General features: G+C 63.2%; 90 protein-coding genes, 2 tRNA genes and 1 pseudogene. 34 read left to right on the plus strand and 59 right to left on the minus strand.

The features are described 5' to 3' along the window. Window positions 1–18 precede the first annotated feature (18 nt). The 5 genes from ATO9_RS19445 to ATO9_RS19465 all read right to left on the minus strand — a co-directional run bounded on the left by ATO9_RS19445 (window position 19) and on the right by ATO9_RS19465 (window position 5,433). Entirely contained in the window at window positions 19–723 is a 705-nt protein-coding gene (locus ATO9_RS19445; protein WP_043753353.1) for a sulfotransferase-like domain-containing protein, read from the minus strand. Beyond that, complete coding sequence (locus ATO9_RS19450; protein WP_043753354.1) at window positions 720–1,616, minus strand: aminotransferase class IV; 897 nt, start codon at window positions 1,614–1,616, stop codon at window positions 720–722. Before ATO9_RS19450 ends, ATO9_RS19445 begins: the two co-directional genes overlap by 4 nt. A 185-nt stretch (window positions 1,617–1,801) precedes the next feature. Then, window positions 1,802–2,215 (minus strand): DUF7282 domain-containing protein, encoded by a 414-nt coding sequence (locus ATO9_RS19455; protein ID WP_043753357.1) that lies wholly within the window; start codon window positions 2,213–2,215, stop codon window positions 1,802–1,804. A gap of 52 nt (window positions 2,216–2,267) precedes the next feature. Further along, window positions 2,268–3,170, minus strand: a complete 903-nt coding sequence (locus ATO9_RS19460) for a ribokinase (protein WP_043753359.1) — start codon at window positions 3,168–3,170, stop codon at window positions 2,268–2,270. A gap of 1 nt (window position 3,171) precedes the next feature. Continuing rightward, window positions 3,172–5,433 (minus strand): NADP-dependent malic enzyme, encoded by a 2,262-nt coding sequence (locus tag ATO9_RS19465; protein ID WP_043753361.1) that lies wholly within the window; start codon window positions 5,431–5,433, stop codon window positions 3,172–3,174. A 144-nt stretch (window positions 5,434–5,577) separates the two neighbouring features. Here ATO9_RS19465 and mutS point away from each other — a divergent pair, with 144 nt between their 5' ends. Continuing rightward, window positions 5,578–8,208 (plus strand): DNA mismatch repair protein MutS, encoded by a 2,631-nt coding sequence (gene mutS, locus ATO9_RS19470; RefSeq protein WP_043753533.1) that lies wholly within the window; start codon window positions 5,578–5,580, stop codon window positions 8,206–8,208. A gap of 64 nt (window positions 8,209–8,272) precedes the next feature. Here the strand turns inward: mutS and ATO9_RS19475 are convergent, their stop codons facing one another. Both ATO9_RS19475 and hrcA read right to left on the minus strand, forming a co-directional pair. Next, window positions 8,273–8,830: a nucleotide exchange factor GrpE gene (locus ATO9_RS19475; RefSeq protein ID WP_043753363.1), complete on the minus strand. Its 558-nt coding sequence runs from the start codon at window positions 8,828–8,830 to the stop codon at window positions 8,273–8,275. A 9-nt stretch (window positions 8,831–8,839) separates the two neighbouring features. Further along, a complete protein-coding gene (hrcA, locus tag ATO9_RS19480; RefSeq protein ID WP_043753537.1) occupies window positions 8,840–9,904 on the minus strand; it encodes a heat-inducible transcriptional repressor HrcA in 1,065 nt (354 codons plus the stop codon). 93 nt (window positions 9,905–9,997) lie between these two features. On the opposite strand from hrcA, the gene rph reads away from it, so the two are divergent. The 4 genes from rph to ATO9_RS19500 are packed head-to-tail and all read left to right on the plus strand — an operon-like array spanning window position 9,998 to window position 12,825. Continuing rightward, window positions 9,998–10,711 carry a ribonuclease PH gene (gene rph, locus ATO9_RS19485; protein WP_043753365.1) on the plus strand — a complete coding sequence of 238 codons (714 nt, stop codon included), beginning with the start codon at window positions 9,998–10,000 and terminating at the stop codon, window positions 10,709–10,711. Then, window positions 10,704–11,312, plus strand: coding sequence for an RdgB/HAM1 family non-canonical purine NTP pyrophosphatase (rdgB, locus tag ATO9_RS19490; RefSeq protein ID WP_043753367.1), 609 nt, complete (start codon window positions 10,704–10,706; stop codon window positions 11,310–11,312). Before rph ends, rdgB begins: the two co-directional genes overlap by 8 nt. Continuing rightward, entirely contained in the window at window positions 11,305–12,462 is a 1,158-nt protein-coding gene (hemW, locus tag ATO9_RS19495; RefSeq protein ID WP_043753369.1) for a radical SAM family heme chaperone HemW, read from the plus strand. The genes rdgB and hemW overlap by 8 nt, the downstream gene beginning before the upstream one ends. Before the next feature lie 3 nt (window positions 12,463–12,465). Beyond that, entirely contained in the window at window positions 12,466–12,825 is a 360-nt protein-coding gene (locus tag ATO9_RS19500) for a YbaN family protein (RefSeq protein WP_043753371.1), read from the plus strand. Here the strand turns inward: ATO9_RS19500 and ATO9_RS19505 are convergent. The 7 genes from ATO9_RS19505 to hemJ form a co-directional block, all read right to left on the minus strand. Further along, a complete protein-coding gene (locus ATO9_RS19505; RefSeq protein WP_043753372.1) occupies window positions 12,809–13,702 on the minus strand; it encodes a ParB/RepB/Spo0J family partition protein in 894 nt (297 codons plus the stop codon). The genes ATO9_RS19500 and ATO9_RS19505 overlap by 17 nt on opposite strands. 11 nt (window positions 13,703–13,713) lie before the next feature. Next, entirely contained in the window at window positions 13,714–14,523 is an 810-nt protein-coding gene (locus ATO9_RS19510; RefSeq protein WP_043753374.1) for a ParA family protein, read from the minus strand. After that, on the minus strand, window positions 14,516–15,088 hold the full coding sequence (gene rsmG / locus ATO9_RS19515) for a 16S rRNA (guanine(527)-N(7))-methyltransferase RsmG (protein WP_156127928.1): 573 nt from the start codon (window positions 15,086–15,088) through the stop codon (window positions 14,516–14,518). Before rsmG ends, ATO9_RS19510 begins: the two co-directional genes overlap by 8 nt. Window positions 15,089–15,129: 41 nt before the next feature. Next, window positions 15,130–17,007: a tRNA uridine-5-carboxymethylaminomethyl(34) synthesis enzyme MnmG gene (mnmG, locus tag ATO9_RS19520; protein WP_202902165.1), complete on the minus strand. Its 1,878-nt coding sequence runs from the start codon at window positions 17,005–17,007 to the stop codon at window positions 15,130–15,132. A 5-nt stretch (window positions 17,008–17,012) separates the two neighbouring features. Continuing rightward, window positions 17,013–18,296 carry a tRNA uridine-5-carboxymethylaminomethyl(34) synthesis GTPase MnmE gene (gene mnmE / locus ATO9_RS19525; protein ID WP_043753378.1) on the minus strand — a complete coding sequence of 428 codons (1,284 nt, stop codon included), beginning with the start codon at window positions 18,294–18,296 and terminating at the stop codon, window positions 17,013–17,015. A 27-nt stretch (window positions 18,297–18,323) separates the two neighbouring features. Then, window positions 18,324–19,595 (minus strand): transcription termination factor Rho, encoded by a 1,272-nt coding sequence (gene rho, locus ATO9_RS19530; protein ID WP_043753380.1) that lies wholly within the window; start codon window positions 19,593–19,595, stop codon window positions 18,324–18,326. Window positions 19,596–19,713: 118 nt separating this feature from the next. Next, window positions 19,714–20,160, minus strand: coding sequence for a protoporphyrinogen oxidase HemJ (gene hemJ, locus ATO9_RS19535; protein ID WP_043753382.1), 447 nt, complete (start codon window positions 20,158–20,160; stop codon window positions 19,714–19,716). A gap of 421 nt (window positions 20,161–20,581) precedes the next feature. Here hemJ and ATO9_RS19540 point away from each other — a divergent pair, with 421 nt between their 5' ends. The 4 genes from ATO9_RS19540 to dnaQ are packed head-to-tail and all read left to right on the plus strand — an operon-like array spanning window position 20,582 to window position 23,289. Continuing rightward, window positions 20,582–21,178, plus strand: a complete 597-nt coding sequence (locus tag ATO9_RS19540) for a Maf family protein (RefSeq protein ID WP_043753384.1) — start codon at window positions 20,582–20,584, stop codon at window positions 21,176–21,178. After that, window positions 21,175–22,014 (plus strand): shikimate dehydrogenase, encoded by an 840-nt coding sequence (locus tag ATO9_RS19545; protein ID WP_043753386.1) that lies wholly within the window; start codon window positions 21,175–21,177, stop codon window positions 22,012–22,014. The genes ATO9_RS19540 and ATO9_RS19545 overlap by 4 nt, the downstream gene beginning before the upstream one ends. Continuing rightward, on the plus strand, window positions 22,011–22,604 hold the full coding sequence (coaE, locus tag ATO9_RS19550; protein ID WP_043753388.1) for a dephospho-CoA kinase: 594 nt from the start codon (window positions 22,011–22,013) through the stop codon (window positions 22,602–22,604). The genes ATO9_RS19545 and coaE overlap by 4 nt, the downstream gene beginning before the upstream one ends. Beyond that, window positions 22,597–23,289 (plus strand): DNA polymerase III subunit epsilon, encoded by a 693-nt coding sequence (gene dnaQ / locus ATO9_RS19555; protein WP_043753389.1) that lies wholly within the window; start codon window positions 22,597–22,599, stop codon window positions 23,287–23,289. The genes coaE and dnaQ overlap by 8 nt, the downstream gene beginning before the upstream one ends. Here dnaQ and secB read toward each other — a convergent pair. Beyond that, on the minus strand, window positions 23,280–23,771 hold the full coding sequence (gene secB / locus ATO9_RS19560) for a protein-export chaperone SecB (RefSeq protein ID WP_043753391.1): 492 nt from the start codon (window positions 23,769–23,771) through the stop codon (window positions 23,280–23,282). The genes dnaQ and secB overlap by 10 nt on opposite strands. Before the next feature lie 58 nt (window positions 23,772–23,829). Next, a complete protein-coding gene (locus tag ATO9_RS19565; RefSeq protein ID WP_043753393.1) occupies window positions 23,830–24,330 on the minus strand; it encodes an FxsA family protein in 501 nt (166 codons plus the stop codon). A 102-nt stretch (window positions 24,331–24,432) separates the two neighbouring features. On the opposite strand from ATO9_RS19565, the gene ATO9_RS19570 reads away from it, so the two are divergent. The 3 genes from ATO9_RS19570 to ATO9_RS19580 are packed head-to-tail and all read left to right on the plus strand — an operon-like array spanning window position 24,433 to window position 26,704. After that, window positions 24,433–25,095, plus strand: coding sequence for a Tim44/TimA family putative adaptor protein (locus ATO9_RS19570; RefSeq protein WP_043753395.1), 663 nt, complete (start codon window positions 24,433–24,435; stop codon window positions 25,093–25,095). Further along, window positions 25,092–26,126: a murein transglycosylase A gene (gene mltA / locus ATO9_RS19575; RefSeq protein WP_043753397.1), complete on the plus strand. Its 1,035-nt coding sequence runs from the start codon at window positions 25,092–25,094 to the stop codon at window positions 26,124–26,126. The genes ATO9_RS19570 and mltA overlap by 4 nt, the downstream gene beginning before the upstream one ends. Further along, on the plus strand, window positions 26,123–26,704 hold the full coding sequence (locus ATO9_RS19580; RefSeq protein WP_043753399.1) for a Smr/MutS family protein: 582 nt from the start codon (window positions 26,123–26,125) through the stop codon (window positions 26,702–26,704). Before mltA ends, ATO9_RS19580 begins: the two co-directional genes overlap by 4 nt. A 6-nt stretch (window positions 26,705–26,710) precedes the next feature. On the opposite strand, the gene hslU is transcribed toward ATO9_RS19580, so the two are convergent. Genes hslU through hslV form a run of 3 tightly spaced genes read right to left on the minus strand, consistent with a single transcriptional unit; the run spans window position 26,711 to window position 29,641 of the window. Then, complete coding sequence (hslU, locus tag ATO9_RS19585) at window positions 26,711–28,018, minus strand: ATP-dependent protease ATPase subunit HslU (RefSeq protein ID WP_043753401.1); 1,308 nt, start codon at window positions 28,016–28,018, stop codon at window positions 26,711–26,713. Continuing rightward, window positions 28,015–29,091: a hypothetical protein gene (locus ATO9_RS19590; protein ID WP_043753403.1), complete on the minus strand. Its 1,077-nt coding sequence runs from the start codon at window positions 29,089–29,091 to the stop codon at window positions 28,015–28,017. The genes hslU and ATO9_RS19590 overlap by 4 nt, the downstream gene beginning before the upstream one ends. Then, a complete protein-coding gene (hslV, locus tag ATO9_RS19595; RefSeq protein ID WP_043753405.1) occupies window positions 29,084–29,641 on the minus strand; it encodes an ATP-dependent protease subunit HslV in 558 nt (185 codons plus the stop codon). Before hslV ends, ATO9_RS19590 begins: the two co-directional genes overlap by 8 nt. Window positions 29,642–29,739: 98 nt before the next feature. Here hslV and ATO9_RS19600 point away from each other — a divergent pair, with 98 nt between their 5' ends. Further along, window positions 29,740–30,639, plus strand: a complete 900-nt coding sequence (locus ATO9_RS19600) for a hypothetical protein (RefSeq protein WP_043753407.1) — start codon at window positions 29,740–29,742, stop codon at window positions 30,637–30,639. A gap of 50 nt (window positions 30,640–30,689) precedes the next feature. On the opposite strand, the gene trxA is transcribed toward ATO9_RS19600, so the two are convergent. From trxA to regB, 8 genes are all read right to left on the minus strand, one after another. Beyond that, on the minus strand, window positions 30,690–31,010 hold the full coding sequence (gene trxA, locus ATO9_RS19605) for a thioredoxin (protein ID WP_043753409.1): 321 nt from the start codon (window positions 31,008–31,010) through the stop codon (window positions 30,690–30,692). Between the two features lie 60 nt (window positions 31,011–31,070). Continuing rightward, window positions 31,071–34,433, minus strand: a complete 3,363-nt coding sequence (addA, locus tag ATO9_RS19610; RefSeq protein WP_043753411.1) for a double-strand break repair helicase AddA — start codon at window positions 34,431–34,433, stop codon at window positions 31,071–31,073. Beyond that, on the minus strand, window positions 34,430–37,360 hold the full coding sequence (addB, locus tag ATO9_RS19615) for a double-strand break repair protein AddB (protein ID WP_043753413.1): 2,931 nt from the start codon (window positions 37,358–37,360) through the stop codon (window positions 34,430–34,432). Before addB ends, addA begins: the two co-directional genes overlap by 4 nt. Continuing rightward, window positions 37,353–38,030, minus strand: a complete 678-nt coding sequence (locus ATO9_RS19620) for a nucleotidyltransferase family protein (protein WP_043753415.1) — start codon at window positions 38,028–38,030, stop codon at window positions 37,353–37,355. The genes addB and ATO9_RS19620 overlap by 8 nt, the downstream gene beginning before the upstream one ends. Beyond that, window positions 38,027–39,022: an aminoglycoside phosphotransferase family protein gene (locus ATO9_RS19625; protein ID WP_043753417.1), complete on the minus strand. Its 996-nt coding sequence runs from the start codon at window positions 39,020–39,022 to the stop codon at window positions 38,027–38,029. Before ATO9_RS19625 ends, ATO9_RS19620 begins: the two co-directional genes overlap by 4 nt. After that, window positions 39,015–39,488: a tRNA (adenosine(37)-N6)-threonylcarbamoyltransferase complex ATPase subunit type 1 TsaE gene (gene tsaE / locus ATO9_RS19630; RefSeq protein ID WP_043753419.1), complete on the minus strand. Its 474-nt coding sequence runs from the start codon at window positions 39,486–39,488 to the stop codon at window positions 39,015–39,017. The genes ATO9_RS19625 and tsaE overlap by 8 nt, the downstream gene beginning before the upstream one ends. A gap of 44 nt (window positions 39,489–39,532) precedes the next feature. Further along, window positions 39,533–40,738 (minus strand): PAS-domain containing protein, encoded by a 1,206-nt coding sequence (locus tag ATO9_RS19635; RefSeq protein WP_052418481.1) that lies wholly within the window; start codon window positions 40,736–40,738, stop codon window positions 39,533–39,535. Window positions 40,739–41,159: 421 nt separating this feature from the next. Next, a complete protein-coding gene (gene regB / locus ATO9_RS19640) occupies window positions 41,160–42,554 on the minus strand; it encodes a sensor histidine kinase RegB (protein WP_043753421.1) in 1,395 nt (464 codons plus the stop codon). Between the two features lie 90 nt (window positions 42,555–42,644). On the opposite strand from regB, the gene ATO9_RS19645 reads away from it, so the two are divergent. Both ATO9_RS19645 and ATO9_RS19650 read left to right on the plus strand, forming a co-directional pair. Next, window positions 42,645–43,274: an SCO family protein gene (locus tag ATO9_RS19645; RefSeq protein ID WP_043753424.1), complete on the plus strand. Its 630-nt coding sequence runs from the start codon at window positions 42,645–42,647 to the stop codon at window positions 43,272–43,274. 80 nt (window positions 43,275–43,354) lie between these two features. Beyond that, a complete protein-coding gene (locus ATO9_RS19650) occupies window positions 43,355–43,903 on the plus strand; it encodes an ActR/PrrA/RegA family redox response regulator transcription factor (protein WP_043753427.1) in 549 nt (182 codons plus the stop codon). Window positions 43,904–43,984: 81 nt separating this feature from the next. Here ATO9_RS19650 and ATO9_RS19655 read toward each other — a convergent pair whose 3' ends face one another. Both ATO9_RS19655 and ATO9_RS19660 read right to left on the minus strand, forming a co-directional pair. Further along, complete coding sequence (locus ATO9_RS19655; RefSeq protein WP_043753429.1) at window positions 43,985–44,467, minus strand: GNAT family N-acetyltransferase; 483 nt, start codon at window positions 44,465–44,467, stop codon at window positions 43,985–43,987. Then, the gene (locus tag ATO9_RS19660) at window positions 44,464–45,060 is read right to left on the minus strand and encodes an HD domain-containing protein (RefSeq protein WP_043753431.1); all 597 of its coding nucleotides are present in this window, start codon (window positions 45,058–45,060) and stop codon (window positions 44,464–44,466) included. Before ATO9_RS19660 ends, ATO9_RS19655 begins: the two co-directional genes overlap by 4 nt. Window positions 45,061–45,400: 340 nt before the next feature. Here ATO9_RS19660 and ahcY point away from each other — a divergent pair, with 340 nt between their 5' ends. The 3 genes from ahcY to ATO9_RS19675 all read left to right on the plus strand — a co-directional run bounded on the left by ahcY (window position 45,401) and on the right by ATO9_RS19675 (window position 48,063). Beyond that, window positions 45,401–46,789, plus strand: a complete 1,389-nt coding sequence (gene ahcY / locus ATO9_RS19665; protein ID WP_043753434.1) for an adenosylhomocysteinase — start codon at window positions 45,401–45,403, stop codon at window positions 46,787–46,789. Window positions 46,790–46,913: 124 nt separating this feature from the next. Next, window positions 46,914–47,537 carry a trimeric intracellular cation channel family protein gene (locus tag ATO9_RS19670; RefSeq protein WP_043753436.1) on the plus strand — a complete coding sequence of 208 codons (624 nt, stop codon included), beginning with the start codon at window positions 46,914–46,916 and terminating at the stop codon, window positions 47,535–47,537. Between the two features lie 172 nt (window positions 47,538–47,709). Beyond that, complete coding sequence (locus ATO9_RS19675) at window positions 47,710–48,063, plus strand: hypothetical protein (protein WP_043753438.1); 354 nt, start codon at window positions 47,710–47,712, stop codon at window positions 48,061–48,063. A gap of 59 nt (window positions 48,064–48,122) precedes the next feature. Here the strand turns inward: ATO9_RS19675 and ATO9_RS19680 are convergent, their stop codons facing one another. Then, the gene (locus tag ATO9_RS19680; RefSeq protein WP_043753440.1) at window positions 48,123–49,661 is read right to left on the minus strand and encodes an alanine/glycine:cation symporter family protein; all 1,539 of its coding nucleotides are present in this window, start codon (window positions 49,659–49,661) and stop codon (window positions 48,123–48,125) included. A gap of 19 nt (window positions 49,662–49,680) precedes the next feature. Further along, the gene (locus ATO9_RS19685) at window positions 49,681–50,118 is read right to left on the minus strand and encodes a universal stress protein (protein ID WP_043753441.1); all 438 of its coding nucleotides are present in this window, start codon (window positions 50,116–50,118) and stop codon (window positions 49,681–49,683) included. Window positions 50,119–50,373: 255 nt separating this feature from the next. On the opposite strand from ATO9_RS19685, the gene ATO9_RS19690 reads away from it, so the two are divergent. Then, window positions 50,374–50,715, plus strand: a complete 342-nt coding sequence (locus ATO9_RS19690) for a DUF2853 family protein (RefSeq protein WP_043753443.1) — start codon at window positions 50,374–50,376, stop codon at window positions 50,713–50,715. A gap of 162 nt (window positions 50,716–50,877) precedes the next feature. Here the strand turns inward: ATO9_RS19690 and ATO9_RS19695 are convergent, their stop codons facing one another. The 5 genes from ATO9_RS19695 to tsaD all read right to left on the minus strand — a co-directional run bounded on the left by ATO9_RS19695 (window position 50,878) and on the right by tsaD (window position 54,081). After that, window positions 50,878–51,270, minus strand: coding sequence for a DUF1761 domain-containing protein (locus ATO9_RS19695; RefSeq protein WP_043753446.1), 393 nt, complete (start codon window positions 51,268–51,270; stop codon window positions 50,878–50,880). Between the two features lie 69 nt (window positions 51,271–51,339). Continuing rightward, window positions 51,340–51,762 carry an EVE domain-containing protein gene (locus tag ATO9_RS19700; RefSeq protein ID WP_043753448.1) on the minus strand — a complete coding sequence of 141 codons (423 nt, stop codon included), beginning with the start codon at window positions 51,760–51,762 and terminating at the stop codon, window positions 51,340–51,342. Beyond that, window positions 51,762–52,034: a YciI family protein gene (locus tag ATO9_RS19705; protein ID WP_043753545.1), complete on the minus strand. Its 273-nt coding sequence runs from the start codon at window positions 52,032–52,034 to the stop codon at window positions 51,762–51,764. Before ATO9_RS19705 ends, ATO9_RS19700 begins: the two co-directional genes overlap by 1 nt. Before the next feature lie 2 nt (window positions 52,035–52,036). Next, the gene (locus tag ATO9_RS19710) at window positions 52,037–52,993 is read right to left on the minus strand and encodes an NAD(P)H-dependent glycerol-3-phosphate dehydrogenase (protein WP_043753450.1); all 957 of its coding nucleotides are present in this window, start codon (window positions 52,991–52,993) and stop codon (window positions 52,037–52,039) included. After that, window positions 52,990–54,081 (minus strand): tRNA (adenosine(37)-N6)-threonylcarbamoyltransferase complex transferase subunit TsaD, encoded by a 1,092-nt coding sequence (gene tsaD / locus ATO9_RS19715; RefSeq protein ID WP_043753452.1) that lies wholly within the window; start codon window positions 54,079–54,081, stop codon window positions 52,990–52,992. Before tsaD ends, ATO9_RS19710 begins: the two co-directional genes overlap by 4 nt. Before the next feature lie 91 nt (window positions 54,082–54,172). Between tsaD and ATO9_RS19720 the strand changes: the two genes are divergently transcribed. The 4 genes from ATO9_RS19720 to ATO9_RS19735 all read left to right on the plus strand — a co-directional run bounded on the left by ATO9_RS19720 (window position 54,173) and on the right by ATO9_RS19735 (window position 58,014). Further along, window positions 54,173–54,868, plus strand: a complete 696-nt coding sequence (locus ATO9_RS19720; protein WP_162183086.1) for a uroporphyrinogen-III synthase — start codon at window positions 54,173–54,175, stop codon at window positions 54,866–54,868. Between the two features lie 48 nt (window positions 54,869–54,916). After that, window positions 54,917–56,269 carry a COG4223 family protein gene (locus tag ATO9_RS19725; RefSeq protein WP_052418483.1) on the plus strand — a complete coding sequence of 451 codons (1,353 nt, stop codon included), beginning with the start codon at window positions 54,917–54,919 and terminating at the stop codon, window positions 56,267–56,269. Window positions 56,270–56,278: 9 nt separating this feature from the next. Beyond that, the gene (locus ATO9_RS19730) at window positions 56,279–57,811 is read left to right on the plus strand and encodes a heme biosynthesis protein HemY (protein ID WP_043753457.1); all 1,533 of its coding nucleotides are present in this window, start codon (window positions 56,279–56,281) and stop codon (window positions 57,809–57,811) included. Window positions 57,812–57,938: 127 nt separating this feature from the next. Further along, window positions 57,939–58,014: transfer RNA gene (locus tag ATO9_RS19735), tRNA-Thr, on the plus strand. Between the two features lie 239 nt (window positions 58,015–58,253). On the opposite strand, the gene ATO9_RS19740 is transcribed toward ATO9_RS19735, so the two are convergent. Continuing rightward, window positions 58,254–58,329: transfer RNA gene (locus ATO9_RS19740), tRNA-Ala, on the minus strand. A gap of 96 nt (window positions 58,330–58,425) precedes the next feature. Beyond that, window positions 58,426–58,749: a TIGR02300 family protein gene (locus ATO9_RS19745; protein WP_043753459.1), complete on the minus strand. Its 324-nt coding sequence runs from the start codon at window positions 58,747–58,749 to the stop codon at window positions 58,426–58,428. Between the two features lie 113 nt (window positions 58,750–58,862). Between ATO9_RS19745 and ATO9_RS19750 the strand changes: the two genes are divergently transcribed. The 3 genes from ATO9_RS19750 to ATO9_RS19760 are packed head-to-tail and all read left to right on the plus strand — an operon-like array spanning window position 58,863 to window position 60,874. Beyond that, on the plus strand, window positions 58,863–59,555 hold the full coding sequence (locus tag ATO9_RS19750) for a M48 family metallopeptidase (protein ID WP_043753550.1): 693 nt from the start codon (window positions 58,863–58,865) through the stop codon (window positions 59,553–59,555). 51 nt (window positions 59,556–59,606) lie between these two features. Continuing rightward, window positions 59,607–60,254 (plus strand): GntR family transcriptional regulator, encoded by a 648-nt coding sequence (locus ATO9_RS19755; RefSeq protein ID WP_043753462.1) that lies wholly within the window; start codon window positions 59,607–59,609, stop codon window positions 60,252–60,254. Beyond that, on the plus strand, window positions 60,251–60,874 hold the full coding sequence (locus tag ATO9_RS19760) for a glutathione S-transferase family protein (protein WP_043753464.1): 624 nt from the start codon (window positions 60,251–60,253) through the stop codon (window positions 60,872–60,874). The genes ATO9_RS19755 and ATO9_RS19760 overlap by 4 nt, the downstream gene beginning before the upstream one ends. Here the strand turns inward: ATO9_RS19760 and ATO9_RS19765 are convergent. Beyond that, window positions 60,871–61,872 (minus strand): acetyl-CoA carboxylase carboxyltransferase subunit alpha, encoded by a 1,002-nt coding sequence (locus ATO9_RS19765; protein ID WP_052418484.1) that lies wholly within the window; start codon window positions 61,870–61,872, stop codon window positions 60,871–60,873. The genes ATO9_RS19760 and ATO9_RS19765 overlap by 4 nt on opposite strands. Window positions 61,873–61,983: 111 nt before the next feature. Between ATO9_RS19765 and ATO9_RS19770 the strand changes: the two genes are divergently transcribed. Continuing rightward, window positions 61,984–62,820 carry an AraC family transcriptional regulator gene (locus tag ATO9_RS19770; RefSeq protein ID WP_043753466.1) on the plus strand — a complete coding sequence of 279 codons (837 nt, stop codon included), beginning with the start codon at window positions 61,984–61,986 and terminating at the stop codon, window positions 62,818–62,820. Window position 62,821: 1 nt separating this feature from the next. Further along, window positions 62,822–63,436 (plus strand): GyrI-like domain-containing protein, encoded by a 615-nt coding sequence (locus ATO9_RS19775; protein ID WP_043753469.1) that lies wholly within the window; start codon window positions 62,822–62,824, stop codon window positions 63,434–63,436. Here the strand turns inward: ATO9_RS19775 and ATO9_RS19780 are convergent. Together ATO9_RS19780 and ATO9_RS19785 are read right to left on the minus strand one after the other, a co-directional pair. After that, window positions 63,406–64,020: a hypothetical protein gene (locus tag ATO9_RS19780; protein ID WP_043753471.1), complete on the minus strand. Its 615-nt coding sequence runs from the start codon at window positions 64,018–64,020 to the stop codon at window positions 63,406–63,408. The genes ATO9_RS19775 and ATO9_RS19780 overlap by 31 nt on opposite strands. A 3-nt stretch (window positions 64,021–64,023) precedes the next feature. Then, window positions 64,024–64,620: a LysE family translocator gene (locus tag ATO9_RS19785; RefSeq protein WP_043753473.1), complete on the minus strand. Its 597-nt coding sequence runs from the start codon at window positions 64,618–64,620 to the stop codon at window positions 64,024–64,026. 107 nt (window positions 64,621–64,727) lie between these two features. Between ATO9_RS19785 and ATO9_RS19790 the strand changes: the two genes are divergently transcribed. Further along, the gene (locus ATO9_RS19790; RefSeq protein ID WP_043753475.1) at window positions 64,728–65,171 is read left to right on the plus strand and encodes an Lrp/AsnC family transcriptional regulator; all 444 of its coding nucleotides are present in this window, start codon (window positions 64,728–64,730) and stop codon (window positions 65,169–65,171) included. Here ATO9_RS19790 and ATO9_RS19795 read toward each other — a convergent pair whose 3' ends face one another. Together ATO9_RS19795 and ATO9_RS19800 are read right to left on the minus strand one after the other, a co-directional pair. After that, a complete protein-coding gene (locus ATO9_RS19795; RefSeq protein WP_043753478.1) occupies window positions 65,172–65,669 on the minus strand; it encodes a hypothetical protein in 498 nt (165 codons plus the stop codon). It lies immediately after the preceding gene. Window positions 65,670–65,849: 180 nt separating this feature from the next. Further along, a complete protein-coding gene (locus tag ATO9_RS19800) occupies window positions 65,850–66,812 on the minus strand; it encodes an L-malyl-CoA/beta-methylmalyl-CoA lyase (protein WP_043753481.1) in 963 nt (320 codons plus the stop codon). Between the two features lie 285 nt (window positions 66,813–67,097). Here ATO9_RS19800 and dgcN point away from each other — a divergent pair, with 285 nt between their 5' ends. From dgcN to ATO9_RS19825, 5 genes are all read left to right on the plus strand, one after another. Next, a complete protein-coding gene (dgcN, locus tag ATO9_RS19805) occupies window positions 67,098–68,102 on the plus strand; it encodes an N-acetyltransferase DgcN (protein WP_043753484.1) in 1,005 nt (334 codons plus the stop codon). An 81-nt stretch (window positions 68,103–68,183) separates the two neighbouring features. Beyond that, the gene (gene dgcA / locus ATO9_RS19810) at window positions 68,184–69,149 is read left to right on the plus strand and encodes an N-acetyl-D-Glu racemase DgcA (RefSeq protein ID WP_043753554.1); all 966 of its coding nucleotides are present in this window, start codon (window positions 68,184–68,186) and stop codon (window positions 69,147–69,149) included. A 90-nt stretch (window positions 69,150–69,239) separates the two neighbouring features. After that, the gene (locus tag ATO9_RS19815) at window positions 69,240–70,097 is read left to right on the plus strand and encodes a D-amino-acid transaminase (protein WP_043753486.1); all 858 of its coding nucleotides are present in this window, start codon (window positions 69,240–69,242) and stop codon (window positions 70,095–70,097) included. A gap of 78 nt (window positions 70,098–70,175) precedes the next feature. Next, entirely contained in the window at window positions 70,176–70,619 is a 444-nt protein-coding gene (locus ATO9_RS19820; RefSeq protein ID WP_043753489.1) for a DUF2306 domain-containing protein, read from the plus strand. Between the two features lie 135 nt (window positions 70,620–70,754). Further along, the gene (locus ATO9_RS19825) at window positions 70,755–71,981 is read left to right on the plus strand and encodes a urate hydroxylase PuuD (RefSeq protein ID WP_043753490.1); all 1,227 of its coding nucleotides are present in this window, start codon (window positions 70,755–70,757) and stop codon (window positions 71,979–71,981) included. Between the two features lie 96 nt (window positions 71,982–72,077). Here the strand turns inward: ATO9_RS19825 and rpmE are convergent, their stop codons facing one another. From rpmE to ATO9_RS19900, 16 genes and pseudogenes are all read right to left on the minus strand, one after another. Beyond that, a complete protein-coding gene (rpmE, locus tag ATO9_RS19830; protein WP_043753494.1) occupies window positions 72,078–72,299 on the minus strand; it encodes a 50S ribosomal protein L31 in 222 nt (73 codons plus the stop codon). An 11-nt stretch (window positions 72,300–72,310) separates the two neighbouring features. Then, the gene (gene rplS, locus ATO9_RS19835) at window positions 72,311–72,697 is read right to left on the minus strand and encodes a 50S ribosomal protein L19 (RefSeq protein WP_043753496.1); all 387 of its coding nucleotides are present in this window, start codon (window positions 72,695–72,697) and stop codon (window positions 72,311–72,313) included. Between the two features lie 442 nt (window positions 72,698–73,139). Further along, window positions 73,140–73,913 (minus strand): annotated as a pseudogene (gene trmD / locus ATO9_RS19840) (tRNA (guanosine(37)-N1)-methyltransferase TrmD); the annotation flags it as partial. Continuing rightward, window positions 73,910–74,713, minus strand: a complete 804-nt coding sequence (locus tag ATO9_RS19845) for a hypothetical protein (RefSeq protein ID WP_043753502.1) — start codon at window positions 74,711–74,713, stop codon at window positions 73,910–73,912. The gene ATO9_RS19845 and the pseudogene trmD, both read right to left, overlap by 4 nt. A 1-nt stretch (window position 74,714) precedes the next feature. After that, window positions 74,715–75,218: a ribosome maturation factor RimM gene (gene rimM, locus ATO9_RS19850; RefSeq protein WP_043753505.1), complete on the minus strand. Its 504-nt coding sequence runs from the start codon at window positions 75,216–75,218 to the stop codon at window positions 74,715–74,717. 13 nt (window positions 75,219–75,231) lie between these two features. Beyond that, the gene (locus ATO9_RS24955) at window positions 75,232–75,366 is read right to left on the minus strand and encodes a hypothetical protein (protein WP_272945764.1); all 135 of its coding nucleotides are present in this window, start codon (window positions 75,364–75,366) and stop codon (window positions 75,232–75,234) included. Window positions 75,367–75,434: 68 nt separating this feature from the next. Beyond that, window positions 75,435–75,818: a 30S ribosomal protein S16 gene (rpsP, locus tag ATO9_RS19855; protein ID WP_043753508.1), complete on the minus strand. Its 384-nt coding sequence runs from the start codon at window positions 75,816–75,818 to the stop codon at window positions 75,435–75,437. Between the two features lie 48 nt (window positions 75,819–75,866). Beyond that, entirely contained in the window at window positions 75,867–76,163 is a 297-nt protein-coding gene (locus tag ATO9_RS19860; RefSeq protein ID WP_043753511.1) for a chorismate mutase, read from the minus strand. A gap of 96 nt (window positions 76,164–76,259) precedes the next feature. Continuing rightward, the gene (locus ATO9_RS19865) at window positions 76,260–76,865 is read right to left on the minus strand and encodes a GNAT family N-acetyltransferase (protein ID WP_043753513.1); all 606 of its coding nucleotides are present in this window, start codon (window positions 76,863–76,865) and stop codon (window positions 76,260–76,262) included. Beyond that, entirely contained in the window at window positions 76,858–77,394 is a 537-nt protein-coding gene (locus ATO9_RS19870) for a GNAT family N-acetyltransferase (RefSeq protein WP_043753516.1), read from the minus strand. Before ATO9_RS19870 ends, ATO9_RS19865 begins: the two co-directional genes overlap by 8 nt. Window positions 77,395–77,492: 98 nt before the next feature. Further along, complete coding sequence (locus tag ATO9_RS19875) at window positions 77,493–77,993, minus strand: GNAT family N-acetyltransferase (protein ID WP_043753519.1); 501 nt, start codon at window positions 77,991–77,993, stop codon at window positions 77,493–77,495. Continuing rightward, window positions 77,990–78,547, minus strand: coding sequence for a GNAT family N-acetyltransferase (locus ATO9_RS19880; protein ID WP_052418485.1), 558 nt, complete (start codon window positions 78,545–78,547; stop codon window positions 77,990–77,992). The genes ATO9_RS19875 and ATO9_RS19880 overlap by 4 nt, the downstream gene beginning before the upstream one ends. Next, window positions 78,544–79,086, minus strand: a complete 543-nt coding sequence (locus ATO9_RS19885; protein ID WP_043753524.1) for a GNAT family N-acetyltransferase — start codon at window positions 79,084–79,086, stop codon at window positions 78,544–78,546. The genes ATO9_RS19880 and ATO9_RS19885 overlap by 4 nt, the downstream gene beginning before the upstream one ends. Then, complete coding sequence (locus tag ATO9_RS19890) at window positions 79,083–79,637, minus strand: GNAT family N-acetyltransferase (RefSeq protein WP_043753527.1); 555 nt, start codon at window positions 79,635–79,637, stop codon at window positions 79,083–79,085. The genes ATO9_RS19885 and ATO9_RS19890 overlap by 4 nt, the downstream gene beginning before the upstream one ends. Continuing rightward, complete coding sequence (ffh, locus tag ATO9_RS19895) at window positions 79,634–81,157, minus strand: signal recognition particle protein (RefSeq protein WP_043753529.1); 1,524 nt, start codon at window positions 81,155–81,157, stop codon at window positions 79,634–79,636. The genes ATO9_RS19890 and ffh overlap by 4 nt, the downstream gene beginning before the upstream one ends. A gap of 440 nt (window positions 81,158–81,597) precedes the next feature. Next, complete coding sequence (locus ATO9_RS19900; protein WP_081979683.1) at window positions 81,598–83,028, minus strand: gamma-glutamyltransferase; 1,431 nt, start codon at window positions 83,026–83,028, stop codon at window positions 81,598–81,600. Between the last annotated feature and the right edge of the window lie 38 nt (window positions 83,029–83,066).

Here is an 83,066-nt window from a genome sequence, read left to right on the forward strand (position 1 = left end):
GTTGGCGCAGACTCTACATTAAGGTGAGGGATTTCGCGGGGGGCAGGTCACCGCCTCGGCCATCTCGCGGGCCACACCGTCAAGGTCAGGCAACTCGCCCTCCGGCCCGGCAAAGCCCGTCGATTGGTGAACCGCCCCATACCAGACCGGCGCCCAGACCCCGTCGACATCCTTCGGCCCCGCCGGCCATTCCAGCATCGCCGGGTCCCAGGCCAGTCCGATCCGGTCGCACAACGCGCGCAGCATCCCCTCCGGATCCGCGCGCACATCCGATCCCTCGACGATCACCGGGTCCAGCCCGCGCGCCGTCAGGTTGTCGTAAATCTCGGCCAGCTGGACAAAGCCGACATCCTCCAGCCCCGCCTCCGCATACCCTTTGCGGAACGAACTGACGACACGGGCCGGATGCCGGATCAGGATCACGTGGACCATCTCCGCGACCCAGTCGCCCCACAGCCCCGGCAACATGTGCTGCGCCATGTGCTTGTGGTAGACATGGGGCAATTCAGCCGGGTTAGAGCCACATAACGCTGCCACGACCGCCTCCGGATCGCGCGGCTGAGAGGCCAGGATTTCCGGCCGCATCGGGTGGTCCTTGCCGGTCCGCTCCAGGTAGGCGGCGTAGAAGGGTTCATCCACCGCACCGCAATCCGCACGGTTGGAAAACGCATACATCAGCGCGGTCGAGATATTGCGCGGGCCGGACCAGCAGGCGATCTTCATTGGGCAACCAGCTCCTTGTAGAGCGCACGGATACGTTCGGTCATCGGTCCCATTTCCCCCGTACCGATCACCCGGCCGTCGATCTCACCCACGGCCGTCTGCGCCCCGAACGTCCCCGTCACGAACGCCTCTTCCGCGCCGTAACATTCCACCACCGAGAAATTCTTCTCGAACACCGGGATCCCGGCGGCGCGACACACGGCGATCACCTTGGACCGGGTGATCCCGTTCATGCAGTAATCCCCGGTCGAGGTCCAAACCTCCCCCTTCCGCACGATGAAGAAGTTGCAGGCATTGGTCGTGTTCACGAAGCCATGCACATCCAGCATCAGCGCCTCGTCCGCCCCGGCCTTTTCGGCCGCGATACAGGCCAGGATGCAGTTCAGCTTGGAATGTGAATTCAGCTTGGGATCCTGCGTCATCGGCAAACCCCGCACATGCGGCACGGTCGCCAGTCGCAGCGGCCGCCCCACCATGGGCACCGAATGTTCCATGATGATCGCGACCGTCGGACCGGACCGCGACAGCGACGGATGCTGGAACGGGCGCACCTTGCGTCCCCGGGTCACCATCAGCCGCGCATGGGCATCGGTTTCCATGCCATTCGCGGCCCGCAAAGCCTCCAGAGCAGAGACAATTTCACCCCGATCCATCCCGATATCCAGGTCGATCGCTTTGGCGGCCTCGAACAGCCGGTCCAGGTGTTCGTCCAGGAACGCCCACTTCCCCTCGTACAGGCGCAGACCCTCCCAGATGCCATCGCCCAGCATGAACCCGCTGTCATAGATCGACACGACGGCCTCTCCGTCACCGACGATCCGGCCGTTCAGATAGAATTTCAGATCGGCATTGCGCGGGTCGTCCTGCGCGTCATGGGTGGTCTGGTCTGTCATGGCACTCCCCAGCGGTTTTACCGGACGCTAGGCCCGCACCCGCCAAATGCCAAGACGTGGAAAAGGAAAAGGCCAGGGGGGAAACCCTGGCCAATCCCGAACGGTGTCGGGTCGAAGAGGACGAGGGGACGGGCCGACACCGTTCCCACCGCGGGATGTAGGGGCCCCGCGGTACTGCTCTTCGCTTACTCGGCGGTGACGACCTTCATGACCAGTTCCCCGTCGGGCTTGATCGGGCCGTCTTCTTTCGCGCCGAGCGTATATTCGAAGATGCCGGTTTCCATGCCCCCCGCTTCGGAGTGCACCATCAGCATCAGCATGTCGCCCGAGGCGACTTCTTCGGTCAGGATCGCGGTGACGTCCATGTTTTCACCCATCTTGATGGGGGCATGGCCGACGACCGGGCCGGGCTTCATGTCTTCGCCGGTGCGGTGCACGACCAGCCAGCCGTTTTCCGGTGCAACAATCTTGGAGGCGGTCACGGTGCCGCCCGAAACGTCCTGGTCAGAGCCTTCGACCATCGGTGCCATCGCGTGGCTCGCGGCAAAGGCGCCGCCTGCGGTGATCGCAAATGCTGCTGCGGTAATAAGGGTTTTCATCTGTGGTCTCCCAATGATTTCTATCCACCCCTCTGTGGGCGGTCATCGGGAATCACGAAGGATCGGACACACCAGTTTCACGTGAGACAGAAAAATTTTCGATTTCTGTCCGCTTGGGGATCACATCGGCCGTGCCCAGCCGCGTCACCATCACCGCGCCGGCCTTCTGCGCAAGGGTCAGCGCCGGCTCCATCTCCATCCCCTGGTCCAGTCCGGCCAGCAGATATCCGGTGAACGTATCCCCCGCCCCGGTGGTATCGACCACGTCGACGCGCGGCGCGGCAATAGTCCTGTCTTCACCCGTCCCGGGCCGGATCCAGCGGCAGCCGTCGCCGCCCAGGGTGATGACCACATCACGAACCGGCAGCGCCTCGGGGGCCAGGTCCAGCGCCTCTTCCAGCTGCGCGGCCTCTACCGCGTTCATGACAAGAATGTCGATCCGATCCAGAACGGCGCGCACCGCCTCGACCGAAAAGGGCGCGGCGGCATAGACGACGCGCAGCCCACGCGCCTTTGCCAGGTCGGCAAAGCGCACCTGAGCATTGGTTTCGTTCTGGAACACGGCGATGTCGCCCAGCTCGGCGCCGTCCAGCGCGGCCTCGATCCCGTCCGCGTCGATCTGCTGGTTCGATCCGGGGAACAGGATGATCTGGTTTTCGCCCGCCTCGTCCACCGCGATCACCGCATGGCCGGAGACAGGGCCGGCCTCGACCAGATGGGCCACGCCAACGCCGTATTCGCCCAGCCGGTCCCGCATCCATTGGCCATCGGCGCCAATCGCGCCGATATGTTCCACCCGCGATCCGGCCCGCGCCACGGCAACGGACATGTTGGCACCCTTGCCGCCCAGACCCTTCTGGTGGTCTTTCGCGGCCAGCGTCTCACCCGGGGCGGGCAGATGCGGCAGGCGATACACCAGATCCGCATTCACCGATCCCAGGTTCCAGACGGTCATGTCACCGCACCTTGCAGGCGGCCAGGAGGGCCATGTTCATGATGTCGCTGACGGTCGACCCGGTCGAACAGATCTGGATCGGCTTGTCGACGCCCGACAGGATCGGGCCGATCACCGTGGCCCCGGCCATTTCCTGCATCAGTTTCACACTGATACTGGCAGAGTGGCGCGCCGGGACGACCAGAACGTTGGCATTGTCCGTCAGGCGGGCGAAGGGGAAATGCTCGCGCGCACGGCTGTTCAGCGCGACATCGACGGTCATCTCGCCTTCGAATTCGAAATCGACACCCCGTTCTGCCAGGACGCGCGGCGCGATATGCATCTTCTCGGCCCGTTCCGAGACCGGGTAGCCGAAGGTCGAAAAGCTGACAAAGGCGACACGCGGCTCAAGCCCCAGATCCCGCGCCACGTCGGCGGCCCGTTCGGCGATATCCGCAAGGTCGTTCTCGTCCGGCCATTCATGCACCAGCGTATCCGACACCAGCACGATCCGGCCCTTGTGGATCAGCGCGGTGACCCCGGCTGCACCGTGATCGGAATCGGCATCGAACACGTGGTTGATCAGCTCCAGCACATGGGCCGATTTCCGCGTCGCCCCGGTGACAAGGCCATCGCCATGCCCATGCGCCAGCATCAGCGCGCCAAAGACGTGGCGGTCGCGCGCGGCCAGCCGATGCACGTCGTGCTGGTCGTGACCCTTGCGTTGCAGGCGGTTGTAAAGGAACGCCTTGTACTCATCCAGATGCTCGGTATTGGCGGCGTTGACCACGGTCAGCTCGCCCACCGCATCGCCCAGGCCTGCGGCCTCCAGCTTGGCCTTCACGTCAGCTTCGCGGCCGACGACCAGCGCTTCGCCCAGGCCAGACCGCTGGTATTGCACGGCAGCACGCAGCACGCGGGGGTCGTCCCCCTCGGCAAAGATCATGCGGGCCTGCGCATTCCGCGCCCTTGTGTTGATCGACCGCAGGATGTTCGCCGTCGGGTCCATCCGGGACTTCAGGCTCAGCTCATAGCTTTCCATGTCCACGATGGGCCGCCGCGCCGCGCCCGTCTCCATCCCGGCCTGCGCCACGGCGGGCGGAATCCGATGAATCAGCCGCGGATCGAAGGGCGTCGGGATGATGTAGTCACGCCCGAAGGTCAGCGCCTTGCCATAAGCCATCGCCACCTCGTCCGGCACGTCCTCGCGCGCCAGTTCCGCCAGCGCCTCGGCACAGGCGATCTTCATCTCGTCGTTGATCGCGCGGGCGTGGATGTCCAGCGCCCCCCGGAACAGGTAGGGAAAGCCCAGGACGTTGTTCACCTGGTTCGGGTAATCGCTGCGCCCGGTGGCGACGATCACGTCCTCGCGCACCTCGTGCACCTCTTCCGGCGTCACCTCCGGGTCCGGGTTCGCCATGGCAAAGATCACGGCGTCCTTTGCCATGCTCTTGACCATCTCCTGCGTCACCGCCCCCTTCACCGACACACCGAGGAAGACATCGGCATCCACCATCGCCTCTTCCAGACTGCGCAGTTCGGTCGTGATCGCATGGGCCGACTTCCACTGGTTCATCCCGTCGGTCCGGCCCTGGTAGATCACGCCCTTGGTGTCACAGACGATGCAATTCTCATGCCGCGCCCCCATCCGCTTGAGCAGCTCGATACAGGCGATCCCTGCCGCGCCCGCCCCGTTCAGGACAATCCGGCAATCCTCGATCTTCTTGCCCGAGATCTTCAGCGCATTGATCAGCCCCGCCGCACAGATCACTGCCGTCCCGTGCTGGTCGTCGTGGAAGACGGGGATGTCCATCTCTTCCTTCAGGCGCTGCTCGATGATGAAACATTCGGGCGCCTTGATGTCTTCCAGGTTGATCCCGCCAAAGGACGGCCCCATCAGCTTCACCGCGTTGATGAAGGCGTCCGTGTCCTCGGTGTCCAGCTCCAGGTCGATCGAGTTCACGTCGGCGAACCGCTTGAACAGCACCGACTTGCCCTCCATCACCGGCTTCGACGCCAGCGCGCCCAGGTTGCCCAGGCCCAGCACCGCGGTGCCGTTGGAAATCACCGCCACGAGGTTACCCTTGTTGGTGTAATCATAGGCCGTCTCGGGGTTCGCCGCGATCGCCTCGCAGGGCACCGCCACGCCGGGCGAATAGGCCAGCGACAGGTCGCGCTGCGTCGTCATCGGAACGGTGGCCGAGACCTCCCATTTCCCGGGGCTCGGCTCCAGATGGAACGCCAGGGCGTCTTCCGGCGTGATCCGGGATTTCGACTTCGACATGCGGCACTCTCCTCCTGCGGCTCAGGCGTCTTACACAAGCACCCCGTCCCACTCAACCATTTCGGCTTTCACCCCAGACTCTGCCTTTGTAAGGTCTCGGCCAAACCACGGGGGTGCATGTTGAACAAACCGACCGTCACGCCGATGATGGCCCAGTTCCTCGAGATCAAGCAGGGCTATCCCGATGCCCTGCTGTTCTACAGGATGGGCGATTTCTACGAGCTGTTCTTCGACGACGCGGTCGCCGCGTCCGAGGCGCTGGATATCGCCCTGACCAAGCGCGGCAAACACCTGGGCGAGGATATCCCGATGTGCGGTGTGCCCGTGCATTCGGCGGAAAACTACCTGCTCACCCTCATTCGCAAGGGGTTCCGCGTCGCCGTCGGCGAACAGATGGAATCCCCCGAAGAGGCAAAGAAGCGCGGCGCCAAATCCGTTGTCAAACGCGATGTGGTACGTCTCGTCACCCCCGGCACCCTGACCGAGGAATCGCTGCTGGATGCGCGCCGGCACAACTTCCTCGCCGCATTCACTGTCGTGCGCGACGAAGGCGCGCTGGCCTGGGTCGATATCTCGACGGGCGCGTTTCACGTAATGCCCCTGCCCCCGGTTCGGCTGGGACCGGAACTGGCCCGCCTCGCGCCGTCCGAATTGCTGATGCCCGATGATCAGGAGCGTGATTATGCCGAAACAGTCTCTGATTTCGGGATTTCCCTGACCCCGCTGTCGCGCGGGTCCTTCGACAGCACCGGGGCACAGGACCGGCTTTGCCGGCTCTTCAAGGTGTCCTCGCTGGATGCCTTCGGCACCTTCACCCGGGCCGAGGTCGCGGCCATGGGCGCCATCGTCGATTACCTCGACATCACGCAGAAGGGCAAATTGCCCCTGCTGCGCAAACCCCAGCGCGAAGCGGCCGACCGATCCATGCAGATCGACGCCGCGACCCGCCGCAACCTGGAACTGACCCATTCCCTGGCCGGCGGCCGCGCCGGATCGCTGCTGCACGCGATTGACCGAACCGTCACGCCCGGCGGCGCGCGCCTGCTGGAGCGGCGTCTTTCCAGCCCTTCCCGCGATCTTTCCACGATCCAGTCCCGCCTCGCAGCGGTCGATTTCATGGTGGAACAGAGACAGATTTCCACTGATCTGCGCGATGCCCTGCGCCGTGTGCCCGATATCGACCGCGCCCTGTCGCGCCTCGCCATCGACCGTGCCGGGCCCCGCGACCTGGCCGCGATCCGCAACGGGCTGACCCAGGCCGAACAGATCGCCGAAACGCTGGAAAATGCCGATCTGCCCGATCTCCTGGCCGACAGCGCCGGGCATCTGACCGGACATGACGACCTGCTGTCGCTACTCGACGCTTCGTTGGTCGCCGAACCGCCCCTGCTGGCCCGCGACGGTGGCTTCATCGCCCAGGGCTACGACACCGACCTCGACGAGGCGCGCAAGTTGCGCGACGAGGGCCGCGGCGTGATCGCCCAGATGCAGACGCAATATGCCGAACAGACCGGCATCTCCTCGATCAAGATCAAGCACAACAATGTCCTCGGCTATTTCATCGAGGTCACTGCGACCCATGCTGACAAGATGCTGTCCGAACCCCTGAACGAGGTCTTCAAGCACCGCCAGACCACCGCCAACCAGCTGCGCTTCACCACGCCCGAGCTCTCGGAAATGGAAACCCGTATCCTCAATGCCGGCGGACGGGCGCTCGACATCGAAAAGCGGCTCTATGACGCCCTGAAAACGCAAATTCTGGACCGGGCATCGGACCTCACGGATACCGCTCGCGCCCTGTCGGAACTCGACCTCGCGACCTCCCTCGCCGACCTGTCGATCGCGGAAAACTGGGCCAAGCCGCGGGTTACCGACAGCAAGGTGCTGAACATCACCGCCGGCCGTCACCCGGTGGTCGAACAGTCCCTGCGCAAGGACGGCGCGCCCTTCATCGCCAACGACACCGACCTGTCCGGCGATCCGTCCTCCATCTGGCTGCTGACCGGTCCCAACATGGCTGGTAAGTCGACCTTCCTGCGCCAGACCGCGCTGATCGTGCTGCTGGCGCAGATGGGTAGCCACGTCCCTGCCCAGGCGGCCGAGATCGGGGTGGTCTCACAGCTCTTTTCCCGCGTCGGCGCATCGGATGACCTGGCCCGTGGCCGGTCTACCTTCATGGTCGAAATGGTCGAAACCGCGGCGATCTTGAACCAGGCCGATGACCGCGCCCTGGTGATCCTCGATGAAATCGGTCGCGGCACCGCCACCTATGACGGGCTGTCCATCGCCTGGGCAACGCTGGAACACCTGCACGAGGTCAATCGCTCCCGCGCGCTCTTCGCCACCCATTACCACGAGATGACGGCGCTGGCCGGGAAACTCTCCGGCGTCGAAAACGCCACCGTCTCGGTCCGGGAACATGATGGCGACGTGATCTTCCTGCACGAGGTCATCCGCGGCGCCGCCGACCGAAGCTATGGCGTCCAGGTCGCCCGCCTCGCCGGCCTGCCGGATGCCGTGGTCGCCCGCGCCCGCGAAGTTCTGGATGCGCTGGAAAAGGGCGACCGCGAAGGCGGGGCGCAGCCCAAGGCCGTGATCGACGATCTGCCACTCTTCCAATTTTCGGTTAAAGCCCCGCCCGAACGCACCGACGCAATACCGACGCAATACCGACGCGTTGCCGACCTGCTGGAAGAGGTGAATCCCGACGATCTGTCGCCCCGCGACGCGCTCGAGATGCTCTACAAACTGAAAGAGGCGTCGCGCGAAAGTTAACGCGCAACGCCCCTGCTTCATCTTGCCAGAAATACTCTCGCCGAAGGCATCCGGCGCAGCCGGATCAGGCTGGCGTTGACGACACCCCGACCTGCGCCGGACGCAGCAGACGGTCGTGCAGCCAGAACCCTTCGGCCGACACCTGGATGATGTCCCCGGACTTGGTGCCGGGCACCGGTGCCTCGAACATCGCCTCGTGCACGTTGGGATCGAACTTGTCGCCAACCTGCGGAGAAATCGGCTCAATACCGTGCTTTTTCAGAGTGTTGACCAGCTCGCGCATGGTCAGCTCGACGCCTTCCAGCAGCGCTGCGGTCTCTTCGGTCCGCTCGCCGGCGGCCTCCAGCGCGCGCTTCATGTTGTCGTAGACGGGCAGCAGGTCACGGGCCAGCTTGGACCCGCCATATTGCTCGGCTTCGCGGCGCTGCTTGTCGGCCCGCTTGCGGGAGTTCTCCGCATCGGCCAGGGCGCGCATCCACTTGTCCTTCAGCTCGTCCCGTTCCGCACGAAGCGCATCGACTTCAATGGCTTCGTCGTCAAACTCTTCCAGCTGATCCGCATAGGCCTCGGCCTCTGCGCTCTCGATATCGTCCAGGAACTCGTCCTTTTCGGGCTCTGCCATATCTCACCTCTAACTGCGGTCTGCGATCATCCGGCCGACCAGTTGCGCCGTGTAATCCACGATGGGCACGATGCGTCCATAGTTCAGCCGGGTGGGTCCGATGACCCCGACCGCGCCGATAATCTTTCGATCCGCGTTCATATATGGAGAGACGACCAAAGAGGAACCCGAAAGTGAAAAAAGTTTGTTCTCTGAGCCAATAAAAATACGGACACCTTCGCCTTCTTCGGCTAGCTCCAGGAACTCGGCAATGTCCCGTTTTCGCTCAAGATCATCGAACAGGTTGCGGATACGATCCAGGTCTTCCTCGGCGGCATCCTGATCCAGCAGGTTTGCACGCCCCCGGACGATCAGGCGTTCGTAATTGCCGCCATCGCCGTCCCACTCGGCCCAGCCCGAATCGATCAGCTCCCGGGCAAGGGAATCGATCTCCTGCCTGCGGTTCTTGATCTCATCCGAGATGACGGTGCCCAGCTCGCTCAGCGTCTTTCCCTCGGCCAGAGAGTTCACGAAATTCGCCGCTTCCCGCATGGAGCTTGGCGTCTGTCCCGCCGGCGGACGGAAGATACGGTTCTCCACATGACCGTCGGCAAAAACCAGAACGACCAACGCCCTGTCATGGCCCAGAGCCACGAATTCAATATGACGGATCGGCGCCTCGTGTTTCGGGGCAAGCACAAGTGACGCGCCCTGTGTCGCGCCCGACAGGGCAGAGCCGATCCTGTCCAGCATGCCGCCCACGTCGCCGCCACCATTTCCCACGGTGGCATCGATCATCTCGCGATCTGCATTGGCCAGGTCACCGACCTCGAGCAGACCATCGACGAACATGCGCAGACCGCGCTGTGTCGGCACCCGCCCGGCCGAGACATGCGGGGAATCGAGAAGCCCGTAATATTCCAGGTCCTGCATCACGTTGCGGATCGTGGCGGCCGAAACCCGCTCGCTCATCGATCGGGTCAGGGTGCGCGATCCGACGGGTTCCCCGCTTTGCAGGTAACCCTCCACCACCCGGCGAAAAACTTCGCGGGAGCGGTCGTTCAGTTCACTGAGGATTTTCGTCGTATCGTTCATGCCTTGCGTCATATCCTGCCGCATCGAAACTAGTCGGGTCTTGCCTTTGCCGCCATGCCGGGACTATCCCGGCAGCAACGAAAAGGGGATCCCATGCGACCATCAGGACGAGATTTAAGCGAAATGCGTCCGGTTTCAATCGAAACCGATTTCACGAAACACGCAGAAGGGTCTTGCCTGATCAAGGTTGGTGACACCCATGTGATCTGCACGGCCACGATCGAGGACCGCGTTCCGCCCTTCATCAAGGGGTCCGGCCTGGGCTGGGTGACGGCGGAATACGGGATGCTGCCCCGCTCCACCACCTCACGCATGCGGCGCGAGGCGTCGGCGGGCAAGCAGGGCGGCCGCACCGTGGAAATCCAGCGGCTGATCGGCCGGTCCCTGCGCGCTGGCGTCGATCGGGTCGCCATGGGCGAACGCCAGATCTCAATCGATTGCGACGTGATCCAGGCCGATGGCGGAACCCGCTGCGCTTCAATCACCGGGGGCTGGGTTGCGCTGCGGCTGGCGGTCAACAAATTGATGAAAGCAGGCGATATCGTCTCTGATCCGCTGGTCGACCCGGTGGCTGCGGTGTCCTGCGGCATTTATGCCGGTCAGCCGGTTCTGGACCTCGATTACCCCGAGGACAGCGAAGCCGGCGTTGATGGCAACTTCATCATGACCGGATCGAAACAGCTGATCGAGGTGCAGATGTCCGCCGAAGGCGCGACCTATTCCCGCGATCAGATGAACCAGCTGATGGACCTGGCGGAAAAAGGCGTGGGTGAGCTGGTCGAAATCCAGAAGGCCGCCTGTGCGTAAGTTCGATGGCGATCAGCTGGTCATTGCCAGCCACAACAAGGGGAAGCTTCGCGAAATCGCGGAGCTTCTGACCCCGTTCGGGATCACCGTGACCTCGGCCGGCGATCACGGCCTGGACGAACCGGAAGAGACCGAAGACACGTTTTCCGGAAATGCCCGGATCAAGGCGCATTACGCCGCGAAGGCCACTGGGCTGCCCGCCTTGTCCGATGACAGCGGAATTACCGTCGATGCGCTGGATGGTGCACCGGGCGTCTACACCGCCGATTGGGCGGAAACACCGAACGGTCGCGATTTTCCCATGGCGATGACCAAGGTCTGGACCCTGCTGGAAGAAAAGAACGCCCCTGCCCCGCGCAAGGCCGCGTTCAACTGCACCCTCTGTCTTGCCTGGCCGGACGGCCATGACGAGATTTTCGAAGGCCGTGTCGAGGGCCAGGTCGTCTGGCCGATGCGCGGCGAAAACGGATTCGGCTTCGATCCTGTCTTCCTGCCCGACGGCGAGACCGAGACATTCGGTGAAATGGACCCGGCGAAGAAACATGGCATGTCTCACCGGGCCGATGCCTTCCGCAAATTCGTGACGGGCTGCTTTGGCTGAAGATTGGCAAGCTGGCGGATTCGGGATCTACCTGCATTGGCCGTTCTGCCAGGCCAAGTGCCCCTATTGTGATTTCAACTCGCATGTCTCACGCGAGGTCGATCAGGACAGATGGCTTCGCGCCTTCCTGTCCGAGATTGACAGACACGCGGCAGAAACCCCTGGCCGCATCGTTTCGTCGATCTTTTTCGGTGGCGGCACGCCCAGCCTGATGAACCCCGACGTCGTTGCGGGCATTCTGGAACGGATCGCGTATCACTGGCCGCAGGCCAACGACCTGGAAGTGACGCTGGAAGCAAACCCGGGATCAGTCGAATCCGGACGGTTCAGAGCCTATAAACAGGCCGGTGTTTCACGTGTGTCAATGGGATTGCAGGCGCTGAACGACCGGGATCTACAGCGGCTGGGGCGTATCCACACCGTCGCCGAGGCGCTGGCTGCTTTCGATATCGCGCGCGATTGCTTTGACCGGGTCAGCTTTGACCTGATCTATGCGCGCCAGGACCAAACGGTCGAGGCCTGGCAGGACGAGTTGAAACAGGCTCTATCCCTCGCGATCGACCATATCTCGATGTACCAGCTGACGATCGAGGACGGCACCGCCTTCGGTGACCGCTACCGGATCGGAAAACTGCGCGGGCTGCCCGACGATGACAGCGCCGCAACCATGTACGAGGTCACGCAAGATGTGGCAGAGGCCGCCGGTTTCCTGACCTACGAAGTCTCCAACCACGCGCGGCCCGGGGCGGAATCGCGGCATAACAGGCTCTATTGGCGGTACGGGGATTATGTTGGCATCGGCCCCGGAGCGCACGGCCGGCTGACCTTGAACGGACATCGTACCGCAACAGAGGCGATCCGCATGCCCAATGGGTGGCTGACCGCCGCAGAGGCCGGCAATGCCGACAAGGAGCGTTCGGTCCTGACCATCGACGACCAGGCGACCGAATTCCTGTTGATGGGCATGCGACTGGTCGAAGGGATCGACCTGACCCGATACGAGGCGCTTGCGGGGAAGCCTCTCTCGCAATCGGGTCTTAACGACTTATCTGACATGGGTATGGTCGAAACGGATGGCCGTTTTCTGCGCGCGACCAAGGACGGGCGCATGGTTTTGAACGCGGTGATCGGACGCCTTCTGGAGGCTTGAGGAATGCGCTTTATTTGGGCTGGATTGGGATGTCTCAGCCTGCTGTGCGGCATGATCGGTGTGGTCCTGCCGCTGATCCCCACCGTCCCCTTCCTGCTGCTGGCCGCGTTCTTTTTCGCTCGCTCTTCCGAACGGCTTCACAACTGGCTATTGTCGCACCCGACCTTTGGCCCGTCCATCGTTGACTGGCAGACCCATGGCGCGGTTTCGCTGCGCGCCAAGCGCATGGCCACACTGGCCTGCGCGTTCGTGCTGGGATTGTCGGTGCTCATGGGCCTGAAATGGCAATTGATCACCATCCAGGCCGTCACGTTGAGCTGCGTGATGTTGTTCCTTTGGACGCGTCCTAACGGCCCGCGCTAAGCAAACGGCAGAGGTCGTCCAGTTCCTCCAGCGTCTTGTAGGAAATCGACAGCGTCCCGCCTTCGGTTCCGGCGACGTGGTTGACGTTCACCTTCATCGACAGGGCTGCAGAAAGATCGCCTTCCAACGCCTTGGTGTCGGCATCCTTTTCGACAGCGGGCTTCTTCGGTTTCGGCGCCTTTTCCGGCTCCCCCTGCTTGGCGAGCTTTTCCGTCTCGCGCACCGAGAGCCCCTCTTTCACGATCCGGGACGCAAGGGCCGAGGCGTTGTCGGCCGTAACCAGCGCCCGCGCGTGACCGGCTGAAAGCTGGCCTTCGCTCAGCATGCTGCGGACGTCTTCCGGCAGGTTCAGCAGACGAAGGAGGTTGGCGATGTGCGAACGGCTCTTGCCAAGCGCTTCTGCCAGTTTCTCCTGCGTATGACCAAAGCGATCCATCAACTGCCGATAGCCCGCAGCCTCTTCGATCGGGTTCAGGTCGGCGCGCTGGATGTTTTCGATGATCGCGACTTCCAGGACCTCGGTATCGTTGAAGTCGCGCACGAGAACCGGAATCTCGTGCAGCTTCGCCATCTGCGCCGCACGCCAGCGCCGTTCGCCGGCAACGATTTCAAAATTGTCGCCGGAACGACGGACGATCAGCGGCTGGATGATGCCCTTTTCCTTGACGGAATTGGCAAGCTCATCCAGTTGGCTCTGGGTGAAACTCCGGCGCGGCTGGTCCGGGTTCGGCACGACCTGTTCGATCGGCACCATCATGTCGGGCCGGCGGGCAGTGGTCTGTTCCGTCGTTGCGCTGCTGGTCGGTTCTTCTGCCACATCTGCCATCAGCGCAGACAGGCCCCGACCAAGACCGCGATTTCGTGTTGGTTTCGCCATTTGCTCTTCCCTCAGGCTTCAGCCATTTCGTTGTTCTTGAGAAATTCCTGCGCCAGGTCGCGATAGGCTTTCGCGCCTTTCGATGCCGGATCGAAATCGAGAACCGGCATGGCATAGGATGGTGCCTCGCTGACCCGCACGTTGCGTGGAATCTTGGTCGCGAAGACCAGGTCGCCGAGATTATCACGCGCATCCGCTTCGACCTGTTGAGACAAGTTGTTGCGGTTGTCGAACATGGTCAACACAACACCTTCGATTTTCAGGTTCGGATTCGCAGATTGCCGGACCTCGCGGATTGTCAGCATCAGTTGCGACAGACCTTCAAGCGCGAAGAATTCGCTTTGCAGCGGGACGAGTACCGAATGCGACGCGACCATCGCGTTCACCGTCAGGAGGTTCAGCGACGGCGGGCAGTCGATCAGGATGAAATCAAAGTCATATTGCTCCATCGCTGGCTGCCGTAGCGCATCGTGCAGAAGGAAGCTGCGCTTCTCATTCGCGATCAGCTCGATATCGGCAGAGCTTAGATCGACAGTCGAGGGAACGATGCAAAGCCCGTCGACATCCGTTTCCAGGATCACATCCTTCAGCTCTGCATCGTCGAGCAGCAATTCATAGGTCGTATTTTCTCGCGCCTCGATCTCGATACCCAGACCGGTCGACGCGTTGCCCTGCGGATCGAGGTCGATGATCAGAACGTTGCTGCCAAATTCTGCCAGGGCGGCACCGAGATTGATGGTCGTCGTGGTCTTGCCCACCCCACCCTTCTGGTTCGCTACCGCAACAATCTTGGGTCCAACGACGGTCAGAAGATCAGACATGCTCGATTTCCTTGATTCTCAAAACCACTGCCTCGGGGTTTGTTTTACTGGGCCAGACCTCATGTTGAAAGCGCCATTCCCGTTCAGCTGCCTCCACTTCGGATTTCCAGCTTTCGCCCTTGGGAAAGAGTGCCGTGAGATTGGGCGCCCCGTGATGGACGGCAAAACCCAGAAGGACGTGGAGCGGCGCGAGAGCCCGGGCTGAAATGACATCCGCCCCAGTGGGATCGATCTGTTCAATCCGTTTCGACAGAACTTGCGCTGCGACACCGGTTTCGCGCAGGACGTTGCGAAGGAAGGCGCATTTCCTCTGATCCGATTCCATGAGGGTGACGGAAAGAGCCGGTCTCAACTCTGCCCCGATGATTGCAATCACCAAGCCAGGGAAACCTCCGCCGCTGCCCATGTCGATCCAGATCTTGGCGTCATCAGGGGCGAGCTCGAGCAATTGAGCGGAATCCACGAAATGACGCGTCCAAGCGTGGTCCAAGGTCGACTTGGAAACCAAGTTGATCTTTGAATTCCACTTCGCAAGCAGCTCAAGGTAGGTTTCAAGCCGCCCCATTGTTTCACGTGAAACATTCAGACCGGCGATCCCCTCCCCACTCACGCCGATTTCTCGCGCATTTCTTTCCGAAGGCGTGCAAGCAGCAGGGTCAGCGCCACCGGGGTCATACCTTCGACCTTTGCTGCTTGAGCCAGGTTCGCCGGGCGCTGTCTGTTCAACTTGGCCTTCAGCTCGTTCGACAAACCGTCCAACCCATCGAAAGAGAAGTCCGCGGGGATCACGTGTGCTTCGTCCCGTTTAACCGCTTCGACATCCCGTTCTTGCCGCGCGATGTAATTCGCGTACAGCGCATCGCGCGACAGTTGGACCCGCGTATCTGGATCAATATCGGAGAGCCTGTCATCCAACGAAAGCACTGTATCAAAGGTCACATCCGGAAAGGACAACAGCTGGTACGGAGTCCGTCGCGCCCCATCATTGCTGATCTTGATGCCAAGCGATGCAACATCCTTCGGCGTAAAGTCCATCGATTCCATGAGATTCTTGCCAGCGGTCAAACGCTCCATCTTGTCCTCGAAACGTTCTTTCCGAATATCGCCGACAAACCCAGCCTCGATCCCTTTGGGTGTAAGACGCTGATCCGCATTGTCCGCGCGAAGGCTGAGCCGGAATTCCGCGCGGGACGTGAACATCCTGTAGGGTTCCGTGACACCGCGAGTGGTCAGATCATCGATCATCACGCCGATATAGGAGTCCGTCCGTCCGAAAGTGACAGGCGCCTTATCCAGCGCTTCGGCTGCGGCATTCAAGCCGGCGACCAAGCCTTGCGCAGCGGCCTCTTCATATCCAGTGGTGCCGTTGATCTGCCCTGCGAGGAATAGTCCGGGCACATCCTTGACCCCAAGGCGAAGATCGAGCGCACGGGGATCGACGTAATCGTATTCGATCGCATAGCCGGGCTGGATGATCTTGGCGTCCTCCAAGCCGTAGATCGACCGAACGTAATCCTCCTGCACATCCTCAGGCAGAGAGGTCGAGATGCCGTTGGGATAAACCGTCGGATCATCTGCCCCTTCGGGCTCCAGAAAGATCTGGTGCGAGGACTTCTCGCTGAAACGGACAACCTTGTCCTCGATGGATGGGCAATAGCGCGGCCCGACCCCATCGATGTGACCGCCATACATGGCCGAGCGTTCGAGGTTCGCACGAATGATCTCGTGCGTTTTCTCGTTGGTATGCGTGATACCACAGGACACTTGTGGTGCGGAAACCGAGCTGGACAGGAACGAGAACAGAACCGGCTCCTCATCACCAGGCTGCGATTCCAGCAAATACCATTTGATCGTTCGTCCATCGAGACGTGGAGGTGTACCTGTCTTCAATCGACCAAGAGGCAGACCGAAGGAATCGATCCGTTCCGCAAGCTTGACCGAAGGTTTGTCGCCCATGCGTCCCCCGGGACGGGAGACGTCGCCGATGTGAATGACACCGCGCAGGAACGTGCCGGTGGTCAGCACGACGGCGCGGGCATGAACCTCTGATCCGTCCGCAAGAACGATGCCCGCGACGCGTCCATCCTGCATGATCAGGTCCGTGGCTTCGCCTTCAACGATTTCTAGGTTCGGCGTATTTTCCATCTCGGCAAGCATCTGGGTACGATAGATCTTGCGATCTGCCTGGGCCCGCGGCCCTTGCACGGCCGGACCCTTGCGGCGGTTCAGCAGCCTGAATTGAATACCGGCCAGGTCAGCGATCCGACCCATCACGCCATCAAGTGCGTCGATCTCTCGGACGAGGTGACCTTTACCCAAACCGCCGATCGCGGGATTGCAGGACATCACGCCAATCCCTTCGCGTTTCAACGTGATCAGCGCAGTCCGGGCGCCCATGCGGGCAGAGGCCGCAGCCGCATCACAGCCTGCATGCCCACCACCAATTACGACCGTATCGAAATCAAAATGTTTCACGTGAAACATTCCCCTCACTTGCCGATGCAAAAGCTGGAGAAGATATCATCCAGCAGCATTTCCACATCCACGCGTCCTACCAGAGAATCGAGCGCGCGAATAGCGGTGCGCATTTCCTCTGCCGCGAACTCGGCGAATTCCGGACCGAGGTCCATCTTGTCTTGGGCATCGCCAAGATTCATCACCGCGCGCTCCATCGCGATACGGTGCCGTTCCCGTGTTGCGACGCCCGATTGCGCGATCCGTCCAGAGAGCCGTTCGGTGATGTCCGATACCAATTTCGAAACGCCAAACCCCGTCTTACCGGAAATCGTGTCGGGCCCCTCCCCTACCTCATCCGCTTTTGCTTGCAGAACGAGGTCGTCAGGAAGAGGTTCGAAATCCGGGCTGTCCCCTGGGTCAAGAAGGAAGACGCGAAGATCGGCCTGTTGCGCCCGCTCGCGTGCGCGTTGGACGCCGATTGCCTCGACCACATCTTCGGTTTCGCGGAGCCCAGCCGTATCCAGAATGGTCACGGGCAAGCCGCCAAGATCCATCCGCACCTCGATCACGTCCCGCGTCGTGCCAGCTATATCAGAGGTGATCGCGGCATCACGGCCAGCCAATGCGTTCAACAGTGTGGACTTACCGACATTCGGCACGCCGACGATCGCGACCTCGAACCCCGTACGGATGCGTTCCGCGAATCCGACATTTGCGATCTCTCGGGCCAGGCTATCGCGAACACGGTCCAATAGTTCGGTCACCTCGGGGGTCACGTCGACGGGCACTTCTTCGTCCGCGAAATCAATCGTGGCTTCGATCAGGGCTGCGGCACGGATCAGATCAGTTCGCCAGAGCTCTGCCCGATCACCAAGATCTCCGGACAGAACGCGCAGCGCTTGCCGCCTTTGGGCCTCTGTCTCCGCATCGATCAGATCGGCGAGGCCTTCAACCTGAGCAAGATCGAGACATCCGTTTTCGAGGGCACGCCGGGTGAATTCCCCCGCATCGGCCGCCCGCAGATCCTCCATCTGTGATAGAACGCGAAGCACCGCGCTGACCACAGCGGTGGACCCATGCAGATGAAGCTCTGCGACCTCTTCGCCCGTGAAGCTCGCCCCCTGCTCAAACATAAGAACGAGCGCCTGATCCAGAACCCCATCCGGCCCCTTCAGAACCTTCAGCGTGGCAACCCGCGGTTCGGGACGCGATCCGCACAAACGCTCGACCGCATGCCAGGACGACGGGCCCGACAAACGGATGATCGCGACGCCAGCTTTGCCGGGCGCCGTGGCTTGGGCGAAGATCGTGTCCATTAGCGCCCCCTCTCAAGGGCCCGGCAATTAGCCGTTCATCGACTCGAAGAATTCGGAGTTGGTCTTGGTCTGCTTCAGCTTCGAAATCAGGAATTCGATCGCATCCGTCGTACCCATCGGGTTGAGGATACGGCGCAGGACGAAGGTTTTCTGCAGGTCCACCTTGTCGACCAGCAGATCCTCTTTTCGCGTACCGGACTTGAGGATGTCCATCGCCGGGTAGACGCGCTTGTCCGCGATCTTGCGATCCAGGACGATTTCGCTGTTACCCGTGCCCTTGAATTCTTCGAAGATGACCTCGTCCATACGGGAGCCGGTGTCGATCAGCGCGGTCGCGATGATGGTCAGCGATCCGCCCTCTTCGATATTCCGCGCAGCACCAAAGAACCGCTTGGGCCGTTGCAGGGCGTTGGCGTCCACACCACCGGTCAGCACCTTACCCGAGGATGGCACCACAGTGTTGAAGGCACGACCAAGTCTTGTGATCGAGTCAAGAAGGATAACAACATCTCGCTTATGTTCGACAAGGCGCTTCGCTTTTTCGATCACCATTTCCGAAACGGCCACGTGACGCGTCGCAGGCTCGTCGAAGGTCGACGAGATCACCTCGCCCTTCACAGACCGCTGCATGTCCGTCACCTCTTCGGGGCGTTCGTCGATCAGGAGGACGATCAGGTAGCACTCCGGGTGGTTCGCCTCGATCGAGTGGGCGATGTTCTGCAGCAGGACCGTCTTACCGGTCCGCGGCGGTGCCACGATCAGCGACCGCTGCCCCTTCCCGATCGGCGCGACCAGGTCGATGATCCGGGCCGAGCGATCCTTGATCGTCGGATCCTCGATTTCCATCTTCAGGCGCTCGTCCGGATAAAGCGGCGTGAGGTTGTCGAAGGCGATCTTGTGGCGGGCCTTCTCGGGCTCTTCAAAGTTGATCTTGGTGACGGTGGTCAGGGCGAAATAACGCTCGCTCTCTTCCGGCGCCTTCATCAGCCCTTCGATCGTGTCCCCGGTGCGCAGCGAGTACTGGCGGATCATGTCCGGCGAAACATAGATGTCATCCGGGCCGGGCAGGTAGTTCGCCTCGGGCGAGCGAAGGAAGCCAAAGCCGTCCTGAAGCACTTCCAGCGATCCGTCGCCACCGATCTCCCAGCCTTCATCCGCGCGTTCGCGGAGAATCTGGAACATCATCTCGCCCTTGCGCATGGTCGAGGCGTTCTCGATCTCCAGCTCTTCTGCCATGTTCAGCAGGTCCTTGGGGCTTTTCGCCTTCAGGTCGGACAGATTCAGACGTTCGGTGGTCATGGAAAACTCCGGGAACCGGCCGCAAGCGGCGCACGGTCTATATATGGGGAATCGTTCCGCCCGGACGGACGGCTTGGCAGCGGTATCTAGGGATCCGATCCCGGCAAGTCAATCCAGCTCAGAATTTGACGACGACCGAAAGCACGATGATGACCATCAGAAGCGTCGGCAATTCGTTCATCATTCGGTAACGACGGCCTGTCACGGTGTTGGTGCCCTTCTCAAGGTCCTTGCGCCGCAACGCCAGCCAATGATGGAACCATGTCATCCCAAGCACACTTAACGCCTTGGTCCAGGGCCACACCCGCGACCAGTCGACGATCCCGGGGGTGAAGACCAGAAGCAGACCGAAGACCCAGGTGGCGATCATGGCGGGGTTCATGATCAGCTTGAGCAGTTTTTTCTGCATCATCTGGAACGTTTCGTCCATCTGCGCGTTATTCGCTTGTTCCACGTGATGTACGTAGAGCCTGGGAAGATAGAACAGACCTGCCATCCAGGCGATCACGGACATGATGTGAAACGCCTTGGTCCAGGGGTAGAGAGTGATCAGGATATCGGTCATCGCGCCTCGCTCTGCACTGCTCACTTATTCTTTAATAAAATATAAGAAAAGGTTGTTGTTTGATGTAGGGAGAGCGGTTCCAGTGGATTATTCACTTGCCCCTGCCCTTCTTCACATACCTGTCCCGCTTGTGGATGAACATGTGCAGGAAACGTGACCTGTTTTCACGCTGTTCGAATTTTCCTCTATTCTCCAGACAGTTGTAATCGACATAACCTGTTCATGAGGACTGGACGATTTCCGGGTCAGGTGCCGGGGTGAGACCTGTCATCCCCAGCGGAACACTTATCCCAGCCCCCAGCGGGATAGCGCGAAGAATGGGATGGGAGAACGGGGAGAAGTCGGGACGCTTGCAAGCCTTCACCGGTTTCTCCAGAAACGACCCTTAACAAATCCCTAACGTTCTACCGGACTTTTCCACATGCCCGATCTGATCCTTGCCTCCGGCTCCGCGATCCGCGCAGAGCTTTTGACGAATGCCGGGGTGCCCTTCACCACCGCCAAGGCCGCGGTCGATGAGGAGATGATAAAGCAATCCCTGATGGCAGAGGGCGTGCGCCCGCGCGATATTTCCGACGCTCTGGCCGAGGCCAAGGCGCAGCGCGTCGGGGGTAAGAATCCCGATGCCTTCGTTTTGGGATGCGACCAGGTTCTGGAACTGGAAGGCGATCTTCTGTCAAAGGCGGAGACGCGGGAAGACGCCGCTGCACAGCTGGCAAAGCTGTCGGGCAAGACGCACAAGCTCTATTCCGCGGCCGTCATCTATCACGAAGCACAGCCGATCTGGCGTTTCATCGGCGAGGCGCGACTGACCATGCGGGCGCTTTCAACAGATTATATCGACAGTTACCTCGACCTGACCTGGCCCGAGGTCAGCTATTCCGTCGGCGCCTACCAGATCGAACGTGAAGGTGTACGGTTGTTTTCGCGCATCGACGGCGATTACTTTTCCATCCTGGGTCTGCCCTTGCTGCCCCTGCTGTCCTATCTTGGCACGCATGGAGTAATCGCATCATGAGTACAGAGATTCCCCGTATCCCGCTTGCCGGCGTCGTTGGCGCTCCGGTCACCTATTCCAGGTCGCCGGTCCTGTTTCGCCACTGGCTGGATCAATACGATTTGCCGGGTCACTACGTTCCGCTGCACGTAGGCAATGATGATCTGGAAACCGTCCTTCGTACCCTGCCCAGGATGGGATTTGTCGGTGTGAATGTCACGATCCCGCATAAGGTCAGCGTGATGTCCCTGGCCCATATCGTGACGGACCGCGCAACCCTGATCGGGGCCGCCAACACGCTGATTTTCCGTGAAGATGGCACTATTCATGCCGACAATACCGATGGCTTCGGCTTTATCGAAAACCTGCGCCAATCCGTGCCGGACTGGACTGCATCTGCCGGGCCGGCGGTGGTTCTGGGCGCAGGTGGTGCGGCGCGCGCGGTGATCGCATCGCTCCTTGATGCGGGGGTGCCGCAGATCATCCTGTCGAACCGCAGCCGCTCCAAGGCCGATGCGCTGGCGGAGGAGTTCGGCAAGCGAATCCGCGTCGTCGAATGGGTCCAGGCTGCTGCCGTGCTGGCGGAAGGCGCGACCGTGGTGAACACCACATCGCTCGGTATGACGGGAAAGGAAGACATGCGGATCAACCTTGATGGTTTTCACAGCGGGCAATTGGTGACCGATATCGTCTACACTCCCCTGCGCACCGCGTTCCTTGATGCGGCCGAGGCTGCGGGCTGCCAGACCGTCGATGGTCTGGGCATGTTGCTGTACCAGGCGGTTCCCGGTTTCGAACGGTGGTTCGGCCAGAAACCCGTCGTGACCGAGGCGACCCGCCAGGCGGTGCTGGCATGAGCTGGTTGATCGGGCTGACCGGCTCCATCGGGATGGGAAAATCCACGACGGCCAAGATGTTCGCCGAAGAAGGCTGCGCCGTCTGGGATGCCGATGCCGCCGTTCACCGGCTTTATTCCGTGGGCGGCGCGGCCGTTGCCCCCATGCAGGCCGCGTTTCCGGCTGCGATCGTCGATGGCGCGGTGTCCCGCGATACCCTGAAGGCCGAGATCGCCAAGGACGGATCAGCGCTGCGTGTCATCGAAGGGATCGTACATCCCCTCGTTGCCGAAGATCGGCAGGGCTTTATCGCCGGCACCGACGCCGATATCGTCGTTCTGGACATCCCGCTTCTGTTCGAAGGCAGCGGTCACAAGATGGTCGATACGACCGTATGTGTTTCTGTTCCGCCTGAAATGCAGCGCGAACGCGTACTCGCACGCGGCACGATGACCGAAGACCAATTCGAGATGATCAAGGCTAAGCAGATGCCGGATGCCGAAAAACGCGCTCTGGCAGATCACGTGGTGATCACCGATACTCTGGACCATGCGCGCGACCAGGTCCGTGAAATTGTCACTGAAATCAGGAAAAAGCTAAAAAATGCGTGAGATCGTTCTCGATACGGAAACGACAGGCTTTGACCCGGAACAGGGCGACCGCATCGTCGAAATCGGCGCGGTGGAATTGTTGAACCACATGCCGACGGGCGAAACCTATCACGTCTACATCAACCCCGAACGCTCCATGCCGAACGAGGCGTTCGAGGTGCACGGGCTGGGCGATGAATTCCTGGCCGACAAACCGGTCTTCAAGGATATCGCGCAGGGATTCCTGGATTTCGTGCGCGATGACAAGCTGGTGATCCACAATGCCAGCTTTGACATGAAATTCCTGAACGCCGAACTTGGCTGGCTCAACCTGCGTCAACTGCCGTTCGATCAGGCGGTCGATACGCTGTTGATCGCGCGCAAACGCTTTCCCGGCTCGCCCGCGTCACTGGATGCCCTGTGTCGGCGGTTCGGCATCGATAACTCGTCGCGGACACTGCACGGCGCGTTGCTCGATAGTGAAATTCTCGCGGAAGTGTATCTGGAGCTGATCGGCGGTCGTCAGCCCGACTTTGCCCTGTCGACGCGGCAAACGCGCGATACCTCGGTCGAGGTGGAGGATTGGCGGCCCAAGCCGCGTCCGACCCCCCTGCCCTCGCGCCTGACAGAGGAAGAAGCCGCCGCCCATTCCGAATTCATCGGCAAGATGGGCGACAGCGCGCTTTGGAAGACCTATCAGGCCTGAGCTTGCTGGGCCGCGGCGCGGCGCTGCAGTTCCTGGCGGTACAGCTGAACGAAATCGATGTTTTCCAGGTTCAGCGGCGGGAAGCCACCATCGCGGGTTACATCGCTGACGATCCGGCGCACGAACGGGAACAGCATCCGCGGGCATTCGATCAGCAGGAACGGATGCAGCTGGTCATCGGACACGCCTTCGATGTGGAACAGGCCGGCATATTCCAGCTCCATGATGAACAGCGCGTCTTCGGTTTCCTTGGCAACCGACTTGACCGTGAGCTTCATCATCACTTCGTACTGGTTTTCCTGCTCGCGCTTCTTCGCGTCGAGCGCCACCTGCACCTTCACATCAGGCTGAACGGAACCGGTCCCGGGCTTTTGGGCCAGGATGTTCTCGAAGGACATGTCGCGCACATATTGCGACAAGACATTCAGTTTGACTTGCGGAGCAGCCTCGGTCGGTGCTGCGCCATTCTCGGTTTCGGCCATTCGTAATCTCCAAAGGAATATTGATCGGTATGGCGTCTATCAGGATGCGCTGCCGCTCTCAATGCTTCGTCCATCCCGAAGGATGATGCGTTGGCTTTTTCGGCGGTTCGACTTCCTGGTAGGTGCCGTCGATCACGTCGTCGGACGGGTGCGGTTGGGCGCCGCGCTGCGGACCGGCCCCGGTCCGCGTCGAGGTAGAAGAAAACGACTGAACCTTGACGTTCCGCCGCAACCACAGGAACGCCACACGCCGGAACGGCGGCGTCAGCAGGGCAAAACCGACCGCATCGGTGAAGAAACCCGGGGTCAGCAGAAGCGCGCCGGCGACAAGGATCATCGCGGCATCTGCCAGCGGCTCCGTCGGGTCGGACAATTCGGAAAAGGACCGGCGGATGTTGTTCATCGCCATCGCCCCCTGCGTCCGGACCAGCCAGGTGCCCAGCAGGGCGGTCGCCAGAACGATCAGCAAGGTCCAGCCAAGTCCGATCACGCCGCCGACCTGAATAAACAAGGCGATTTCAATCATCGGAACGGCCACGAAGGCCAACAGCAACCACATGTCATTCTCCCACGTCTGCGGTGCGGTAGACTTACCGCCACCCGTCACCTACATAAGAACGAACAGCCGCCGTTTCCATGGTCGGAAACCAAAGGGGAACTGATGAACTCGCCTATCCTTCAACTTCTGGTCCTAGCCGGAATTGCCGTATTCCTCATTCTTCGTCTCAGAAGCGTTCTGGGCACACGCGAGGGGTTCGAGAAACCTCGCTCCACGACGCCGGAGCCCGCAACACCCGATCGCCGCAATTCCTTCGAGGTGATCGAAGGCGGTCCGGACCCGGATATCGTTGATCACGTGCCCGAAGACAGCCCCGCCGCGGGTGCGCTGGCGCGGATGAAGCAACTTGAAACCAGCTTCAATGTCGGGGAATTCCTCAGCGGGGCGCGTGGCGCCTACGAGATGATCCTGATGGGCTTCGAAAAGGGTGACATGGCCGATATCAAGCCGTTCCTGTCCCCCGAAGTCTATGAAAGCTTTGCTTTTGTCGTGAACGATCGGGAGGCCAAGGGCCTGACCGTCCAGGCAGAATTCGTCGGGGTCAAGGAAATGTCCCTGGTCGATGCCGAACTGGATGACGCAACCCAGGAGGCCGAATTGACCGTTCGCTTCATGGGTCAGTTGACCTATTCCGTGCGCGATCGCGCGGGTGAAATCATCGAAGGCGATCAGAACGCGATCAAGACCCAAAGGGATGTCTGGACCTTTGCCCGCAAGCTGGGTTCCGACGATCCCAATTGGCAACTGGTCGCCACGGGCGAATGAAGGCGGCGCGGCTGGCAGCATTGCTGGCCGCCCTTACCCTGCCGGGTGCAGGGATGGCGTCGGATCTCACCTACAAGATTTTCGGTTTTGAGGATCTGGAGGGCTGGGAAGAAGACGATCACCAGGCCGCGCTCGATACCTTTCTCAACACCTGCCGTGATCTGAAAGCCCCCGATTGGGAGGCGATCTGCGCCGTTGCCGCGCAGCAGACCAATGCGCGCACCTTCTTCGAGTTGTTCTTCACCCCGGTGATGATCGAAAACGGCGAACCGGCGCTCTTCACCGGGTATTTCGAACCGGAATTGTCAGGGTCGCTGACGCCGACAGACCGCTTCCGCTATCCGCTTTATCGCTTGCCGCCCGAGGCGCGGAATGGCCGCTTTGTCAGCCGTCGTGATATCGAAACCACCGGAATTCTGAATGGCCGCGGATTGGAAATTGCCTGGGTCGACGACCCGGTAGAGCTGTTTTTCCTGCAAATCCAAGGCTCTGGGCGAATACGGCTTCAGGATGGGCGGGTGATGCGCGTGGGCTATGGCGGCAAGAACGGCCACGATTACCGCTCCATCGGGCAGGAACTTGTCCGCCGCGGTGTCTATAACAAGCACCAGGTGTCGGCCCAGGTCATCAAGAACTGGGTCCGGCGCAACCCGATCGACGGAGCGGAGCTGCTGCGGCACAACCCGTCTTTCGTCTTCTTCCGTATCGTGAACACTCTGTCAGCCGAGGAAGGGCCCGCGGGTGCAATGAACCGGTCGATCACTGCCGGGCGATCCATTGCCGTTGATCCGAAATTCACACCTCTTGGGGCGCCCGTCTGGATCGAAAAAGGCGGAAACGGCCCGATCAACCGGCTGATGATCGCACAGGATACGGGCTCTGCCATCAAGGGTCCGCAGCGGGCGGATATCTTCTTTGGCAGCGGCGATCAGGCTGGTCGAGAGGCGGGCCGCCTTCGCGATCCCGGTCGCCTTGTCGTGCTACTGCCGATCCAGCGCGCCTATGCCATGCTGCCAGAGGATAACCTATGAGCCGCAGGTTGAAGCCCGAGGAAATCGAACTGTGGAACAAGGTCGCCAGCACAGCCGAACGCTACCATCAGCCCCGCAAGATCGAGAGCCAGGAAAAGCGCCCTTCGCGCAAACCCGCCCCGAAGGCCGAGGTTGATCTGCCCCGGTTCAAGGTGGGCCAATCGGGCAACGGACAATCACAGGGCCACGATATTTTGCCGCCGGTCAGCGAACGCCTGCACAATGCGCCTGTCCGGATGGATCGCAAGACCCATACCAAGCTGAAGCGCGGCAAGGTAAAGCCAGAGGCCCGTATCGACCTGCACGGCATGACCATGGACCGTGCGCATCCTGCGTTGAACGGTTTCATCATGCGCTGCGCCTCCGAGGGCAAGCGGCTGGTTCTGGTCATCACCGGCAAAGGGAAGGACCGGGACGAGGGCGGGCCGATCCCGATACGGCGCGGTATCCTGCGTCACCAGGTGCCCCACTGGCTGAGCGTTCCGCCCCTGTCGCAGCTGATCCTGCAAATCACCCCCGCCCATGACAGGCATGGCGGCGGGGGTGCTTATTACGTGTATCTCAAGCGGTTACGCTAGGCGCGATCACAGCACGTAGCGGCTGAGATCGGCAGAGGCGGCGAGCTGTCCGATATTCTTCTCGACGAAATCCGCGTCGACCTTGATGGTTTCGCCGCTTTGGTCGGGGGCGTGGAATGACAGTTCCTCGAACACCCGCTCCATGATCGTGTAAAGCCGCCGTGCGCCGATATTCTCGACCGATGTGTTCACCTCTGCAGCGGTCTTGGCCAGGGCGGCGATGCCATCCTCGGTGAATTCGACATTCACGCCCTCAGTTTCCATCAGCGCGGTATATTGCCGTGTCAGCGCGTTGTCGGTTTCGGTGAGAATCGCAACGAAATCGGCCTCCGTCAGGGATTTCAGTTCTACCCGGATGGGCAGGCGACCCTGCAATTCCGGCAGCAGATCCGACGGTTTGGCGACGTGGAAGGCGCCGGAGGCGATAAAAAGTATGTGATCGGTTTTCACCGGACCGTACTTGGTCGACACGGTCGTGCCCTCGATCAACGGCAGCAGGTCACGCTGCACGCCTTCGCGGCTGACATCGGCGCCACGCGCATCTGACCGGGCACAGACCTTGTCGATCTCGTCCAAGAACACGATGCCGTTTTCCTCGACCGCGCTCAGCGCGGCGCGGTTCACGGTTTCATCGTCCAGCAGTTTGTCGGCCTCTTCGCCGATCAACAGCTCATAGCTCTCCGCGACGCGCATCTTGCGTTTCACGGTGCGGCCGCCGAACGCCTTACCGAAGATATCGCTGAGGTTCATCATCCCCATCTGGCTGCCCGGCTGGCCCGGGATGTCCATCATGCCCATGGGGTTGGAATTGTCGGCGACCTCCAGCTCGATCTCGGTATCGTCCAGTTCCCCGTTGCGAAGCTTCTTGCGGAACATTTCCCGCGTGCCTTCACGCGCATCCGAACCGGCAATCGCCTCGATCACGCGATCCTCGGCCATCTTGTGGGCCGAGGCCTTCACGTCCTCGCGCATGTATTCACGGGTCATGGCGATGGAACTGTCCATCAGGTCCCGCACGATCTGTTCGACATCGCGGCCGACATAGCCGACCTCGGTGAACTTCGTGGCCTCGACCTTGATGAAGGGCGCGCGGGCCAGCTTGGCCAGGCGGCGAGAGATTTCCGTTTTGCCGACACCGGTCGGCCCGATCATCAGGATGTTCTTGGGAAACACCTCGTCGCGCAGATCGTCGGCCAGCTGCCGACGCCGCCAGCGCGAGCGCAGCGCAACGGCTACGGCACGCTTGGCGTCCTTCTGTCCGATGATGAACCGGTCAAGCTCGGATACGATTTCGCGGGGGGTCAGATCGGTCATGTTGCGTCCATATAGGGAGGAAGTTTCGTTTTGCCCGGAAAGTCGGGCAGGGCGCGCAGGATCTTGCCACGGATCCGGGTCCAGAACGTGCCGAGATAGGTCACGAACAGCCCGAGGATCAGCAGGATCCACATCCACATCGTGCTGCCATCTGCGGTCTGGATCACCAGGCTCAGCAGAACGGCCATGTAGCCGATGCCGGCGGTCAGGAAACTGCGGCGGTCGATGATCAGCGCGAGAAAGGCGATCACCAGCAGCGACAGGGTCAGCAGCGTGTACCCGAGCGCCGATTGCATGTTGTAGAAGGTCATCGCGACCGTATTCACCAGCGCCGGAGCCGCCAGCAGATGCAGCCAGAAGGCGGATGCCGCCCTGCGCCCCAGCCGATGCGGATCGGACATGTCGAACCACATGCCGGCGATGAAGGCGACGATGCCGAAGATCAGCGTTCCAAGCGCCAGGTTGTACCCGGATCGCAGGTCGAACAGGTCGGTGAACTGGGCGCCAAGTGTGACGGGCACCAGCGATTTGGTCGCGATGGCGACAAATGCGATCCCCGTCAGGCCCAGCAGGAACATCGTGAAGGGCAGTCGGTAGACGCGATACCACAGCAGCAACGCCGCAGCAGTGATCCCGCACAGGATGAAGCCCCAGAAGGTCGATCCGGTCAGCGACGTATCAAATTGCCCCGTCAAATCCGCCGCCGCGCCGAACACACAGGAGGAATAGACCGTCACCAGCACGATGGAGGGCAGGGACATCCGCCGTTTCAGTGTGAAATACCGCGCCGCCAAGAAGATGATGACCGCGAACACGATCAGGATCAGGCCGGGGCGGTCCATCAGCAGGGCCAGCGGTAGCATGCCGCCGAACAGCAACCCGAGCCCGACCGAGATGAAGATCTCGGAAAAACCTCGAAACAGCTCGAACGGTTCATCATCGGCGGCCAGCGCGGCGCGCGTGCCGGCCCGCTCCTGTGCAAAGGTCAGGACACGGGCGGCCTGGTCTTCGTCCAAGGCGCCTGCGGCCACGGCGGCACGCAGATCGTCATGGGTGAAGGTGGTTTCACCCACCGATCTTCTCCACGGTCAGGTTGCCGTTGGTGAAGACGCAGATATCGGCGGCAATGGCCATGGCCTTTCGCGCGATATCCTCGGCGGCGAGATCGGTTTCCAGCAGGCCGCGCGCGGCCGCGAGGGCGTAATTTCCGCCCGATCCTATTGCCGCAACGTCATGCTCGGGTTCCAGCACGTCACCGGCGCCTGTGATGACCAGAAGGTCCTTGCCGTCACTGACGATCAGCATCGCTTCGAGCTTTTGCAGATACTTGTCTGTGCGCCAATCCTTGGCCAGCTCGACAGAGGCACGCTGCAACTGGCCCGGCGTCGCCTCCAGCTTGGCTTCGAGCCGTTCCAGCAGGGTGAAGGCGTCAGCGGTCGACCCGGCAAAGCCCGCAACCACGTCATAGCCGCCCGGCGACAGGCGTCGGACCTTGCGTGCCGTACCCTTCATGACGGTGTTGCCCATGGAAACCTGGCCATCACCGGCAATCACCACCTCACCGCCCTTGCGGACGCCAATGATCGTGGTGCCGTGCCAGCCGGGAAAATCGTTATCTGCCATCGGATACTCCTTACGCTGAGCGTCTATATGCGGTCCCATTGGCATGGCGACAACCCCAGTGGCTTGCCGCCGCCCAGACCCGGGGCTAGCGTCGCGCCATGTCGAACCGCGCAGCCTTCTACCTTGAACCGTCCCTGCTGAAGAGCGCCCGCGCGGGCGAACACAACTTCATCGCGCGTGTTGTGGGTGTGCTGGACCAGGCGGGATGGTCGGTGGATTTTCATCCCGAAGCCGAAGACGCGCTCGGGACGGATCGCGACGCACGCGCCCTGGTTCATATGGCTCCGCCTCCACCGGGCGGTCTGACCTTTCGCCGGGTCTATCAATATCCGTTCTGGCAGATCGAAACGACGGCAGAGCGGTGGCATTGGCACACCGCCAAATCCGTGTTTTCGCCTGAAACAGTGCCTGAACCCGAGGCAAACCGGTTCTTCATCTTCTGGCGCAAACGGATGTTTCCCGAGGCGGCGACACAGACCCAGAACGGCTTTGTCTACATCCCGTTGCAGGGAAAACTGACCAAGCGGCGATCTTTCCAGTCCTGCTCTCCGATCGAGATGATCGAACATGTCTTAGACCGCGCACCGGGCAAACGCATCGTCGCCGCGCTGCATCCGAAAGAGGATTATTCCAAGGCCGACCTGGAGGCGCTCGAAAAGCTCGAGGCCCGCTATCCCCTGTTGACCCTCACCACCGGCGGCATGGAACACCTGCTGCCCGACTGCGATTACGTGGTCACGATGAACTCAGCCGCTGGTTTCTTCGGCTACTTCTTCGAAAAGCCCTGCATTCTGTTCGGAGACATCGATTTTCACCACATCGCGCTAGGCGCAACACCCGGCGACCTGTCCGCTTTCGACAAGATCGAAAGCCATGCGCCCGACTATGCGCGGTACGTCTGGTGGTTCTGGCAGCACATGTCCATCAATGCCGGCCGGCCCGAGGCAGAGGACCAGATCCGCGACGCCCTGATCCGGGGTGGCTGGCCGCTGGAATGAAAAAGGGCGCCCCGATGGGACGCCCCTTTTCGAAACTTTTCCGATCCGGATCAGATGGATTCTTCGATCCAGGACTTCAGCGACGCTTTCGGCGCGGCACCGGCGCGGTTCGACACCACTTCGCCATCCTTGAAGATGAACAGCGCGGGGATGCCACGCACGCCCAGCTGCATCGGCGAATTCGGGTTCGAATCGACGTCGACTTTGGCAATTTTCACTTTGCCGCCAAACTCTTCGGCCAGTTCCTCGAGGGCCGGGCCAATCTGTTTACAGGGGCCGCACCATTCGGCCCAGAAGTCCACCACGACGGGGACATCGGAATTTTTCACTTCGGAATCAAAGGTATCGTCGGTCACGGCAACGGTGGTCATCGAGAGCTCTCCTGGCTGCTAGCGCGTTGGCCCTGAACGTAAGGTTGCCTCGGCAGAGGGTCAAGAAGTTGTAGTGTCCCGCAAAGCCGCAGTCACAACATCGTGCGGCAACATCATGAGTGTCGCCGTCCGTGTCCATAAAAGCGCCGTTTCCACGCGCCGATCCGGGTAGATTTGCGCCAGCGCCGCCGCATAGGCACCCATCTGACGCAGCAACCCGTCCGGCACCTGCAAGACACTTTCGGGGACAATCGCGTTGGTCTTGAAATCAACGGCCAGCACGCGATCCGGGGTCACGATCAGCCGGTCAATCGTACCGTGGATCCGGTCGCCGTCCAGATCGTCCAGGGTCGCGGTCAGCGACACCTCTTCCAGGGCTTCCGCGCCAAAAAGGTCGGAGAGATGCGGGGCGGTCAGTACCTTGTGCGCCTCGGCTGTTAACAGGGCGAGCTCTTCTCCGAACGCGCCATCGGGACCGTCCTCAAGGAGTTCCGCTGCGTGATCGGCCCAGCCATCCGGGTGGATCGAGGGCAGATGCTCCAGCAACAGGTGGACCTGCCGCCCGCGCCGCTTGGCGGCCTCCTCGTCCAGTCCGGCCTCACCGGGCAACGCCTTGGCCCCGCCCAGGTCGGATGGGCTGCGGGTTTCGGCGTCTGGATCGGGGCGCGGGGCGGAAAGGCTGGCCCATTCCGGCAATTCCGGGTCGTGGGTGGTGGTATCCGGCGCGAGTTCCATCGCGAGATCACTCCAGTCGCCGGTTTCCAGCCGCAATCCCGGCCCACCGGTGAAATCCTGGTCCCGCGCGCCCAGGCTGGCCATCGCGTCGCGCGTCCGATCGTACCAGGTATCGCCGTTGCTCCCCAGATCACCGGCGGCGGCAACGATCAGCCATTTCTCGGCCCGCGTCATCGCGACATATAACAGCCGGTCAGATTCCTCGCGTTGCTTTTCCAGCGCGGCCTCTCGCAGCTGCGTCAGGTAACGCGGTGCGCTGGTCTTGCTCACGTTCCACCAGGCGCGGCTCTGGTCGGACAGGATATCGCCGCGCAATTCCTCCTTCCGGTTCTGGGTTTCTGGCAGGAAGACAATCGGCGCCTCCAACCCCTTTGACCCATGCACGGTCATCACCCGGATCCGCGATCCGGCGCTTTCCATCTGGCGTTTCAGCTCCGGATCGTCACCTTGCAGCCAGACCAGGAACCCGGTGAGGCTGGGCACCTGCGATTGCTCATAGCTCAGCGCCTGGTCCAGCAGCGCGTCGATCCCGTCCTGCGCCTCTGTCCCGAGACGCGCCATAAGACGCTTGCGCCCGCCATGCCGGGTAAGCGTCCGTTCCAGCAATTCGTATGGCCTGAGGAATTCGGCATGGTCGCGCAGGTCGTGCAGGATCGCGCGGGTCCCTTCGTGATCGCTTCGCCCCTGCAAGGCCGGCCACAGGTTGGTGGAGGTCCGGCGATGCGCCAGGGCGAACAGCTCCTGTTCGGACCAGCCGAAGAGCGGCGATTTCAGAACGGCGGCAAGGCTCAGGTCATCCTCGGGCGTCGCGAGGAAGGACATCAGCGCCGTCAGATCCTTGACCGCCAGTTCCCCGCCAATGCGGAGCCGGTCCGCGCCCGCAATCGGCAGGTCACGTGCCTTGCAGGCCCGGATGATCTCGTGAAACAGGCGGCGTCGGCGGCGCACCAGGATCAGCACGTCACCGGGCTGAACGGGCCGCGCGCGTCCCGGACCGAGGGGCAGGGGCATCTCTTTCGCAACCATGTCCGCGATGGCCCCGGCAATGCGTTCGGCCAGAACCACATCGTGGTCCTGTTCGCCCGGCAGATCGACCGGATCGTCCCAGTCGCCATCGTCGGCATTGTCCGTCTTCTCGATATGCGGCCAGAGATCGACACGGCCGGGCAGGGCGTCCTGAAAGGCGATGTGTCTCTCTTCCGGCGAAAAACCTGACGCGTCACGCCCTTCGAACACCTTGTCGACCAGCGTCAGGATCGCGGGCGAGGACCGGAAGGAATGCGCCAGCGCCATCCTTTGCAGCGGTGTGCCAAGCGCGGTGAGGCGGTCGTCGAATTCGTCGCGCATCCGGTCGAACCCGCTGGGATCGGCACCCTGAAACGAATAGATCGACTGCTTCTTGTCCCCGACGACAAAGATCGTGCGCAGCTTGCCGTCCTGCGCGCCTTCCCCGCTGGTGAATTCCCGCGCCAGCGCCTGGATCACCTGCCATTGTACGGGGGACGTATCCTGCGCCTCGTCCACGAGGATATGGTCGATCCCGCCATCCAGCCGGTAAAGCACCCAGGCCGAGACGGAGCGATCCGTCAGCAAGTTGCGCGTCCGCAGGATCAGGTCGTCGAAATCCATCGCGCCGCGCAGCGTCTTGGCGCGCGCATATGCCGGAAGGAACAGCGCCGCGAAGTCGTAAAGCACCATCGTCCGGTCCAGCGCATCCAATGCCAACCGCCTGTCCCGCGCGGTTTCCACCCGACCCATCAGCGCATCGACCTCTGGCATGAGATCGCCAAGCGTCGCCTGCGTACCTTTCGTCGGAACCTTGCCTATCTTGGCCGAAAACGGCTCTTTCGCGCTGGCACCAGTCAGGAACACGTCTTCGAGGATAGCAAGGCTGGCCATGTCCGGACCGGTAATCGCCGACAGCTTGGCCGCCAGTTTCTGATCGGTTGTGCTTCCGCCAGCCGCCGCGGCGCGCAGGCGGTCCAGTATCTCCATCTCGCTGCCAAGGAAGACCTCTCTCAGCAATTGATCGGCGGTGTACCCTGCGGGTAGCCCCAACTGTCCCGCCAGGTCTTCGCGGCTTTGCGGCTGCGCGAATTGATCCGCGTGCCCGACGACAGAGGCGGTCAGCCCCTCCATCGTCTGGCCGGAATATTGCAATGCCATCCGCGCCAGAACGTCCCGCCCCGGTCCTTCGGCCAGCGTTTCGATCACCTGCGCGCGCAGAAGCGCGGCGTCACGATCCTCCATCTCGGTGAATTGCGGGCTCACACCGGCTTCCAGCGGGAACCGCCGCAGCAGCGCCGCACAGAAAGAGTGGATCGTCTGGATCTTCAGACCACCCGGCGTTTCGATGGCCCGGGCAAACAACGTGCGGGCATGGCGCAGCCGTTCGGACCCCACTGCGCCCTCGATCCCAAGGTCCGACAAGGCCTTTCGAAGGTCCGCATCCGGCAGCATCGCCCATTCGCCCAACCGTTTGAACAGGCGGTTCTGCATCTCGGTCGCGGCGGCCTTGGTATAGGTCAGGCACAGGATGTGCTGGGGCGACACGCCGTCCAGCAGCAACCGCGCCACGCGGTCCGTCAACACGCGGGTCTTGCCCGATCCGGCATTCGCGGCCAGCCAGGTTGATTTGTCGGGGCGGGCGGCATCGACCTGCCGCTGCGTGGCGTCGTCGCGGATCATGTCAGAATGCTCCGCTCGGCCAGGGCCGTGACATCCCATTCGCCAAAGCGGGCGAGGTGATCGTAATCCCCCTCCATGTCCGCTTTGAACATCGCCCTGCGGGACGTGTAGGGCTGATCAGCATCAAAATACTGCTGGATCAGGGTCGAAAATCGGGCCCAGACCTCATCGGCCGACAGGTCCTCCAGCGGGGCGTCGACCTCTTTCGTATTGGCGCCAAGCCCGATGAACGCGGCCCGCACCACGTGCCGGGGATCAAGGTCCTTGAACCCCGCCTGTTCGGCCATCGCGGCCTCAAGCAGCAATTGCAGGTCAAAGCTTTTCTGCTGGTTCGGCGTCGACATCGCGCCGGTCTTGTAATCGTAGATCAGCGCGTTCCCGTTGGCATCCAGGTCGATCCGGTCGGCCTTGGCGGTCAGGGTGAAATCGACCTCGTTGATACGTGCCTGGCCGGGGATCTCGAACCCGGCGGGCCGCCCCTGTTCGCGTCGCCGAAGTTCACCCTGCACGACGCCTTCGGCCGCGCGGGCCATGCGCGCCAGCCACATCAGCCGGGCCTCTGCCCAGGGCACGTGTTGGTCCAGCGTGGTGCGGGTCAGGTCGATCAATTCCTCCGTCGTCAGTCGCTCGGGCGCATCGAGGGCGGTCTTGATGAAGGTTTCCATCACCTCGTGGATCACGATGCCGCGCATCAGCGCATCGGGCGCCTTCATTAGCGGATCGAGGGGACGCAGCCGCAACACTTCCCGGGCGTAGATGGCGTAGGGGTCACGGATCAGCCGCTTGATCTGGGTGACGGACAATTGGCGCGGTCGGGCGATGACCGGCGGGCAGGGGGCAGGGCGGGGGGCAGGGGCGACTTGTTGCACCGCTTCCAGGCTGCGCACGAGCCCCAGCCAATGCTGCCCGCGTTTGCGCGCATCGCTCAACGCGGTCTTGCCCTTGGGCCCTAGCCCGTCGAGCAGGTTGGTCAGACGACTCAGCCAGCGGGAGGCGACGGTTTCCGCCTCCGACCCTCTCAGCGCGCGGGTCAGCCAGACCTCCGGCGCGCCGATTGCCTGTTGGAAGTCGTGGGCAGACAGGCCGATGCGCCGTTCCGGCAACAGCAACCCGACCTCGGCCCGCATCGCGCGATTCAGCCAGGGATCGGGGGTTGGCGCTTCTGGCCAGCTGCCTTCGATCAGCCCGCCAAGGATCACCACGTCGGCCCCCTGAACCCGCGCCTCCAACGTGCCCCAGATCAGGATTTGCGGATGCGGCGTGGCGCTGGACCGTACCTCTTCGCCCTGCAGGATCGCGGTTAGAAGGTTGGCGAAATCCTCCGGTCCCATCGTGCCCGCGACCTCCGCCGCATCGCGCAGCTTGTCCATGACAGAGCGCGCCTTCTGCCCCGCTTCGCTTTCCCAAAGCCGGCCGGATCCGTCGGTCTGGCTCCCTGCGGCCAGCCGTTCGGCGAGCTCGATCAGAAGATCCACATGTTCGGTCAGGGGTCGTTCCTGACCCGAATCCAGCCCGATCAGGGTCGAATTCACCCAATTGGCCCAGGCCGGGGCGATGTCATGGGTCTGCTTTTCAGCGAAGGACAGGATCGTTTCCGCATCCGGAAAGGGCGGCCCCTTGCGACGGACCCGCTGTTCCAGCGCGCGGGAGAGCAGAAGGTGATAGTTCCGCAATTCGCCGGAATGACAGATCGGGTGTTTCAGCAGGGCCAGAAGCGCCTCTGCCCCCATTTTCTGGTGAAACAGAGCCGCAATCTGCCGCAGGAACCGCCCGGGCGCGGACAGGTGCAAGGGTTCGCCTGCGGAATCGTCAGGCAGGATGCCCCAACGGTCCAGCGCGGCCGTGACCTGGCGGCTCAGCAACCGGTCGGGGGTGATCAGCGCGGCCTTCTGCCCGTCTTCCGCCGCCTTGCGCAGACGCATCGCGATGCTCAGCGCCTCTTCCCGTTGCGAGGGCGCCTCGACCAGGGTGACATTGGCCATTGCGTCGTCCAGATCGGTGATCTTGGGCCCTTCGGACAGCCATTGATCCGTCACCGGCGCGGGCCGCAGCGCAAGCGACACCAACCGGTTCCGCGCGCTGTTATGGTCCGACCCATGCCACTCACCGACATCGCGTTTTCGCAGATCCAGCGCGGTTGTCAGCTTGCGGAACCGGAATTGCGGGTGATCCTCGCCTGTCAGCATGTCATCCAGCTGGGTTTCCCAGACATGATCGGGCAGATCGAAATCGAAGCCCGGCAGAACCAGCGCTCCGTTGGGCAGCTTTGCGACCGCCTGCATCAGCAGGTTCGTCGCCCCGCGCGACCCGGTCGACCCGGCCAGGATGATCGGATGCTGCGGCGGAACCTCCTGCCACAGCTGCGCCAGGTATTCGGACACCATTCGCAACCTGGCGGACGGATCCGGGTGGGTCGACTGGTCCTCGACCTGCTGCACGATCGTCAGGAATTTCAACGCCCGCGCCCAGTGGTCGGAATGGGCACTGACATCGAGATTGGCGAGCGCATCAAAGGTCACCCCTTCGCCCTGCATCTCGTCAAAAAGCGTGGCGAGACTGTCGGCCAGATCATACAGCGCGGCACGAGGGGCGAGGTCCGGTTCCTTGTCGATCAGCGCGCGCACCAGTTGCACCAGCCCCAACCGCCGCCTGAGCGGAGAGGTCGGTGCCGGGATATTCCCAAGCGCAACGGTTTCCCCGAAATCCGTCACCAGCTGAATACGGGGCAGCAACCGGGGCGGCCCGGCATCAAACAGCGCCCGGATCCGGCGCGCCATCCGCCGGGTGTTCACGATCAGGACCGCCCGGCCAAGCGCCTCGGGCGGCAGGTCCTTGGTGCGATGCAACAGCCCGTTCACCAGTGTCGACGGAAAATCCGCCCCGGGAGGCACGCCAAAGACGCGGGGCTTGTCGCTCGGCTCAAACATGCCGGGCCAGCATCTCTTCGGCGAGGGTGATGCCCTCGGGATGGCCGACATCGCACCATTGACCGGGATAGGTCAGGATATGCAGCGTGCCGCGCTTAAGCATGTCGTTCCACAGCAGGTTGAGCGAGAAACTGTCCCCGGGAATATCGCGCAAGCCGTCGGTCCTGAGGATCTGGGCACCTGAAAAAATAAGGCCCGGCCCGCGCGACACCTTACTGCCGTCAGACACGAAATCCCCCTGTCCCTTGTGACCGATCGCCTGCGCGGGGGGGATACACAGCAGCAAAGCCTCCATCCCGTCGCGCCACGCGTCTTTCAGCATTGCCAACGGATTCGGGCCCGCCCAGACCGCATCGCTGTTCATGGTCCAGACCGGCCCGTCGCCCAGCAGCGGCAGCGCATTCCGTAAGCCGCCCCCGGTATCCAGAATGTCAGGCTCTTCCCGCAGGGTCTGAACACGTGTTGCCGCCAAGTGCTGTTCCAGCTGTTCGGGGCGGTAATGCAGGTTGGCCACGATGGGGCCCGGTACAACCGGATCCGCCAGTGCCAGGGCGTGATCGATAAGCGGTTTGCCCGCGACCTCGACCAACGGCTTGGGCCGATCCGCGGTAAGCGCGCCCATCCGCGTGCCAAAGCCCGCGGCAAACAGCATCAGCGCCTCGGGCGTCATCGCCGCAGCCTTTCCAGGATTTCCGGGGTCGGTGCGGGCAGGTCACCTTTGATCCGGGCCGCAATCCCGGCCAGCGCTGGATGATCGAGGTTGCGCATCAGATGATCCCAGACGCGCGGGATCAGGTCGACGTAATGGGCTTTGCGGTCACGCCGCGACAGGCGCGCGAAAACACCAAGGATCCTCAGGTTCCGCTGCGCACCGAGGACGTGAAAACTGCGTTCGAAAGCTGCGGCCTCCTGTCCCGTCTCCGCCGCATAATAGCGGATCATCGCATCGCGCGTATCGGCGGACACATCGCGCCGCGCATCCATGAGGAGAGAGACGAGGTCATAGGACCGATCCCCCAGCATCGCATCCTGAAAATCCAGTTGTCCGACCCGTGCGGCCCCGTCCCGGTCGGGCAGCCAGAGCAGGTTTTCGGCGTGGTAATCGCGCAGGATCGTGACCGAGCATTCGGCGTTTTCAGCCAGAACAGGCTCGAATTTGGCACCAAAGGCGGCTTTTGCCTCGGGGTCTGGACCAAGGCTTTCGGCAAGGTACCAATCATAGGCCAGCGTGCTGAGTTCGGTCATGCGGGAGGGATCATAGGCCTCCAGCCCGGCCATCGGCGCGGCGCGGTGCAGCTGGATCAGCGCGTCGGTCGCCGCGGCATAAAGCGGTTGTTCAAGCGTCTCGTCCCGCTCCAGTACGCGGGCGAACAGGTCGTCGCCCAGATCCTCAATCAGGAGGAACCCCGCCTCGGTATCCGCGGCTATGATCCGCGGGGCCGATAACCCGATCCCGGTCAGGTATTCCGCCACTGCGACAAAGGGCCGGACGTCCTCGCCCTTTTCCGGCGGTGCGTCCATCAACACGGCGCTGTCGCGGCCAAGGGTCAGCCGGTCATACCGCCGGTTGGAGGCATCGCCGGCCAGTTTCGCCCGCCGGGCCATCGCCCAGTCGGTGCCCGCCAGGAAAGCGTCGATCTGTTGGTCCCGCATGTCAGGCATTCTGCGTCTCCGGCAGGCGATCGCGCCAGGCAGTGTCCGGCCCGGTCGCGGTGATCTCTCGTGTTTCGTCATCGACCGTCACGAATTGCAGGCGCAGCGCGTCTGCGGGCACGAGCGACCCAAGCCGGTCGGGCCATTCGATCAGGCAGATCGCCGTTTCAAAGGTCTCGTCCAGCCCCAATTCGATCACCTCGTCCGGAGATGTCAGACGGTAGAGGTCGGCATGCCAAATCTCGGCTTTTTCGGTGTCATAGGTCTGCACCAAGGTGAAGGTGGGCGAGGGCACATCCTCTGCCCAGCCAAGCATCGACTGGATCAGGCAACGGGCGAAATGGGTCTTGCCGGCGCCCACCGGACCTTCCAGCAGGATCTGGTCCCCGGGTTGCAGGATTGCGCCGAAAGCCTGTGCAAGCTCACCGGTTTCTTCGGGCGAACGGGTCACGTAAAGGCGGCGCGTGTCGGTCATGGGCCGACATTACCCGTCTCGAATCCGCTCGCAAGCGGAAGCTGTCAGTTGGCGGATTGGAACGACATCAGGTGCGTCTGCGTCATCACCCGAAAATGCGCCAGCGTCGCGCCGCCCTGAAGCGGTTTGAACTGGCAATCCACGGGCCTTCCGTCCCGCATGAGGATCGTCGCGTTCCAATCCGTGCGTTCCTCGAAGCCGACGACGAAGTCGCGGAAGTCGCCCCAGATCGGGTTCGGCTCTGACAGATCCTGCCAGTGGCGCGACACGTCGCTGACACTCATGTCCAGCGCGCTGGCCTCTTCGTTGACCTTCCACAATTTGCGGTAGGCCGGGTTGGTATAGCTGAGCATTCCCTGGGGCGAGAAAACCGCGATCGCATCATCCAGGGTTTCCATCACAGCCTGCGACAGGTCCAGCTGTTCGCGGAACCGTCGGGTCAGCGTGACCTCGGCGCTGATGTCTTCAAAGAGGAAGGCAACGGCACCGTTTGGATGCGGCCGACCGGTGACGCGGTAGGTGTTGCCCGATGTCAGCGTCCAGGTCTCCTGATACCGGCCATCCTCGGCCTTGGCGATCAGATCGAGGATCTGATCCCGCCAGGAGGTGTAATTGCGCGGCTCCGGTAGGATCTTTTCGTCCCGCAGCTTGTCGAAGAAGGACAGAAAGCTTGGCCGCCCGGACAGGAATTCCGCGCTCAGCTCCGTCAAATCGATCAGGGCAGGGTTGAACAATGCCAGCTGCCGGTTCCGGTCGAATATGGCCAGCCCGATCGACAATTGTGCGAAGGTTTTGGTTAAAGTTTGCACGAAAGTCCGCTGGGCCGCTTCGGCCTGAACGACGGCAGTGACATCCGTGGCATGGAATATGCAATGCCCGCCGTTTTGATCTTCTGAAACGTCGAACCATTGATCCTGGTCCTGGTCGGGGCGTTTTAATCGACACCGATGCTGTTCGCGATCCGCCAGGTTCTGCGATCTGTCATTCAGGTCGAGAATGGGCCGGCCATCCGCGCGGGCCCCGCCGACCGCCGATTCCAGCTGCTGATAAGCGCGGTTCGACCAGGCAACGCGCCCGTCCGCATCGGTCATCCAAACGGGGTAAGGCGCGCTGTCGACCGCCCTTGCCAGCGTCTTCGTCTGATCCTTGCGATAGAGAGCGGCATGCGCTTCTCCGGCATTTTCCGACCGACGATCGTTGATCCTGACAGTCAAAACCGCGCCCTGCCGGATGACATCCAGCGTGGCCACGTCGGTGGCGTCCTGCGCAACGAAACTATGCGTACGCCCTGCATCAAGGGCGGTAAGGTTCTGGGGCAGCTTGGAAAACCGAAAGGCAAGGAAAGGGCGCAGGCCAGTTGGCGTGCCATCCCAGTCCTGGCTATCAAGAAGATTTCGCAAAGCGGGGTCGGCTTCTGAAATGCGGCCACGCGATACCCGGAGAAGCGCGGTCTTTTTCGAACGGGTCAGATCGCGTTGCTTATGTCGAACGCTCACTGCCAGGAAAAGGATGAACATTGCAGCCGTAGCTGTAGCGATACTCACCACCACAATCAGACTGATATCGAAGACCCCAAGCGTCACGAAATATACCCATTACGTTACACGTCCAGAGATTAACCGATTTAGTAAATAAATCATTAAGAATTGGATTTTTTGACGCCAAGTCGAGTCAGGATTGGATCGGCTGGTTCTCACCATATCTCACCGGAGTGTCACCATCGCGGGCGTCGATCGTGCGGCGGGGCCAGACGACCTCGACCACGGCGCCGGTCCGTTCGGAGTTCTTCCCGAACCGTCCGTGATGATCCGGTCCATTGGCAAAGCTAAGCTCTGCGCCGGTCCGCTCCAGCAATGTCTTCGCGATGAACAGGCCAAGGCCCATGCCTTCATATCCTGGCCGCTGCGAGCCATCGTCACTGTATCGCCTGCGCCGCATGAATGGGTCCCCGATCCGCCCGATCACCTGCGGGGCATAGCCGCGCCCGTCATCCATGATGCGAATGGCGATCTGATCGTCGGACCATTGCGCCTCGACCCAGACATGCGCGGTCGAGAAATCGACGGCGTTCTGGATCAGGTTGCGCAGACCATGGATCAGTTCGGGCCGGCGCAGGATGCTGGGGGGCGGAGCGTCCTCCTCCTCTCCGGCGAATTCGAAATGGATTTGCTTGCCACGGTTCACATGCGGCTCTGCTGCTTCTTCGACGACCGTTGTCAGGGGGGCCTGGCGCAGGTGGAGGTCATCCTTCCCCGCCCGTCCCATGGAGCGCAGGATGTCGCGGCACCGGTCGGCCTGTTCCCGGATCAGCCGGGCATCCTCGGCCAGGTCGGGCCGGTCGTCCAACTCCTCCGCCAGCTCCGAGGATGTCAGCTTGATCGTCGCGAGAGGCGTGCCAAGCTCATGCGCGGCGGCGGCGACGACACCCCCCAGATCGGTCAGCTTCTGCTCGCGCGCGAGCGCCAATTGCGTGGCTTGCAACGCGTCCGACATGGAGTGCAACTCGTTCGCGATCCAGCGGGAATAGATCCCGAGAAAGATGATGGCGATCACGATGGCAAGCCACTGGCCGAACAGGAAAACATCCGCGATCTGAAGGATGAACCCCTCGGACGTGCGCAGGGGCAGATGAAATTCGGTCAGCAGCGTGACCAGAAAGATCGCCACCGACCCCATAAAGAGCGTCGAACGCCCTGTCAGCGCCATGGCGGACACGGTCACGGGCCCCACCACGAGGATCGAGAACGGATTATGCAGACCGCCGGTCAGGTAGAGCAACAGCGCCAGTTGCAGGAGGTCAAAGAGAACCATCAGCAGGTTCTCGGCTTCGGACAGGCGCTTGCTTTCGGGGAAGACGACGCTGGCGATCAGGTTGCCGATGACAGAGGTCCCGACCACCAGGAAGCACATGCCGTATTCCAGGGAGAGGCCATAGACCTCTCGCGCGACCAGAAGCGCCGCTAGCTGACCGCTGATGGCGCCCCAGCGAAGCAGGATGATCGTGCGAAGACGGATCCAGTTGCCGCGCTCCTGGCCCTTGAGGACGTCGAAATTCGGTTCGGCCATGGTCGCTCTGCGCTCACTTGTCCTGATTGAAACCCTGGGAATAATTGTTAGGTCTGCCGGCAAGTACACGCAATCGCCCAGAGGATTCCCATGACCCGCATCTATGCCATCGTCGCCGCTGTTGCGATTATCCTTTTGACCGCAGGGGTTTGGGTCTTCACCGCCATGGGGCGCAACGACGATGTCTTTGCCCAGTGCCGGTCATCGGCGGTGGCCGGCGGGACAGGTCAGATCGGCGGGCCCTTCACCCTTGTGGACGAAACCGGGGCGACGGTCACTGACAAGGACGTGATCGACGAGCCGTCGCTGATCTATTTCGGCTACACCTACTGCCCTGACGTCTGCCCTTACGACATGGCCCGCAACGCAGAGGCCGTGACGATGCTGGAAGAACAGGGATATTCGGTGAAGCCCGTCTTCATCTCGATCGATCCGGAGCGCGACACGCCCGAGCAACTGGCTGATTTCACGGATTATCTTCACCCGCGCCTGGTGGGCCTGACCGGGTCGGCCGAGCAGATCAAGGCGGCAAGCCAGGCCTATCGGACCTACTACAAGAAGCAGGAGCCCGAGGATGGCGACGAGGATTATTACCTCGTGGACCATTCGACCTTTACCTATCTGACACTACCTGAAGAAGGGTTCGTGGAGTATTTCCGGCGTGATGAAACACCCGAGGCGATGGCCGAGAAGGTCGCCTGTTTCCTGGACGCCAGATAACGAACCCTGAATGTTTGACGCTACGCATGCGGCGGGATACAAACTGCTGACTGCGCAAGGAAATTCTGGAGGTCGATCGGATGGCGGAAGAGCTTGATCTTGGCGAAGACAAGTCGCTGTTGTTGGTCGATGACGACGAAGCCTTCCTGAAGCGACTGGCTAAGGCCATGGAAAAGCGCGGTTTTCAGGTGGAGATGGCGGGATCGGTCGCGGCGGGCAAGGCCATCGCGACAGCGCGTCCCCCGGCCTATGCGGTCTGCGATCTGCGGCTTGAGGATGGCAACGGGCTGGACGTTGTCGAAGTGCTGCGCGAGAAACGCCCCGACAGCCGGATCGTCGTTCTGACCGGTTATGGTGCGATTGCCACGGCGGTTGCGGCGGTCAAGATCGGGGCCACGGATTACCTCGCCAAACCCGCGGATGCCACTGATATCACGAATGCTTTGCTGGCTCGGGGGGATGAACTTCCGCCGCCGCCCGAGAACCCGATGAGCGCGGATCGCGTGCGCTGGGAACATATCCAGCGGGTCTATGAATTGTGCGATCGGAACGTGTCTGAAACCGCGCGTCGGCTGAACATGCACCGCCGGACGCTTCAGCGGATCCTGGCAAAACGCAGCCCCCGTTAACCCACCGAACGGCACGTCGGTATTGCGTCGGTATCCGGTCGGTATTGCGTCGGTGCGAAACGCGGTGCCGCGGACCGGCGGTTACAGGTCGTAACGCTTGAGGATCTTGTCGACCGTCGTGCCGTTGCCCAGGCGACAATCCCGGATGCGTCCGTAATCCTCGAACCCGCGGCTCTGGTAATAGGTCAGACCACTGGCATTGTCGGCGCGGATTTCCGCATTGATCCAGATGTAACCGGCAGCCTGCGCGGCATCCCTGGTCGCGGCGAAAAGCTTTGACCCGATCCCCAGACCCGTCTGTCCGACCCGGGCAAAGGTCGCGATCTGTCCGACCGGGTCTTCGTGATCGGGATGCGGTTCGACCCATTGGAACCCCATCAACGTGCCCTCGTCATCTTCGGCCACATGCCAGAGCGAAAGGGGCCCATCGCCCATCTTGGCCCGCAACATGGCGGCGTCGGTCGGATTGGTCATGGCGGTGGTGCCGCCGATGGCGATCACTTCGTTCAACAGGTCGGACATGGCGCGGCAATCCATCGACCCGGCGCGGCGAACATGGATCATGACATCAGCTCCAGCAATTCGGCATGACGGTTAGTAAAGTCGTTACGGACCTCGACCGGCGGGCGCAGGTCGATCCTGAGTCCCTCGATCACCTCCCGGTCCGGGCGGCCGAAGAACTTGTCCGCCTCGCCGATGGAGAACCCGGCGATCTGGGTCGCCTCCATCCAGGCAGAGATCTTGTCGGCCTTCTTGATCCTGCGCTTGAGCTGCGGTGCCGTGACGGCGGGCAGGCCGAAACGGATATGTATCGCGGCGGTCAGACGGTCGTCCAGTGCGCCGTAACCCGGCCCGACGGCGGCCTTCACCGGGGAAATCATGTCGCCGATCACGTATTCGGGTGCGTCATGTAGAAGCGCCGTCAGGCGGTCCGCCGGGGTCGCATCGGGGGTGATGCGGTGAAACAGCGCCTCGACCAGCAGGGAATGTTCCGCGACGGAATAGGCGTAATCGCCATAGGTCTGACCGTTCCACCGGGCCACGAAGGCCAGGCCATGGGCGATATCCTCGATCTCGATATCCACCGGGGTCGGGTCCAGCAGGTCGAGCCTGCGCCCCGACAGCATGCGTTGCCACGCGCGTGCCTGTTTGGCCATGAGTTGCTCCGTCTTTTTCGTGGGTTGGATACCGGGCTTTGCTGGCGCTGTCACCGGGAGTTGGGCGCCTGATGGCGGTTTTCGCGGCGCCCGAACCGGGCTGCGATGCACGTTGAACCGACGGGCCAGTCACCGGGTCCCAGCGCTGGGGACAAGCATCGCATTCGCCGGGCATCTTGCACAGCTGTGGCTTTCGCAGGCCCGAGCGCACAAAAATTTCCCATCCGGTCTTTGTGAAAGTGCAACCTGGACAGGATAGAGGCGTATAAGGGCTGTGAGCTTGCTGTCTGTCGGGGCGGCTGGTAACCCAAAGCCCGTGCGTCACAAAAAGGATCGTTTTATGACCCAGGACTACGTCGTCAAAGATATCTCCCTCGCCGCGTTCGGCCGCAAGGAACTCGATATTGCGGAAACGGAAATGCCGGGGCTCATGTCCCTGCGGGAGGAGTATGGCGATAGCAAACCGCTGAAGGGCGCGCGCATCGTCGGGTCGCTGCACATGACGATCCAGACCGCCGTGCTGATCGAAACGCTGGCTGCGCTGGGCGCCGATGTGCGCTGGGCTTCTTGCAACATCTTCTCGACCCAGGACCACGCTGCCGCGGCAATCGCCGAAGCGGGCATTCCGGTCTTCGCGATCAAGGGCCAGACCCTTGAGGAACATTGGGATTACCTGGACAAGTCCTTCATGTTCGAGGACGGCCCGAACATGATCCTGGACGATGGCGGCGATGCGACGCTGTACGTCCTGCTGGGGGCCCGCGCCGAAGCCGGCGAAGACGTGATCCCGGTTCCCTCCTCGGAAGAGGAAGAGGTGATCAAGAAGCAGATCGCCAAGAGGATGAAGGAATCCCCGGGCTGGTTCACCAAGGTGCGCGACCAGATCAAGGGCGTGTCCGAGGAAACCACCACCGGCGTGAACCGCCTGTACCAGCTGGTCCGTGCCGGTCAGCTGCCTTTCCCGGCGATCAACGTGAACGACAGCGTCACCAAGTCGAAATTCGACAACAAGTATGGCTGCAAGGAATCGCTGGTCGACGGTATCCGCCGCGCCACCGACACCATGATGGCCGGCAAGGTCGCCGTGGTCTGCGGTTATGGCGATGTGGGTAAAGGTTCGGCCGCGTCGCTGAAAGGGGCCGGTGCCCGTGTGATCGTGACCGAGATCGACCCGATCTGCGCCCTGCAGGCCGCCATGGACGGGTTCCAGGTCACGACGCTGGAAGACGTGATCGACACCGCCGATATCTTTGTCACCACCACCGGCAACAAGGACGTCATCCGGATCGAGCATATGCGCGCTATGAAGGACATGGCGATCGTCGGCAACATCGGCCACTTCGACAATGAAATCCAGGTCGCCGCGCTGAAGAACCACAAGTGGACCAACATCAAGGAACAGGTGGACATGATCGAGATGCCGAACGGCAATCGCATCATCCTGCTGTCCGAAGGCCGTCTGCTGAACCTCGGCAACGCCACCGGCCACCCGTCCTTCGTGATGTCCGCGTCCTTCACCAACCAGGTCCTGGCCCAGATCGAGCTGTGGACCAAGGGCGACGAGTACAAGAACGAGGTCTACATCCTGCCCAAGCACCTGGACGAGAAAGTCGCCAGCCTGCACCTGGAGCGGATCGGCGTGAAACTGTCCAAGCTGGCGAAGGAACAGGCCGATTATATCGGTGTGTCGCCGGAAGGTCCGTTCAAGCCGGAGCATTACCGCTACTGATCCATCGTCCTTCGGAACGACAGGAAGATTGGGCCGCCGGACATGGGTTCGGCGGCCCTTTTCTTTGCGATTGCCGTGTGGCGTGCGGGATGTGATATGCCGGGCCGACCAAGAGGAGGAACCGATGACGGCCGTCACGATCTTTGCGGTGCTCGATCTGCTGGGCACCTTCGTCTTCGGGTTGAGCGGCGCAATGGTGGCGATCCGCCGTCAGCTGGACCTGTTCGGCATCATGGTGCTGGCCACGGCCACGGGCGTGGTGGGCGGCACGATCCGGGACATCCTGTTGGGCGACACGCCGCCCGCCGTGTTGCAGAACCTGGTGCCGCTGGCAGTGACCTGTGCGGCGGGGCTGTGCGGGTTCTTCTTCTTTTCGCTGATCGACCGGCTGAACCGGCCGGTCATGCTGCTGGATGCGGTCGGCCTTGGGGTGTTCGCGGTGGCGGGCTGCCAGAAGGCGCTGGTCTTCGGGCTGGAACTGCCGGGCGCGGTGCTGCTGGGCATGATCAGCGCCGTGGGCGGCGGCGTGGTGCGCGACGTGATGGCGGCAGAGGTGCCGCGCGTCCTGCACGAGGAGGTCTATGCCCTGGCGGCCTTGGCCGGGGCGCTGACCTACGGGCTGGGCCTGCGGGCGGGATTGCCGGGCACCTATGCGGCGAGCGGAGCGATCCTGCTGGCCTTTGTGCTGCGGGTGGCCAGCGTGCGGTTCGGGTGGCGGTTGCCACGGGCGCCCGGCGGCCCGAGGTGAGTCGCGGCTGTCAAATCTTCTGACGTTGAAAGTTTCATAATTTCAAAGAATTTTTCACGAAAATTATTGTAGTTTTTACGGCCCCTTTTTTGCCCCTCGTGCGTTGTCCCGACGTGAACGCCCGTTCATTTGCGGCGCGGTTCGCGGCACGGAAAACTGGTAGGAGGCACCATTGGCCTGGAAGGTCGCATTCGTCATGTCCTGTCTGACCCTCGCATCCAATGGTGCGGGAGCGGAGGATCTGGGCAGATGCGTGTCCCTCGATACGGCCTTTGGTCAGCATTGCGACTCGCGCAATTCCCTGACGGTTACCGCGACGAATACCTGCCAGCAGCCAGCCTATGTCAAAGGCTGCGCGCAAAATCGTGACGGCACCTGGGCCTGCGGCAGCGAGGCGGCCTTGAGCCCGTCGAAGAGCGTGCAATTGGCGCAGGCCTGTTACAGTTCCGGCCGGTACAAGTTTGCGGCGTGCAGCGACGGGGCGTCGGAATGCGGGTTTCCCGATCCGGAGCCGTTCAGCCAGTGATGTGAGGAAATTGGGGATGTCCCGCGCCGGGTGTGGCGCGGGACGGTTTCAAGCCGCGTTCAGTGCTTGAACTTCTTGATCTCGCCCGAACGCAGGCGAGAGATGTAGCTGTTCAGCTCTTTCTTCACGATCGGCATCAGCAGGTAGAGCGCGATGATGTTCACGATCGCCATGGAGAAGAGCATCGCATCCGAGAAGTCGATGACCGGCCCGAGGTTGGCAGCGGCCCCGATGACGATGAACAGGCAGAAGATCACCTTGAACACGGTTTCCTTGGCCGCGCCTTCCCCGAAGAGGTAGGTCCAGGCCTTGAGGCCGTAATAGCTCCACGAGATCATGGTCGAGAAGGCGAAGAGCACAACCGCCACGGCCAGCAGAACCGGGAACCACGAGAAGGCCCGCGCATAGGCGGCAGAGGTCAGGGCGACGCCCGCGACTTCGCCTTCGGTGGAGATCCGGCCGGCTTCGGCATTCCAGATGTAGAGCCCGGTTTCCGGATCGACATTCAGAACGCCGGTGATGACGATGACCAGCGCGGTCATCGTGCAGATCACCACCGTGTCGATGAACGGTTCAAGCAGGGCGACATAGCCTTCGGTCACCGGCTCCTTGGTCCGCACCGCAGAGTGCGCGATGGCGGCAGAGCCGATCCCGGCCTCGTTCGAGAACGCGGCGCGGCGGAAACCCTGGATCAGGGCGCCGGTGAAGCCACCGACAACGCCAAGCCCGGTGAACGCGCCAAGGAAGATCTGACCGAAGGCCCAGCCGATCATGTCGTAGTTCATGATCAGGATGATCAGCGACACGAGGACGTAGAAGATGCCCATGAACGGCACGACCTTTTCCGTCACCGAAGCGATGGATTTGATCCCGCCGACGATCACGGCAAAGGTCACGCCTGCCAGCAGGATACCGGTGATCCAGCCCGGATAGTCACCCACGACACCGGCAAGCTGGGCATGCGCCTGGTTGGCCTGGAACATGTTGCCGCCGCCAAGGGCGCCCAGGATGGTGAAGATGCAGAAGAGCACCGCCAGCACCTTGCCGCCCGGAAGGCCGCGTTCGCCGAACCCCTTGGTGATGTAGTACATCGGGCCGCCCGACACCCGGCCATCGGGGTATTCGTTGCGGTATTTCACGCCCAGCGTACATTCGGTGAACTTGGTCGCCATGCCGAAGAGCCCGGCAATGATCATCCAGAAGGTCGCGCCCGGCCCGCCGATCCCGACGGCCACGGCCACGCCCGCGATGTTGCCAAGGCCCACCGTGCCCGAAAGCGCGGTGGCGAGGGCCTGGAAGTGCGACACCTCCCCGGCGTCATCGGGGTCGGAGTAATCGCCTTTCACCAGCTGGATGGAATGCCAGAACCCCTTGAGCTGAATGAAGCCGAAATAGCCGGTAAAGATCAGCGCGCCGACAACAAGCCAGAGGGCGATCCAGGAGAAATTGGTACCAGGCAAAGGGGCAAAGATAAAAGAAACGTACCAGCCGGTGTAATTGGCAAAGATATTGTTGATGGTTTCGTCGATACCCTGGGCCATGGCAGGTAAAGGCGCCATGGAGGCGGCGAGGGCAGTGAGGGCTGTTTTCAATCGCATAGCTTTCAAACTCCTTCGCTCAGGGTACGATGACGGTTGGCACGGGCGCGACCTGCGCCAGACCGATGGGAACCGAGCCGAAGACCCGTGCCGCCATGGATTGCGACCCGGCGCGGCCGACAAAGATCATTGCGGCATCTTCCTGGGCGGCGATCTCGGCGATGAGTTCGACGACGTTGCCGAATTTCAACCTGCAGTCGACTGCGATTCCCGCCGCCTTGACCTTTTCCATCGCCGGATCGAGCACGGCCGACTTGGCGCGCTCGAGCTCTTCCGCGCGGCGCTGCTTGCGTTCTTCAAGCTCCTGCGGCGTGAGGAAGGAATATGGTGACCATTCGAGGATATGGACCAATAATAATTGGGCCCCGTCCTTCTTGGCCCGTTCGATCGCGTAATCGATCAGGCTGGTATCGCCGTCGCCGCCTTCGTAAGCGACGACAAAGGTTTCCGTCGTCATGCGGTGTCCCCCGTTCCATTTTTTTGCGTTTCGCACCCGATCCGGGGCGCGCCTTCGGATCGGCCGCAGGTTGAGCCTGCGCGATGCGTCATGAACTTGTCACGAAAAAAGCTGCACTCTGGGTTGAGCTTTCTTCGGTGAGCAAAAAATTAAGAAACTTTTCGCGTTTTCCGGACGCGGGTCTATAAAAGTGGTGTCGACAGGGGAAAATACGCCTGAGGCCAGTGCTTTGACGGGAATAAGAGGAAGACTGAAATGGGTAAGAGAGACGATCTGATCGCGAAGTATGCCGACGATCTGAAAGAGAAATGCGGAATGACCCCCGACATGGATCTTTTGACCAAGGTCACGATTGGCTGCGGGCCTTCGATCTACAATGACGACGCGTCCACCGTCGCCAGCAGCCAGGAGAGCGAGCTGGAAACGGTGAAAGAGAACTTCCTGATGAAGAAGCTTGGCCTGGCCGATGGGCCCGAGCTGATGCAGGCGATTGACAGCGTGCTTGAGACCTATGGCAAGTCGAACCGCAACAAGTACCGCGCGGTCGTCTATTACATGCTCGTCAAACATTTCGGAAAAGAAGCCGTTTACGGCTGATTTTTTAAGATATGTCCGAAATTAGGGGCATTCTAACGACTTGCGGTTTTGACGACGCCCCTGGTCGGTATAGTATTCCTGAAGGGCCGCTTCGTGGTGGGAGTGGGTCTTGAGTGTTGAAGGGTCCGGATTTGGTGTCCGGACCCTTTTCACGTCCGGGGTTCAGAACAGGCCCAGCACCAGTCCGATCACCGCCGATCCGAGGATCGAATAGCCACCATCGAGGATCGTCAGCTTGAACGGACGCTGCGCATAGGCGTAATTCATCGCGACCCAGGGCGTGATGAAGAAGAGGCCGATCCCCAGCCCGGCGACCAGGCTTTCGCCAAGGGTTTCGATCCCCGCCATGGCAAAGATGTGCCGCATCATTCCCGCGACGAGGATCATGCAGATGCCGGCGATCACGAAAGGCAGGGGCGAGCCGTTCTTCGGGCGGCCGGTTTCGTCGACCTCGATCCCCGCGGCCTGTATCCAGGGTTTCGACAGCGCCATGTACCAGACCGCGCCCATGGCAAACCCCGCAAGAGCCGCCACCAAAACTGCCACAACGCCCATCTCATCCTCCTGAAGCACAGCGTTCACGGGGTGAGTTTAGGCAGGGAACCGAGCGATCGCCTAGCGTTTTCAGACGCCGTCGACGCCGCCCATCTTGCAGATCAGGGCCCATTCGTCTTCGGTGACGGGTTGGACCGACAGGCGGGAATTCTTGACCAGAACCATGTCTGACAGCGCCTCGGTCGCCTTGATATCGTCCAGCGTGACCGGGTTGGGCACCGGTTTCACGGCCTTGATGTCCACGCATTCCCAGCGGTCGTCATCGGTGGTGCTGTCGGGATGGGCTTCGGCGCAGACCTCGACAATCCCGACGATTTCCCGCGTTTTCTGTGAATGGTAGAAGAATCCACGGTCCCCCACCGACATCTCGCGCATGAAGTTGCGGGCCTGGTAATTGCGGACGCCGTCCCATTCCTCGCCTGTCTCGCCCTTGGCGACCTGGTTGTCCCAGGACCAGGTGTCGGGTTCGGATTTGAAAAGCCAGTACCGCATCACCCGATCACCTTCTTCCAGGGCGTCAGGGTGACATCGGCGAAGAGCCCGGCCTTGGCATAGGGGTCGTTGTCGGCCCAGCCTTGCGCAGCGGCGGCGTCGGCCACGTCGAGGATGACCAGCGATCCGCACATGTCCCCGTTCGCGTCCAGCAGCGGGCCGGCCTGGGTGACGACTCCGGTCTCGTCGATATAGGCGAGGTGGGCATCGCGGTTGGCCTTGCGGATATCCAGCGCGCCGGGTTTGTCATGGGCCATCAGGGCAAAAAGCATCTTCATTCCTCCTTCAGGGGGCGGGAGAGCAGCAGGTCCATCACCTGCGGAACTTTCAGGTCACCGCCGATCAGGCCGACAACGGCATCGGTGATCGGCATGTCGATCTGCATCTCGCGGGCCTGGGCCTGCACGGCGCGGGCGGTGGCCGCGCCTTCGACCGTGATCGCGGGGTCGAAATCGTCGCCCTGGCCGATGGACCGGCCAAAGCGGTAATTGCGCGAGAGGTCCGAGGTGCAGGTCAGGGTCAGATCGCCGAAGCCCGACAGCCCGGCCAGCGTTTCGGGCCGCGCGCCAAGCGCCAGCGCCATCCGCTGCATTTCCGCATAGCCCCTTGTCATCAGCGCGGCGCGGGCGCTTTCGCCCAGACCGGCCCCGATGGCGGCGCCACAGGCGATGGCCATGACGTTCTTGAGCGCCCCGCCGATTTCCGCCCCGGTGACATCCGTCGTGCGGTAGAGCCGCAGGTTCGCCGTGGTCAGCCGCTGTTGCAGGTCGCGGCCAAGCGCGTCATCGGCACAGGCCAGCGTCAGCGCGGTCGGCAGGCGGCGGGCGATGTCCTGCGCGAAGGACGGGCCGGTCAGCAGGGCGATCTGCGCGCCGGGGCGTTCCTCTTCGATGACCTGCGAGGGGCTCTTGGTCGTCGTCAGCTCGATCCCCTTGCAACAGGCGACGAGGGGATGATCGCGCAGGGCAGGGGCATCGATCAGCGCCTGGCGGAGTTTTTGCATCGGCACTGACAGCAGCGCCGGGCCGTCGGGCAGGTCGGTGATGTCGCCGGTCACCCGCAGCGCCTCGGGAAAGGCCATGTCGGGGAGCCGGGCGGCGTTGACACGGTCGGCCTGCATCCGTGCGACATGATCGGCATCGCGGGCCCAGAGCGTGACGGGCGTGCCGCCACGCGCCATGGAGATGGCAAGCGCGGTTCCGAAAGCGCCGGCACCGATGACCGAGATCATGCCTTGGGTCCTTTCCGGCCGCCGCCCAGCATGCCGGCGCTGGAACGGTCCAGCGGCCAGCGGGGCCGGGCGGCCAGTGTCATGTCATCGCGTTCGCCGCGTGCGAAACGCTCCAGCCCGGCATAGGCGATCATCGCGCCATTGTCGGTGCAGAGCGCCAGCGGCGGTGCGGTGAAGGCGGTGTGCATATCGGCGCAAACAGTCTCTAACCCGGCGCGAATGGCCTTGTTCGCGGCGACACCCCCGGCCACGGCGAGCATCGGCTGCGCGGGGTTTTCGGCAAGGTAGAGCGCGAGGGCACGGCGGGTTTTCTCGGCCAGGACATCGACAACGGCGGCCTGGAACCCGGCACAGAGATCGGCGCGGTCCTGCTGGCGCAGACCGTTGCCCTCCATCACCTGGTCGCGCATCCGCAGAACGGCGGTCTTGAGCCCGGAAAAGGACATGTCACACCCTTCGCGATCCAGCAGGGGGCGCGGGAACCGGAAGCGTTTGGCGTCGCCGTTGCGCGCCTCGGCCTCGACGGAGGGGCCACCGGGCTGGGGCAGGGCGAGCAGGCGCGCGGTCTTGTCGAAGGCCTCGCCCGGGGCGTCGTCGATCGTGCCGCCAAGGCGACGGTATTCGTCGGGGCCGCGCACCAGCAGGAACTGGCAATGCCCGCCCGAGACCAGCAGCATCAGGTAGGGGAAGACCGCGCCATCGGTCAGGCGCGGCGTCAGCGCGTGCCCGGCCAGGTGGTTCACCCCGATCAGCGGCAGCCCGGCACCAAGCGCGATGCCCTTGGCGCACATCACGCCGGACATTACGCCGCCGATCAGGCCCGGCCCGGCGGTCACGGCAATCCCGTCGAGGTCGCGAAGGCCCAGCCCGGCCTGGCTCAGCGCCTGGCGCACGACATCGTCCAGACGCTCGGCATGGGCGCGGGCGGCGATTTCCGGCACGACGCCGCCAAAGGCCGCGTGCAGGCTGGTCTGGCCCTCGACCACCGAGGACAGGACCTGCGCCTTGCCCGGCTGGCCGCGTACGACCGCCGCTCCGGTATCGTCACAGGAGCTTTCCAGCCCGAGGATGGTAAGAGCGTCCGACATCGACCCGCCGATTGCATGAAGACCCCCGTGCAGGTAGCACTGGCAAGTCCCTGAAACAATGGGGAGGCGCCGGATGCGACCGGTGATCCTGATGACACGCCCCGCCCACGACGGCGCAAGCACTGCCGCAGAGTTGGCCGCGATGACCGGCTGCGACGTGGTGCAAAGCCCGGTGCTTGATGTGCGTCGGGCCGCTGCGCTGCCCCCGATGGAGGGCGTGGCGGGCGTGATCCTGACCTCGCGCAATGCCGCGCGGGTCTATGGCGATCTGGGCGGTCCCGAGCGCCCCGCGATCTGCGTCGGAGAGGCAACGGCCCGCGCGGCCCGGGCCGCCGGGTTGCACGCGGAGGTCCGGGGCGGCGATGCGGAGGCGCTGGTGCAGGCGATGCTGGCCGATCCGGTGGCGGGCCGGTGGGTTCACCTGCGCGGGCGCCATGCTAGGGGCGATGTCGCTGCGCGACTTAACGCCGCCGGTCAGGACGTGAGCGAGGCGGTGATCTACGACCAGGTGCCGCTGCCCCTGACCGATGCCGCGCGCGATCTGCTGGGCGGGGATGCCCCGGTGATCGTGCCGCTCTATTCCCCGCGCAGCGCCAAGGAATTCAGGCGTCAGGCCGATCCGGGCGCGCCGCTGCACTGCATCGCCATGAGCGCGAACGTCGCGGCGGAACTGGACGGGATGTCGGGCGTTGATCTGATCATTGCCGAGGCGCCCGACGCCGCGGCGATGGCCCGCGCGGTAATGGCGACCCTTCAACGGGTTGAGGGCACCGGGGGCGCGCACTAAGGTAATCGTGCTGCATTTGCAAAGCAGGGATTCGAAAGGACAGTTTTCGTGGCCGCCAAGAAAAAATCCTCGAATGATGACGACAAGAGCGTTGATTTGGACGCCAAGTCCGCCGATCCATCCGCCGAGGAGATAGAGACCGTCCCGGGCGATGCGACCAACGGTGACGATACGGTCGAGCCGGGCGCCGAAGCCATCGAATTGCCGGAACCGGAGCGCGAGGATACGTCCACTGCCGCGTCGTCCGAGGGCGATGACAGCCTCGCTGCCGATGACAGCGTGACCGCGACCTCCGGCGAGGACAGCATCGACGCGACGGGTGATGATGCGGGCGACGACACCGCCCCCGTCGAGGACACCCCCGAGATCGCCGATACCGAGATGCCCGCCGAGGAGCGTCCCGAGCCGATCACCGAAGACACGTCCGCTGCCGCGCCGCCGCCTCCGCCGGCCCCGGCGGATGAGCCGAAGAAAGGCGGCGGTTTTTTCCCGGCGCTGCTGGGCGGCGTGATTGCCGCCGGGATCGGCTTCGGGGCCGCGACCTACATGAACATGTCGGGGGCCGGGACCGAGGATCTGACCCTGCGGCTGGACGAACAGGACCAGGCGCTGGCCGATCTGAAATCCGCCATGCCGGAGGTGCCGGACCTGGCGCCGCTCAACGATATCTCGACCGCCAACGGCACCGCGATCGTGGCCCTGACCGAACGTCTGGACGCGATGGAGGCGAGCCTGTCGGAGATGGGCACCCAGATCACCGAGCTTGAGAAACGCCCGATCAGCGAAGGCGTGTCGGAAAGCGCGATCCAGGCCTACGAGGCCGAGCTGGCCCGGCTTCAGCAATCCATGGTCGATCAGCGCGCCGAGGTCGAGGCAATGATCGAAGAGGCGCAGAACATGGAAGCCGCCGCTGCCGCACAGGTCGCCGACAGCACCGCGCGCGCCGCGCTGACGCGGATCCTGTCGGCGCTGGACGAAGGCATGGGCTTTGCCGATCCGCTGGAGGAACTGGCCGCGACAGGTGTGCAGATCCCCGATGCGTTGTCCGCCAATGTCGACGGTGTGCAGACCATGGCCGATCTGCGGGGGTCGTTCCCGCCGGCCGCGCGCGCCGCCTTGCAGGTGACACGGGGGGCCGGGAACGGCTCTGTCGGGGATTTCTTCAAGACGCAGCTGGGTATCCGGTCGCTTGAACCGAAGGAAGGCGACGATCCCGACGCCATCCTGTCCCGCGCCGAAGCCGCCGTGACACGCGGTGACCTCTCCACCGCCCTGACCGAGATCGAGGCCCTGCCCGAGCCGGCCCTGGCCGAATTGTCCGCCTGGCAGGCTGCTGCGCAGACCCGTCTGGACGCTGTTGCCGCGGCCAATGGCCTGATGGCCGATCTGAACTCGAATTAAGGAACGCCGATGCTCTGGTCCCTTGTAAAGATCGTTGTTTTCGTCGCCATGGTGGCGGCGGCCACGCTGGGTGCGAGCTATCTGCTCGATATGGAAGGTGGCGTTCTGATCGCTATGGGCGGGATCGAGATCAACCTGACCCCCCTCAAGGCGGTGATAGCCGCGGTGATCCTGGTGGTGGCGGTCTGGCTGTTCCTGAAACTGTTCGGCCTGCTGATCGCGCTGCTGCATTTCATCAATGGCGACGAAACAGCCCTGTCGCGCTATTTCGACCGCAACCGCGAGCGCAAGGGTTTCGACGCGCTGAGCGAGGGCATGATGGCGCTGGCCTCGGGCGAGGGGCGCAAGGCGCTGTCCAAGGCCGCGAAGGCCGAGAAATACCTGGATCGTCCCGAACTGACGACCCTGCTGACCGCGCAGGCCGCGGAACAGGTGGGCGACAAGGCTAAGGCCGAACAGGCCTACAAGCGCCTGCTGGCCAACGAAAAGACCCGGTTCGTCGGCGTCCGCGGGATCATGAAGCAGAAGCTCGCCGCCGGGGATACCGACACGGCGATGGCACTGGCCGAAAAGGCCTTTGCCCTGAAGCCTGCGCATGAGGAAGTGCAGGACACGCTGCTGAAGCTGCAGGCTCAGAAATCCGACTGGAAGGGCGCGCGCAGCACCCTGAAGGCCAAGCTCCGTCACGGCACCATGCCGCGGGACGTGCATCGCCGCCGCGACGCCGTGCTGGCCCTGTCGGAGGCCAAGGACGTCGTGGCCGAGGATTCGACCATCGAGGCCCGCGAGGCCGCGATCGAGGCAAACCGCCTGTCCCCCGACCTGGTGCCCGCCGCCGTCATGGCCGCAAAATCCTACATCGCCCAGGGGCAGAAGCGGAACGCCACCCGCGTCATCAAGAAGGCCTGGGAGGCCGCGCCGCATCCCGACCTGGCTGCCGCCTTTGCCGCCATCGAACCCGACGAGACGCCCAAGGAACGGCTGAAGCGGTTCAACACGCTGGTCAAGCTGGCGCCGAAGCATCGTGAAAGCCGCCTGCTGCTGGCAGAGCTGAACATCGCCGCCGAGGATTTCCCCGAAGCGCGCCGGGCCCTGGGCGACCTGGCCTCGGAAAGCCCCGATGCCCGGACCCTGACGATCATGGCCGCCGTGGAGCGCGGAGAGGGCGCCCCCGACGCCATCGTGAAGGGTTGGCTGGCGCGTGCCGTGTCCGCCCCGCGTGGCCCGCAATGGACCTGCGAGAACTGCCACCACATCCATGCCGCCTGGACCCCGATCTGCGACAATTGCGGGGCCTTCGACACGCTGGCCTGGAAGACAGGCCCCACGGCCGAGGTGCAGAGCGGAGTCAGCACCGCCATGCTGCCGCTGATCGTCGGATCGATCGAGGACAAGTCGGCCGAATCGGTGGAAGAGCCTGAGATGGCTGCGGAAACCGCCCCCGAACCTGCCGCCGAGCCGACGCTGGGACCGGAGCCCGAAGACGCGGAGATCCTGCCCCCCGAAGACACCCGGGACGAAGCCCCGCGGGCAGAGAAATAGGTCTTTCCCTGTGCGGGGCTGAGTGCTATAGCCCCGCCTCACGAGGACGTCCGATCCGGACGCCCCCGCCCTGCGCCCCGACCCGGTCGGGGACAGGACGTGCAGCAAAGCGCTGTACAAGAAGGATGCCGCTGTAGCTCAGCTGGTAGAGCACGTCATTCGTAATGATGGGGTCGGGGGTTCGAGTCCCTTCAGCGGCACCATCCTTCTTCCCTCTTCCGAACCGACAGACACCTGGGACCGCGAACGCAGATTTACGCATGTCGACTGGCTGCCGATGATTCGGGTTTATGGTGTGGCGATCAGGGGGCGTGCGCCGCCTCGTGTCGGGCCGGAATTCTTTGGCACTTCCACGCGGCTTGGAATCGAGAATACCGACAAATGGAACGGGGCGATTGTCCTGTCCATGTACAGCGTCGATGACCAACAAATCAAGGGGATTTGGTGGAGCCTAGGGGGATCGAACCCCTGACCTCTTGCATGCCATGCAAGCGCTCTCCCAGCTGAGCTAAGGCCCCATCGGCACGGGTTTCATCACCCGTGCGGCGCTATCTATGGGAAGCTTTCAGGCGGATCAAGCGAAAAATCCGCCTTTGTCGGCCTCCCTGTCGATATCAGGAATCGTCGTCGTCGCTGGCCACGTCAGCCAGTTCATCGAGGGACACGCTATCGTCGTCGTCATCCTCTTCGAGCAGGTCATCGTCCAGCTCGACATCGACGTCATCATCATCTTCCAGAACGGCGTCATCATCGTCGTTCGCCTTGGCTTTCTTGGCCGAGGCATCCTCCGCATCGGCGGCGATCATGCGGTTCTTGGATTCGTCGAATTCCACGACCTCGCCGGTATAGGGGCTGACGATCGGGCTTTTGTTCAGGTCGTAGAAACGCTTGCCGGTCGTGGGGCAAAGGCGCTTTGTACCCCATTCTTCCTTGGGCATGGTTATTCCCTTTCAGATGACATCTCTTGTCGACGATCCGCGTCCCCTGCCATAAGCAGATGAGGCTGTCAAAGGCTTTCCAGATGGGGCGCCGCCAACGGGTCGGGGATCATATGGGCCAGCATGTCCTGCCGGGCAACCCCCCGGTTGAAATCAACCTGAAACGGTCGACGCGTGCCCGGCGCATTTCGCTGCGGGTTTCGTCGCTGGACGGGCGCGTCACGCTGACCCTGCCGAAGGGCGTTTCCGAGAAGTCGGGCCTGGCCTTCGCCACCGAAAAGGCCGAGTGGCTGAGGGGGCATCTGGCCAAGCAGGGCGGTATCGTCCAGGTCGGGCCGGGGGCGTCGCTGCCGATCGAGGGGCGGATGCTGACGGTGACCGGCGGCACCGGGCGCAAGGTGCGGATCGAGGCGGACCGGGTGATCGTGCCGGGGACCGACGATGCCATGGCGGCCAAGCTTCTGGGATATCTCAAGACTCTGGCGCGGGACCGGCTGGCTCAGGCCTCTGACCATTACGCGGACGTGCTGGGGCGGCGGTACAGCCGGATTACGTTGCGCGACACGCGATCCCGCTGGGGGTCCTGTTCGGCCAGTGGCGGTTTGAGCTATTCTTGGCGGCTGATCCTCGCTCCGCCCGACGTGCTGTCCTATGTCGCCGCGCACGAGGTCGCCCACCTGGCCGAGATGAACCATTCGGAGCGGTTCTGGACCGCTGTGCAGTCGATCCACGGGCCCTATTCCGAACAGCGCGCCTGGCTGCGGCGCGAGGGCGCGCAGCTGCATCGCTATCGCTTCGAGGGCTAGGCGCAGATGCCGTATTGACGGGACCGGGAAATGTGATCACAAATCTGTTCCATGTTGATCCAGACCCGTCCCGATCCCAGCCCGGCCGCCCATGAACGCGTTTATCGCGGGCTGCGGACGCGCATCATGCACGGCGAAATCGCGCCGGGCGAATCCCTGACCCTGCGTGGCATCGGACGGGAATTCGGTGTCTCGATGACCCCGGCACGCGAATCGATCCGCCGGCTGGTGGCCGAAGGCGCGCTGACCCTGTCGGCCTCGGGCCGGGTGTCGACGCCCGAGATCACCAATGACCGGATCGAGGAGCTGGCGGCCCTGCGGTCGCTGCTGGAGGTCGAACTGGCCTCTCGCGCATTGCCGCGGGCGCATATCGCGCTGATCGATCGGCTTCAGTCCATCAACGGCGGCATCACCGAGATGGTCGAGCGCCATGATGCGGTCGGCTATATCCGGTCCAACCTCGAATTCCACCGCGCGCTGTACCTGCGTGCGCAGGCCCCGGCGATGCTGGCCATGGCGGAAACCGTCTGGCTGCAACTCGGGCCGACGATGCGCAAGCTGTACGGGCGTCTGCGGCGCAGCGAGCCGCCGCATTACCACCGCCTGATCATCGCCGCGCTGAAGGCCGGGGACGAACCGGGCCTGAGGCTGGCGGTGCGCATGGACGTGACCCAGGGTCTGCGCCTGCTGACGACGTGACCCGGCTTTGGGGCTATTACTACTCGGTCTATGCGCGCATCGCGCGGATGGCCCTGGCGGAGCGCGGGGTCGATTATGCCTGGGAAGAGGTCAATCCCTTCGACCCCGAGGCCGATAATCCCCACCCTTTCGGCAAGGTCCCGATGCTGGAGGATCGCGGCCACCGCATTTACGAGGCCACGGCGATCACCACCTATGTCGAAGCGCGCTGGCCCGGCCCGCGCTGGACGCGCGAGGACGCTTTGGCCCGGGCGCGCGAGGCGCAGGTGATCGGCATCGTGGATTCCTATGGCTACTGGCCCATGGTTCGTGAGGTCTTTGTCGCCGCCGTCGCCGATGTATCGGCAGGCGCGCCACGGGACGAGGCGCGGATCGCCAAGGGGATGGCGGATGCCACGAACGTCCTGTCAGAGCTTGAGGCGCTTGCCCATGAGGGTCACATCCTGAACGGTCACCTCAGCCGCGCCGATCTGCACCTGGCGCCGATGATGGCCTATTTCACGATGGCCGAAGAGGGCGCCGCCCTGCTGGCGTGCCATCCGGCCCTGTCGGAGTGGTTCAGCTGGATGCAGGCCCGCGACAGTTTCACTGCCACGACGCCTGTTTTCACGGATGCTTAGGCCGCGAGGCCCTTGGACCCCATCTTTAGGAATTTCTGCCGACGGTCGTTGAGCAGCTTGTCAGGCCCATGCCCGTCCAGTTCGCCCAGCATCGCCTCGATCGCCTTGCCGACCTTTTCGACGCTGGCGTCGCGGTCACGATGCGCGCCGCCCAGCGGTTCGGGGATGATCCGGTCGATGACGCCAAGGTAATGCAGGTCCTGCGCGGTCAGGCGCATCGCCTCGGCCGCTTCGCGCATCTTCTCGGCGTCCTTCCACAGGATGGAGGCGCAGCCCTCGGGCGTGATGACCGAATAGACCGAATGTTCCAGCATCGCGACGCGGTTGGCGGTGGCAAAGGCCACGGCGCCGCCGGACCCGCCTTCGCCGATCACGACGGAGACGAGCGGCACCTTCAGCTGAAGGCATTTCTCGGTCGAGCGAGCGATCGCCTCGGACTGGCCACGTTCCTCGGCGCCCTTGCCGGGATAGGCGCCGGGCGTGTCGACGAGCGTCACGACGGGCAGGCCGAATTTCCCGGCCAGTTCCATCAGGCGCACGGCCTTGCGGTAGCCTTCGGGGCGGGCCATCCCGAAATTGCGTTCGATGCGCGACTTGGTGTCGTTGCCCTTTTCCTGGCCGATCACGACAACGGCGCGATCGTTGAACCGGGCAAGACCGCCCATCACGGCGTGGTCATCGGCAAAGTTCCGGTCGCCGGCCAGCGGCGTGTATTCCTGGAACAGGGCCTCGATGTAATCCTTGCAATGGGGCCGGTCGGGGTGCCGCGCGACCTGGCATTTCCGCCAAGGGGTCAGACCCTTGTACAGGTCGGTCAGCATCGAGGCGGCCTTGGCGTCCAGTGCGCGGGCCTCGTCCTCGACATCCATGCCTTCGTTCTGCCGGGCCATGGCGCGCAGTTCCCGCGCCTTGCCTTCGATTTCGGCCAGGGGCTTTTCGAAATCGAGGTAGTTATGGGGTTCGCTGGCGGGCTTTGTTTGCACAGGTGTCTCGCTCATCTCGGTACCTCCGGGGCTTGGGGCTATATGCCCATGGCAGGCGGGCTTTGCAACTCCGCAAGATTTGCCGGAGGCTCTGCTGGCAAGAACAGGGCGTCCCCGGAGGCTAAGATGACCAATTCCTATGAAAAACGCCTTCTGCGGGTGATCGACCATATCCACGCCAATCCGGCGGGCGACCTGTCGCTGGACACTCTGGCCGATATCGCCGCGATGAGCCGGTTTCACTGGCACCGCGTGTTCCGCGCGATGACCGGAGAGACATGCGCCCAGGCGGTGCGGCGGATCCGGCTGCACCTTGCCGCGAGCGAGATCGTCTGGACCGACGGCAATATCAGCGCCATCGCGGTCTCGGTGGGATATGGCGACCGGGACAGTTTCGACCGCGCCTTCGCGGTGCAATATGGCCTGTCACCCGCGGCCTTCCGTCGTCGCGGCACCCCGGTGCCGCTGGTCAAATCCCGGAAAGGAGGGTCCGCAATGTTCCCCGTCGATATCAAGTCCGTCCCGTCCCGCCGCCTGGTCGGCCTGCCCCATCGGGGCGCCTATTTCCGCATATCCGAGGCATTTTCCCGCCTCGACGTGATGATTGCCGCCCGTGGGCTCTACCCGCAATTGGGGGCGATGATCGGGGTGTTCTACGACGATGTCTCGGTCGTGCCGGAGGCGGAGTTGCAGAGTTTTGCCGCCTTCGAACTGGCCGCTGACCTTGCCCTGCCCGAGGGAATGGAGGAGCGGACCCTGCCGGGCGGCGATCATGCCGTTCTGCACTACAAGGGGCCCTATGCGCGGCTGCCCGAGGCCTATGATTACCTGTTCGGCACATGGCTGGCCGGGTCGGGGCGGGAGCCCGCGGACACTGCGGCCTATGAGGTCTATCTGAACACGCCGCTTGATACTGCGCCCGACGATCTGTTGACCCAGATCCACCTGCCGCTGAGGGGTTGAGATGGACAAGCTGGACGTCAAGAAGACGCAAAAAGCCCTGTATTCGGGTCGAAAAGGGGTGTGGGAACGGCTGGACGTGCCGCCGATGACCTTTCTGGCCGTGCAGGGACAGGGCAACCCGGACGGGCCGGATTATGCGGCGGCCATCGGCGCGCTGTACCCGCTGGCCTACGGGATCAAGTTCCAGGCCAAGGCGGCGGGCACGGATTTCGTCGTGCCGCCGTTGGAGGCTTTGTGGTGGGCCGACGACCCCACGGCCTTTACCGGTGGGCGGCGGGACGAATGGCATTGGCGGGCGATGATCCGTATCCCGGTGCCGGTTACCGATGCGATGGTCGCCGCCGCGCGCGAAAAGGCGCGGGGCAAGAGCGACGCGCTGGACCGCGTGCAGCTGATCGAGGAGGCGGAGGGCGATTGCCTGCAGACCCTGCATGTCGGCCCCTATAGCGACGAGGCACCGGTGCTGGCCGATCTGCATGACCGCGTGATGCCGGGGATGGGTCTGACCTTCGGCAAGCCGCATCACGAGATCTACCTGTCCGATCCCCGACGCGTCGCGCCCGAGAAACTGCGCACGATCCTGCGTCAGCCGGTCGTCCCGATCCCCAGTCCGTAGCGCAGCGCGAGTTCCGGCGAGGCCAGGACCAGTATCCCCAGATCCCCCAGGTGATCCGCCGCCCCGGCCATGGAGGCCTGGGCAAGCACCACCGCGTCGATCTGCTGTCCGGCGATGGCCTGTCGGATGCCGTCTGCGATGGCCCGTTCGAAACCTTGTTCATCGCCCCCTTCAAAGAGCGGCCAATGGGCGGTCAGGTCGATCATCAGGTCGGGGTCCCTGCCGGCCTCATCCGCAAAGAGTGCGCGGCTGGGGTCGAGGGTCGAGCTGAGCGCATAGGCCATGGCGACGCGGCCGCCGATCCGGGCGGCCTGGCGCATCAGCGGACGGTCGATACGGATGGCACCAAGACGTTCGGCCGCGTCCCCCAGCGTGGTGCAGGTGCAGATTACCGGACCTTCTGCCCCGCCAATCGCATCGCGTAACCGGTCCGTCAGGGCCGGGGTGATTCCGTCGCGGCGGGCGTCCTCCAGCCAGTCGGGCGCCACGATATGGGCCAGCACCGCCCCCGGCGCGATCCGGTCGCGCAGGGCATCGAACCGGGCCACGTGAACCTGGGCGGTGTGCAGAAGGGTCAGCGTCATCCCTCAGTGATAGACGAGGGGGATCAGCGACGCCACGAGAAGCGCGGCCATCGTCCAGTTGAACACCCGCAGCCGGGCGGGATTGGTCAGGATGCGCCGCATCTGCTGCCCCATCACCGTCCAGAGCGAGATGCAGGGGATCGCCACGACCCCGAAAATCAGCGCGACGATCAGGATGGCCAGCAGGCTGCGATCGGCGGCGTAGACGGTGATGGCCGTCACCGCCATGGTCCAGGCCTTGGGGTTCACCCATTGGAACAGCGCAGCCTGGATCAGCGTCATCGGTTTCGCGCCCTCGCCGCCCTTTGCCTCGGGCGGGGCGGCATTGGCGATCTTCCACGACAGCCACAGCAGGTAGCCGACGCTGAGCACCGTCAGGATTTGATGCGTGACCGGGTAGAGGTCGAAAACCCGGATCAACCCGGCGCCCACGAGCAGGATCATAAGGGCAAAGCCGCCGCTGATCCCCAGCATGTGTGGCAGGGTCCGGCGGAACCCGAAATTGGCCCCCGAGGCCATGACCATCAGGTTGTTCGGCCCCGGCGTGATCGTCGAAACGAGGCTGAAAAGGGCAAGGGCAAGGATGACTTCGGGCGACATGGGGGAACTCGTTGAATTGCGTTTGCGTGCAATCTATTGATGTTTCGCCTGCCTTTGGTTGCAAGTCATGCTAATAATAACGCTTACTGCACAACTGGACGGCACGAATGGATGAGATCAACCGCAAGATATTGCGTGAACTGACCCGCGATGGACGGATCTCGAATCTCGAACTGGCGGGGCGGGTGGGGCTGTCGCCCTCGGCCTGCCTGCGCCGGGTGCAGGAGCTGGAGCGGTCGGGCGTGATCCGCGGCTATCGCGCGGTGCTGGACCCCCAGAAGATGGGCGTCGGCTTTACCGCCTTTGTCACCGTGGGGCTGAAGGACCACACCAAGGCCGCGCAGGAGGCGTTTGAACACGCGATTGCCGACGCCCCCGAAGTGCGGGAATGTCACAATATCACGGGGTCCTGGGAATACCTGCTGCGGGTCGAGGCGGCGGACCTTGCATCCTACAAGTCGTTCCACACGGACGTTCTGGGGACCGTGCCGCAGGTCAGCGCGATCACCAGCTACGTCGTCATAGGCTCGCCCAAGGACGAGCGTGCCTGATCAGCGGCAATAGGTGGCCTGTTCCTGAACGGCCTGGCCCGCGCCCGCAAGGCTGATCGGCAGGCTTTGCCCCTTCACTGTCAGCATCCGACCGGCGCGCATTTCCTCGAGGAAGGCGCTTTGGGCGGCGGCATCGTCAAACTTCAGCTCGTAGCTGAAGATATTGCCCTTGAGGAAGTTCCGGTCCTTGGTGCGGCCGGTAAAATTCGCCTCGATCTCGCGCGGGGTGCCGTCGATGGTGATACCGATGGCACCGCCATTCTGCCGCTTGGGAAAGCCGATGCGGATCGACCGGTCGGCGCCGACGCAGCGGATCGTGAAATATTCCCCGGCCGCGGCACGTTCCTGGGTCAGGAACATCAGCGCGCCGAATTGCGACGGATCCTTGGATTGCACCCAGTGGCCGTCGAAGACCTTCATCATCTCGTTCTCGACGATCTCGGCTCGGGCGGGAAGGGCAAGGCCCAGGGCGATCAGGGCCATGGCGAAGAGGCGCATGGTGGCTCCTTTCATTCCGGTTTGGGGATGTTTTAAGCCAAATGACGCTCAGGCCAAGGGGGCTTTGGGGTAAGAACCGGTCTGAAAGGTCATTTCCCCATGACCACACGGGGTGGCAGGGGCGCAAATAGAAACGCCCGCGGCTCCTCTCCGCGGGCGTTCGGGCTGAGGATCGGGGGCTTACTGGCCCGCTGCGATCAACTCTGCCTGTTTCACGATGACCTCGGCCTGCTTGATCGACGCGATGTCGACCAGACGACCCTTGTAGACCACGGCGCCGGCACCGGTGCGGGTGGCCTCTTCCATCGCGGCGAGGATTTCCTTGGCCTCGGCCACCTTGTGCGCGGGCGGGGTGAAGACCTCGTTCGCGAGGGCGATCTGCTTGGGATGGATGGCCCATTTGCCGACCATGCCCAGCACGGCAGAGCGGCTGGCCTGCGCGCGATAGCCGTCATCGTCCGAGAAATCGCCGAACGGGCCGTCGACGGGCAGAAGCCCATGGGTCCGGCAGGCGGCGACGATGGCGGTCTGGGCCCAGTGCCACGGGTCGGACCAGTATTTCTGGCCGTTCTGCAGCATGTAGTAATCTTCCTGCGTGCCGCCGATCCCGGTGGTCTGCATCCCCATGGAGGCGGCGAAATCCGCGGCGCCCAGGCTCATCGCCTCGAGACGCGGAGAGGCGGCGGCGATCTCTTCGACATGGGCGATGCCGGCAGCCGATTCGATGATGACCTCGAACTTGACCGGCTTGGTGCGGCCCTTGGCGCGTTCGACGGCGGTGACCAGCGCGTCGACGGCATAGATATCCTCGGCGCAGCCGACCTTGGGGATCATGATCATGTCCAGCCGGTCGGAAGCCTGTTCCAGCAGGTCGACGACGTCACGGTACCAATAGGGCGTGTCCAGGCCGTTGATGCGCACCGACAGGGTCTTCTTGCCCCAGTCGACATCGCTGATCGCCTGGATGCACATGGCACGGGCCTTTTCCTTGTCGTCCGGCGCCACCGCGTCCTCGAGGTCGAGGTTGATCACGTCCGCGTCCGAGCTGGCCATCTTGGGCGGCAGCTTGGCGTTGGACGCCGGGCCGAACAGCTGGCAGCGATTGGGGCGGGCCGGAGGGGTGGGCTGAATGCGGAAGGACATCTTGCCTCCTTGAGTAAGGATATTACGTATCGTTCACGAGGAGGGTTATTAAATTACCCAGACCTAAGCAAGCGCATATTGCGCTGCGGCATGGCCCCTTGGGAACCTGGTTCAGGTCATTGCAGTGATGGCAGAAATCTCCGCCCTGCTGAAAAACTACGCCAAAGATTGCCGGGAAACTGTGCTTGCTTCGAAGAATTTCCCGCTAAATCGTTTCGCATCTGCGGAATTGCAACCTCTTCCCGGACGGAATCGCCCAGACTTGCGCCATAGAAGGAGCTTACCATGATCAAGACCCCCTATCTTCTGTTTCTAGGCGACGCGCCGGACCCGCTGGCCGCGAAAGTGGCGCAGGGTATCCGAGACTGGCGACCCGACAACGCCGTGGGCCAGTTCCGGATGGAGGGCTGCAAGGCCGACATGAAGCTGCCCGACATGACCCTGGCCGAAGCCAAGGCCGCCGGGGCACAGACGCTGGTGATCGGCGTGGCCAACCGGGGTGGCGTGATTTCCGCCGCGTGGAAAAAGGTGCTGATCGAGGCGCTGGAGGAAGGGTTCGACCTGGCCTCGGGCCTGCACAACCTGCTGCGCGACGAACCCGACCTGAAAGCCGTGGCCGAGGCCACCGGCCAGGTGCTGCACGATGTGCGGATCCCGTCGGTGAAATACCCGATCGCCAATGGCGAGAAGCGCAAGGGCAAGCGGTGCCTGGCCGTGGGCACCGATTGTTCCGTCGGCAAGATGTACACCGCCATGGCGATGGATCGCGACATGAAGAAACGCGGGCTGAAATCCAGCTTCCGCGCGACAGGACAGACCGGCATCCTGATCACCGGCGAAGGCGTGCCGCTGGACGCCGTGATCGCCGATTTCATGGCCGGGTCCATCGAATGGCTGACGCCTGACAACGACGACGACCACTGGGACATGATCGAGGGGCAGGGCAGCCTGTTCCACGTCTCCTATTCCGGTGTGACCATGGCGCTGGTGCATGGCGGGCAACCCGACGCGCTGATCCTGTGCCACGAACCGACCCGCGACCACATGCGCGGCCTGCCGGGCTACAAGCTGCCGACGCTCGAGGCGCTGCGCGACACCGCGCTGCAATTGGCCCGCGTGGCGAACCCCGCCTGCGAGGTGGTGGGCATTTCCGTCAACACCCAGCACCTGGGCGAGGACGAGGCCGTCGCCTACCTCAAGGAGGTCGAGGATCGCATGGGCCTGCCCACCGTCGATCCGTATCGCCACGGCTCCGACCGGTTGGTTGACGCGCTGGTGGCGCTCGGCTGAAGCTGGGCCAGACCGGACCTGCCGGTGGTGCCGTCGCGTGCCTCCGGCGGGAGTATTTTGGGCAAGATGAAGGAGATGGGCGTGGAGATCAGCGTCACCGCGGAAGCTTTTCCGCTGGCAGAGGTATTCACCATCAGCCGTGGCAGTCGGACCGAGGCGAAGGTCCTGACCGTCGAGATCACCGAGGGCGGCATCACCGGGCGCGGCGAATGCGTGCCCTACGCGCGGTACGACGAAACCATGGAAAGCGTTGCGGCCGAGATCACCGGCCTGACGACGCCCTTCGACCGTCACGCCCTACAGGAGATGCTGCCGGGAGGAGCCGCCCGCAACGCCTTGGACTGCGCCCTGTGGGACCTTGAGGCCAAGCGCGCCGGCAAACGGGCCTGGGAACTGGCCGGTCTGACCGCGCCGGGGCCGGAGATCACCGCCTACACCCTGTCGCTGGCCGAACCCGACCAGATGGAGGCCTCGGCCCGCAAGCACGCGCATCGGCCGCTGCTGAAGATCAAGCTCGGCACGCCTGACGACATGCCCCGGCTGGAAGCCGTCCGGCGGGGCGCTCCCGACGCGCAGATCATCGTCGATGCCAACGAGGGCTGGTCGGCCGAGGTCTATGCCGACCTCGCGCCGCACCTGGTGCGCCTGGGCGTGACGCTGGTCGAACAGCCGCTGCCCGCGGGCGAGGATGACGCGCTGATCGGCATGGACCGTCCGGTGCCCGTCTGCGCCGACGAAAGCTGTCACGACCGCGCATCGCTGCCGCAGCTGAAGGGCAAGTACGACGTGGTGAACATCAAGCTGGACAAGACCGGCGGCCTGACCGAGGCGCTGGCCCTGCGGCAGGACGCGCTGGCCCAGGGCTATGGCGTGATGGTCGGTTGCATGGTCGGCACCTCGCTGGCCATGGCCCCCGCCGTGCTGGTCGCGCAGGGGGCGATGGTCACCGATCTGGACGGTCCGCTGCTGCTGGCCAAGGATCGTGCCACGCCGCTGCAGTTCGACGAACAGGGAGTCCACCCGTCGCAGCCTGCGCTTTGGGGCTGAGGCCCGCACCGACCAACGTGGCGGCAACCTGTCGCTTGAATTTCCCCGTCCCGCGCGTCACGAAGGGACAAGCAATTGAGGATGCCTGAAATGCGCACAGTCTATGTGAACGGCGAGTATGTTCCGGAAAACGAAGCCAAGATCTCGGTCTTTGACCGCGGGTTCCTGATGGCGGATGGCGTTTACGAGGTCACCTCGGTCCTCGAGGGCAAGCTGGTCGATTTCGACGGGCACGCGAAGCGGCTGGAACGGTCGCTGAAGGAACTGGACATGGCCGCGCCGGTCACCACCGACGAATTGCTGGCCATCCACCGCGAACTGATCGCGCGTAACGACCTGACCGAGGGCGGCATCTACCTGCAGATCACCCGTGGCGCGCCCGCCGACCGCGACTTTGCCTTCCCCGACCCGGCCGAAACGCCCTCGTCGCTGGTTCTGTTCACGCAGCAGAAGAACCTGGCCAACGCGCCGGCCGCCAATACCGGGATCAAGGTCATCTCGATCGAGGATATCCGCTGGGGCCGCCGCGACATCAAGACGGTGCAGCTGCTGTATCCGTCGATGGGCAAGATGATGGCCAAGAAGGCCGGGGCCGACGATGCGTGGATGGTCGAGGATGGCCAGGTGACCGAGGGCACCTCGAACAACGCCTATATCGTGAAGGGTGGCAAGATCATCACCCGGCAGCTGTCCAACGACATCCTGCACGGCATCACCCGCGCTGCTGTTCTGCGTCTCGCGAAAGAGGCCCAGATGGAGGTCGAGGAGCGCGGATTCACCATCGAGGAAGCACAGGATGCAGACGAGGCCTTTGTCACCTCGGCCACGACCTTCGTGCAGCCGGTGGTGCAGATCGACGACGCCACAATTGGCACGGGCACGCCCGGACCGATCGCCAAGCGTCTGCGCGAGATCTATATCGACGAGAGCCTGAAAAAGGCGATCTGATCCGGTCAGCCGGGGCGCGCGCGGTGTCGCTGTGCGCCCTGGCTTGACAGGATTCGGATCCGGCGGTCAGGCTGGCGCATGACCTGGCTGGGCCTCCTGCATCTGATCCTTGTCATCGTGGCGCTTGCCGTCGGCACGGTGCAGTTCCTGCGCCGTCCGGGCACGCGGGATCACCGGCGCCGGGGCTACCTGTTCGTCGGGGCGCTGCTGGTGTCGGATGTGATCGTCTTTGGCATCTACGAAGACAGCCAGACCCCCGGCATCTTTCACCTTCTTGCCATCATCAGCCTTGTCTCGCTGATCGTCGCCACGGCGCTGGTGCGGGGGCGGACGACGCTGGGACGCAGGATGGCCCATGCACATGTGATGCTGTGGTCCTTTGGCGGGGTCGTGGCCGCCGGGCTGGGGCAGGGGGCGACGGCGATCGGCCAGGCGCCCTGGCCAGTGATCCTTGCGACCTTCGCCGTCATCGCGGGTCTGGCATTGCGGATGGATTTCCGTGCGCGACTGGGCGCGGGCTGACCCCAGGGTCGTTGATCTGTACACTTGTTCAGCAGCTTGGCGGCAGGCTGGCGCGCCAGTAGCCATGCCGCGACTAAGCGGATGGACGTGCCGCCGCGCCCCCGACATAGTGAAGCAAAAAGCAAGGAGCTATGGATGTACGATTTGGCCGCCATGGGCGCGTGGTTGGAATTTGCCGTGCGCTGGACCCATGTCATCACCGCCATCGCCTGGATCGGGTCGTCCTTCTATTTCATCGCGCTGGACCTTGGCCTGCACCGGGATCGCAACCTGGAAAGCGGCGCGGATGGCGAGGAATGGCAGGTTCATGGCGGCGGGTTCTATCACGTCCAGAAATACCTGGTCGCGCCGGACAAGATGCCCGGCGACCTGATCTGGTTCAAATGGGAAAGCTATTCGACTTGGCTGTCCGGCTTTGCGCTGTTGTTCCTGGTCTATTACCTGGGTGCCGAGTTCTACCTGGTGGACCCGTCGGTCGCCGATATCTCGGGGCCCGTGGCGGTGTTGATCTCGCTCGCGTCGCTGGGGTTCGGCTGGCTGGCCTATGACTTCATCTGCAAGTCGAAGTTCGGCGACGACAACACCCGGTTGATGCTGGCGCTCTACGTGATCCTTGTCGTGCTGGCCTATTTCTACACCTCGGTCTTTTCGGGGCGCGCGGCGCTGCTGCACCTGGGCGCCTTCACCGCAACGATCATGAGCGCCAACGTCTTCTTCATCATCATGCCCAACCAGCGGATCGTGGTGGAGGACCTGAAGGCCGGGCGCGTGCCGGATGCGAAATACGGCAAGATCGCCAAGCAGCGGTCGACCCACAACAACTATCTGACTCTGCCGGTCATCTTCATGATGCTGTCGAACCATTACCCGCTGGCCTTTGCCAGCGAATACAACTGGATCATCGCATCGCTGGTCTTCCTGATGGGGGTGACGATCCGGCACTTCTTCAACTCGATCCACGCGCGGAAGGGCAACCCGACCTGGACCTGGCTGGCCACCGCGCTGCTGTTCATCCTCGTGATGTGGCTGTCGACCGCGCCGATGTTCCGGGCCGACGAACCCGAGGAAGCGACCGGTGCCGCCGTCCGTTTCGTCGAGGCCGAAGGTTGGGAGGACGTGCACCAGATCGTGCTGGGCCGGTGTTCCATGTGCCACGCGGCGGAACCGGGCTGGGACGGGTTGCACTGGGCGCCCAAGGGCATCCGGCTTGAGACCGAGGCGCAGATCGCGCGGCAGGCGCGGGCGATCTACCTGCAGGCGGGGCTGACCCATGCCATGCCGCCCGCCAATCTGAGCTTCATCGAGGAGGAGGAGCGCGCGACCATCGTCGCCTGGTACGAGGCCGCGACCTCGGGCGAGTGAGGCGCTCTCACCTCGTCCGGTCGGTCAGTCTCCACCCCGCAAACGAAAAACGCCGCCCCCGAGGGAGCGGCGTTTCGCATTTCGATCCGGGGGAGCTTAGAAGCCCAGGCCGGCATACTTGTTCTTGAACTTCGACACGCGGCCGCCGGCATCCAGCAGGCGCGAGGAGCCACCGGTCCAGGCCGGGTGCACCGAGGGGTCGATGTCCAGCGACAGGGTGTCGCCTTCGCTGCCCCAGGTGGAGCGCATCTGGACAACGGTGCCGTCGGTCATCTTGACGTCGATGACGTGGTATTCGGGATGAGTATCTTTTTTCATCTTTACGGTCCTTACGCTTCGGCGCCAGTTTTCTTGGGCTTGTAGTTGGAAACTTCGGCGATCCGTGCGGATTTACCGCGACGCGAACGCAGGTAGTACAGCTTCGCACGGCGCACTTTACCGCGGCGCACGACCGTGATGCTTTCGATGTTCGTGGAGTAGAGGGGGAACACACGTTCCACGCCCTCACCGAAGGAGATTTTCCGCACGGTGAACGAACCGGCAATGCCGTCGCCGTTCTTGCGCGAAATGCACACGCCTTCGTAGTTCTGCACACGGCTACGCGTGCCTTCGGTCACCTTGTAACCGACGCGGATGGTGTCACCCGCTTTGAAATCGGGGATCTCTTTCCCCAGTTCGGCGATCTGTTCCGCCTCGAGCTGTGCGATCAGGTCCATCGCTATTCTCCTATATCCGTGGTTTTCCCACGATGATTGTTGCCTGATAGCTCTGGTCTTCGTCCCGGGTCCCGCGCGTTGCAGCCCGCCAGAGGTCAAGTCACCTATCTTCTTTGTTCTTCCATCCGGCCCGGAAACCCGGTGAAGAAACCGGCCCTTGGCAACAGATGGACGGTCCGATGGGCCTTTCGACCCCGGACGCGCGGGCTATAAGCCGGATTCGCCCATGGATCAAGGGTTTTGGGGCCTTTCAGCCCCGCGCGACCCACAGAATCTGCGCGATCGCGGTCCAGGGATTGGGCGGCAGCGCCGGATCCGTGGCCAGGGCCCGTTCCAGCGCCGTCACATCGGGCATGTCGCCCAGCTTGGAGTGCAGGAAATCGGTCAGGGTGGCGGCATCCGTCACCCCGCGCACCGCATCATCCAGAAGCGGCGCCCGCGCGGCGGCCCAGAGGTCGGGTCGGCGGGCGCGGGTCAGCGCCTCGGACATCTGCTGGCGCCACTTTTCGATCTCGCCGTGATGGCCCGACATCAGCACGTCGGGGATCGCACGGCCCATCCATTCGGCAGGGCGGGTATATTGCGGATGCTCCAGAAGCCCGTCGGAAAAGCTTTCGTTTTCAGTGGATTCGGCATTGCCCAGCACACCGGGCAGCAGCCGCACCGTGGCGTCGATCACCGCCTGCGCGGCCAGTTCGCCGCCGGTCATGACGAAATCGCCCAGGCTGATTTCCTGGATGCCGTAATGTTCGATCACCCGCTCATCCAGCCCTTCGAACCGGCCGCAGATCATCGTCACGCCATCGGCCTGGGCCAGACGCTGTGCCATGGCCTGGTTGAACCGGGGCCCGCGTGGCGACAGGTAGACCAGCGGCCAGCGCCCCTTGGCGTGGCGCTGCGCATGGTCGATGGCACGGCCCATCACGTCGGGGCGCAGCACCATGCCCGCGCCGCCGCCGGCGGGCGTGTCATCGACGTTGCGATGCTTGCCCTCTCCGAACTGGCGCAGGTCGACGGTTTCCAGCTGCCACTTGCCGTCCTTCATCGCCTTGCCGGTCAGGCTTTCGCCCAGCACGCCGGGAAAAGCGCCCGGAAACAAGGTGATGACCCGCGCCGTCCAGATGCCGGCCAGAACGGTCGGTTCCGACATCAGGTCCTGGGGCACCAGCGACGGGCGAATCGTCTTGCGGCCGTGGGATTTGGAAGGCGTGGTCATTCGGTCGTCTCTTTCGCGGTCTCGTGGGCCCGGGCCAGGCGCAGCTTGGCCTGGTGCACCTCCCGGTCCGTCTGGTCGGAGCGGTTCAGCGCCAGCATCTCGGCAATGATGGCGTCGGGTAGGCTGGGATTGGAATGGCGCACCGGGGTCAGTGCGTCCAGCGTCTTATGGTCCAGCCCGGCCAGCGTCAGCAGGCGCGCAGCGGGACCGAGCGGGTCGGTTCCGATCTCTTCGATGTGGTCAGTGCTGACGGGAACGCCGGTCTGGTCCGCGACCACGGCGGCGGTGGCCGCCAAGTCGGTTTCCGGTTCTATATCAGCGGTATAGCTGGCCAGATCGCCCCGGTAGCGCGAGGCGCGGACGTTTTGCGCATGGCAGGATTTCAACCATGGCCCGGATGCACGCAGGGTGAACCAGAATTCCATCTGGATGTCGGGGCTGACGGCGGCAGCGGTGTCGACAAGACAGGCCATGATCGCGGGCGCGGCGGCATAGCTGCGCAGGCCGTGGCGGCCGGGCATGTGGCCCGACAGATCCTCGGCCGAGATCACGACGGGGCGCGGGTCGGCCAGTTCGAGCGTTTCGAACAACTGCGCAGCCTCGTAGGTGACAAGGCCCAGATCCAGCGCGTCACGACGGATCGAATAGGCGCGGGCGGCCTCGCAGAGTGGGGTCAGATCGTCCTTGAGGAACAGGCGGGTATGGTCCGACAGGCGGCCATTGTTGCGTCTGAGCGTGCGCTGTACAGAGCTTGTTCCGGTCTTGTGAAATCCCGCATGAACGAGCACCCGGCAGCTCATCTCAGAAGAGCCCCTCCGGCGGGTCGGCGACGATCCGGCCAGAGGCCAGGTCGACGGTCGGCACGCAGGCCTTGGTGAAGGGCAGAAGCACCGTGGTCTTCAGCGCAGGCCCATGAATTTCCAGAAGATCTCCGGCACCGTGATCCATGACGCTGCGCACGATGCCCAGTTCGGTCCCGCCGGTGTCGTAGACCGTCAGTCCGATCAGGTCGGCATGGTAATATTCGTCATCTTCGGTGGCGGGCAGACGGTCGCGCGGGGCATAAAGCTGAAGCCCCTTGAGCGCGTCGGCCTCTTCCTTGGTGGAGATGCCGCCCAGCCGGGCGGCAAAGCCGTTCTTGATGGGGCGGGTCAGCGTGACGGTAAAGCTGCGCTGGCCGCTTTCGTCGGACAGGGGGCTGTAATCGGCGATGGCTTCGGCCTCGGCGCAGAAGCTTTTCAGCCGCACCTCGCCACGCACCCCGTAAGAGCCGGCAATGGCCCCGACACAGACCTGATCCGTCATCACGATCCCCTTGCTACCTGCAGACGATATCCTGCAGAACCCCTGCTTTTTCCACACAATTTTCCGCCGCGCGTTCGCGTTCCCACATGATGCCGGCGCCGAAAGCGATGGCGATCAGGATCAGCGTGCGGACCGGTCGGAACAGCATGGATCACCCGCAGGGCATGCCCGATCCGGCCCGGGACGAACCCGGCGCCGGACAGGGTAAAGCGCTGATTATTCGGCGCTTTCTTCGGCCGGTGCAGCAGCGGCTTCGGCAGCTTCGGCTTCCTTGGCGGCCTTGGCTTCGGCGCGCTCCTGAGCGGCTTTGCCCGGGGTGCCCTTCTTGGGGTTGTTACGCTCTTTTTTCGCAACGACGCCAGCGGCTTCGAGGAAGCGGGAGATACGGTCGGTGGGCTGGGCGCCCTGGTCGAGCCAGAACTGGATACGCTCCATGTCCATTTTCACGCGGTCTTCCGAATCCTTCGGCAGCAGCGGGTTGTAGGTGCCCAGCTTCTCGATGAAGCGGCCGTCGCGGGGCATGCGGGAATCCGCGGCAACGATGCGATAGAAGGGGCGCTTTTTGGAGCCGCCGCGGGCGAGACGGATTTTCATAGCCATTGTGTTTTCTCCTTTGAATGGCGTGGTTTAGGCGCGGTTTTTCCCGGCCTACATCTGGTGTTTCTGGTGATGCCTGATGACTTCGGCGATGATGAAGTTCAGGAATTCCTTGGCAAAATCCGGGTCGAGATCGGCCTGGACCGCCAGGTCTTCGAGGCGCGCGATCTGCGCGGCCTCGCGGGACGGGTCGGAGGGCGGAAGGTCGTGTTCGGCCTTCAGCTTGCCGACCGCCTGGGTGTGCTTGAACCGCTCACCCAAGGTGTAGACGAGGATCGCATCGAGCCGGTCGATGCTTTCGCGGTGCCCCTTGAGGAGCTCTGCGGCGCGGGCAACGGCATCGGTCATGTGCGGTCCTTTCGGGGGCAAAAAGCGGCGTCGGTATCGCGTCGGTACAACGTCGGTATCACGTCGGTGCGCGCGCCGCGGCAGATCGGGGATGCGTCAGTCAATGGCGTATCCCTTCGGCTTGAAGAGCGGATCGTAATAGGAGCGGATCTCGAGCTCGATCCCGTCGGCGATCTGGCTGCTGCGCAGATCGGCCGGAGAGGGGTGGCGATAGCAGACATCATGCCCATCCACCGTCGGGGCCGCGTTGTCCTTGACCGCGCCCAGCCGTTCGGCCAGTCGCACGGAATCGAGGTTCTTGGGGTCGAGGTAGCTGACCGCGCCCTCCCATCCGAGGGTGTTGTAGAAATAGCCGCGCGCCGCATGGGTCGCCTCGAGTGCGTAGCCGTGCCCGGCGGTTTCGGGCCAGATGATCCAGGCGATTTCCGCCTCGGGCCATTGCGCGGGTTTCCAGCCGCCGGCCATGCCCAGCGTCTCGTCGGTCTTGCGGTCGTGGATCATCCACATCCCGTAGCCCCGGATCTGCCAATGGCCGATTTCCGCGGCATAGAGCATCCAGGTCTCGTAGGCATTGAGCGGCCCGCCCATGAACCGCGACCGGTAGGATGCAAAAGTGTGCCGGAAACTCGGGTAATCCCCGGGCTCCGGTCCACGCATCACCAGGCGTTCGGTTTCGATGACGGGGATCGCTGTTTCAGGCATCGTCGATCCCGGATTTCTTGGGGTCTGCGTGACGCCATGCGGCGATCGGGCCGAATTCGGGGATCTCGACATCGCCGATATGTTCCGCGCCCATCCGTTCGACCATCTTGACGAGCGGTTGATGTTCGGGCCGCAGAAGCGAGATCGGGCGACGGATTCCGAAATGCTCGGCCGCGGCGTTGCGACAGCCCTGTATCGCCTCGGTGGCGATACCCTGGCCGGAATACTGGTCATAGATCACCCAGACCAATTCCGGTTCGGGCCAGCCATCGGGCTGGGACAGGCCGGCAATACCCAGTTGGGCGCCGGTTTCCCGGTCGAGAATGATCCAAAGACCGAAGCCGCGCAGATGCCAGTGACCGACGCCGGCGCACAGCGCCTCCCACGAGGCGGAGCGGGGACGCGGGCCGCCAACATAGCGCGATGCATCGGAGGAGAAGTAGCGATCCAGCTCATCAAGGTCGTCGGGAACGCCGACACGCAGGTACAGACGATCGGTTTGGATCTCGGGGAACAGGGATTTTGCCATGGCTTTGATCCTTTTCGGTCGAGCCGGTTTTCCGCGAGAAGCGGGCCGCACGAGACGGCGGAGCCAACCGGCTTTGATTGCGTGATCGTGATTGTTCATCAACCGGCCCTCCGGTGACGATAGACCACATCCTGCGGATCGTAACGCGCGGCCTGCGCATCCTGAACCGCGCCGAGCCGTTCGGCCAGGGCGATGGAGCGGGTGTTTTCCGGGTCGATATAGCTGACCAGCGGGGCGCCGGGATCGTTGGCAAAGGCCCAGTCCCGCGCGAGGCTGGCCCCGGCAAAGGCAAGGCCGCGCCCTTCGAACCCGTCGAAGAGGATCCAGCCCAGTTCGCGTTCGGGGAAATGCGGCGGCTGCGTCACGGCGACCTGACCCGCGAGCCGCCCGTCGGGCGTCTCGACGGCCCACCCGCCCTGACCGACAAGCGTCCAGCTTCCGACTTCGGATGCGAAACCGTACCAGAGCTGGGTCCGTGAGGACGGCCCGTCGACATAGGCCGCGCGGTCGGATTGGAAGAAGGTCCAGAACGCCTCCATATCCTCGATCCGGTGCGGGCGCAGGGTGACAACGTCGGAGCGCAAGGTCGGGGCCGTCATGCCGCACCCCCGATCGCCGAAGGGTGGCGGTAGATCAGGCAGGGTTCATCCAGCAGGAAGGTCGCCCTTTCCTCGACCGCGCCAAGCCGTTCGGCCAGGGCGCGGGAGCGGCGGTTTTCCGGGTGGATCTGGCTGATGAGCCGGTCGAGGCCCAGCTGGTGCGCGGCACAGGACCGGATCGCGATCGCGGCCTCGTGGACCAGGCCGCGGCCCTCGCCCGTCGCAAAGGCGTGCCAGCCGATTTCCGGTTCGGGCCAGCCCAGGTGGTTCAGGATGCCGACGCGGCCGACGGTCTGGCCGGTTTCCTTTTCCTCGAGGATCCAGAAGCCGTAGCCATGCCACATCCAATGCCCGATGGAGCGCATGAAGCCGTTCCAGACCTCGAACTCGTTAGCCGCCGCGCCGCCGACAAAGCGGGTGCGTTCGGCATCCATGGCAAAGTCGCGGATGGCGTCGAAATCACGGCCTTCGGGGCCGCGCAGGATCAGCCGTTCGGTCTCCAGCCGGGGCACGGGGATCGTCAGGACGGGGATATCGCGGGGCAGGGCGGTCATGCGTAAGCCTCCGCCCCGCCATTGACGAGCTCATCCGGGGCCGGGTGGCGGTAGATGTGCAGGTGGCCGAGCTTGGCATGGGTGAATTCACCCGAGAGCCGGGCGCCCAGGCGCAGCGCGACGCGGGCGGACCCCTCGTTGCCCGGTGCCACCAGCGAGATCGCGGTGGACCAGCCAAGGATGTCATAGGCATAGGCGCGCGCGGTCTGCGCCGCCTCGGTCGCGTAGCCCTTGCCTTCGAAGCCGTCGAAGAGATCCCAGCCGATTTCCGGTTCGGGCCAGCCCTCGGGCGCCCAGAGCCCGACCATGCCGATTGTCGCGCCGGTGGCGGTTTCGGTGACGATCCAGCGGCCGAAGCCCTTGAGCGTCCAGTGGCCGATTTCGGTGGCCAGCTGCCGCCACGCCAGGTCGCGGGTCAGCGGGCCGCCGACAAAGGCCGACCGGTCCGAGGCATAGAACTGCGCGAGCGCGTCCACGTCACGGGCATCGGCACCGCGCAGGGTCAGGCGTTCGGAGGTGAGGACGGGGATATCGGTCATGCCCAGCCCTCAAGCAGTTTGCGGCCGGCGGCGGTACGCGGCACGTGGCGCCAGATGCGGAAATCGCCGGCCATGTCGTGGTGGAACATGCCCTCGGGCCGGGCGCCCAGCCGCTCCACCAGCTTGACCGAGGCCGCGTTGTCCGGGTCCACCAGCGAAATCACCGACGGCCATTTGCGATCGGTGAAGAGCCAGTCGAGCACACCGCGCGCGGCCTCCTGCGCGAGGCCCAGGCCCTCTGCACCTTCGGTGAGGTTCCACGACAATTCGGGTTCCGGCCAGCCCTTGGGGAACCACGGCCCGACCAGCCCGTAGGCGGCGCCGGTCTTCTTGTCGGTGACGGCGAACATGCCGTAATCGCGCAGGTGCCAGTGGCCGATGATGGTCGCGACGGACCACCAGGTGGCCTCTTCATCCGGGTAATTGTCGAGGAATCGCGGCGCGCCCGGCATCAGGAATGCCCCCACGGCGTCGAAATCCGGCCCCGCGGGGGAGACCAGACGCAGACGCTCGGTCTCGATGACCGGGAAGGGGGGCGCCACAGAGATCATTTCTTCTTGCCGAATCCAGACAGGCCGGGGGGCAAGGCGCCGCCGCCGAGACCGGGCAGACCGCCCTTGCCCATGCCACCCATGCCGCCGGGCATCTGGCCCATCTGCTTGGCCGCCTGTTCCAGCGCCTTGGGATCCATCTGCGAGGGGTCCATGCCTTCGGGCATGCCGCCGCCCTTGCCGAACATGCCCTTCATGGCCTGTTTCAGCATGCCGCCCTTGCCCATCTTCTTCATCATGTCGGCCATCTGCCGGTGCATCTTGAGAAGCTTGTTGAGCTCCGACACTTCGAGGCCGGCGCCCTTGGCGATCCGCTTCTTGCGGCTGGCCTGGAGGATCTGCGGGTTGGCGCGTTCCAGCTTGGTCATGGACTGAATCAGGGCGATCTGACGGCGCAGGATGCCGTCGTCGAACCCGGCGCCTTCCATCTGCTTGGCCATCTTGCCCATGCCGGGCATCATGCCCATGAGGCCTTCCATGCCGCCCATCTTGAGCATCTGTTCCAGCTGCATCTTCAGGTCGTTCATGTTGAACCGGCCCTTCTGGAACCGCTTCATCATCTTCTCGGCCTGTTCGGCCTCGATCGTTTCCTGGGCCTTTTCGACCAGCGCGACGATGTCGCCCATGCCGAGGATACGCCCGGCGATGCGGTCCGGCTCGAAGGTTTCGAGCGCGTCCATCTTTTCGCCAAGGCCGACGAACTTGATCGGCTTGCCGGTGACGGCGCGCATCGACAGGGCGGCGCCGCCGCGGCCGTCACCATCCATCCGGGTCAGCACGACGCCCGAAACACCGATCTTGTCGTCGAACTCGGTCGCGACGTTGACGGCGTCCTGGCCGGTCAGACCGTCGACCACCAGCAGGGTTTCGCGCGGATTGGCCACGTCGCGGACGGCGGCGGCCTGGGCGATCAGCTCCTGGTCGATATGCAGGCGGCCCGCGGTGTCCAGCATGTAGACGTCGTAACCGCCCATCGACGCCTGGGTCTTGGCCCGCTTGGCGATGGTCACCGGATCCTCGCCCTTGACGATCGGCAGGGTATCCACGCCGATCTGGGTGCCGAGGATCTGCAGCTGTTCCATGGCGGCAGGGCGGTTCACGTCGAGCGAGGCCATCAGGACCTTCTTGCCCTCGCGATCCTTCAGCCGCTTGGCCAGCTTTGCGGTGGTCGTCGTCTTGCCCGACCCCTGCAGACCGACCATCAGGATCGGCGCGGGCGGGTTGTCGATGCGCAGCTTGCCGGGCTCTTCGGTATCGCCCGCCAGGACATGGACCAGTTCGTCATGGACGATTTTGACCACCTGCTGGCCCGGGGTGATGGACCGCGTCACCGCCTGGCCCGTCGCCTTGTCCTGCACGGCCTTGACGAAATCGCGCGCCACCGGCAGCGACACGTCCGCCTCGAGCAGGGCGACCCGAACCTCGCGCAGGGCGGTCTTCACGTCCTCGTCGGACAGAGAGCCCTGCTTCGTCAGCCGGTCGAAGACGCCAGAGAGGCGGTCGGAAAGATTTTCAAACATGCCCCGGCCCTCCTTAGGCCTCCAGGTCTCAGACAATGTCCCCGATGTGGGCGGGAACGGCGATGGAAACAACCCGATCGGCGCATAGGCCAAGGGCACCAGTGGGCGCGACGCGCTGACTGGTGGCGATCCCTGCAACAAAGGCAACGGGACCGGAATCATCATGGACTCCGGGTATTGAGGCGCCGTTTATGCCCAAAGGCCCAACCTGTCAAGGAAAGCAGGCCCAGCAGGTCGATCAGCGTGGTCGAGTCTGGCGAAGCCTTGCACTGACTTCAGCCACAGAGGGACTGGCGTCAGGCAGTTCAAGACCCGCCCGTGTTTGCAAAAGGATCCGATAAATATCCAAAGGGGTTCTTCTCGGCAAACGTGCTCGTCGCGAGTGTTGCCTATTGGGCGTCAACGCTGACCCTTTCGCAGTATTTGATGCGATCAGGCTATCAACCGGTCGAGCCTGCGTTTCCCTCACCTCTCGGGTCGTGGGCGAGCGACTTGCTGTGGTCCCGGTGAATCCTGACAGCACCGGCCTGTCCTGCAAGCGGACTTAGAACGGGAAGCGGGGCAACCTCGTGCCCCATGTCTTTCAGAATATTTTGCACGCTTTCCCCACTATCAATTTCGATCTTGAGCGTGTCCTGACTGTCGGAGAACGTTCGGCCCAGTAGGAAACGGGGTGAGCGGAGAGCATCCGAAACGTCCGCGGAGTCTGCCAATAGCCGGTCCAAAATAACCGTCAGCGTCTGTGGCTGACCATCGGCGCCCTGTGTCCCATACAGGATGATTTCGCCATCATCGCGGATTGCGAACCCTGGGTTCAACGTGTGGAAGGGCCGCTTGCCGGGCGCCAGTCCGTTCGGGTTGCTCTCATCACATGCGAAGGCGGCGCCGCGATTGTGCCAGAGAATGCCAGTATTACCGACAAGTACGCCCGAACCCCAGTCGAAATAGGTGCTTTGGAGGCCGCTGACACATCGTCCTTTTGCATCCGCGACCGCCAAGAATACGGTATCTGCCGTTTCCAGTTGATCGGGCCAGTGCAACGCCTGAATCCTTGAGATGCGCCGGGCCATGCCAGCGATATGCCGGGCGGAGGGAAGCGCATCCGATTGGTCGGTAAAGTCGGGATCGGCCAGGCCTGCTCGGTGCAGGAATGCTTGTTTCACAGCTTCGACCTGTACGTGAAAGCGCGAGGCCGGATTCGCAGGACGACGATTTGCACCGCAAACCTGATCGAGCAGCGCCCGTATCAACAAGGTGGTCGCCCCCTGCGTTGGCGGAGGGGGAGCGAAAAGCGTCCAATCGCCAGACCGAAGGGACAGCGGTGTCTCGATCCGGGCAGAGGTGGCAGCGAGGTCGGAGCCCGTTATCGGCGAGCCTGCCGCTGCAAGGCCAAGCGCAAGCTCTGCCGCGATTGAACCGGTCCTGAAACTTTCCAATCCTTCGTTCGCCAACACAGACAGCATTCGGGCCAGGTTGGTCTGCCGGAATTGTGTCCCGACCTTTGGCGTCAGTCCTTCAGGCAAGAAAGCCTGAGCGAAACCGTGCCAGTCGTGGATATCACCTCGTCGGTAGTCCAGCCAGAAGCGCTGTGATGCGCTGATCGGATATCCATTTGCCGCAAGGGCCTGCGCCTTGGCCAGTAGGTCTCCGAGGGGCATGCTTTTCTGCCATGCGTCGTTGGAAAGTTCGAGTAGAGCCTCCCAGGAGGGAACGAGACCGGCTGTTGTCAGCATTGCGCCGGCCCCACGCTGCGGTATGGAGGTCGGATTGCAGGGTACTGCGGCGGCGGCCTGACCAATTCCCAGGACCGAGAGTCGCAGACCGTCAGCATCCGACACCATCCAGACGCCGTCACCGCCTAGGGTCAGGATTCATAACCAGTAGATGACGGTTGCCGCAAGAGCGATGG

The sequence above is a fragment of the Pseudooceanicola atlanticus genome (assembly GCF_000768315.1).
Lineage (GTDB): Bacteria > Pseudomonadota > Alphaproteobacteria > Rhodobacterales > Rhodobacteraceae > Pseudooceanicola > Pseudooceanicola atlanticus.

Bases quoted from the DNA above. Each gene is read 5' to 3' on its own strand.
- ATO9_RS19445 (WP_043753353.1), bottom strand. From the start codon at position 723: ATGAAGATCGCCTGCTGGTCCGGCCCGCGCAATATCTCGACCGCGCTG.
- ATO9_RS19450 (WP_043753354.1), bottom strand. From the start codon at position 1,616: ATGACAGACCAGACCACCCATGACGCGCAGGACGACCCGCGCAATGCC.
- ATO9_RS19455 (WP_043753357.1), bottom strand. From the start codon at position 2,215: ATGAAAACCCTTATTACCGCAGCAGCATTTGCGATCACCGCAGGCGGC.
- ATO9_RS19460 (WP_043753359.1), bottom strand. From the start codon at position 3,170: ATGACCGTCTGGAACCTGGGATCGGTGAATGCGGATCTGGTGTATCGC.
- ATO9_RS19465 (WP_043753361.1), bottom strand. From the start codon at position 5,433: ATGTCGAAGTCGAAATCCCGGATCACGCCGGAAGACGCCCTGGCGTTC.
- mutS (WP_043753533.1), top strand. From the start codon at position 5,578: ATGATGGCCCAGTTCCTCGAGATCAAGCAGGGCTATCCCGATGCCCTG.
- ATO9_RS19475 (WP_043753363.1), bottom strand. From the start codon at position 8,830: ATGGCAGAGCCCGAAAAGGACGAGTTCCTGGACGATATCGAGAGCGCA.
- hrcA (WP_043753537.1), bottom strand. From the start codon at position 9,904: ATGAACGATACGACGAAAATCCTCAGTGAACTGAACGACCGCTCCCGC.
- rph (WP_043753365.1), top strand. From the start codon at position 9,998: ATGCGACCATCAGGACGAGATTTAAGCGAAATGCGTCCGGTTTCAATC.
- ATO9_RS19500 (WP_043753371.1), top strand. From the start codon at position 12,466: ATGCGCTTTATTTGGGCTGGATTGGGATGTCTCAGCCTGCTGTGCGGC.
- ATO9_RS19505 (WP_043753372.1), bottom strand. From the start codon at position 13,702: ATGGCGAAACCAACACGAAATCGCGGTCTTGGTCGGGGCCTGTCTGCG.
- ATO9_RS19510 (WP_043753374.1), bottom strand. From the start codon at position 14,523: ATGTCTGATCTTCTGACCGTCGTTGGACCCAAGATTGTTGCGGTAGCG.
- rsmG (WP_156127928.1), bottom strand. From the start codon at position 15,088: ATGGGGCGGCTTGAAACCTACCTTGAGCTGCTTGCGAAGTGGAATTCA.
- mnmG (WP_202902165.1), bottom strand. From the start codon at position 17,007: ATGTTTCACGTGAAACATTTTGATTTCGATACGGTCGTAATTGGTGGT.
- mnmE (WP_043753378.1), bottom strand. From the start codon at position 18,296: ATGGACACGATCTTCGCCCAAGCCACGGCGCCCGGCAAAGCTGGCGTC.
- rho (WP_043753380.1), bottom strand. From the start codon at position 19,595: ATGACCACCGAACGTCTGAATCTGTCCGACCTGAAGGCGAAAAGCCCC.
- hemJ (WP_043753382.1), bottom strand. From the start codon at position 20,160: ATGACCGATATCCTGATCACTCTCTACCCCTGGACCAAGGCGTTTCAC.
- ATO9_RS19540 (WP_043753384.1), top strand. From the start codon at position 20,582: ATGCCCGATCTGATCCTTGCCTCCGGCTCCGCGATCCGCGCAGAGCTT.
- ATO9_RS19545 (WP_043753386.1), top strand. From the start codon at position 21,175: ATGAGTACAGAGATTCCCCGTATCCCGCTTGCCGGCGTCGTTGGCGCT.
- coaE (WP_043753388.1), top strand. From the start codon at position 22,011: ATGAGCTGGTTGATCGGGCTGACCGGCTCCATCGGGATGGGAAAATCC.
- dnaQ (WP_043753389.1), top strand. From the start codon at position 22,597: ATGCGTGAGATCGTTCTCGATACGGAAACGACAGGCTTTGACCCGGAA.
- secB (WP_043753391.1), bottom strand. From the start codon at position 23,771: ATGGCCGAAACCGAGAATGGCGCAGCACCGACCGAGGCTGCTCCGCAA.
- ATO9_RS19565 (WP_043753393.1), bottom strand. From the start codon at position 24,330: ATGTGGTTGCTGTTGGCCTTCGTGGCCGTTCCGATGATTGAAATCGCC.
- ATO9_RS19570 (WP_043753395.1), top strand. From the start codon at position 24,433: ATGAACTCGCCTATCCTTCAACTTCTGGTCCTAGCCGGAATTGCCGTA.
- mltA (WP_043753397.1), top strand. From the start codon at position 25,092: ATGAAGGCGGCGCGGCTGGCAGCATTGCTGGCCGCCCTTACCCTGCCG.
- ATO9_RS19580 (WP_043753399.1), top strand. From the start codon at position 26,123: ATGAGCCGCAGGTTGAAGCCCGAGGAAATCGAACTGTGGAACAAGGTC.
- hslU (WP_043753401.1), bottom strand. From the start codon at position 28,018: ATGACCGATCTGACCCCCCGCGAAATCGTATCCGAGCTTGACCGGTTC.
- hslV (WP_043753405.1), bottom strand. From the start codon at position 29,641: ATGGCAGATAACGATTTTCCCGGCTGGCACGGCACCACGATCATTGGC.
- ATO9_RS19600 (WP_043753407.1), top strand. From the start codon at position 29,740: ATGTCGAACCGCGCAGCCTTCTACCTTGAACCGTCCCTGCTGAAGAGC.
- trxA (WP_043753409.1), bottom strand. From the start codon at position 31,010: ATGACCACCGTTGCCGTGACCGACGATACCTTTGATTCCGAAGTGAAA.
- addA (WP_043753411.1), bottom strand. From the start codon at position 34,433: ATGATCCGCGACGACGCCACGCAGCGGCAGGTCGATGCCGCCCGCCCC.
- addB (WP_043753413.1), bottom strand. From the start codon at position 37,360: ATGTTTGAGCCGAGCGACAAGCCCCGCGTCTTTGGCGTGCCTCCCGGG.
- ATO9_RS19620 (WP_043753415.1), bottom strand. From the start codon at position 38,030: ATGACGCCCGAGGCGCTGATGCTGTTTGCCGCGGGCTTTGGCACGCGG.
- ATO9_RS19625 (WP_043753417.1), bottom strand. From the start codon at position 39,022: ATGCCTGACATGCGGGACCAACAGATCGACGCTTTCCTGGCGGGCACC.
- tsaE (WP_043753419.1), bottom strand. From the start codon at position 39,488: ATGACCGACACGCGCCGCCTTTACGTGACCCGTTCGCCCGAAGAAACC.
- regB (WP_043753421.1), bottom strand. From the start codon at position 42,554: ATGGCCGAACCGAATTTCGACGTCCTCAAGGGCCAGGAGCGCGGCAAC.
- ATO9_RS19645 (WP_043753424.1), top strand. From the start codon at position 42,645: ATGACCCGCATCTATGCCATCGTCGCCGCTGTTGCGATTATCCTTTTG.
- ATO9_RS19650 (WP_043753427.1), top strand. From the start codon at position 43,355: ATGGCGGAAGAGCTTGATCTTGGCGAAGACAAGTCGCTGTTGTTGGTC.
- ATO9_RS19655 (WP_043753429.1), bottom strand. From the start codon at position 44,467: ATGATCCATGTTCGCCGCGCCGGGTCGATGGATTGCCGCGCCATGTCC.
- ATO9_RS19660 (WP_043753431.1), bottom strand. From the start codon at position 45,060: ATGGCCAAACAGGCACGCGCGTGGCAACGCATGCTGTCGGGGCGCAGG.
- ahcY (WP_043753434.1), top strand. From the start codon at position 45,401: ATGACCCAGGACTACGTCGTCAAAGATATCTCCCTCGCCGCGTTCGGC.
- ATO9_RS19670 (WP_043753436.1), top strand. From the start codon at position 46,914: ATGACGGCCGTCACGATCTTTGCGGTGCTCGATCTGCTGGGCACCTTC.
- ATO9_RS19680 (WP_043753440.1), bottom strand. From the start codon at position 49,661: ATGCGATTGAAAACAGCCCTCACTGCCCTCGCCGCCTCCATGGCGCCT.
- ATO9_RS19685 (WP_043753441.1), bottom strand. From the start codon at position 50,118: ATGACGACGGAAACCTTTGTCGTCGCTTACGAAGGCGGCGACGGCGAT.
- ATO9_RS19690 (WP_043753443.1), top strand. From the start codon at position 50,374: ATGGGTAAGAGAGACGATCTGATCGCGAAGTATGCCGACGATCTGAAA.
- ATO9_RS19695 (WP_043753446.1), bottom strand. From the start codon at position 51,270: ATGGGCGTTGTGGCAGTTTTGGTGGCGGCTCTTGCGGGGTTTGCCATG.
- ATO9_RS19700 (WP_043753448.1), bottom strand. From the start codon at position 51,762: ATGCGGTACTGGCTTTTCAAATCCGAACCCGACACCTGGTCCTGGGAC.
- ATO9_RS19705 (WP_043753545.1), bottom strand. From the start codon at position 52,034: ATGCTTTTTGCCCTGATGGCCCATGACAAACCCGGCGCGCTGGATATC.
- ATO9_RS19710 (WP_043753450.1), bottom strand. From the start codon at position 52,993: ATGATCTCGGTCATCGGTGCCGGCGCTTTCGGAACCGCGCTTGCCATC.
- tsaD (WP_043753452.1), bottom strand. From the start codon at position 54,081: ATGTCGGACGCTCTTACCATCCTCGGGCTGGAAAGCTCCTGTGACGAT.
- ATO9_RS19720 (WP_162183086.1), top strand. From the start codon at position 54,173: ATGACACGCCCCGCCCACGACGGCGCAAGCACTGCCGCAGAGTTGGCC.
- ATO9_RS19730 (WP_043753457.1), top strand. From the start codon at position 56,279: ATGCTCTGGTCCCTTGTAAAGATCGTTGTTTTCGTCGCCATGGTGGCG.
- ATO9_RS19745 (WP_043753459.1), bottom strand. From the start codon at position 58,749: ATGCCCAAGGAAGAATGGGGTACAAAGCGCCTTTGCCCCACGACCGGC.
- ATO9_RS19750 (WP_043753550.1), top strand. From the start codon at position 58,863: ATGGGCCAGCATGTCCTGCCGGGCAACCCCCCGGTTGAAATCAACCTG.
- ATO9_RS19755 (WP_043753462.1), top strand. From the start codon at position 59,607: ATGTTGATCCAGACCCGTCCCGATCCCAGCCCGGCCGCCCATGAACGC.
- ATO9_RS19765 (WP_052418484.1), bottom strand. From the start codon at position 61,872: ATGAGCGAGACACCTGTGCAAACAAAGCCCGCCAGCGAACCCCATAAC.
- ATO9_RS19770 (WP_043753466.1), top strand. From the start codon at position 61,984: ATGACCAATTCCTATGAAAAACGCCTTCTGCGGGTGATCGACCATATC.
- ATO9_RS19775 (WP_043753469.1), top strand. From the start codon at position 62,822: ATGGACAAGCTGGACGTCAAGAAGACGCAAAAAGCCCTGTATTCGGGT.
- ATO9_RS19780 (WP_043753471.1), bottom strand. From the start codon at position 64,020: ATGACGCTGACCCTTCTGCACACCGCCCAGGTTCACGTGGCCCGGTTC.
- ATO9_RS19785 (WP_043753473.1), bottom strand. From the start codon at position 64,620: ATGTCGCCCGAAGTCATCCTTGCCCTTGCCCTTTTCAGCCTCGTTTCG.
- ATO9_RS19790 (WP_043753475.1), top strand. From the start codon at position 64,728: ATGGATGAGATCAACCGCAAGATATTGCGTGAACTGACCCGCGATGGA.
- ATO9_RS19795 (WP_043753478.1), bottom strand. From the start codon at position 65,669: ATGCGCCTCTTCGCCATGGCCCTGATCGCCCTGGGCCTTGCCCTTCCC.
- ATO9_RS19800 (WP_043753481.1), bottom strand. From the start codon at position 66,812: ATGTCCTTCCGCATTCAGCCCACCCCTCCGGCCCGCCCCAATCGCTGC.
- dgcN (WP_043753484.1), top strand. From the start codon at position 67,098: ATGATCAAGACCCCCTATCTTCTGTTTCTAGGCGACGCGCCGGACCCG.
- ATO9_RS19815 (WP_043753486.1), top strand. From the start codon at position 69,240: ATGCGCACAGTCTATGTGAACGGCGAGTATGTTCCGGAAAACGAAGCC.
- ATO9_RS19820 (WP_043753489.1), top strand. From the start codon at position 70,176: ATGACCTGGCTGGGCCTCCTGCATCTGATCCTTGTCATCGTGGCGCTT.
- ATO9_RS19825 (WP_043753490.1), top strand. From the start codon at position 70,755: ATGTACGATTTGGCCGCCATGGGCGCGTGGTTGGAATTTGCCGTGCGC.
- rpmE (WP_043753494.1), bottom strand. From the start codon at position 72,299: ATGAAAAAAGATACTCATCCCGAATACCACGTCATCGACGTCAAGATG.
- rplS (WP_043753496.1), bottom strand. From the start codon at position 72,697: ATGGACCTGATCGCACAGCTCGAGGCGGAACAGATCGCCGAACTGGGG.
- ATO9_RS19845 (WP_043753502.1), bottom strand. From the start codon at position 74,713: ATGAGCTGCCGGGTGCTCGTTCATGCGGGATTTCACAAGACCGGAACA.
- rimM (WP_043753505.1), bottom strand. From the start codon at position 75,218: ATGACGGATCAGGTCTGTGTCGGGGCCATTGCCGGCTCTTACGGGGTG.
- ATO9_RS24955 (WP_272945764.1), bottom strand. From the start codon at position 75,366: ATGCTGTTCCGACCGGTCCGCACGCTGATCCTGATCGCCATCGCTTTC.
- rpsP (WP_043753508.1), bottom strand. From the start codon at position 75,818: ATGGCTATGAAAATCCGTCTCGCCCGCGGCGGCTCCAAAAAGCGCCCC.
- ATO9_RS19860 (WP_043753511.1), bottom strand. From the start codon at position 76,163: ATGACCGATGCCGTTGCCCGCGCCGCAGAGCTCCTCAAGGGGCACCGC.
- ATO9_RS19865 (WP_043753513.1), bottom strand. From the start codon at position 76,865: ATGCCTGAAACAGCGATCCCCGTCATCGAAACCGAACGCCTGGTGATG.
- ATO9_RS19870 (WP_043753516.1), bottom strand. From the start codon at position 77,394: ATGGCAAAATCCCTGTTCCCCGAGATCCAAACCGATCGTCTGTACCTG.
- ATO9_RS19875 (WP_043753519.1), bottom strand. From the start codon at position 77,993: ATGACGGCCCCGACCTTGCGCTCCGACGTTGTCACCCTGCGCCCGCAC.
- ATO9_RS19880 (WP_052418485.1), bottom strand. From the start codon at position 78,547: ATGACCGCCCTGCCCCGCGATATCCCCGTCCTGACGATCCCCGTGCCC.
- ATO9_RS19885 (WP_043753524.1), bottom strand. From the start codon at position 79,086: ATGACCGATATCCCCGTCCTCACCTCCGAACGCCTGACCCTGCGCGGT.
- ATO9_RS19890 (WP_043753527.1), bottom strand. From the start codon at position 79,637: ATGATCTCTGTGGCGCCCCCCTTCCCGGTCATCGAGACCGAGCGTCTG.
- ffh (WP_043753529.1), bottom strand. From the start codon at position 81,157: ATGTTTGAAAATCTTTCCGACCGCCTCTCTGGCGTCTTCGACCGGCTG.